Here is a 114263-nt window from a genome sequence, read left to right as displayed (position 1 = left end):
GTCGGCGCGCTGCATCGCATCGACGAACTCTCGCGCACCGAAATTCGCGCGCAGTTCGAACGCCGCTTCAGCGCGAAGACGATGGCGCAGAATTATGTCGACACGTACACGGCCATGCTGCAGGCCGCGAAGCGTCCGGTGCTGCGTCAGGTCGCCGTTGGCTGATTGCGCGCAGCTTGCCGCTCTCGAATGCCGCCCTTTGGGCGGCATTTTTTTCGCCTGGCCGCTGACGCGGTCTGCTTCGAACAAGGAGGAATCCGAAGATCTCTGCGTCGAGCGTGAATTGCCCGTGAATCGACCAATTTTGACAGTCCGTAAAAAGAGCCGCCCTTAAACTGCGCTCGGCAAGGGCAATAGGCTTTCTTGCGTCAAATCAAAGGTCTCTCACATTTCACGAAGGCAAGATCATGCATTTGTCGAAGCGTCTCGGCGCTGAAGTTTTCGGTACTTTCTGGCTTGTGCTGGGCGGCTGCGGAAGCGCCGTGTTGGCCGCAGGCTTCCCGCATACGGGCATCGGGTTCGTGGGCGTTTCGCTCGCATTCGGACTGACCGTGCTCACCATGGCCTACGCCATCGGCCACGTGTCCGGTTGCCATCTGAACCCGGCGGTGAGCGTCGGACTGGCCGTCGCGGGACGCTTTCCCGTGCGCGACCTCGGGCCGTACATCGTGGCGCAGGTGGTCGGCGCAACGCTCGGCGCATTGGCGCTCAAGCTGATCGCCACCGGCATGCCCAACTTCGATCTGGTCGGCAGCGGTTTCGCCGCGAACGGCTTCGGCGAGCACTCGCCGGGGCACTACGCCCTGTTCGCGGCGCTCGTCTGCGAATTCCTGATGACGTTCTTCTTCCTGTTCGTGATTCTCGGCGCAACCGACGATCGCGCGCCGAAGGGCTTCGCGCCGATCGCCATCGGCCTGTGCCTGACGCTCATCCATCTGATTTCGATTCCGGTCACGAACACGTCCGTGAACCCGGCGCGTTCCACCGGCCCGGCGTTCTTCGTCGGCGGCTGGGCGCTGGATCAGTTGTGGCTGTTCTGGATCGCGCCTATCGCGGGCGCTATCGTCGCGGGCGTGTTGTATCCGCTGCTGGCTTCGAATTCGGAAGCACGCAAAGTCGGCGCTGTCGCGCAGTAAGTCGCGGGGTCGGTCATGTGAAACGGGCGCTTCGGCGCCCGTTTTGTTTTGCGCTTCGCGCGTGCGGATTAAAACCGCGCGACAGTTGTAATCGCGAATTACGCAGCATGCTTATGATTTTGTCGGCGAGTGTGCGCTTCGAAGCCCAAAGCCCCGCCGGATAAGGCTCGCGCGTATCTCACTGACATGCAAGAGCGCTTACGCCCCGCTTGCACCCGGTAACAAGTCGTCGAAGCGTGTAAGACGGCCGGCGCTTACATTGGACTCATGCGACACACGTCGCCTTCCAGGAGAAACACAATGAAGCGCATCGTCACTCAATTGCTCGTCGCGACCGGCCTTGTCATCGGTGCAGTGGGAGCGGCTCAGGCCCATACCGATCTTCACGTCGGCGTGTCGCTCGGCGCGCCTGCTTATGCCGCTCCGGCGCCCGTGTATGCGAGGCCTGCCGCGCCGCACTATCGCGCGCCGTACTGGCGTCATGACGAACCGCGCTGGCATCGTGACTACGGTCACGACAACGGGCGCTGGAATCGCGCCGGTTGGGACCACGACCGTTCGCACGACTGGGGCCGCCGCGGCTAACCAGAACGCCGGGCGCGTTGGTTAAGCGCGTGAGAGAGTCAGCGCGGCGACGCGATGTCGTCGCGCAGATCGAACAGCTTCCGCAGATGATGCGCGACGCCCGCCTCGAAGTTGTTGCCGATGCGCGGCACATGCGGCAGACGCGTGATCAGGTCCGGATTCGCGTTGTTCACCATGAACGGATGGCCGGCCGTTTCCAGCAAGTCGATGTCGTTCATGTTGTCGCCGAACGCGACGCATTGCGCGGGATCCATATCCAGCCGCTCCAGCACGTAACGCAGCGCGCGGCCCTTCGACACATCGGACGTCATCACTTCCAGGCAGTCCGGCAGCGAATACGTGACATACAAGGCATCGCCGAATTCGCTCTCCAGATTAGCGGCGACGTGCTTCAGGTCCGCCGGCTCGCCGATGTACAGCACCTTCGCGATGTTCTCGCCGTCATGCTCGCGCAAGTCCATGACTTCGTACTTGAAGCCGGAGTCCTGATGAAAGACGAGCAGTTCGGGCGCGTGACGGTCGATGAGCCACGCATCGTCGGCGAACAGGTTGACGATCACGCGGCCATGCGCGCCCGCGACATCCGCCTGCACGAGGCGTCGCACAGCAGCAGGCGCGAGATCCCGCGAGTAGATGCGCTCGTCGCCGGGCGCATGCACGCGCGCGCCGTTGGACGTGATCAGGTACGCGTCGATGCCCAGCAGATCGCGGATGCCGGCCACATCGCGATAATGCCGCCCCGTGGCGATGATGACCGGCACGCCGCGCGATGCCAGCGCGCGCAGCGTCTCTGCGGTGAACGGGTCGAGCTGGTGATCGCTGTTGAGAAGCGTCCCGTCGAGATCAGTTGCGATGACCGAATACATGGCTGCCCTGTTTGAGCGGAAAAACGCCCGCGAAGCTGACTATTCTATCGCGGCTCTTTCCCGGGCCGCCCCGCCGCGCCGCCCGGCGCCACCGCGCGCCGCGCCAGTTCGAGGGCGCCCGCGACCGAATCCGCGCGGGGTCGGCGCAGGCGCTCGCGCAACGATATCGGCACGAAAGGCTCATATGGCGCGGCCAGTCCGCCGCACAGCGCGACAGGCAGTTCGCCATCCCGATCCAGCGCCGCGACGAGCAACTCGATCTCGCGCCCCGCCTGCTCCAGCAACTGCGCCGCCGACGGATGCTCGCGGTATTCGAACACGCTCGGCGCGAGCGTGGCGTACGCGGTCTGGTTCGATGCGCACAGCCACACGACGAGGCTGTCGCGATCCGTCGCGCCAGTGAGCTGCAAGAGCGCGCGGGACCAGTCATCGGCCGGGACTCGCCCGTCCAGCACGCGCTGAAGGTGAACCACCGCGCGCAGGCCGAGCCACGCGCCGCTCGCTTCGTCGCCGCTCGGAAAGCCGTATCCGCCCGCAATGCGGCAGACGCCCTCCTCGTCCAGCGACGCCGCGATGCTGCCCGTGCCGAGCGCCACGATCACGCCCGGTCCGCCGCCGTGCGCGCCGAGGACTGTCGTGTACGCGTCGCTTTCCACGCTCAACGCGAGGACCGGCGGCGCCATGCTCAAAAAAGCCGCGAGCCAGTCCGCGTTGTTGACGCCCGCGAGGCCGCAGCCGAGCGAACAGGCGCGCCAGTCGAAGGCGAGGCCGGCTGCATCGAAAGCACGTTTGCACGCATCGCCGATGGAACGCCACGCCTCTCCGACGCCCAGCGCGAGACCCGAAGGACCGCCGTTCGCGCGCGCGAGTTCGACGCCATGCGCGTTGGCGAGAATCACGCGCGTGCCGCTTCCGCCGCCGTCGATGCCGAGCAGGAAGCCGTTGAATCCGGAATTCGTGGAAGTGTTCATGGCCGCAAGCATAGCGGCGAGAGCGGCGCGCGCCAATTAGCCGAATGGCAGAGTGGCGCGGCAATCGCGTTCGGCTATGCTGGCGCGACCGAAACGAGGATTTGCAATGGCAGCCACCGAACCGACACGCTGCGCCTGGGCCACCACCGACGCCATGGCGCATTACCACGACACCGAATGGGGCGTCCCGTCCCGCGACGACCGTCATCTCTTCGAAATGCTGGTGCTCGAAGGCGCGCAGGCCGGTCTTTCGTGGTCGACGATTCTCAACAAGCGCGAGGGTTATCGCGCGTTGTTCGCGGGGTTCGACATCGATAAGGTCGCGCGCTTCACGGACGCGGACATCGAGCGGATCGTCGGCGATGCGCGCGTGGTTCGCAACCGGGCGAAGATCGCGTCCGCCGTCATCAATGCGCAAGCGGTTCAGCGCATCCAGGCCGAGCATGGCTCCTTCGCGGACTTCGCGTGGTCGTTCGTGAACGGTGCGCCTATCGACACGCCGCGCGACGCGAACAATCCGACGCCCGCCTCGACCGCCGAGTCCGATGCCCTGAGCCGAGCGCTGAAGCAGTACGGCTGCAAGTTCGTCGGCACGACCATCTGCTACGCCTTCATGCAGGCGACGGGCATGGTGAACGATCACGCCGTGGGCTGTATCTCGCGCGTCAAGCCTAAGACAAAGCGCAAATCGCCGGAAAAAACGACACCTTCAGCTTGATCCGATGAAGGCGCTTTTTGCTTTTTGGCAACGTTCTTCCCGCAAAAGAGCGCTCATTAGGGAAAGTCCTCATCGCACGCGTTTTTTTGCGGTGAAGCATGCCGCAAGCCGCGCCGCGACAAGCGCGGGCCATGATTCTGCCGCACTGCACGAACGTCCGTGTCGTGTAAAAATGGCGTTCTCGCGTGCGCTACCGCACCTTTTTACCGAGCCGTGCCGTTATAACTGACGGTGTGCGGATCGTTCACTGAGTGGAGAGATCCGCCGCGAGTACACGGACACGGGAAAACGCGTGTCCCTAGGCCGGGAAAAACAACGTGCTCGAAGCAGTAGCCGGTCGGCGTGCGCGCCGTCCGACGCCGCAGTGCAGGTTGCTCGAAACTCAACGCATGGCCGCTGCGCAGGGGCGCAGGGGAGAAAGATCATGAAAAGCCTGAACTTCCTGACGCATCAGGAGATTTTTGACAACGCGGTGCAGCATCTCTTCTCGCAGGGACAAGCCGCTTTGCTGCCTCATGGGGGCGGCGCTTATCGCGGTTACTGCGGCGGCTGCCCGGTCGGCAGTCTCATCAAGCCGCGCGACTACGTGACGGCAATGGAAGGCGTGCCGATCCGCTATATCGGGAAATCGCCCGAGTCGGTGCCGGCGTACATGGATGTCGGCGTCGCGGCGCTCAAACGCGCTCTGCTGCGCGCGCGCATCAACGTCTTCGATCCGACCACTGTCGAACTGCTCTCTTGCCTGCAGAACGTGCACGACGTGTTCGGCAAATGGGAATGGCGCGAGCGTCTCACGTCGATCGCGCGGCAGTTCGGTCTGTCGGCCGAGCTTCTGAAAACGGCTGCGTAACGGTGCGGGTGCGGTATTGAGCCCTGTCACGATGTTGAGTTCGAACGAGATCTTTCATCGCGTGAGCGCGCATTTGCTGGCGCAGCGCGCCGTCTCGGAAGATGACAACGGGTCGTGCCGCCTGAGAGGCGCGTACGGCCGCAAGTGCGCGATCGGATCGCTGGTGCGTGACGATGTCTACGAAGCGGAGCTCGAAGGCGTCGGTATCTCGTACTACCGGCACGCGCACGACGGCAAGCTGCTGCGCGCGCTGTATGCGTCGAATGTGAATGCCTACGATCCGGTCATCATCGACCTTCTGATCGAACTGGAGCAGATTCACGACGACGCCAGCGTCGACGAGTGGCCGCACTTGCTGGGCGCACTCGCTAAGCGGCACGCGTTCGCCTGAGCAGAAACCGCAAGAAAAATCCGCAATAAAAAACGGCGGTGCGCCCTCACGGGTCGCACCGCCGTTTTGCCTTCGCGGACCGAAAAGAAACCGGCCCGGCGTAAAGACGCTTTAGTGCATCTTCTTCGGCAGCATCTGGCTACGCAGGCGCTTGCGCAGGCGGGCAACGGCCGCGGCCTTCTTGCGCTTGCGCTCGGTGGTCGGCTTTTCGTAGGACTGGCGCTCGCGCAGTTCTGCGATCAGGCCATTCTTTTCGATGGTGCGGCGGAAACGCCGAATCGCGACATCGAACGGCTCGTTTTCTTTGAGGACAATAGTGGTCATGACAATCCTGATTTGCTAAACGTATTTCTAAGTGCGCAACGGAAAAACCCGCCGCGCGCCGGCACTCCGATCGTCCGCCGGGCGTAAGAAGGCGCAAAAAGGCGCAGCGGACACGAGCAAAGCGGCCACGGAGGCCGGAAAAGAGAGAGTTGGGATTCAGCCGCAAAGCGGCATGTGCGCACGAAAGGACCGCCTGAACGCACACTTTCGGCGCCGTTCTCCGCTGGCGATTAACGTTTTGACGTTGTCATTTTCAGCGGAGCGGCGCAAAAATCGGCCGAAAAATCGGGCACATTTCTCGATTCGGGCGCGATGTTACCAGAACACCGCGCCTGTGCCAACTCTTCGAAGCACGGCAACTCGTTGATGCAACAGATTTATTTCTGCCAGGCGCTGGCTTCGTCCAGTTCCGCCACTTCCTCCGGATCGAGCTTGAGGCGCGTGGCCGCCGCGAGGCTCTCCAGTTGCTGCACGGACGTGGCGCTCGCAATCGGCGCGGTCACGCTCGGCCGCGCGATGATCCACGCGAGCGCGATGGTCGCCGGCGTGGTGTCGTGGCGCTTCGCGGCTTCGTCGAGCGCATCGAGAATCCTAAGGCCGCGCTCGTTCAGATACTTCTCGACGCGCGAGCCGCGCGCCTTGCCCTGCATGTCTTCCTTGGAGCGGTACTTGCCGGACAGAAAGCCGCTTGCCAGGCTGAAATACGTGACGACCGCGATCTTGTGCGCCTCGGCGACGGGTTCGAGGTCCGTCTCGTAGCCTTCGCGGTCGTAGAGGTTGTACTCCGGCTGCAGGATTTGATAGGCCGGCAGCGACGACTCCTTCGCCACTTTCAGCGCTTCTTCCAGCCGCGCGCCGGTGTAGTTCGACGCGCCGATCACCCGCACCTTGCCCGCCTGAATGAGCTTCTGATAGGCGCCGAGCGTTTCGTCGAGCGGCGTCTTGTCGTCGTCGAGATGCGAGAAGTAGACGTCGATGTAATCGGTCTTCAGACGCCGCAGCGAATCGTCCACGGCCGCCGCGATGTTCGCCGCCGAAAGCCCGGCGCGCGTGCCGAGCATGCCGACTTTCGTCGCGAGCACGACCTTGTGGCGCTTGCCGCTCTCTTTGAACCACTTGCCGATGATCGTTTCCGATTCGCCGCCGTGGTGTCCTTCGACCCACGCGGAATAGACGTCCGCCGTGTCGATGAAATCGAGGCCGTGATCGACGAACGCGTCGAGGATGGAGAACGACGTGCGTTCGTCCGCCGTCCAGCCGAACACGTTGCCGCCGAAGACGAGCGGCGCGACTTTCAGATCCGATGTGCCGATGCTGCGAGTTTGCATGGGGTACTCCGCGGGAGTAGAGGACGTTCGGCAAGGATACGCAACATTGCGCGACGCTGCCGCGCGCATCGCTCATGCGCCGAAATGGAGCCCAAAGCTGGGCTTGTTCCGCGCTTTCGTTCTGGCGCAAGCATCTAACATCGTCGACACATCACAGAGGCTGATGCCGAGCGGACAGGAACGACCCGCTGCAGACGCCCGACGCACCAAAACCATCAAAGCAGGCCCGCCGTCGCGGGCTGCGGAGTCCATCACATGCAAGCAGACAAGAACGTCCTTCCGGATCAGCTGGCCGAAACGTGGTCGGCGCGCGCGCCGTCGCATACGGTCGCGACCTTCGACTGTTTCGACACGCTCTTCTGGCGCGCCGTACAGGAACCGGTCGACGTTTACTACGCGCTGGCCGAAGACCCGCTCTTCGTCGAACAAGGCGTGAGCGCCCGCGTGCGCACGATGGCCGAATCCGAAGCGCGTAAGAACAACTACTTTGCAACCCGCAAGAGCGAGGCGACGCTCGAACAGATCTATGCCGAAGCCGCGCCTCACGCCGACGAGGCAACCGTGAGTGCGCTCGCCGAGCGCGAGGTCGAGAAAGAGATCGAGATCGGCTTCATCTTCGAGCCGGTGCTCGGGCTCCTGCGGGAGGCGAAAACTCGCGGCCTGCGCACGGCGATCGTCAGCGATACCTATTACTCAGAGGCGCAATTGCGCCGCATTCTCTTTTCAACCGCACCGGAGCTCGAATCGCTCATCGACGTCGTGTTCTGTTCGTCCGAATTCGGTGTCTCGAAATCCACGGGACTCTGGAATGTCGTGACGGAACGGCTGGGCGTCGCGCCGTCGGACATTCTCCATACCGGCGACAACCCGTACGCGGACTGGGCCGTTCCACAGCAGATGGGCATCGGCGTACTGCACTTCCAGCAGCGCGACGATGAGATGCACAAAGCGGACCGACAGCGACTGATGGCAGCGCGGGTGCTGTTTCCGTCGATCCGCGCGACGAAGCCCGCGCCGAGCTTGCATCACGCGCTGCGCTCCCTGCAACAGGGCCGCGACTTGAGCACGAACGAGCGCATCGGCTACTGGTCGGTCGGCCCGATCATGCACGCATTCGCGCGCTTCGTGCTGGACACGCATGAGGATCTGAAAGCGCGTGGCCGACCGCACAAGCTCGCGTTTCTGCTGCGCGACGGGCATCTGATTCATCGGGCATGCGAAGCGCTGCACGGCGGCCCCATCGGCAACGAAGCGTACGTCGGGCGGTTCGTCGCCGCCGGTTCGACCTTCGACAGCCGCGAGGCCATCGAGCGTTATCTGAGCACAGAGGTCATCAACCCGCAGATGATGAAGTTCGGCGCCGACCAACTGCAACTGCCGCCCAAGGAAACCGGCAAACTGCTCGCCGAGGCAAACGCGTCCGCCAATCCGCTGCAGACGTTCCGGCGTCTCGTGCTGGAACCGCGCATGGTGAAGCTCATCATCGAACGCAGCGCGGCGCTTCGTCAGCGGCTCTTTCGCCATCTGCAGCGCACCGTCGGACTGGAGCGCGGCGACACGCTCGTGATCGTGGACCTGGGTTACTACGGTTCCATCCAGCGCTCGCTCGCCAAGCTGTTCAAGAAGTATTACGACGTGGAGATCGTCGGGCGCTATCTCGTTTCTCTGGATACACCCGGCTGGCGTGCGGATCGCGCGGGCGTCGTCGACAGCCGCTGGGCCGATGAAAACGTGATGGAGATGTTGATCGCGCATATTGGCCATTTCGAGCAGATGTGCTCGCTCAAAACCGGCAGCGTGTATGACTTCAAGGACGACGGCACGCCGCTTCTCAACCAATCCGCGAAAAGCGAGAAGCAAATCGCGCAAAGCGGCGAAATCCAGGATGCTTGCGTGCGCTTTGTCCGGGATATGGCCGCGATGCCGGCCACCAGCTTTCCCCGCCTGACGCCTGAACGACTACGCCTCGATGCGGCCATCTGCCTCGCTCGCCTACTGTATCTCCCGGACCGCGACGAAGTGGCCGGCGGCAACGAGACGGTGTTCGAGATCAACGGGGCGTCCATTCACGCATTCAACGTCGCGGATAACGACGCGGGCATCGAAGGGCTTCGTCAGCGCGGACCGTTCTATATGCGCAGCATCGGCAAGGGATTTCGTCCGGGTTATCCGTACGAAATGCGCCACGCAGGCATCGACCAGGCGATTTTTCTAATGGCCGTGCGCCGTCACCGTCTGGACTTCACCGTCGACGATACGACGTACCGCGAGACGCGAATTCCCGCGCTTTTCGTGCGCGGCAACGAAACCGCGACCGAGACGCTGACCGCGCGCGCGACTTACGACGGCTTCTATTCGCTCGTCGTGCCCATTTCCGACTTCGACGTCGCGCTCATGCTGGGCAAGGAGATGAGCTGGATGCAGATCGCGTCGGCGACAACCTTCCCCGCCGATACGCTGGATACGCGTATTGAGTTCGATCGTCAGCGCGCGCTCTCGCCTGGGAGCGAGATCATTTACGACGGCATGACCGAGCGCGAACCCGGCATGTTCGAGATGTCGCCGAACGGACTCATCTATGTGCCTGCAATGGCCGGAAAGACTCGGCAATTGATGCGCCTGACGTTTCGCCCGCTTTCCTGGGTTCAGAAGGCCGAGGTCGCACTGGCTTCATGAAGATGTAGCGGGCCGGCTGCCTGTAAAGGTGTAGCCGGCCCGGCCGTAATTGCTTTTAAGCCCTGCCGGCCAAGGCGCCGGCAGACTCCGTGAAAATTCGAATCGCATTCGATCTTCGGCCTAAAGTTTCTTTCCCGTGGGCCGAAATCCTTAGGTAAGGCAGTCAGCGAAACACATTAAACATCGCGACGCCGCATTCAGACTCAGACTAGTAGCGCCTTTACCAACGAGGTAATTTGAAATGTTGAACATCAACACCAACACCCTGTCGCAAACGACGCAAAAGAACCTGCAAGGTTCGCAAAGCGCGCTGTCGTCGGCTATTAACCGCCTCTCGTCGGGCAAGCGCATCAACAGCGCAGCTGACGATGCAGCTGGTCTCGCGATCTCGACGAACATGACGTCGTATGTCAACGCGCTGAACCAGGGCGTGTCGAACGCGAACAACGCGATCTCGATGATTCAAACGGCGTCGGGCGGCCTCAGCTCCACGACGGACAACCTGCAGCGTATTCGCCAGCTGGCCGTTCAGGCAGCCGACGGTTCGCTCTCCGACACGCAGCGCGGCTACCTCCAGACGGAAGTGACCCAGCGTCTCGGCGAACTGGACCGCGTGTCGAGCCAGACGACGTTCAACGGCCAAGCCATGCTGTCCGGCTCGGTCTCGACGGTGGCCTTCCAGATCGGCGCAGTGGCGAACCAGACGCTGAGCGTCGACTTCGGCAGCACCGCGATGAGCCAGACCGGCCTGTTCGGCTCGGCATCGGTCGACATCTCCACGGCAAGCGGCGCGCAGTCCGTGATCGGCCTGGTCGACACGGCGCTCGACACCGTCAACACGCTGCAATCGACGCTCGGCGCTGAACAGAACCGCTTCACGTCGGCCGTTACCAGCCTGCAATCGCAGTCGACCAACCTGAACGCTGCACAGTCGGCCATCACCGACGCGGACTTCGCGCAAGAAACGGCGAACCTGTCGAAGGCTCAAGTGCTGCAACAAGCGGGTATCTCGGTTCTCGCGCAAGCGAACTCGATGCCGCAGCAAGTGCTGAAGCTCCTCGGCTAAGCGCATGTGACCTACCCCGCCGCAACATGGGCGGGGTTCAGCAGTTCACTGGGAGGCCCGCCTCCCAGCTTTCGTTAGCGCAGCGACAGTCATCACCCGCGCTGTGCTCACGAAAGCTCGCAAACAGAAACGGCAGTCCGTCCGGAGCATCCGATGACCACCACCACCTCGAGTACCGACGTCAGCGCCACACTGGCCGCTGCCGCGCAGTCCATCATCAGCGGCGCGACGAGTTCCACGCTCGATGTTTCCTCGCTGGTCTCCTCGCTCGTCACCGCGAAAACCACCGCTCAGGCCACGCACATCGCCAACAAGACGGCGAGCGACAACACGCTCTTGTCCGCCGTCTCGCAGATCAAGTCCGCGCTGTCGTCGCTGCAAACCTCGCTGAAGAGTCTTTCCGACGGCACCGGACTCGCCGCGTACACGGCGACGGCGAGCGGCAGCGGACTCACGGCGACGGCAGGCACGAGCGCGGTGGCCGGTTCGTATGCGGTGACGGTGAATAACATCGCAAGCGCGCAAAAGATTTCGTCGACTGCGCACGCCGCCACCGACACCTTCGGCACAGGCACGCTGTCGCTCTCGCTCGGATCGAGTTCGATGAACGTGACGCTCGACGGCACCGACACGCTTGCGAGCATCGCCTCGTCGATCAATTCGGCGAGCGACAACCCCGGCATCAGCGCGACCATCGTCACGGGCAACGACGGTCAGCATCTCGTGCTCGCGTCGAAGACGACGGGCGCCGCCAACACCATTTCGGTCACGGCCGGCGCAGGCGTCGACTCGTCGCTTTCGTACAGCGCGGGCAGCAGCAACTACACGCAGACGTCGGCGGCGCAGGACGCGTCGCTCACGGTCGACGGCACGGCCGTCACCAGCTCGACCAACACGCTCACGACCGCGATCGGCGGCGTGACGCTGAATCTGGCATCGGCTGCGGCCGGATCGACGCAGACGTTGACCGTCTCGTCCGACACGACCACGGAAAAGAGCACGATCAAGGCATTCGTCGACGCGTACAACTCGTTCGTGAGCCAGGCTGCGGCGCTGTCGTCGTTCGACTCCACGAAAAAAGCCGGCTCGCAGGGCGGCGCGCTGCTCGGCGACGCCATGCTTCAGAGCATTCAGAGCACGCTGTCCAACATCATCACGAGCGGCGTGAATTCCGGCTCCGGTTCGACGTCGACATCGACGAACCTCGCGTCGATCGGCATCGATCTTCAGGACGACGGCACGCTGTCCATCGACGATTCGACGCTCTCCACGGCGCTCTCGAACAGCGCGACGCGCGTGGGTCAGCTCTTCAACCAGACGAACGGCATCGGCACGCAGCTCAATTCGAAGATCACGTCGTTCCTGCAGTCGGGCGGCATCATCGATACGCGCACGACCGCGATCAATGCGGACCTGAAGAGCCTGACCGATCAGACGGCGAAGCTGCAGACCTACGCGGACAGCCTCACGTCGCAATACAACGCGCAGTTCACGGCGTTGAACACGCTGATGGCGACGATGCAAAGCAACACGACGTACCTGACGCAGCTTTTCGGCGGCACGAACAGCGCCGGCGCGCTCGCGACCAACAAGTAACGCAGGCGTCAGCCGATTCGCACGGAGAAAGATGTGAGCCAACAAGACATGCTGACCAACGCGGTATCGCTCACGCGCGCCATGGCCGCAGCCGCAGCCGCAGGCGACTGGATCGAAGCCGCGCGCCTGTCCGAACTGCGTTCGCCGATCATCATGCGCTTGCAGAACGACCTCGATCCGGCGACGTTGCAGGCGGCGAGCGACATTCAGACGCTCGATGCCGCGCTGATGCAGACGGCGCAAGCCGCGCGCATGTCGCTCGGCAAGAACTTTCGCGAGGCGACCGCGCGCATCGACGCGGCAAGCCGTTATCAACAAACGGCGCGGCTCTAAAGTTTCGCTGTCCCGCGCCGTTATATAGACTAACAACAACAACCAAGCGTCGATGTGATGACGCAGCTTCGCTCTCGATGCCCGCCTCGTGCGGGCATTTTTATTGGCGCGCGACGAGGTATCACCGGCCGAGCGTCAACGTCAGATACGCCGCGTACAGCACGCCGTTGCCGAGCAGCGCCCACAACGCGACGCCCTTCCCTCTTGCATGAAAACGCAGCCACGCCGCCGCCGCGAGCGTGATGAGCACGCCCGTCAGCACTTCGACGCGCGGCTCCCACGGCGTCAGCATGATGCCGATGGACGGCAGCAACGTGCCCTGAAACACCATGGCGCCGGTAATGTTGCCGAACGCGAGCGTGTCCTTGCCGCGCCGCGCCCACAGAATGCTGTTCACCTTCTCGGGCAGTTCGGTCGCAATCGGGATGATGATGAGCGACAGCAGCAGCGCCGAGACGCCGAGCACCTGCGAGACGCCTTCGACGCCGTGAATGAAGCCCTTCGCGCCGCCCACCAGCAACACGATGCCGATCAGGAATTGCAGCATGATCGAGCCGAGGTTCGTCTTCAATCCGACGCGCGAGATGAAGAGCGTTTCGGGCGCTTCGGTGCCGTGTCCGCTTTCGACGAGATTGGCCGATGCCCTGAACGTCGAGATCACATAGATCACGTACAGACCGACGAGCCCCGCCGCGAACAGCGCACGCACTTGCCATGCGTGATGCGGCACGAACATCGCGCCGGCCGCGATCAGGAACGCGATCAGAAAGAAGTTGAGGTCGCGCGTGAAGCCGCTGCGCTCCGGCTCGATCACGCCGCGCAAGCCGCGCGATTTCACGATGGCGAGCGTCATCAGGAACGTCGAAAGCGTCGCGAGCATGAGCGGCGCGCCGAGAATCGCGCCGACGCCGATCTCTTCGTTGACCGCGCGGCTCGCCGTGCCGCCCAAGAGCGCGATGATCGGCACTGTCGTTTCCGGCAACGCCGTGCCGACTGCCGCGAAAAGCGATCCGGTCACGCCTTCCGAAATGCCGAGGCGTTCGCCGAGATGTTCGAGCGCGTTGGTGAAAAGCTCGGAGGCAATCAGAATGATCGCGAGCATCAACGCGAGTTCGAGGAAAAGCATCGTCATGCGGCACCTCGCACGACACGATGCAGCGACAGCGCGCGGACCACGCGAAGGCCCGGGCGCGCGACAAGAAGATGTTGGAGTTGTGGGGACACGATGATTCCACGGTCGGACGTCAGCGAACCATGATGCGCCACGCGACGTCCGACCAAGAACGACGTGGCACATCAGTGGTCTCGCCAAACCGGACCGGTCGAACGCGCCACGGCATTAGAGCCGAGGATGTTGACGCGTTCTCCTTCGCAACGGAAGGAAGGCTACTCCCCAAAGACGGGGGCAGTGTAGCGTGACGCGTCGCGTTCGGCAAGCCGACGCAGACAGCGCCGCATATCGGTATGCGCAACCGATCGTTGTCGCGAGCCCGCGCGTTCGCTAATCTACGCGCGCGGGCGCGGTGCTTGCTCGGCATCGCGCGACCGGATTCATCGAGCAAAAAGAACAAACGCTGTGTGATTCACGCAGCGCGCGAAAGCGCGCTCGCGCCGACCGGAGAACCCATGCGCATCAAACGCTTGCCTGCCCTTCTCGCCGCCCTCGCCGTGACCGCGCCCATGCTCGCGCAGTCCAAGCCGCTTACCGTCTGCACGGAATCGAGCCCGGACGGCTTCGATGTCGTGCAGTTCAATTCGCTGGTGACGACGAACGCATCGGCAGACGTGATCTTCAACACGCTCGTCTCCTACGATGAAGCGGCGAAGAAAGTCGCGCCGTCGCTCGCGGAGAAATGGGACGTATCGAGCGATGGTCTGAGCTACACGTTTCATCTGCGGCCGAACGTGCAGTTCCAGAGCACCGATTACTTCAAGCCGACGCGCCCGCTCAATGCCGACGACGTCGTCTTCACGTTCGACCGCATGCTGTCGGAGAGCAATCCGTGGCACAAGGTGGCGGGCGCGAGCGGCTTTCCGCACGCACAGTCGATGGGCCTCGTCAAGCTCATCAAGAGCGTGAGCAAGGTGGATGACCACACCGTGAAGTTCGACCTCAACGAGCCGAACGCGACCTTCGTGCCGATTCTCACGATGGGCTTCGCATCCATCTATTCGGCGCAATACGCGGACCAGTTGCTCAAGGCGAACAAGCAGGTGGAGTTGAACAGCAAGCCCATCGGCACGGGTCCGTTCGTGCTGAAGAGCTATACCAAGGATGCCGTCATACGCTACGACGTGAACCCGTCGTACTGGGGGCCGAAGCCGAAGATCGACCGCCTCATCTACGCGATCACGCCGGACGCTACCGTGCGCGCGCAGAAGATCAAGGCGGGCGAATGCCAGATCGCGCTTTCGCCTAAGCCGCAGGACGTGCTCGACGCGAAGAAGGACCGCTCGCTCAAGGTCAGCGAAACGCCTGCATTCATGACCGCGTTCGTCGCGCTCAATACGCAGAAGAAGCCGCTCGACAACCCGAAGGTGCGTCAGGCGCTGAACATGGCGTTCGATCGCACGACGTACATGAAGACCGTCTTCGACAACACGGCGACGCCCGCCGTGAATCCGTATCCGCCGAATACCTGGAGCTACGACAAGAACGTGCAGGCGTATCCGTATTCCGCGGATCGCGCGAAGAAGCTCCTGGCCGATGCGGGCTTTCCGAGCGGCTTCGATACGACCATCTGGGTGCGTCCGAACGGCAGCGTGCTGAATCCGAACCCGAAGGCGGGCGCGGAACTGCTGCAAGCCGACCTCGCGAAAATCGGCGTGAAGGCGCAGGTGAAGGTGATCGAATGGGGTGAGCTGATCAAGGAAGCGAAGCAGGGCCAGCACGACATGCTGTTCATGGGCTGGGCCGGCGACAATGGCGATCCGGACAACTATCTGTCGCCGCTATTCAGTTGCAACGCGGTGAAGTCGGGCATCAACTTCGCGCGCTATTGCGACCCGCAACTGGACAAGCTGATCGCGGACGGCAAGGCGACGCCGGATATCGCCAAGCGCACGAAGGCGTATGGCGATGCGCAGAAGATCATCCACGATCAGGCGCTGTGGATTCCGCTCGTGTACCCGACCGCCGCCGCGCTCACGCGCACGAACGTCAGCGGCTATAACGTGAGTCCGTTCGGGCGGCAGAACTTCGGGGCGGTGTCGGTGCAGTAAGGCGTTAAGCGCGAAGGCTCAGGCCGGCGAGAAGCGGATCACCCCGTCATCGCCGGTCCGTCGCGCGAGCGTGCCGTCGAGCCACAGCAAGTTCAGATGCGCGAGCGCCTCGCCGAGCGCGAACGTCATCTGATGGATGTCGAGCGCGCGCTTGAACATGATCGGCACGATGTCGGCGGCGCTGCACGGTTTCGCCGCGCACGCCTCCCGCACTTCCGCAAGCCGCGCCCGATGATGCTCGCGAAGCTGCGCGATGCGCGTCTTCACGCCGCGAAACGGCTTGCCGTGCGAGGGCAAAGCGAGCACATCGGCGGACATCGCTTCATAGCGCGCGAGCGATTCCAGATACAGCGCGAGCGGATTGCCCTCCGGCTCGATGGCGAACACCGACACGTTGGTCGAGATGCGCGGCAGCACCATGTCGCCCGAGATGAGCAGTTCGTCGGCCGCGCAATAAAGCGCAACATGCTCCGGCGAATGACCGTAGCCCGTCACCACCTCCCACTCGCGCGCACCGATTCGCAGCCGGTCGCCGTCGCGAATGCGGCGGAATTCGCGCGGCATCGAAGGCACGAGCGTCGGGTAATAGCTGTCGCGCTTCCTGAGCGCATCGAGCGATGCCGGGTCTGTCAGGCCGTGCGCCGCGAAGTGCTGCGCCGCGCGCTCGCCGCCCGCGTTCGAGCCGTCGCCCGCGGCCATCACGCGCCCCATCGCATATTCGCCGAGCGAGATCCAGAGCCGCACGTTCCAGCGTTTCTTGTCTCCGCCCTGACAGATCCAGTCCGCGAGTCCCAGATGGTCCGGATGGCAATGCGTGACGATCACGCGCAGCACCGGCTGGCCGTCGAGCACGCCATCGAACACGCGTTCCCAGTTCGCGCGAATGCTCTCGTTCGAGATGCCGCAATCGATCACGGTCCAGCCTTTCACGCCGTCTATTTCATCGCGTAACAGCCACAGGTTGATGTGGTCCAGCGCGAACGGCAGCGGCATGCGCAGCCAGTAGACGCCGGGCGCCACTTCTTTCGCGCCGCCGGGCGCGGGCAAGTCGTCGGCAAAGACGTAGTCGAGCTGATGTTCGAGTGCGTTCATCGGTCGGTGCTCTGAGGGTTTGCGCCGCGTTGCAATCCGGCGAAGTTGACGATAACGTAAACGTCATTCTAACGTTGGACGCGCTCCGGCGCGCAGCGGTTTCCGATGACTCAGCCCACGCATTTCTCGATCACCGAACTGGCGCGCGAATTCGACATTACGCCTCGCGCCATACGCTTCTACGAAGATCAGGGTCTGCTCGCCCCGCGCCGCGAAGGCGCGAACGGCCTGCGGCGCGTGTATTCGTCGCGGGATCGCACGCGGTTGAAGCTGACTCTGCGCGGCAAGCGGCTCGGCTTCACGCTGTCGGAGATTCGCACGCTGCTCGACCTTTACGATTCGCCGACCGGCACGACCGCGCAATTGCGCGGCTTCGTGGATACCATCGCGGCGCACCGGCAAGTGCTCGAACGGCAACTGGAGGACATCAACACGACGCTCGCGGAACTCGCCGCGTACGAAAAGGAAGGCCGCGCGTTGCTCGCAGCAGGCATGGACAAGCGCGCCCGCCGAGCGAAAGCCGCATGATGTGAGCTCAACCCGCGACCCACGACCCGCGCATGCCGACATGAATCACTTCCCCAAACTGCTTTCGTCGCAAATCGGCTTCGATGTCGCAGAGACGCTGCTCGAAGGGTTCGATCGCCATTACCGCGTGTTTCGCGATGCCGCCATCGAAGCGAAGGCGCTCTTCGAGCGCGGCGACTGGCATGCGCTGGCGCGGCTGGCTCGCGAGCGCATTGCGTCATATGACGATCGCGTGGCGGAATGCGTGGCGCGTCTCGAAGACGAATACGACGCCGAGCATATCGACGACGACGTCTGGCAGCAGATCAAGCTGCATTACATCGGCCTGTTGACGACGCATCGTCAGCCGGAATGCGCGGAGACGTTCTTCAATTCGGTGTGCTGCAAGATTCTGCATCGCTCGTACTTCAACAACGATTTCATCTTCGTGCGCCCCGCTATGTCGACCGAATACATCGAGAACGACGAGCCCGCTGCGAAGCCGACGTATCGCGCATATTACCCGGACACCGACGGCCTCCCCGCGACCCTCGAACGTATCGTCACGAACTTTCAGCTTGAGCCGCCGTTCGAAGACTTGACGCGCGACGTGCAGTGCGTGATGCATTCCTTGCGCGATGCGTTCGGCGACTTCGCGCCCGCGCCGAACTTCCAGATTCACGTGCTTTCGTCGCTGTTCTTTCGCAACAAGGCCGCGTATATCATCGGGCGCATCATTCATGGCGATTCGCTGCTGCCGTTCGCCATCGCCATTCGCCATACGCAGCGCGGGCTTCTCGCGCTCGATACGGTGCTGACCGAGCGCCAGCAACTGCTCATTATCTTCAGCTTCGCGCACTCGTATTTTCTGGTCGATATGGAAGTGCCGTCCGCGTACGTCCACTTCCTGCGTACCATCATGCCGGCCAAGCCGAACGCGGAAATCTATACGTCGCTGGGCCTGCAAAAGCAGGGCAAGAATCTGTTCTACCGCGACTTGCTGCATCACCTGAAGCATTCGAGCGATCAGTTCATCATCGCGCCCGGCATCAAGGGACTCGTGATGATCGTGTTCACGCTGCCGTCGTTTCCGTATGTGTTCAAGCTCATCAAGGACGCCTTCCCGCCGCCGAAGGAAACCACGCGCGAGAAGATTCAGGACAAGTATCAGCTCGTGAAGCGGCACGACCGGCTGGGACGCATGGCCGATACGCTCGAATATTCGAGCGTCGCGCTGCCGCTCGCGCGCCTCGATCACGCGCTCATCCGCGAACTGGAGAAAGAAGCGCCCTCGATGATCGAATACGAAGGCGACAAGCTGGTGATCCGCCACGTGTATATCGAACGGCGCATGGTGCCGCTGAATCTGTTCCTGAAGAACGGCCACGCCGACGACGTCGACCACGGCATCCGCGAATACGGCGACGCCATCAAACAGTTGATGCAGGCCAACATCTTTCCCGGCGACATGCTGTACAAGAACTTCGGCGTCACGCGGCACGGACGCGTGGTGTTCTACGATTACGACGAGATCGAATATCTGACGGACTGCAACGTGCGCCGCGTGCCGCCGCCGCGCACCGAGGAAGACGAGATGTCCGGCGAGCCGTGGTATGGCATCGGGCCGCACGATATCTTTCCGGAGACGTACGGCACGTTTCTGCTCGGCGATCCGCGCGTGCGCGAAGCGTTCATGCGGCATCACGCGGATCTCCTCGACCCTGCGCTGTGGCAGCGTCACAAGGAGCAACTGCTGCAAGGCGAAATCGCCGATTTCTTTCCCTATGACCCCGCCATCCGGTTTCGCATCCGTTATCCGGAGCGATTCGAGAAGGCAGCGGCGCGCGCCGCGTAATGCGCGCCCTTTAAACACGAAACACGAAACACGAACATGACTGACCGCAACAACGAAGCCACCCATCCCCTCGTTCATCTGTTCGAGAACAATCAGAACTGGGTCACGCGCAAGCTCGCGGAAGACGCCGAGTTCTTCGAACGGCTCGCGCATCAGCAAGCGCCGGAGTATCTGTGGATCGGCTGCTCCGATTCGCGCGTGCCCGCGAACCAGATCATCGGCTTGCCGCCGGGCGAGGTGTTCGTGCATCGGAACATCGCGAACGTGGTCGTGCATTCGGACCTCAACTGTCTCTCGGTGATCCAGTTCGCCGTCGACATGCTGAAGGTCAAGCACATCATGGTCGTCGGTCATTACGGCTGCTCGGGCGTGGGCGCGGCGCTGGTCGGCCGGCGCGTGGGCCTCGCGGACAACTGGCTGCGCCATGTCGAAGACGTGCGCGAGAAACACGCCGCGTTGCTCGACGAATGGCCGATGGGCGAAGCGCGGCATCGCAGGTTCGTCGAGCTGAATACCATCGAGCAGACGCTCAACGTATGCCGCACCACGGTCGTCAACGACGCCTGGTCGCGCGGGCAGCCGCTCACCGTGCATGGCTGGACCTACGGCGTTCACGACGGCCGTCTGCGCAATCTGGGCATGATGATCAGCGCGCAGGAGAAAGTCGATTCGACGTATCAATCGTGCCTCGCCGCGTTGAAGCGCGACGGCGCGCACGCAGCGGAAAACGACGTGATCGCGTCCGACGCGGCGCGTCTCGGCGATGTGCCCTCGGTCATCCAGGCGTCATTCAGGAGCTAAAACATGAGTGAGACACAAGAGAATCCGGTAGTCATCGTTTCGGCCGCGCGCACGCCGATGGCCGCCTTTCAGGGCGACTTCGCCGCGCTGACGGCGCCGCAACTGGGCGCGGCCGCCATTCGTGCGGCAGTGGAACGCGCGGGGCTTAACCCCGAGCAGATCGACGAAGCGATCATGGGCTGCGTGCTGCCTGCGGGACAGGGCCAGGCGCCCGCGCGACAGGCGGCGCTCGGCGCAGGCTTGCCGCTCTCGACCGGTTGCACGACCATCAACAAGATGTGCGGTTCCGGCATGCGCGCCGCCATGTTCGCGCACGACATGCTGCTCGCCGGCTCGGCGGATGTGATGGTCGCGGGCGGCATGGAGAGCATGACGAACGCGCCGTATCTGCTGCCGAAAGCGCGCGGCGGCATGCGCATGGGACACGGCCAAGTGCTCGACCACATGTTCCTCGACGGCCTCGAAGACGCGTACGAAAAAGGCCGTCTGATGGGCACGTTCGCGGAGCAGTGCGCGTCGTCGTATGCGTTCTCGCGCGAATCGCAGGATGCGTTCGCCGTGGAATCGCTGCGCCGCGCGCAACGCGCGAACGAGGACGGTTCGTTCGCGTGGGAGATCGCGCCGGTGACGGTGGCGGGCAGGAAGGGCGATACCGTCATCGAGCGCGACGAGCAGCCGTTCAAGGCGAACATCGAGAAAATTCCGTCGCTGAAACCGGCGTTCGCGAAAGACGGCACGGTGACGGCGGCGAATTCGTCGTCGATATCGGATGGCGCGGCCGCGCTCGTGATGATGCGCGAATCGACCGCGAAGCGCCTCGGCGCAACGCCGATTGCGCGTGTCGTCGGACACAGCACGTTCGCGCAGCAGCCCGCGCTCTTCACGACCGCGCCCGTCGGCGCAATCCGCAAACTCTTCGAGAAGAACGGCTGGCGCGCGAACGATGTCGATCTGTACGAGATCAACGAAGCCTTCGCCGTGGTGACGATGGCCGCAATGCGCGAGCACGATCTGCCGCATGACAAGGTCAACGTGAACGGCGGCGCGTGCGCGCTCGGGCATCCTATCGGCGCGTCGGGTGCGCGTATTCTCGTGACGTTGATCGGCGCATTGCGCGCGCGCGGCGGGAAGCGCGGCGTGGCGACGCTGTGCATCGGCGGCGGCGAAGCGACGGCAATGGGCATCGAACTCGTTTGACGCAGACAACAAAGGACGACTGATGAAAACCGCTCTGATTCTCGGCGCGTCGCGCGGCATCGGCCACGAATTCGTGCGTCAATACGCGCGCGACGGCTGGCGCGTGCTCGCCACCGCCCGCGACAAAGCCGCCCTCTCCGCGCTCGATGCGCTGGGCGCGCAGACCTTCTCGCTCGACGTCACGCAGCCGGAGCAGATCGCCGCGCTCGCGTGGCAGCTCGACGAGGAGCGGCTCGATGCGGCGATCATCGTGTCCGGCGTCTATGGCCCGCGCACTGAAGGCGTCGAGACGATCAGCGCCGAAGACTTCGATCATGTGATGCACACTAACGTGCGCGGCCCGATGCAACTGATGCCCGTGCTGCTGCCGCTCGTCGATGCCGCGCACGGCGTGCTCGCTGTCGTATCGAGCAAGATGGGCAGTATCGGCGAGACGAGCGGCACGACCGGCTGGCTGTATCGCGCGAGCAAGGCGGCGCTCAATTCGGCGCTGAAGGTCGCATCGGTACAGTCGCGGCATTCCGCGTGCCTCGCGCTGCACCCGGGCTGGGTGCGCACGGAGATGGGCGGGCCGTCCGCGGCCATCGACGTGGCGCGCAGCGTTACCGGCATGCGCGCCGTCATCGCGGAAGCTTACGCGCTGCGCGACGACTACAACGGCCGCTTCATTCAGTACGACGGCACGCGGCTCGACTGGTGAGCCGCGCCATGACAAGGAGAATCGGGGAATGACATATCACGTGCACGGCGTTTCAGCGTCCGGCAACTGCTACAAGGTGCGGCTCGCGCTCGAACAACTGAACGTGCCGTATGTCTGGCACGAAGTGGACATGATGCACGGCGCGACGCGCACCGACGCCTTCCGCAAGCTGAACCCGAACGGCAAGGTGCCGGTGCTCGTCATCGACGAAACGACGACGCTCTCCGAATCCGACGCCATTCTCTGCTATCTCGCCGACGGCTCCGCGCTGCTTCCCGACGAGCGCCTCGAACGCGCGCAAGTGCTGCAATGGATGTTCTTCGAGCAGTACAGCCACGAGCCGTATGTCGCGGTGGCGCGCTTCATTCGCGAGTTTCTGAAGCAGCCGGACGATCCGCGTCTGCCGGAGAAAACCGCCGGTTCGTATCGCGCGCTCGACGTGATGGAGCAGCATCTCGCGTCGCGCACGTTCTTCGTCGGCGAGCGCTATACGGTGGCCGACATCGCGCTCTACGCCTACACGCATGTGGCTGACGAAGCGGGTCTCGATCTTTCGCGCTATCCGGCCATTCGCGCGTGGCTGGGCCGCGTGCGCAATCAGCCCGGCCATGTCGAGATGCCGGGAGTCGATGCATGAAGCCCGTGGATTGTCCTTGCGGCGGCGCGTCACCGTCGCAGCGCCCGAACGCGCGCGCGCCGCGCTATGAAGACTGCTGCGGCCGCTTCATCGACGGCGGCGCTTTTCCGGCGAACGCCATGAAACTCATGCGCTCGCGCTACACCGCCTATGTGCTCGGCGACACGGCCTATCTGCGCGCGACATGGGACGCGAAAACCTGTCCGCCCGATCTCGACGCTTCCGGCGACGGCACACGCTGGCTCGGCTTGCAGATCAGACGGCACACGGTCATCGACGGCGACCACGAAGAAGTCGAATTCGTCGCGCGATATAAAGTCGGCGGGCGCGCGCATCGGCTGCACGAAGCGAGCCGTTTCATACGCAATGCCGAGAGCCATTGGATTTATATCGACGGCGACACGATCCAAAAGTAAATCTTCGCTTAAAAAGAAGACGGTACTAATTTCCTGAACTTCTCCTTTCAGATTAAGCCGTTACGGGGTTTCCTTTATTGTGCAGTGCAATTTTGAACGGGTACTCTGTGTTTGCGTCAGGGCGCTGCCATTCTTGCGCCCGGCCACATGCGGCAACCCGTTTTTTCCAGTCTGAAGCCATTTGTCATGCCTTTTCAACGCATGACTCCAACGCCCGGCATTCGATACTGCTCATCATCAGCAGCGCGGCCAGCTTGTGACTTCAACCGGCGATTCGGGTCCGCGTCATATCAACACATTGATTCGAGTGCGGTCGGAGTTCACGGATGGCGATCAGAACCTGGTTGGTCGGATGCAGCATGGCATGCTCGCTCGCGGCGTCGCTCGTCGCGTCCGTCGTCCACGCCGAACCGATCGGCGGCATCCGCCAGTCCGAAGGGCTCACGGCACCCGTCTTCAGCCAGATTCCGGATGCGCTCGACGCGCGGCTGCCGGTCGTCGCGAATGGCCTGAACGAAACGGTCATCGAGGTGCCGGAAGACGACATCGCGCTCGAAACCACCGTCTTCAAACCGGACGGCGCGGGCCCGTTCCCGATGATCGTCTTCAACCACGGCAAGCTCCCTGGCGATTCGCACGCGCAGCCGCGCAACCGGCCGGTCGCGCTCGCGCGCGAGTTCGTGCGTCACGGCTATGTCGTCGTGGTGCCGAACCGCCGCGGCTTCGCGGGCTCCGGCGGCGACTATTCGGGCCACGGCTGCAATGTCGAAGCCAACGGTTTCGCGCAGGCGCGCGATGTCGCCGCGACCGTCGAGTACATGAGCGCGCAGCCCTACGTCGACAAGACGCATATCGTCGTCGCGGGCACGTCGCACGGCGGGCTGACGACCATCGCCTACGGCGCGCGCGATGCGCTGTCCGCGCCGGGCGTGCGCGGTCTCATCAATTTCTCGGGCGGCTTGCGGCAGGACGAATGCGCGGGCTGGCAGAAGAATCTCGTCGATGCCTTCGGCGCGTACGGCGAGAATGTCCGCCTGCCGTCGCTGTGGCTGTACGGCGATAACGATTCGGTCTGGCCGGGCGATCTCGCGTCGCAGATGTACACGGCTTTCGTCTCGCACGGCGCGCGGTCGAACATGATCGACTTCGGCCATTACAAGAACGACGCGCACCGTCTGGTGGGCGATCGCGACGGCGTGCAGGTCTGGTGGCCGCGCGTGAAGGCGTTTCTCGCGCAAATCGGCATGCCGACCACCGTGCAGTATCAGGTCGCGGAGCCGCACGCGCCGAACGCCACGGATTTCGCGAGCCTCGACGCCGTGCAGTCCGTTCCGTTCATCGATGAAAACGGCCGCGCCGGGTATCGCAATTTCCTGAGCCAGTATTCGAGCCGCGCGTTCGCGGTCTCGGACTCGGGCGCGTGGTCGTGGGCGGAAGGCGGCGACGATCCGATGGCCGTGGCCATTGCCGGCTGCCAGAAGCAGAGCAGCGATCCGTGCAGGCTCTACGCGGTCGATAACGCGGTGGTCTGGAAGAACAACAGCGCGGACACGCAGACGGCCTCGCGCTGAACGCGCGGTTCACGCCTCGAACGACGCCGGCCGCTGGGCCGGCGTTTTTGCATCTTGCGGCGGCGATCCTACGATTAGGCGTCGCGTTCAGCGACGTTGCCGGCGAAAGCGCGTTTTCGCATTTCGGATGCGCGCGGCTGCATTGTCCAAAACGTGGGCGAAAAGCGAAGGCCGCGCGCATTTTGGGGATAATTGGAGCGCGCGAAAGTCTCGCGCAGTTTCCTCGAAAAGCGCAGGCCGCCGCGCCTGCCCGATGTACCGGCTCGCGTTCGCGCGGGCCTGGGAGCCGTTTTGAACACAGAAGCCAATCAAGACTGGGTCGCGCGTTCGCTCGCCGCCGTGTGGCACCCGTGTACCCAGATGAAGCATCACGAGCGCATGCCGCTCGTGCCGATCGCACGCGGCAAGGGCGCGTGGCTCTACGATCCGGCGGGCAACCGCTATCTCGACGCCATCAGTTCGTGGTGGGTCAATCTCTTCGGCCACGCGAATCCCGACATCAACCGCGCGCTGAAGGACCAACTCGACACGCTCGAACACGCGATGCTCGCCGGCTGCACGCACGCGAGCGCCGTCGAACTCGCGGAGCGTCTTTCCGCGCTCACGCAGAAGACGCTCGGCCTCGCGTTCTTCGCCTCCGATGGCGCTTCGGCGGTCGAAATCGCGTTGAAGATGAGCTTTCACTTCTGGCGCAATCGCGGCCAGAGCGAGAAGCGCGAATTCGCGTGTCTCGCGAACAGCTATCACGGCGAGACCATCGGCGCGCTCGGCGTGACGGATGTCGCGCTATTCAAAGATGCGTACGATCCGCTGACTCGCCACGCGCATGTGGTCGCATCGCCGGCGTCGGCGGGCGTGGATGCAGCGATCGACGCAATCCGCGCGCTTTTAACCGAACGCGCGGCGCATCTTGCCGCGGTGATCGTCGAGCCGCTCGTGCAGTGCGCGGCCGGCATGGCGATGTACGACGCGTCGTATCTCACGCGCCTGCGCGCGCTCTGCGACGAGTTCGGCGTGCATCTGATCGCCGATGAAATCGCGGTCGGCTGCGGGCGCACCGGCACCTTCTTCGCGTGCGAGCAGGCGGGCGTGTGGCCGGACTTCGTGTGTCTGTCGAAGGGCATCAGCGGCGGCTATCTGCCGCTTTCGCTCGTGCTCACGCGCGATGAAATCTACGCCGCCTTCTACGACGACGACATCACGCGCGGCTTTCTGCATTCCCATTCGTACACGGGCAATCCGCTCGCGTGCCGCGCGGCGCTCGCGACGCTCGACTTGTTCGAAAGCGCGAACGTGCTCGCAGAGAACCGGCGCAAGTCGGCGCTGCTGCGCGAAGCGTTGCAGCCGCTCGCGAAGCACGCGCGCACGCGCAGCTTCCGCGAGCGCGGCACGATCTTCGCGTTCGACGCCGATACCGAAGATGCCGCGTTCTCGCGCCGCTTCTTCGCAAACGCGTTGCAGCGCGAACTGCTGATGCGGCCCATCGGCAAGACGGTGTACATGATGCCGCCGTACATTCTCTCCGACGACGAACTCGCGTTGCTCGCGCAGCGCACGCTCGATACGCTCGACGCCACGCTCGCGGAGTCCGCCGCATGAACGACACCACGCAGGCGCTCTATGAGACGCTGAATGAGGGTCTCGCCGATATCGACGCACGCGGCTTGCGCCGCCGTCGCAGGATCATCGACGGGGCGAATTCCGCGCATATGACCGTCGATGGCCGCGCGATGATCGGCTTCGCGAGCAACGACTATCTCGGCCTCGCCGCGCACGAAGCGATCCGCGCGGCGCTCGCCGAAGGCGCCGCGCTTTACGGCGCGGGCAGCGGCGGTTCGCATCTGCTCGGGGGCCATTCGCGCGCTCATGCTCGACTCGAAGACGATCTGGCCGCGTTCTCGGGCGGCTTCGTCGACGATCCACGCGCGCTCTACTTCAGCACCGGTTACATGGCGAATCTCGCCGTGCTTACGACGCTGGCCGGGCGCGGCACGCTCGTTTTCTCCGACGCGCTGAATCACGCTTCGCTCATCGACGGCGTGCGGCTTTCCCGCGCGCAGACGCAGATCTATCCGCATGCGGACCTTGCCGCGCTCGACGCCATGCTCGATGCCTCACGCGACGAAACCGCGACCAGACTCATCGTCACGGACACGGTCTTCAGCATGGACGGCGACGTTGCGCCGCTCGCGGGTCTCGTCGAACTGGCGGAAAGGTACGGCGCGTGGCTCGTCGTCGACGATGCGCACGGCTTCGGCGTGCTCGGCCCGCAAGGTCGCGGCGCGCTCGCGCACTTCGCGCTGCGCTCGCCGCATCTCGTCTATGTCGGCACGCTCGGCAAGGCGGCGGGCGTCGCGGGCGCGTTCGTCGCGGCGCATGCCACCGTCATCGAATGGCTCGTTCAGCGCGCGCGTCCGTATATCTTCACGACGGCCGCGCCGCCTGCGGTCGCGCATGCCGTGTCGGCGAGCATCGCGCTCATTGCGGGCGATGAAGGCGACGCGCGACGCGCGCATCTCGCTGCGCTCATCGACACCACGCGCGCCATGCTCAAGCGCACGCGCTGGCTTCCGGTGGATTCGCAAACGGCGGTGCAGCCGCTCGTGATCGGCGGCAACGACGAGACGCTCGCCATTGCAGCCGCGCTCGACGCGCATGGCCTTTGGGTGCCCGCCATTCGACCGCCGACGGTTCCGTCCGGCACGTCGCGGCTGCGCATTTCGCTTTCCGCCGCGCACAGCCGCGAAGACCTCGACCGTCTCGACCACGCATTGAATACGCTATGAGCGCTTTATCCCTTTTCGTCGCCGGCACCGATACGGAGATCGGCAAGACCTTCGTCTCCTGCGCGCTGCTTCACGGCTTCGCGCGCACGGGCCTTCGCGCCGCCGCGATGAAGCCGATCGCCTCGGGCGCCGTCATGCGCGACGGCATGCTGCACAACGAAGACGCCGATCAACTGGACGCCGCCGCGACCGTCGCGCTGCCGCCCGACATGCGCACGCCGTTCATGATGCGCGAGCCGATCGCGCCGCATATCGCGGCGGCGCGCGAAGGCATCGCGCTGGATATCGGGCGAATCGTGGATGCGCACCGCGAGGCTTCGACGCTCGCGGATATCGTCGTGGTGGAAGGCGTCGGCGGCTTTCGCGTGCCGCTCGACGAAACGCACGACACCGCCGATCTCGCCGTCGCGCTGAACGTGCCGGTGGTGCTCGTCGTCGGCATGCGGCTCGGCTGCATCAGCCATGCGCTTCTGACCGCCGAAGCGATTGCATCGCGCGGGCTGACGCTCGCGGGCTGGGTGGCCAATCGCGTCGATCCGAATATGCTGTATCCCGACGAAAACATCGCTACGCTCAAGCAACGCATCGCCGCGCCGCTTCTGGGCGTGATTCCGCATCTCACGTCGCGCGATGCCGCGCGCGCCGCCGATCATCTCGACGTGCGCACGCTGCTCGACACGCTTCATCTCAAGGACTGAACTCACATGACGCAGACTCTCACTGCCGGCACCGCTCAACCGGTTCAACTGCACACGCCGACGCAAGCGCCCGCGCGCTGGCGCGTCGCGGATGTCGTCGCGCTGTACGAACTGCCGTTCAACGATTTGCTGTATCGCGCGCAGACGGTGCATCGCGAGCATTTCGATCCGAACGCCGTGCAGCTTTCCACGCTGTTGTCGATCAAGACGGGCGGCTGCGAGGAAGATTGCGCGTACTGCCCGCAGTCCGTGCATCACGACACGGGCGTGAAGGCCGACAAGCTGATGGAAGTGGATGCCGTGCTGAAGGCCGCCGAAGCCGCGAAGGCCAACGGCGCGACGCGCTTTTGCATGGGCGCGGCATGGCGCAATCCGAAGGACCGCCATCTGGAGCCGATCAAGGAAATGATTCGCGGCGTGAAGGCGATGGGCCTCGAAACGTGCGTGACGCTCGGCATGCTGGAGTCGCATCAGGCGCAGGCGCTGCGCGATGCGGGCCTCGACTACTACAACCACAACCTCGACACGTCGCCGGAGTTCTACGGCCAGATCATCTCGACGCGCACGTATCAGGATCGCCTCGATACGCTGGAGCACGTGCGCGATGCGGGCATTAACGTGTGTTGCGGCGGGATCGTGGGCATGGGCGAATCGCGTCGCGAACGTGCGGGGCTGATCTCGCAGCTCGCGAACATGGAGCCGTATCCGGAGTCGGTGCCGATCAACAATCTCGTGCAGGTGGCGGGCACGCCGCTGACCGGCACCGAGGCGCTCGATCCGTTCGAGTTCGTGCGCACGATCGCGGTGGCGCGCATCACGATGCCGAAGGCGATGGTGCGTCTGTCGGCGGGTCGCGAGCAGATGGACGAGGCGTTGCAGGCGCTGTGCTTCGCGGCGGGCGCGAATTCGATCTTCTACGGCGATCAACTGTTGACGACGAGCAATCCGCAGGCGGAAGCGGACCGGAAGCTCATCGAGCGGCTGGGAATGCGGGCGGAAGCGGCGCACGAAACGGCGGCGCGGCACTGCGGGGATTGAGCGTTAAGCGCGGGGCTCGCGTCGGTGGTCGCGAGTCCCGTGAGGGTTTTATTTTTTGTCGGCGACGATTTGATCAAACGTCCCGCCGTCCGCAAAATGCGTCTGCTGCGCCTTCTGCCAGCTCCCGAACACCTGCTCCACCGTAAACGTCTTCAGCGGCTTGAACTCGCTCGCATGCTTCGCGAGCACGTCCGCGTTGCGCGGCCGCAGATGATGCTGCGCGATGATCTCCTGCGCTTGCGGCGTGTACAAGAAGTCTAGGTACGCCTGCGCCTCCTTGCGCGTGCCGCGCTTGTCCACCACCTTATCGACGATCGAAACCGGCGGCTCGGCCAGCAAGCTCGACGACGGATACACCGCGTCGAAGTCCTTCGCGCCCGCACCCGCTTCGATCAGCCCCACTTCGTTCTCGAACGTCACGAGCACATCGCCGATGCCGCGCTGCGTGAACGTCGTCGTCGCGCCGCGGCCGCCCGTGTCGAGCACCGGCACGTTCGCGAAGATCGCCTTCTCGAAGTCCTGCGCCTGCGCGTCGGTCGCGCCCTGCTGCTTCTTGTAGCCCCACGCCGCGAGATACGTGTAGCGTCCGTTGCCCGATGTCTTCGGATTCGCGATGACCGCCTGCACGCCGGGCCGCGCCAGATCGCTCCAGTCCTTGATGTGCTTCGGGTTGCCGTGGCGCACGAGGAAGACCATCGTCGTGGTGTACGGCGCGCTGCCGTTCGGCAGCCGCGTGCGCCAGTTGGCCGGCACGAGTTGCCCGCGCTCGGCGAGCAGGTCGATGTCGTTCGGCTGGTTCATCGTCACCACGTCCGCCTGCAAGCCCTGCATCACCGACAACGCCTGCGCGCTCGACGCCCCATGCGACTGCCTCACCGAAACGGTCTCGCCGGTGCGCTTCTTGTAGTCCGCGACGAAGGCCGCGTCGATGTCCTTGTATAGCTCGCGCGTCACGTCGTAGGAGACGTTGAGCAGCGTGGTGTCCGCGTGCGCGACGCCCGTCGCCATGATCAATGTCGCGAGCGCGACTTGCCTGAATGCCGCCATGAGTTCCCCGTAATCAAAAAAGCGAAAGGCCGCTCGCAGGCGGCCATCTATGTTATCGAATGCGCGAAACAGCATCAGCCATACGCATGTTCACGCTGCAACCGCTCGCGCTCGGCGTTCGCCTCGGGCGGCGCGTAATGCGCGTAGTGCGCGAGCGTATCGACGAGATACTTCGCGTGCGGCCACGGCCCGAAGCCCGCCGCCGTGTTGATGTGCCCGGCATCGCCGAAATTGACGAACGCGCTGCCCAGCTGCTGCGCGAGATCGCGCGCACGGTCGACCGGCATCCACGGGTCCGTCTCGCTGCCGACCACGATCGACGGCACGGCAAGTCGCTCGGGCTCGAACCGGCCCGCGAGCCGGAATTTGTCGGGGCTCGCCGGCGCGACCAGCAACACGCCGGTCACGCGCGCGAGCGCACGGCTGCGCGCACGCCTGAACGCATGCGCGACCGCGAGACAGCCGAAGCTGTGCGCGGCGAGCACGGCGGGCCGCTGCAAGGCGTCGAGCCGCGCTTCGACGGCGCTCGCCCATTCGTCGAGATGCGGCGCGTCCCAGTCGGCCTGCTCGACGCGCGATGCCTCCGCGTACTGCCGCTCCAGCCAGCTCTGCCAGTGCGCGCCTTCGCTGCCGTGCAGTCCGGGCACGGTCACGAGCACCGGCCGCCGGAAAGGTTCGTCGTTCATGTTCATGCATGCCTCGCGCTGCATTCGGTTCAGGCTTCATTCTCGCGTGATGCAGCGCGGGCGCGAACGATTCAATCGTCATTTGGTTATTCGCAGCCGCACGCCGGGCGCTCCGTCACCGTAAAATGTCCCGAATCGCCGCATCGTCGCCACAGGGAGGCCGTATGTCCGATCTACCCGATGAATCCGCCGGCCGCTTCGAGCACGCGGACCATTCGAGGACGCAACGCACGCTGCAGCCGTTCCATCTCGCCTTTCCGGTCACCAGTCTCGAGAACGCCCGCGCGTTCTACGGCGAGTTGCTCGGCTGTCTCGAAGGACGCAGTTCGCCCGAGTGGGTGGATTTCGATTTCTTCGGGCATCAACTGGTCGCGCATCTTTCGCCGGACGAGGCGCGCCCCGCCGCGAAGAACGCCGTCGATGGCGACGCCGTGCCGGTGCGCCACTTCGGCGTCGTGCTCTCGATGAGCGACTGGCATGCGCTCGCCGAGCGTCTGAAGGGCGTGGGGACGCAGTTCATCATCGAGCCGCACATCCGCTTCAAGGGCGAAGTGGGCGAGCAGGCGACGATGTTCTTCCTCGACCCGTGCGGCAACGCGCTTGAATTCAAGGCGTTCAACGACATCGGCCAGTTGTTCGCCAAGTGAGCCGCATGAAAATCATCTTCTACGAGCAACACACCGACACCGACGCGTGGCTGCGCGACTTCGCGCGCGAACTGCCCGAAGCGGACGTGCGCGTCTGGCAACCGGGCGACAATGCGCACGCCGACTATGCGGTCGTGTGGCGCGCGCCGCGCGAGCTGTTCGCCGATCGTCCCGACCTGAAGGCCGTGTTCAATCTCGGCGCGGGCGTCGATGCCATTCTGGATGTCGAGCGCAAGGAGCCGGGCACGCTGCCGCCCAACGCCATGCTCGTGCGTCTGGAAGACACCGGCATGGCGCAGCAGATGGTCGAATACGCGACCTATGCGGTGCTGCGCTTCATGCGCCGCTTCGACGAATACGACGCGCAGCAACGCGAAGGCCGCTGGCAGAAACTTCCGCAGCATGCGCGCGAGGGTTTCACGGTCGGCGTGCTGGGCTTGGGCGTGCTCGGCGCGGAAGTGGCGCGTTCGCTCGTCGCTCTTGGGGTGCCGGTGCGCGGCTTTAGCCGCACGCCGAAAGACATCGCAGGCGTCGAGGTTTTCGCCGGTCCCGCGCAATTCGACGCGTTCCTCGACGGCGCGAAAGTGCTCATCAACCTGCTGCCGCACACGCCGGATACCGAAGGCATCCTGAATGCTCGCGTGTTCGGCAAGCTCGCGCGCGGCGCGTATCTGGTGAACGTGGCGCGCGGCCCGCATGTCGTCGATGCCGACCTGCTCGCCGCGCTCGACAGCGGGCAGTTGTCCCGCGCAATGCTCGACGTGTTCCATGCGGAGCCGCTGCCCGCCGATCATCCGTTCTGGCGGCATCCGCGCGTCAGCGTCACGCCGCACATATCGGCGGAAACGTTGCGCGAGGAAAGCGTCGTGCAGATCGCCGCGAAGATCCGGGCGCTCGCGCGTGGCGAAGCGATCAGCGGCATCGTGGATTTCAAGCGCGGTTACTGAATCGCGTGGTGCTTATAACGGAGACAGCCATGCTTCCCACGAAAGTGAAAATCGTCGAAGTCGGACCGCGCGACGGTCTGCAGAACGAGAAGGAATTCGTCTCGACCGAAACGAAGATCGAGCTCGTGAACCGGCTCGCGCGCGCGGGCGTCGTGAATGTCGAGGCCACGTCGTTCGTATCGGCGAAGTGGGTGCCGCAAATGGCCGACGCCGCCGCCGTCATGGCCCGCATCGAGCGTCGGCCGGGCACGATCTACTCCGTGCTCACGCCGAACATGCGCGGCTTCGAAGGCGCGCTCGAAGCGAAGGCCGACGAGGTCGTGATCTTCGGCGCGGCAAGCGAGGCGTTCTCGCAGAAGAACATCAATTGCAGCATCGCGGAGAGCATCGCGCGTTTCGAGCCGGTCGCGAAAGCCGCGAAGGAAGCCGGCATGCGGCTGCGCGCGAGCATTTCGTGCGCGCTCGGCTGTCCGTATCAGGGCGAAGTGAGCGTGGCGTCGGTCGTGGACGTCGTCGAGCGCATGAAGGCGCTCGGCTGCGACGAGATCGATATCGCCGATACCATCGGCGTCGCCACGCCGAAGCGCACGCGCGAAGTGGTCGCGGCGGCATCGAAGGTGTTTCCTCGCGAGCGTCTGTCCGGCCACTTTCACGATACGTACGGCCAGGCCATCGGCAACATCTATGCGGCGCTGCTCGAAGGCATCGAGATCTTTCATGCGTCGGTCGCGGGACTGGGCGGCTGTCCGTACGCGAAGGGCGCGACGGGCAATGTCGCGACGGAAGACGTCGTGTATCTGATGAACGGGCTCGGCATCGAGACCGGCGTGAATCTCGATGAACTCGTCGAGATCGGCGACTTCATTTCGCGCGCAATCGGCAAGCCGAGCGCCTCGCGCGCCGGCCGCGCGTTGCTCGCGAAGAAAAAGAGCGGCGAAGTCTGCGTCTAAGCGTGCCACGAAGAGAAACTCCATGATCGAACCGACTCCTATCGAAGCCCTGCCCGATTCCGCGCGCCGTGTCGCGTTGCTGTTGCAGGAGCGCGGTCATCCGCATCCGGTCGTGATGCTGCCGGAGACCGGCAAGACATCGGCGGAAGCGGCGGCCGGGCTCGACTGCTCGATCGCGCAGATCGCCAAGTCGATTCTTTTTCGCCGCCGCGAAGACGACGCGCCCGTGCTCGTGATCGCGAGCGGCGCGAATCGCGTGGACGAAGCGAAAGTCGCGGCGCGCGTAGGCGCGCTCGCCCGCGCCGATGCCAAGTTCGTGCGCGAGAAGACCGGCTACGCGATCGGCGGCGTGTGCCCGATCGGGCATGCGGTCGAACCGGTCACGCTGATCGACGAAGACCTGCTCGCGCTCGACAGCCTGTGGGCCGCGGCCGGGCATCCGCATGCGGTCTTCAATCTGTCGCCGCGAGAGTTGATCGATCTGACGGGCGCGCCGGTCGCCGATGTCGCGCTGCGCGAGACGGCGGCCCAATGAACGGCGTGCCGTCGCCGTGCGTCGACGTCTGCCGCATGAACGCGCAAACGGGCTTCTGCGATGGCTGCTTTCGCACGATCGACGAGATCGCCGAATGGAGCGCCTATGAGGACGCTGCGAAACGCAGCGTGCTCGCGCGCATTCCGAGCCGCAGGCAAGGCGCGCGCGTCGTGATGCTCGGCGAATCGTTCGAGGCGACGCTCGCGCTGCCGGCCGATTCCATCCGCGAATTCGCGACGCTCGTCAACGATACGAACCCGCTGCATCACGACGAGATCTACGCGCGCGCAAGCCGCTTCGGCGAGCTGATCGCGTCCGGCACGCAGCCGACCGCGCATCTCATGGCGATGATCGCCGACCACTTCGCGCGATACGCGCAGCCGCTCGGCCTGGAGTTCGGCATCAAACTGACGCGCGCCGTGAAAGCCGGCGACGTGCTCACCATGCGCTGGCAAGTGATCGAAGCGAAGTGGAAAGCGAGCCTCGGCGGCGACCTGACGAAGCTCGAAGGCGGCGCTCAGAATCAACTCGGCGAAAACGTGATGAAGGCGACGGCGACCATCGTCGTCATGCCGAAGGAGACCGCGCCGTGAACACGCTACCCGACTCCATGACCGTGTTCGAGCGCGGCTGGCTCTCGTCGAACAATGTGCTGTTCGTTGGCGACGAAGGCGCGGCGCTCGTCGATACCGGCTACGTTTCGCATGCGCCGCAAACGTTAGCGCTCGTCAGGCAAAAGCTCGGTCCGCGCCGCCAGCTCGATCTCATCGTCAATACGCACCTGCATTCGGACCATTGCGGCGGCAACGCGCTGCTTCAGCAAACATATGCGTGCGACACGCTGATTCCCGCCGGCGAAGCCGACGCCGTGCGCGAATGGGACGAGCACGCGCTCACCTTCAACGCCACCGGCCAGCGATGCGACCGCTTCGGCTTCACGGGCACCATCGCGATGGGCGCGACGCTCACGCTCGGCGGACTCGCATGGTCCGTGCTCGGCGCGCCGGGACACGACCCGCACTCGCTGATGCTCTATTGCGCCGACGCGCGCGTGCTGATCAGCGCGGACGCGCTGTGGGAGAACGGCTTCGGCGTGATCTTTCCTGAGCTCGAAGGCGCAAGCGGTTTCGCCGAAGAACGCGCGGTGCTCGATCTCATCGCGCGGCTCGACGTCGGTCTCGTGATTCCCGGCCACGGCGCGCCCTTCACGGACGTGGCGCGCGCACTCGATGTCGCCTCGTCGCGGCTCGACTACTTGCAGGCCGATCCCGCCCGCAACGCGAAGAACGCGCTGAAGGTGCTGATCGTCTTCAAGCTGATGGAAGTGCGCGCGATGAGCTTCGACGCGCTCTTCGCGACCACCGCAACGGCGCGCGCCATGCGCGCCGCCGCGAATGCGCTTGCCGCGCCGGGCGAGCGCCGCGCGTTGCTGGAGAGAATCGTCGGGGAACTCGCGCAGGCGGGCGCGGTGAAGGTCAACGCGGGCGTGGTGGCCGTCGCGTGAAAATGTGCGGGCAAAAAGAAAGCCGCTTGTCAGCTACGGCAAGCGGCGAACATAGACGTGATCAACGTCGAATTGATCGTAACCCGACGATATACCCCGTGCATCGGTGCTTTCCCTACAGATGCTTGACGCTTCGTCGTCAAGCCGTGGTGTCGAAGAAGGCCAGCATCTCTTCGATCAACGCATCCGGCTGCTCCTCCGGAATGTAATGCCCGCACGGCAGCGCGCGACCGCTGACGTCGCGGGCCACGCGCCGCCATTCGGCGAGCGCGTCGAAGCATCGCTCGATCACGCCCTCCGCTCCCCACAGCACGCGCAACGGACACGCGATCTTGAGCCCGCGCTCGCGATCGGCGCGATCGTGTTCGAGGTCGATGCTCGCGGACGCGCGATAGTCCTCGCACATCGCGTAGACCGCGCCCGGCTGCGCGAGCGCATCGCGGTACGCCTGCAACGCATGCGGCGCAAACGGCGCGAGGCCCGCATGACGATTGCCCATCACGCGGTCGATATACGCGTTCGGATTGCCGCCGATCAGCAGTTCCGGCAGCGGCGACGGCTGAATCAACAGGAACCAGTGGAAATACGCGGTCGCGAACTCGCGGTCGGTCGCTTCGTACATGGCGAGCGTCGGCGCGATGTCGAGCAGCATCAGGCGATCGACGGCATCGGGAAAGTCCATCGCCATGCGATGCGCGACGCGCGCGCCGCGATCGTGCGCGCATACGAGAAAACGCTCGTAGCCGAAGTGCCGCATGACGGCGACCTGATCGGCCGCCATCGCGCGCTTCGAATACGGCGTGTGCTGGTCGTCGCTCTCGGGTTTCGCCGACGCGCCGTAGCCGCGCAGATCCGTCGCGATCACCGTGAAGTGGCGCGCGAGAACGTCGGCGCACTTGTGCCAGATCTCGTGCGTCTGCGGATGGCCGTGCAGGAGCAGAAGCGGCGGACCGTTGCCGCCCTTCACGCCCGCGATTGCGACGCCCGAGGCGTCGACGCTAAACGGCTCGTAAGCTGCGAAAGACATGGTGCGTTCTTGTTGTCGGAGTGCAGGTAATTGTAGGCGTGGCGCCTCGAATGCTCACTCCTGCACCGCCCGAATTGCCTGAAAACCGAGGATTCACTCGGATTTGCCCCGATCCACAGCAAGGTCCCGCTGCCTATAATCGAACGATCGTTCCTAATCATCGCTTCGGGGCATGCTTACGCTAGCGTCGAACGAGATGACACATCAGGAGACTCGTCTCATGGCCCTTCCCGCCGTCCTGCAGAATCTCGCGCTTCCCGTCATCGGCTCGCCGATGTTCATCGTCAGTTACCCCGAGCTCGTGCTCGCGCAATGCAAGGCGGGTATCGTCGGCTCGTTTCCCGCGCTGAACGCGCGGCCGGCCGAATTGCTCGACGAATGGCTCACGCAGATTCAGGCGTCGCTCGCCGAGCATAAGGCGGCGAATCCGGATGCGGTCGTGGGACCGATCGCGGTGAATCAGATCGTGCATCAGTCCAACGCGCGGCTCGAACACGACGTGCGCGTGTGCGTCGAGCACAAGGTGCCGATCTTCATCACGAGCCTGCGCGCGCCGGTCAAGGAGATGATCGACGCCGTGCATTCGTATGGCGGCATCGTGCTGCACGACGTCATCAATCTGCGGCACGCGCAAAAGGCGCTGGAAGCGGGCGTCGACGGGCTGATTCTCGTCGCGGCGGGCGCGGGCGGGCACGCAGGCACCACGTCACCATTCGCGCTCGTCGGCGAAGTGCGGCGCATTTTCGACGGGCCGATCGTGCTGTCGGGATCCATCGCCAACGGCGGCTCGATCCTCGCCGCGCAGGCAATGGGCGCGGACCTCGCGTACATGGGCACGCGCTTCATCGCCACGCGCGAGGCGCATGCGCTCGACAGCTACAAGCAGGCGATCGTCGATTCGTCCGCGGCGGACATCATCTACACGAATCTTTTCACGGGCGTGCACGGCAACTACATTCGCCGGAGCATCGTGAACGCGGGGCTCGATCCGGACGCGCTGCCCGAATCCGACAAGACCGCGATGAATTTCGGCGACGGGTCGAGCAAGGCCAAGGCGTGGAAGGACATCTGGGGCGCGGGTCAGGGCGTCGGCCTGATGCACGACACGCCGAGCGTCGCCGAACTGGTCGCACGGCTGAAAGAAGAGTATGAGGAGGCGAAGAGGCGGCTGGCGATTCGTTGATCCGCCGCGTTTGACTTGGCCTGCAAAAAAACACCGCGCCCTCGGCGCGGTGTTTTCTTTTGCGGCCCTGGCGCTGCGCTTAGAACTTCGCGCGGATGCCGACGCCGAACGTATCGCCCGAGGACATGCCGGTGTACTTGTCGTTCAGGTACGCGGCGTACACGTCGGTGCGCTTCGAGAGCGGATAGTCGTAGCCGACCGCCCAGCTCTTGTGCGTCTGATCGAGACCGCCGTTGCTGCGCGAATACGCGTACGACGCCATCACCGTGCCGGGGCCGACCGGCACCGTCACGCCGCCCTGACCCGTGTTGACGTGGAACGAGGTCGGTTCGATGTCGTTCTTCGTGTACATGTACTGCGCGAAGAACTTAACGTATTTCATGTCGAACGACGCGCCCAGTTGCCCGACGCTCTGGCTCTTGAAGCCGGGGATCGTGAAGGCATTGGACGTCGGCAGATCGCCCGGCGTGTTGTTGAAGTTCACGTACTGATAAACGCCGGTCGCCGCGAACGGGCCGTGGAAGTACAGGAACTGCGCGCTGTACTTCTTCGAGCGGTTGTCGCCGGCGCTGTTGCCGAACGCGTACATCGCGCTGCCCGAGAGCCCGTTGAAGTCAGGCGTCGTGTACTGCACGGCGTTGTTCCAGCCGGAGTCGCCCGTCACGCCCTGATCCGTCGTGTACGTCGGGAACGTGCCCTGACCGAGGAACACGTGAGCGACCATCGGCGAGAACACGTACGAGTCGACGAACGGGTTGAACAGAATCGTCGAGACGAAGAGTTGCGTGGTCAGGCGGCCAGCGGTGAACGTACCGATCGGACCTTGAATGCCGACATACGAGTTGCGGGCGAAGAAGGTGTCGCCGTCGAAGCGGCCGTATCGACCGTTCTGCGCACGGAAGAAGCTCTCGAGCGTGAAGATCGCCTTGTAGCCGTTGCCGAGATCTTCGGCGCCCTTCATGCCCCAGTACGACGTCGACATGCCGCCGCCGCTGACGTTCCACGCGCGCTGGCCGCCGGGAAACTTGGTGGCGCCGACCCATTCGTCGACCTGGCCATACAGCGACACGCTCGATTGCGCGTGAGCGGCGCCGGCGGCGAAAAAGCCGATCATCGCTGCGACTGCGGTGGCCCTGACCGCTGCTTTCAGCGTGTTGCGCGGCGCACGGTTGACGGTTGGCATCTTGAACTCTCCTGTCTTTGTCGAAAATTAAAAGCGTGGCGGGCGAGAAACGTGGCGCTCGCCTCGTCTTGACCGGCTAATGGGCTTCTGACGAGACGCATCGCGTGTGGAGCGGCACCATCTTTACGGACCATTTCTCCGGTCAAAAATCTTTATCGTTATTGCGGGTATAGCGTTTCGAGTACTCCGTCATGCGAGCGTCGATGAGGACGCAACGTTTTGCGCACGCCGCCCGCTTCGCGCAGTGGCGAGCCACGCGATGCGGCCCACCACAAAGCAGGCGCGGCGCGCCTTTCGACGCGATGAAAGGAGTTTCGAAACAAAGGGAAGCGCGCAATGAGCCGAAGGCCGCATTGTCCTTGCGCGGAAAAAAGAGGGGAACGTCTGACAGGAAAAGTGACGCGTTATTGTGGCGAGATTACGTCACCGTGACATGCGGGCTGGACGCGCCAATTGTTTTTCGTTAACTAGGACGAAACAACAGACCGCGCATGCGAGAGAGACGCGCGGTGGCGGACGGGCCGCTTCAGTTGCGGAAGTTCGACGCGGCAGGCGCGCGGCCGTCGTCCGACGGGCGGCCCTGCGGACGGGGCACATTGCGTTCTTCGTTATAGCGCGTGATGTCGGCGCGGATGGAGCCTGTGCCGCGAAACGACGCGGCCTGTTCGCCGCGCGGCGTCGGGCGCATTTCGGCGCTCACGGGGGTCAGCCCTTCCTTGGCGGCGATCGGCGTGGCATGCAGAGACTGGCGGCTCGCAGACGAATCCTCGAATACGGCCGACGACACCCATTCGACGCGCGGCCCCGCGAGCGCGAGCGATCCCGCCGCCGCGACCCCGATCAGCGCGGTGGAAACGAGAAACCGAGTCGTCTTGCGAAAGCCTGTGGGCGCCATGTCAGAACTGCCTGCATTCAGCACGAAATTCATCCGGTCAACCGCAGCCGGAGCCGCGATACGGAGGCGCGAGCCGTCATCGATGCCTGCAAACCGCTATCGACTCGAACGATGAGCGCACCGCCCGACCAGCGCATCCGATAATTTATTAACCTTCGCGCAAGCCGTCGAGCCAAAAAGTGTTAGGCCCGCGCGATGGTTGTAACACCATGTTACGTCAGAGTTTTTTCGCTTCGAGGTCCTTATTTGCAGGCCGATTCATAGGACGATAACCCCGACTTTCACGAGCAAGCGCGGCCTGGAAGTTGCTGCACGTCGCCACGGCTCCGCCCGCTTTCATGCGAAAGCGGAATCAATCGATCTAAGAAATGAATTTGCCAATTTAATCGACCGCAGGCGAAAATCATGGTTTTCCCTGACGCGACGCTATCCGGACCGGACGGCCCGGCGCGCCCGAGTGCGAGACTCCTAGATGGCACGGCCCAAACTCCTTCCTGACAACTTCACGCTTGCGTTGATCGGCACCGTCACCATCGCCAGTTTGCTGCCGTGCCGCGGCAGTGCGGCGGTCGCTTTCAACTGGGTCACCGACATCGCCATCGGGCTGCTGTTCTTCCTGCACGGCGCGAAGCTCTCCCGCGAGGCGATCGTCGCCGGGGCGACGCACTGGCGTCTGCACTTGCTCGTGCTGCTCAGTACCTTCGTGATGTTTCCGCTGCTCGCCGTTGCGCTGAAGCCTCTGCTGAGTCCGCTCGTCACCCCGGCGCTTTACACCGGCATCCTGTTTCTCTGCACGTTGCCGTCCACGGTCCAGTCTTCCATCGCGTTCACGTCCATGGCCAAAGGCAACGTGCCGGCCGCCGTGTGCAGCGCGTCGGCCTCCAGCCTGCTCGGCATTTTCATCACGCCCGCGCTCGTCGGGCTGCTGGTGAGCAATCACGGCGCGACCACCGGCTCGCCCTGGCACACCGTCGGCAATATCGTGCTGCAACTGCTCGTGCCGTTCGTGGCGGGCCAATTGCTGCGTCCGGCTATCGGCAAGTGGGTGGACCGCCACAAGCCGGTGCTGAAGTTCGTCGATCAGGGCTCCATTCTGCTGGTCGTCTACGTGGCTTTCAGCGAAGCGGTGAACGAAGGCATCTGGCATTCGATTCCTGTCTCGGCGCTCGCGGGCCTGCTTGTCGTGAACATTCTTCTGCTGGCGGCTGCTCTCTTCATCACCGCGTTCAGCGCGAAACGGCTGGGCTTCAGCCGCGCGGATCAGATCACGATCATCTTCTGCGGCTCGAAGAAGAGTCTCGCGTCCGGCATTCCGATGGCGAAGGTCATATTCGCCTCGCACGCGGTGGGTGCGGTGGTACTGCCGTTGATGCTCTTCCATCAGATCCAGCTGATGGTCTGCGCCGTACTGGCGCAGCGCTGGGGCTCGCGCAGGACCGCCGCCGAGCCGCCGCGGGAAGGCAAAACCGTAGGGGCACCCGCCCGCCGTTGACCGCTGCATCGTCTTTCTCCGCTTCGCAAACAGGCCGCCTCGTGCGGCCTTTTTGTCATTTGAGCCGAAGCGTCTTTCGACGTCGACTCGGCCAAACGGCATAGGCCAAACAACCTGCTCATCGGCAGCGTCACGCGACAGTCGAATGTCCGAAGTCCGGCGCTCTTGCCTATGCCATTCGGCCGAGTGTCAATCGGGTACATGACTTGCCACACTGCGGTCATAACTCGCATAGGCGAGCACGGGGAAAGCCATGAACAGCACATCACTTATCCAAGAACTTCTGCTGCAAGGAGCCGCGCGTCGCATGCCGCGGCTTCGGTGAAGCTACCCCCGCGATGGACAGGAAGAACATTGCATGGCTACGCTGAAAGCCCGCGTTTCGCCGTCGCAGCAGGAGAAGCCTTCCACCCAAGGCACGCCGGAATCCACATGGCAAAGCTGGGGACGCCTGGACGCATTGCCGGAAGTGCATCCGAGCGATCTCGTTCCGCCCAGCGCACGCGCGGTAGTCGTCGCGCCGCATCCTGACGCGGAAGTCTTGGGCATGGGTGGATTGCTCGCGCAGCTATCGGAGACGAGCAGGCACCTTTTGATCGTCGCGGTCACGGACGGGACGGCAAGCCACCCGAATTCCACCGAATGGACGCCGGAGCGGCTCGCCGCCGTTCGCCCGATGGAAACGCGCGCGGCGTTGCAGCGGCTGCATCTGCGAAACGTTCAGGTAGCGAGGCTCGGCCTGCAAGATGGCAGCGCGCAAGACATGGAGCCCGACTTGTCGGGTTATCTTGCCAGCCACTTGCGCCCGGACGACATCGTCTTTGCGACCTGGCGTCACGACGGCCATCCGGATCACGAGGCCGTGGGGCGCGCCGCGTTCTCGGCCGCCACTGCGCTCGGCTTGCCATTCGTGGAAGTGCCGCTTTGCACCTGGGACTGGGCGTCGCCCGACGATATTCGCGTACCCTGGAGCCGCGCCCGCAAGATCGTGCTCGACGGCAAAGCGCTCGCACGCAAGCTGCGGGCGGTGCAGGCTTTCCGCAGTCAACTGGAACCGGACCCGGCGACAGGACAGGTGGCGGTGCTGCCGGAGCACGTGCTTGCGCGGCTGACGCGGCCTTATGAGGTGGTGCTGATCTGAACGTGCGCGCGAACGCCAGGGGGCAAAGCACGCCCCGATGCTGCGTAGCGGCAGCGAGCGCCAGATTGCGTCTCTTCGCTCTACAAAGGCGTACGGCAGCTTCACGCGCTCGCTCGACTGAGCGCGCTGCCGACCGTGCATGCGGAAAACGGCCAACGCGTGTTCTCGTTCCAGAAGCAGTCGCTCTCCAAGGGCTTATAGGGACCAAAGGCGCATCCGCTGTCGCGTCCGCCTGAACTGGAGGGCGAGGCGGCCGAGCGCGTGCATACCGACCGGACCGGGCAACGAAGCCAACGCACAAAGGCGCAGGTGGCTCACCGACCACGTCCACCCTTTTACTAAACAACGCCCCAAACCTCGAACCCTCCTGCCCGCAAGCCTTAGTGGTTTTCTCTAGGCGCTCCCGCACGCGTCCCGCTGCACTTTTACTATACAATCCGCCCCCAACAGCGCCGGAGTGCCGCGCGCTCTCGCCTCATCCTAGAGAACAACACGATGGCCACTACCATCCGCGATGTCGCACGCGCGGCGAGCGTCTCCATCGGGACGGTTTCGCGTGCGCTCAAGAACCAGCCGGGTCTTTCCGAGGCCACGCGCGTGCGCGTCGTCGAAGTCGCGCAACGCCTCGGCTACGATTCCGCGCAACTGCGCACGCGCATCCGTCGCGTGACCTTTCTGCTGCATCGGCAGCACAACAATTTCGCCGTCAGCCCGTTCTTCTCGCAAGTGCTGCACGGCTTCGAAGAAGCATGCCGCGAGCGTCGTCTCGTGCCGTCCGTGCTCACCGCCGGACCGACGCAGGACCTCGCGCAGCAACTGCGGCTGCACGCGCCGGACGCCATCGCGGTCGCGGGCTTCGTCGAACCGGAACTGCTCGCGCATTTGCAGTCGCTCTCGCGTCCCATCGTGCTCATCGACTTGCGCGCGCCGGGTTTTCGCTCAGTCGACATCGACAACGCAAAGGGCACGGCGCTCGCCATGCAGCATTTGTTCGCGCTCGGACGGCGGCGCGTCGCGTTCATCGGCGGATCGCTCGCGCATCACAGTATCGCGCAGCGGGCGCTCGGTTATCGCAAGGCGTATTTCGACGCGGGCCTGCTCTTCGATCCGACGCTGGAGATCACCGCGCAGGCCGGCGTGCCTGCCGACGTCGCCGCCGCCGACGCGATGGAGCGCCTGATTGCAGAGACGCGCGCACAATCGAGTCCGTTGCCCGACGCGGTTTTCGCCTATAACGATGCAGCGGCCCTCGCGGCCATGCGCGTCTGTCTCGCGCAGGGTTTGCGCGTGCCGGAGGACATCGCGTTTGTCGGCTTCGACGACATTCCCGCCGCCGCTCACAGCGCGCCGCCGCTCTCGACGGTCGCCGTGGACAAGGAAGCACTCGGGCGGCGAGGCGTCGAAATGCTGCTCGACGACCCTTCGACCCCGCCGGATCAGGCCGACTCGCTGATGAGCGTGGAATTCATCGCCCGCGCGAGTTCGGGCGCGAAAGAGGAGATCCGCACGCCATGAACATGACCGCTTCGGCCGCCGTCGCCGCCGTCGTCCCGGGGGAAGCGCCGGAAGGCGGAATCGACTTCCGCAGCCGCGACTTCCTGCTTTCGCACGTCCGCGACACGCTCGCCTTCTACGCGCCGACCGGCCGCGATCCGTCCGGCGGCTTCTTCCACTTCTTCAAGGACGACGGCACCGTCTACGACCGCACGAGGCGCCATCTCGTCAGCAGCACGCGCTTCGTCTTCAACTACGCGATGGCGTATCGGCACTTCGGCGATGCGCAATTCCTCGACGACGCCCGCCACGCGTTCCGTTTCCTGCGCGACGCGCATTGGGACGCCGCACACGAAGGCTACGACTGGGAAATCGAGTGGCGCGACGGCCAGAAACGCACGCTCGACGGCACGCGCCATTGCTACGGCATGGCGTTCGTGCTGCTCGCGTGCGCGCATGCGGCCATGGCGGGCATCGACGAAGCGCGGCCCTTGATCGACGAAACGTTCGCGCTGATGGAACGCCGCTTCTGGGACGCGGAAGCGGGTCTATACGCCGACGAAGCCACGCCCGACTGGCAGCTTTCGGACTACCGCGGGCAGAACGCGAACATGCACGCGACCGAAGCGCTGCTCGCGGCCTACGAGGCGACCGGCCACCTGCTGTACCTCGACCGCGCCGAGAAGATCGCGGGCAACATCACGCTGCGGCAGGCTCGGCTGTCGAACGGCCTCGTGTGGGAGCATTTTCATCGCGACTGGTCGGTGGACTGGCATTACAACGAATCGGACAGCTCCAACATCTTCCGGCCGTGGGGCTTTCAGGCGGGGCATCAGACCGAATGGGCGAAGCTGCTGCTGATTCTGGAACGGCATCGGGCGCTGCCGTGGCTCGCGCCGCGCGCCATCGAACTGTTCGACGCGGGCTTCTCGCGCGCGTGGGACGACCAGCACGGCGGCCTGTACTACGGCTTCGGCCCCGACGACAGCATCTGCGACCACGACAAGTACTTCTGGGTGCAGGCCGAGAGCTTCGCGGCGGCGGCGCTGCTCGGCGCGCGAACCGGCAGCGAACGCTTCTGGGACTGCTATGACGAACTGTGGCGCTATAGCTGGGCGCATTTCGTCGATCACCGCTACGGCGCGTGGTATCGCATACTGACCTGCGACAACCGCAAGTACGGCGACGAAAAGAGTCCCGCCGGCAAGACCGACTACCACACCATGGGCGCGTGCTACGAAGTGCTGAACGCGCTCGCCTCGCCGCACAACTCACGGTAAGCACGATGGCAACCGATCACACCACTTTTCCGCAGTTCGTCTCGGCCGGCGACATTCTCACTGACCTCATCCGCACCGGCGAGTCCAGCTGGCTGTCGCGTCCGGGCGGCGCGGGCTGGAACGTCGCGCGCGCCGTCGCCCGGCTCGGCCTGCCGACCGCGTGCGCCGGCTCGCTCGGCACCGACAATTTCTCCGACGACCTCTGGCAGGCGAGCGTCGCCGCGGGCCTCGACATGCGCTTCATGCAGCGCGTCGAGCGTCCGCCGCTGCTCGCCATCGTCCACAAGACGCAGCCGCCGACGTACTACTTCATGGGCGAAAACGGCGCGGATCTCGCCTTCGATCCCGAGAAGCTGCCGCAAGGCTGGATGGAGCGCGTGAAGTGGGCGCACTTCGGCTGCATCAGCCTCGTGCGCCAGCCGCTCGGCGCGACGCTCGCCGCGCTGGCCGCGAAACTGCGCGAACACGGCGTGAAGATCAGTTTCGATCCGAACTACCGCAACCTGATGGAGCACGGCTACGAGCCGATCCTGCGCAACATGGCGAGCCTCGCCGATCTCATCAAGGTGTCGGACGAAGACCTGCACATGCTGTTTCGCGGCATTCCCGAAGAAGACGCGCTCGCGCAACTGCGCGCGATGAATGCGCAAGCCACCGTGCTCGTCACGCGGGGCTCGTCGGAAGCGACGCTCTATGCCGGCGATGAAGCGTTCAGCGCGCGTCCGCCGGTCATCGAGGTGGCGGATACGGTCGGCGCAGGCGACGCGTCCATCGGCGGGCTGCTCTATAGCCTGATGGCGCGTCACGGCGGCTGGCCGGACCATCTGAAGTTCGCTCTCGCGGCGGGCGCGGCGGCGTGCCGTCATTCGGGCGCGCATTCGCCGTCGCTCGACGAGGTCGAGGAATTGCTCGGCTAGACTCAAGCGCGGATTCGGGCGCGCCGCAGTCACACGCGGCGCATGACCGCGTGCTAGCATGAATTTTCATGCTTGAGTCCTTGGGCCAGAGGCGAATCCATCATGGAAGACACGACCTACACGAAAGGCATCTACACCGCGACGATCGGCGTGCGGGCCATCGACGGCGGCAAGTTCCAGGGGCTCGTCTCGCTCTCGCGCGACGACGGCGAGCAGCCCGACGCGACGCTCTACGAAGTGGAAGCGGCATCGGAGAACGAGCACGAAGCACTCGACGAAGCGCGGGCGCTCGCGCACCGCATCCTCGGGGAAATCGAACTGTAGCTGGGGGAAAGACGGCGCCAGCGCCGTCCACTGCATCGGAGGGCGACATGCCGGACCAGGTCTTCCTATATGGCGTCTATTCCATCCACGTGCGGCCGATCGAGCTTCAGGGCCCGCGCTGGGACGCCGAGTACGAGATTCGCCATCTGGACAAAGCCGTGCAGGACTGGAAGACAGTCGGCGGCGACGACGGGTTGCCGACGTCCCACGAAGCCATTCAGCTCGCGCACCTGCGCGCGGTCGCGGACATCGACGCCGGCGCGGGCATTCCGAAGCCCCGCGCGTTTCCCTGACTCTGCGCTCAATCCACCGGCATTTTCGGGTGCGGCCTGAGTCCGAGGCGCTCCGCCTCGCGATGATCGATCGCGGCCGCGCGCTCGTAGCCTTCGCGCGCTACCGCCCGTTCGACATAATCGAAGAGCACGCCTTGCGGCTCGATCAGCCTCGCGACGAACGCAATCTGCAGCGTGCTCGCGAGCAGGATGTCGGCGGCGGTGAACGGCTCGCCGAGCAGCCACGGCCCTTCTTCGAGCGCGCTTTCGATCGCGTGCTCCACCCGCGCGAGATCGCCCCAGCCGAAGCTGAAGGTGTTGCCCTGCGCGCCGGTCATGCGCTCGGCCATCGCCGGTTCCAGGCATGAGCCGGTGAAGAACATCCATTGCAGGAACCGGCCGCGCGCCGGGTCCGAAAGCGGCGCGCCCAGACGCGCGTCCGGAAAGCGGTCGGCCAGATAGAGCAGCACCGCGCCGGATTCGGCCACGCGCACGCCGCCGTCGTCGAGCGCGGGGAGCTTCGACATCGGGTTCACGCGGCTGAACGCGGCTTCGTTCTGCGCGCCCGCGCGTATGTTCACGAACGCCAGTTCATACGGCTCGCGCAGTTCTTCGAGCATCCACAGCGCGCGAAATGCGCGCGTCTTCGGCCAGTAGAAAAGTTTCATCGGCGTCGGCCTTCTCTCATTTTCGAAAGCGACCAGGTTAGTCCCAATCAGCGCCGCCACGTGAGCGGCACGGCTGCGGGTTTACGCCGACGCGCGCCCAGATCGAGCAGATTTCTCCCGTTTATATCGAAAAAGCCTGCGTCGTTTCTCAACACCTGCCGAATTGAAGCGAGTGCGAAAAAACATTCCGCTTTCGGTGACAAAGAATGATGTATCGCCTCACAGACCCGCCTCACATTCAAAGAACGAGACAACCATGAACGCACGCGTCCCCGCCGATGCCCTGTCGCCTCGCCTCAACGAACCCGCGCTGTCCGACTATCAACTCGCCGACAACCTGAGCGCCACGGGCGGCCGAATCTTTCTGACGGGCACGCAGGCGCTGGTGCGTCTCGTGTTGATGCAGCGCGCGCTCGACCGCGCCGCGCATCTGAACACGGCCGGGTTCATTAGCGGCTATCGCGGCTCGCCGCTCGGCATGGTCGATCAGCAACTGTGGAAGGCGAAAAAGCTGCTCGCGTCGCATGACGTGCGCTTTCTGCCCGCGATCAACGAAGAACTCGGCGGCACCGCCGTGCTCGGCACGCAGCGCGTCGAGAGCGATCCGGAGCGCACCGTCGATGGCGTCTTCGCGATGTGGTACGGCAAGGGTCCGGGCGTGGACCGCGCGGGCGACGCGCTCAAGCACGGCAACGCGTACGGCTCGTCTCCGCACGGCGGCGTGCTCGTCGTGGCGGGCGACGACCACGGCTGCGTCTCGTCGTCGATGCCGCATCAAAGCGATCAGGCGATGATCGCGTGGCACATGCCGGTGGTGAATCCGTCGAACGTGGCGGACATGCTCGAATTCGGGCTGTACGGCTGGGCGCTCTCGCGCTTTTCGGGCGCGTGGGTCGGCTTCAAGGCCATTTCCGAGACGGTCGAATCCGGCTCGACCGTCGATCTCGATGCGCTGAAGACCGACTGGACCGCGCCCGATGGCTTCACGCCGCCGCCGGGCGGCCTGCATAACCGCTGGCCGGATTTGCCGAGCCTCACGATCGAAGCGCGCCTGCACGCGAAGCTCGACGCCGTGCGCCACTTCGCGCGGACCAACAGCATCGACAAGTGGATCGCGCCGAGTCCGCTTGCGAACGTCGGCATCGTGACGTGCGGCAAGGCGCATCTCGATCTGATGGAGGCGCTGCGCCGTCTCGACCTGACCGTGGACGATCTGGACGCCGCCGGCGTGCGCATCTACAAAGTCGGGCTGTCGTTTCCGCTCGAAACCACGCGCCTCGATGCGTTCGTCGAAGGGCTCGCGGAAGTGCTCGTGATCGAGGAGAAGGGGCCGGTCGTCGAGCAGCAGATCAAGGATCATCTGTACAACCGCGCGCAAGGCGCGCGGCCGGTCGTGATCGGCAAGACGACGCAGGACGGCGCGCCGCTGCTCTCCGCGCTCGGCGAATTGCGGCCCTCGCGCGTGCTGCCGGTGTTCGCGCAATGGCTCGCGCGCCACAAGCCGGCGCTCGACCGCCGCGACAAAGTGGTCGATCTCGTCGCGCCGCAGATTCTGTCCAATATCGCCGATGCCGTGAAGCGCACGCCCTACTTCTGCTCGGGCTGCCCGCACAACACGTCGACGAATGTGCCGGAAGGCTCGGTCGCGCAGGCGGGCATCGGCTGTCACTTCATGGCGTCGTGGATGGAGCGCGACACGACCGGCCTCATTCAGATGGGCGGCGAAGGCGTCGACTGGGCTTCGCACGCGATGTTCACAAAGACGCCGCACGTCTTCCAGAATCTCGGCGACGGCACGTACTTTCACTCGGGCATTCTCGCTATCCGTCAGGCCGTGGCCGCGAAAGCCAACATCACGTACAAGATTCTCTATAACGATGCCGTCGCGATGACGGGCGGCCAGCCGGTCGACGGCAGCATTTCCGTGCCGCAGATCGCGCGGCAAGTGGAGGCGGAAGGCATCGCGCTGCTGGTCGTGGTCAGCGACGAGCCCGAGAAGTACGAAGGCCACGAAGACCAGTTCCCGCGCGGCACGACCTTTCATCACCGCAGCGAACTGGATGCCGTGCAGCGCCGCCTGCGCGAAACGCCCGGCGTGACCGTGCTGATCTACGACCAGACGTGCGCCGCCGAAAAGCGCCGCCGCCGCAAGAAGGGCGAGTTCCCCGATCCGGACAAGCGCCTTTTCATCAACGAAGCTGTGTGCGAAGGCTGCGGCGATTGCGGCGTGCAGTCCAATTGTCTTTCCGTCGAGCCGGTCGAAACGGAACTGGGACGCAAGCGCCGCATCGATCAGTCGTCGTGCAACAAGGACTATTCGTGCGTGAACGGCTTCTGCCCGAGCTTCGTCACGCTGGAAGGCGCGAAGCTGAAGAAAGCGGACGGCCACGCGTTCGATCCCGCCGAACTTGCGCGCCGCGTCGATGCGCTGCCGCCGCCGCGCGCGCATCTCGATCACGCGCCGTACGACATGCTGGTGACGGGCGTGGGCGGCACGGGCGTCGTCACGGTCGGCGCGCTCATCAGCATGGCGGCGCATCTGGAGGGCAAGAGCGCGTCGGTGCTCGATTTCATGGGCTTCGCGCAGAAAGGCGGCTCGGTGCTGTCGTTCGTGCGCGTGGCGAGCGAGGACCCGCTGCTTAACCAAGTGCGCATCGACACCCAGCAGGCCGACTTGCTGCTCGCCTGCGATATGGTCGTCGGCGCGAGTCCCGAAGCGTTGCAAACGGTGCGGCATGACCGGACGAAGATCGTCGTCAACACGCACGCCATTCCGAACGCGAGCTTCGTGCAGAACCCGGACGCCAATCTGCACGCCGACGCGCTGCTCGACAAGATGCGCCACGCGGCCGGCGCGGATGCCGCCGATGCCCTGCAAACCTGCGACGCGCAAGCGCTCGCGACGCGCTTTCTCGGCGACACCATCGGCGCGAATATCGTGATGCTCGGCTTCGCGTGGCAACTCGGGCTCGTGCCCGTGTCGCACGGCGCGTTGATGCGCGCGCTCGAACTGAACAACGTGGCGGTCGCCGCGAACAAGCTGGCCTTCGCGATCGGCCGGCTCGCGGCGGCGGATATGAATGCGCTCGATGCGCTCGCGTCCTCAGCGCAGCAGAAGCGCGTCGCGATGGCGGACATGCCGCTTGCGGATCTGATCCGTGACCGCGAGCAACGGCTTCGCGCGTACGGCGGCGCGAAACACGTCGAGCGATATCGTTCGCTGATCGCGCAGGCGTCGGTCAATGAAGACGTGAAGCGCGCCGTGGCGATCACGTTCTACAAGCTGCTCGCGGTGAAGGACGAATACGAAGTCGCGCGCCTGCACGCGGACCCGGCGTTCCGCGCGGCGCTCGCCGCGCAGTTCGAAGGCGCGCCCGGCGACGCCTACACCGTGAAGTTCAACCTCGCGCCGCCCGCGTTGTCGCACGGCGCGCCGAAGAAGAAAACCTTCGGCCAGTGGATGTGGCCGGTGCTCGGCGGCCTGTCGAAGCTGCGCGCGCTGCGCGGCACGGCTCTCGATCCGTTCGGCAGAACGCTCGAACGCCGCATGGAACGCCAACTCGCCAAGGACTACGAAATCACGATGCAGCGCGCGCTCGCCAAACTCGACGCCGCCAACGCCAAGGATGTCGCGGCGCTCGCCGCGCTCTTCGAGCGCGTGCGCGGCTACGGTCACGTGAAGCTCGCGAATCTCGCGATGGTCAAACGCAGCGAGCGCGAACTCGTCGCGCGGCTCGGCATCGAGGCGGCGACGGGCGATGCCGTGCGCGCGTCCATCGAAGCGATGAAAGGCGCGTCGTCGCTGAAGGGCATTCCGGTGGTCGTCGCGAAGTGAGCGAAGTCAGTCGGCGTCGTCGTCCGGCAGCCAGTCGATGTCGCCGCACAGCACGCAGCGCTTGCCGCCGGAGCGCGTCTCGACCGAAAGCGTGACGCACGGCATCGCCTCGTTGATCGAAAGATACGGCTTCGTCACGTGCACGCGCTCGGGGTCGCCGAGCGCCGCGCGAAAGTACGGACGACGCAGCCAGTTCGCGCCCTGCGCATCGACGAGCGGCAGAAAGCGCGCTTCGTGCGCGGCGCGGTCGGCGCGCAACACGACATTGCGGCCCGACTGCCGGCCGTTCTGGTCGAGCAGGAAGCAGCGCGCGGCGTGATCGAGCGCGAGGAAGTTCCAGCACACTTCGTCGAGCGGTTCGCCCGCCGCGAGCCGTTCCGCCGCGCGCTCGAACGCCCGCACGTAGGGCTGAAGCCGCGTCGCGACACGCCGCTCGCGCGCTTCCGTCTGCAAGCGATACCGCTCCGTCAATTCGCCGATGATGTTCTGCGCATGCACGCCGTCCGCGAGTCCCGGATGCGGCCGCGCGAAGAAAAAGCCCTGCACGAAGTCCGCGCCGCTCGCGAGCGCAAGCTGCGCCTCGTGCTCGGTTTCGACGCCCTCGATCAGCACGAGCTTGCCCGCCTCGTGCAGCAGCGAGACGATGCCCGACAGCACCGCTTCCATGTTGCGCCGCTGCTTGCGCGTGCGCTCCGACAGCGGCGCATGCACGTTGTGGCCGGCGTGCGACAGCATCACGCGGTCGAGCTTGACGATATCCGGATCGAGTTGCCAGATCCGTTCGATGTTCGTGTGTCCCGCGCCGAAGTCGTCGAGCGCGATCAAAAAGCCGTGCTCGCGGAACTGCTGCACCGCCTGCGCGAGACGCTCGATGTCCCCGGCGCTCTGCTCCAGCACTTCGAGCACGACGCGGCGCGGCTCGATATGCAGCCGCTTCAGATTGGCGAGCAGCGCGGCCGCGTGATACGGCTCGGTCAGCGCGCCGGGATGCACGTTGAGGAACAGCCATTCGTTCTGCGCGCCGAGCATCTTGAAGTTTTCGAGATGCAGCGCCTGCGCGAGGCGGTCGATCTGCAAGGCTTCGCCGACGCGCGACGCCTGCGCGAACACATCGACCGGCGGCACCGGGCGATCGAGCGCGTCGTGCGCGCGCAGCAGTCCTTCGTAGCCGACCGCGCGCATGTGCGAAAGGCTGAACACCGGCTGGAAGACGCTCGAGAGCGTCCACTCGCCATGCTCGACCGAATAGCGGTCCAAACCCGACATCACGCCGAGTTCGAAGCTGCGCGCGGAGAGTGTCGTCTTTTCGGGATTGGCGATCACCATGTGGATGCCCTCGCGCGCGTGCCGCGCGCTTCCTGCTCCGGCCCCGCGCCGGTCCCGCCCGATACCGTTTTCATAAGAACAGCCCTCGATGATCTCGTCGGGAGTCTCGCGTCCCGTGGCAGTCGATAAAGCAAGGTCCATGCGCGGGAAGCCGCCGTGTTTGTCGGGCGTTCGCAGGCTTCGTGCACCGCGAGCGGGCGGCGAACGCATGCACGCGCACCGCGCAAGTGCGTCGCGCAAAACATGCCGTGGACCAAGCGTCGGGCTACACTCTCGCGTCGTCTCGAAAATGAACGGACGCCCGCGCGTCCGCATCCGGCATGGAAATCGTCTTCACCGTTCTCATCCTGCTGATGATCGTGGCGCTATCCGGCGTCGGTCTCAGCCTGCTGCCGGTCAAGCTGCCGCTGCCGCTCATTCAGATCGCCATCGGCGCGATGCTCGCGTGGCCCGGCTTCCGGCTGCATGTCACGTTCGATCCCGAACTGTTCATGCTGCTGTTCATCCCACCGCTGCTGTTCGCGGACGGCTGGCGCATTCCGAAACGCGAGCTGTATCTCGCGCGCCGCGCCGTTCTCATGCTGGCGCTCGGGCTCGTGTTCATCACCGTGGGCGCGCTCGGCTACTTCCTGCACTGGATGATTCCCGCGATGCCGCTTCCCGTCGCCTTCGCGCTCGCGGCCGTGCTTTCGCCGACCGATGCCGTCGCGCTCACGGGCATCGCCGGGCGCAACCGCATTCCGGCAAACCTCATGCATATTCTGGAAGGCGAAGCGTTGATGAACGACGCCTCGGGCCTCGTCGCGCTGAAGTTCGCCATCGCGGCCGCGCTGACCGGCGTGTTTTCGCTGCACGAGGCGGCCATCAGCTTCGTCGTGATCTCGGTGGGCGGGCTTGCGATCGGCGCGGCGATCAGCTGGATCGTGACCGAGATTCCGGCGCGCGTGCTCAAGTTTTCCGAAGACGACGACCCCGCCGCGGGCGTGATCCTGACCGTGCTGATTCCGTTCGCCGCCTATGTGATCTCGGAGCGCGCGGGCTGCTCGGGCATCCTCGCGGCCGTTTCCGCCGGAATGATGATGAACATCCAGAGCCTGCGCGCGACCATTCCGAGCGCCGTGCGCGTGCGGATGACGAGCACGTGGACGATGATCGAGTTCGTGTTCAACGGCATGGTGTTCATCCTGCTCGGCTTGCAGTTGCCGCACATCATCGGGCGCGCGTTGATCGAGGCGCATCAGGACGGCAACGCGCAAGTCGGTCTTCTGATCGGCTATGTGATCGCGACGGTGCTCGCGCTCTATGCGCTGCGCTTCGCGTGGGTGTATTGCCTGCGCTGGGTCGCGAGCCGCAGCGCGGCGAAGGTCGGCATCGAAAGCGCCGCGCCCGGCTTGCGGACGCTCGCGCTGACGACGATCGGCGGCGTGCGCGGCGCGGTGACGCTCGCGGGCGTGCTCTCGCTGCCAGTCACGCTCGATAACGGCGCGGCGCTCGCGGGGCGCGATCTGGCGATTTTCATCGCGTCGGCGGTGATTCTCGCGTCGCTCTTGATTGCGGTCGTCGGCTTGCCGGTGGTGCTGCGCGGCGCGAAGCGCGAGCGCAATCCGCATGCGGCCGAGGAGCGGCTCGCGCGTCGGCGCGCGGCGCAGGCGGCGATCCGCGCCATCGACGAAACGCACGCGCTGCTCACCGACGACATGGACGAAGCCGCGTCCGCCCGCTGCGCGGATTCGACGGCCCGCGTGATGGACACGTACCGGCTGCGGCTGGAATCGCTCGGCGACGAGGAAGCGCCGCGCGTGGCGGCGAGACGAAGCGAGATCGTGGAAACGCGGCTCAGAATGGCGGCGCTGCGGGCGGAGCGCGCGGAACTGCTACGGCTGAGAACCGATCAGGCGATCAACGATGAGACGCTGAACAAGCTGATGCGGGAGATCGACCTTTCGGAGACGGCGATTGTGAATCGGAAGCGGGGGACGACGGCTTGAAGGGGGCGGCGTGGCGGGGGCACGCCCATCGCATCGCAGAAGGTGATGCCTACTGGCTTCGACGACGCGTCAGACCAGGCGGCAGCACGGAACCGCGCCAAAGTGATTCGTGACTCGGCGCGGGCGGGAAGTGGCGCGTGGACGTTTCTGATCGGCACCAACGACACGTTAATCACGCGCAAGCAGAAGTTGCTGTGATGATCGCGCGTACGGTGTCTCATGCGTCGAGCCACCGTTCGCGCCGCGAGCGCCAACGACGCGTCAGACCTTCGAATTGCGTGAAGAGTGACGCCGCTAGCGTATTGGCGCTTGGGCCTCGGCGCGGGCGCAACGCAGTTCGCAGCCAACGCTTGAGCATGGTCGTCGAGATTAGCGTCGAACGCCATGACACGCGCGAATCAGCGCCTTGAGCGTCGACTTCGCGCCGCACCGGGCGGAAGCCAACCACACATCAAACGACACCCGCCCCGCGCCGCCGCAGGATCGCATAGAAAATGATCGCGCCGAACGTCGCCGTGCCGATGCCGCCGAGCGCGAAACCGCCGAGCTTCAGCGTGAAATCGCCTGCGCCGAGCACGAGCGTCACCGCCGCGACGATCAGATTGCGGTTATCGGAGAAGTCCACCTTGTTGACGACCCAGATGCGCGCGCCCGTCACCGCGATGAGCCCGAACACGACGATCGACACGCCGCCGAGCACCGGGCCAGGAATCGTCTGGATCAGCGCGCCGAACTTCGGCGAGAAGCCGAGCACGATGGCGAACAGCGCGGCGATCACGAACACGAGCGTCGAGTAGATCTTGGTGACCGCCATGACGCCGATGTTCTCCGCGTAGGTCGTCACGCCCGTGCCGCCTGCAAAGCCCGAGACGATGGTGGCGAGCCCGTCGCCGATGAACGCGCGGCCGATGTACTTGTCGAGGCTGCGTCCCGTCATCGCGCCGACCGCCTTGATGTGGCCGAGATTTTCCGCGACGAGAATGATCGCGATGGGCGCGAGCAGCGTCATCGCCTGAGGCTGGAAGACCGGCGCGGTGAAGTGCGGCAGGCCGAACCACGCGGCGTTCGAGACGATGCCGAAGTCGATCGGCTTGCCCATGCCCATGCCGTTGGTCAGCACCGCGTAGATGATGTACGCAATCGCGAGGCCGATCAGAATCAACAGGCGCTGCGCCATGCCGCGCGCGAACACCGCGACGCCGCCGACGCACAGCACGGTGACGAGCGCCATCCACGAATCGAAGTTGCTGCCGCTCACGCCTTTCACGGCGATAGGCGCGAGGTTCAGCCCGATCACGCAGACGATCGAGCCGGTGACGACGGGCGGCATCAGCGCTTCGATCCAGCGCGTGCCGACTGCCGCGACGATCGCGCCGATGACCGCATACGCCACGCCGCACGCGATGATGCCGCCGAGCGCGACCGGAATGTTGGGGTTCGCGCCGTGTCCGGAGTAGCCCGTGACCGCGATCACGAGCCCGATGAACGCGAAGCTGGAGCCGAGATAGCTCGGCACGCGTCCGCCCACGAGCACGAAGAACAGCAGCGTGCCGATGCCCGACATGAAGATGCAGAGATTCGGATCGAAGCCCATGAGGAGCGGCGCGAGCACGGTGGAGCCGAACATCGCGACGACGTGCTGGACGCCCATCGCGATCATTTGCGGCCAGGGCAGGCGCTCGTCAGGCCCGACGACGCGCCCGCCTTCGGCATTCGGCTGCTCGGGCCAGCGCGGGAAATAGGAATCGGACATGGGCAGCTCTCCTTCTCGGCGATGATGCGCCGGCCACGCGGCGCGCTTGATTCTTCGGACAGGCGCGAGTGTACGGAGTGGGCTGGACCGAGGCAAGCGAGCCGAAAATCGGTGTTGCTTATGCGATGTTGGGCGCGGTTTCGCGGAGGTTGGGCTTGCGTGGCGTTGTCGCGTGGTGTTGCGGGCGTGGTCGCCGGATGTGATTCCGACCGGGATTTGCGCGAACCGGCAGCGGCCTGCGAACGCCGTTTCAAGCGGCGTTCGCTCAATGCGACGACGCGCGCACCGGCATCAGCCTGTGGGCGAATGCGGATCTTTCCGCGCGCCTACAGGCGACGTTGCGTGCGTGATCTGCGAACGCTGTTTCAAGCGGCGTTCCCGTGATGCGACGACGCGCGAACCAGGACCGGCCCGCGGGCCGTCAGTGCGCCCGCCGCCGTCCGCTTACGCGCGCCCTTCCAGCTCGAACACCGCCACCGCGCCCTTCAAATGCTCGGCCTGATCCGCCATCGCCCCAGCCGCCGCCGCGGCCTGCTCGACGAGCGCCGCGTTCTGCTGCGTCACCTGATCCATCTGCGCGACCGCGCGATTCACCTGCTCGATGCCCGCGCTCTGCTCGTGCGACGCCGCCGAAATCTGCGCCATGATGCCCGTCACGCGCTGCACCGCTTCCGTGACTTCCGCCATGGTCGCGCCGGCGCGCTCGGCGATCGCCGCGCCGCTGCCCACGCGCGCCGTGGAGGCTTCGATTAGTTCCTTGATCTCCTTCGCCGACATCGCGCTGCGCTGCGCGAGCGAGCGCACTTCGCCCGCCACGACCGCGAAACCGCGCCCTTCCTCGCCCGCCCGCGCCGCTTCGACGGCTGCGTTCAACGCGAGAATGTTCGTCTGGAAAGCGATGCCTTCGATCACCGCGATGATGTCCGTCATGCGCTTGCTGCCTGCCGCCAGTTCGCGCATGTTGTCGACCACTTCGCCGACCAGTTCGCTGCCGCGCGCCGACACGTCCGACGCGCCGCGCGCGAGCGTGGTGGCTTCGTCGGCATTGCCCGCGTTCTGGCGCACGGTGGCGGTGAGCTGCTCCATGCTCGACGCGGTTTCTTCCAGCGACGCCGCCTGTTCCTCGGTGCGCTGCGAGAGGTCGGTGTTGCCCTGCGCGATCTCGCGCGATGCGAACAGAATCGACTCGCTCGCGTGGCGAATGCCGCCGACGATTTCCGCGAGCTTGCTGCTCATGTTGCCGAGGCTGTGCAGCATGCTGCTTTCGTCGCCGGGACGCGTCTCGACGCGCGCGGTCAGGTCGCCCTGCGCGATGCGATTGGCGATCTGCGCCGCATACGCCGGCTCGCCGCCGAGCTGCGCGGCAAGACGCCGGCCGATGACCACCGCGAGCACCGCGCCCGCCGCCATCGCGCCCAGAACGAGCGCGAGCAACACGACGCGCATGGTTTCGTACTCCGCGGCCGCGCTCGCGCGCGCCGCCGTCGCACGCGCACGCTTGTACTCGACGAGCCGCTCCAGCACGTCGCGCGCCTTTTCGCTCGCCGCAATCGCGCGTGCGATCAGCCCCATCTGATCGACGTCGATGGGCATGGGCTTCACGCCCATCTGCATCTGCACGATCTCTTCCCACGCGGCGACCGACTGGCTCGCGGCGTCGTAGAGCGCCGAGCCTTGCGGCGTGGAGAGCGTCGGGCGCATGCGCTCGAACGCGCGATGCATCGCGGCGAGCGATTCGCCCATATCGTGTTTGAGCTTCTGCTTGCCGGCGTCGTCGGCGAAGGTGAGGTTGGCGGCGTCGAGGTCCGTGTTGACCTTGTGCTTGTTGATTTCCTCGGCCCGGTAGAGGCCGTCCATGTGACGGTCGCCGATTTCCTCGACCAGGCTATGCATCTTGGCAAGCGACACCACGCCGGTTCCGCCCACGCACGCCGTGAACAGAATCACGACCGCGAACGACAACAACAGCTTGCTCAAGACCGACAGGCGGTCAAACCCTTTCATCGATGTCTCCGTATGTCGCGAGCGGACACGTCGAACGCAGCGGACGCGCTCGCATTCGGTGGCCGGCTCCCTTCCGCGCCCCGCAGACGACGCCCGCGGACAACGCTTCTCGCCGCTGCAATGCCGGCGTTGCGCGATACATGTCACGCACAAGCAGGCTTTACGGCGTTCGCGACGCGTTCTTGAGTGCGGGATACCGGCTATATGACGGAAACGTCGCCGCGCATGCCGGCATGGAAGACGCCTTTCTTGTTGCTAACAAGCAGGCGATTAGGAGACTTCCTACTTTTCGGATTTATCGTATATAAGGGCGCGATGCCGCCACGTATGCTGCGTTCGTGCATATCCCCATGTATATGCACGAAGTCGTTGCAACTCTCCGATTACCGCCCTCGTTCCCCGGCTTGGGCGGTTCTTTTTTGGTTCGCCGTTTTCTTGCATGGCAGCGGCCGCTTACTGGCGCACCGGCTTCTTCGCCAGCTTGCGCTGCAACGTGCGCCGGTGCATGTTGAGCGCGCGCGCCGTCGCCGAGATATTGCCGTTGTTCTCCGCGAGCGCCCGCTGGATATGCTCCCACTCCAGCCGCGCCACCGAAAGCAGCGTCGGGTGCTCGATCGCTTCCTCGGCCGTCTGCTCGCTCGCCTCTTCCTGAAGCGCCAGCAGAATCGATTCGACGTTCGCGGGCTTCGCCAGATAGTTGTCCGCGCCGTCTTTCACCGCTTGCACGGCCGTCGCGATGCTCGCGTAGCCGGTCAGCACGAGAATGCGCGCATCCGGTTGCAGGTCGCGCAACGGGGCGACGAGGCGCAGCCCGGAATCGTTGCCGAGATGCAAGTCCACTGTGATCTGACCGAACTTGTGCTGATTGGCGAGCTTCACGGCTTCTTCCGCGTTGTGCGCCTGATGCGCCGTGTAGCCGCGACGCGCCAGCCCGCGCGCCAGAATGCCCGAGAAGACTTCGTCGTCGTCGATGATCAGGAAGTTGTTATCGCTCATGGTTCATTTCTCCTTGTATCTCTTTGCCGAGCGCGTTCACGCCGCGCCGCTCGATTCCGTTCGCGCCGCCGCGACCGGCGCCGCCGCCGCGCCCCGGTTCGGCACCCTGAGCACGGCACGCGTGCCGTGCGGCTCGGCCTCCAACAGTTCGATGGAGCCGTTGAGCCGCGCCGCCGCCGCGAACGCCAGATAGAGCCCGACGCCGTGGCCGCCCTGCGTGCTGTCGACAGGACCCGCGCCGAGCGACGCGCGCAGCGCGGGCGGAATGCCCGGGCCGCGATCGCACACTTCGAAGCGCACGTACCGCGCACTCTCTTCCGTTTCCGCCACGGCTTGCAGCGTCACGAACTCGCTGCTCGCGCGCGCGGCGTTGTCGAGCAGGATCGTGAGAATCTGGCCGACGGCCACCGCGTCGTCGATGGACGCGGTCGCCGGCGCTTCGCCGACTTGCTCGAACTTCACCTGCGGATGCCGCAGCCGCCATTGCTCGATGAAACTCGCGAGCCATTCGTCGAGCGGCTGCCGGTTGGACGGCCCGCTCGCCCGGCTGCGCAGCCGCGCGAGCGCCGACGTGCAGAGCGCCATCTGCTGCTCGAGCAGTTCGAAGTCGTCCGCGTACGGCGCGAGGTTGCGGTCGTGCGCGGCGGCATCGCGCAATTCTTCGGAGAGCATCGCAATGGTGGACAGCGGCGTGCCCATTTCGTGCGCGACGGTCGCCGCCTGCACGCCGAGCGCGACGGCGCGTTCATCGCGCAGATGACGCTGCTGGGCGTCGGCGAGCGCGGCGTCGCGCAGGCGCAGCGCCCGCGACATGCGCGCGACGAACCAGCCGATCAAGCCCACGCTCACCATGAAGTTGACCCACAGGCCGAGGCGGAAATAGTCGAAGAGATTCGCCGGATTCTCGATATTGAGCGGCACGTAGTTGTAGCTGAGAAGCGCGTAACACGCGACGGCGAAGAGCGCGAGGCACGCCATCATGTGCCACGGGAGAATGGCGGCGGCAATGGCAAGCGACGGCAGATACAGCGTGACGAACGGATTGGTCGCGCCGCCCGACAAGAAGAGCAGGGCCGACAGCGCGCCGAGATCGACGCACATCTGCCCGAAGAGTTCGAGATTCGTCTCGGGCCGCGCCCGCGCGACGCGCAGCCACGTCAGCCCGTTGAAGACCATCTCCAGCGCGATCACGAGCAGCATGGCCGGCAGCGGCAGATTCGCGCCGAGCCAAATCTGCACGACGGCGATGGTCGTCAACTGGCCGATGATCGCGAGCGAACGAAGCCAGAACAGATGGCCGAGGTTGACGCGACCGGTATTCGTTATGCGATGCATGTGCCTTCGAGTGCGCGCCGGCAGCGAAAGTGCGCGCCGGCAAGTCGTGGTTCATGCGGCATTATCCCGCTTGCGCGCGCCGCCGAACCGCCGATGGCGCGATTTGTCGCACCCCGCGCGGCATGTGCTCTGCTAACCCGAAATGCCGGCCTTTTTCATTTCCGCCAGCAGGCACGCCCGGCACAGACACGCTTCGCCCGCGCGCAGGCGCTCGGCCGGCAACGCGGGCAGCGACGCGCACCAGCAGGCGGCATCGCCCGAAAGCGAGCCGCATCGGAACGTCGCGCCGCAGCGGGTGCAGACGGCGCCCGGCGCGGGCGGTGCAAGCGGTGGCTTCGTCATGGTGACGCATTCGTGACATCGAGCGATGAACGATGATCGCACGTTGCCGGCGGCGCCGGAAAACGCGGGCGGCGTCGCGGCAAAACGTCATATCGCCTCGCATCGGTCCTGTACAATTCCGCCTGTTTAACGCTCTTCGCCTCGACTGCCGCCATGTCCGACCTTCCCGACCTCACGCAGATCGCGCCTACCCTGAAAGCTGAAATCCTGGCCGAGGCGCTGCCCTATATCCGTCAATATCACGGCAAGACGGTCGTGATCAAATACGGCGGCAATGCCATGACCGAAGAGCGCCTGAAGCAAGGCTTCGCGCGCGACGTCATTCTGCTGAAGCTCGTCGGCATCAACCCGGTGATCGTCCACGGCGGCGGCCCGCAGATCGACCAGGCGCTGAAGAAAATTGGCAAGCAGGGCACGTTCATCCAAGGCATGCGCGTCACCGACGAAGAGACGATGGAAGTCGTCGAATGGGTGCTCGGCGGCGAAGTGCAGCAGGACATCGTCACGCTCATCAATCACTTCGGCGGCCACGCGGTCGGTCTCACCGGCAAGGACGGCGGCCTCATCCACGCGCGCAAGCTGATGATGCCGGACCGCGACAATCCCGGGCAGTTCATCGACATCGGTCAAGTGGGCGAAGTCGAAGCCATCAACCCGGCTGTCGTGAAGGCGCTGCAGGACGACGCATTCATTCCCGTCATTTCGCCCATCGGCTTCGGCGAGGACGGCCTCTCGTACAACATCAACGCGGATCTGGTCGCGGGCAAGCTGGCGGTCGTGCTGAACGCCGAAAAGCTCGTCATGATGACCAACATTCCCGGCGTGATGGACAAGGAAGGCAATCTGCTCACGGACCTTTCGGCGCGCGAGATCGACGCCCTGTTCGCCGACGGGACCATCTCGGGCGGCATGCTGCCGAAAATCTCGTCGGCGCTGGATGCCGCGAAGAGCGGCGTGCGCTCGGTGCATATCATCGACGGGCGCATCGAGCATTCGGTGCTGCTCGAAATTCTGACCGAACAGCCGTTCGGCACGATGATCCGCTCGCATTGAGCTTTGATTGAGCCCCGCTCATTTCATGACGACGCCCGCCTCCGCGCGGGCGTTTCTTTTCGCGCAATGAATTCGCATCCCACTTCCCGCCGCCGCCGCGTCGAGCCGCGCGTCCCGGTCTGGCTCTTCGATCTCGACAACACGCTGCATCACGCGTCGCATCAGATTTTCCCGGCCATCAATCGCGCGATGACGCAGTACATCATGGACCGGCTCGGCGTCGATGTGGACGAGGCGAACCGGCTGCGCGTCGGCTATACGGTGCGATACGGCGCGACGCTCGTCGGGCTCGTGAAGCATCACGGCGTCGATCCGGCCGACTTTCTGCACGTCGTCCACACGTTCGCCGATCTTCCGTCGATGCTGCGCGCCGAGCGCGGCATCGGCCGCATGCTGCGTGCGCTGCCGGGCCGCAAGATCGTGCTGACCAACGCGCCGTCCGTCTATGCGCGGGCCGTGCTCGCGGAACTCGGCATCGAGCGGCTATTCGAGCGCGTGATCGCCATCGAGGACATGCGCGAAGGCGATCGCTGGCGCTCGAAGCCCGATGCGCCGATGCTTCGCCGTGCGATGCGGCGCGCGCGCGTGCGTCTCGCCGATGCGATTCTCGTCGAAGACACGCGCGGGCATCTGAAAAGCTATCGGCGGCTGGGCATTCGGACCGTGTGGATAGTCGGGCATCTGCCGGCCGCGCGCACGTCGGCGGGCGCGGTGTCTGTGCGCTTGCCGGGCGCGGGCAGGCCGCATTATGTGGATCGCACCGTGCAGTCGTTGCGCGCGCTGACGCTCGGCCTGCGCGGCGGCGCGCTCGGGCGGCCACCGGCTAGATCCTGAACAGACGCCGCGCGAGAATATCTTCGAGGTCCGAACGCATATCGACGACGAGATGCACGTAGATCGTGTCGTCGTCGACCTTGTAGATGATTCGGTTCGTCCCGCTAACGACTTCGTAATACCCCGTCATGCGAAAGTCGACGAGTTCCGGCGGCGTCGCGCCCTTGCGCGGCGAAGCCTCGATGTCCGCGACGGCATCCGCTATTTTGTCGCGCGTCGCTTTCCATGCGGTGCCGCCGAACTTGTTGATCACGTAACGCCGGAAGTCCTGCAGGTCTTGTCGAACGGGATCGAGAAAGACGGTCTTCATTTGAGGCCCTCTTCCTTGTCGAGCCGCTCGATCTCGGCGAAAAAATCGCCCGCGCTGATGCAATGTCCCGCCTCGATATACTTCTGCCCCATCGCCAGAATCTTGAGCAGCGCGACGGTCTGATGCAGGTCCTCGTAGGACTGAACGTCCTGCACGACAACCTTCGCTTCGCCGTTCTGCGTAATCAGCATCGGCTCGCGGCTCTCCACGACGTTGCGGATCATCTCGGCTGCGCGGCTCTTCAAATGACTCAGCGGTCTGACGCGACTCGGTTTCATGTCGATTCCCGGCAAGGCGCGATGCCTAGACAATATAGACAGAAAACGACGCGCCACCCAAGCCGGCGACCGCCGTCACGATTAGCGGCTTTATTACGTTTTCCGCTATACTTCACCGCTTGACAGAATTGAACACGCGCCGATTTGCTGACTCGATTGCGGGCGCGCGAACCAGGGCATCGGCATTGCTCCGGTTCACTATAAATGCGGCTAAAGAGGTCGTCAGCCGCGCCTATCTTCCGCTTCTTCGCGCCCAGCCGACACCGTTTAGCCGCCCAGTAAAGGCGGAATGAATGGAATCCATCGGCATCGTCACTCCCCAAACTCTGCGTTTTTCCGAGCCGCTCGTGCTTCAGAGCGGCAGCTCGCTCGGCGACTACGAACTCGTCGTCGAAACGTACGGTGAACTCAACGCCGCGCGCTCGAATGCGGTGCTCGTCTGCCATGCGCTCAACGCGTCGCATCACGTCGCGGGCGTGTACGCCGACAATCCGAAGGACGTCGGCTGGTGGGACAACATGGTCGGACCGGGCAAGCCGCTCGATACCAATCGCTTCTTCGTGATCGGCGTGAACAATTTCGGCTCGTGCTTCGGCTCGACGGGGCCGATGAGCATCGACCGCGCGACCGGCAAGCCGTACGGCGCGCGCTTTCCCGTCGTCACGGTGGAAGACTGGGTGCATGCGCAGGCGCGCGTGGCGGACCGCTTCGGCATCGAGCGATTCGCGGCCGTGATGGGCGGCAGTCTCGGCGGCATGCAGGCGCTCGCGTGGAGCCTCATGTACCCGGAGCGGCTCGGGCATTGCATCGTGATCGCGTCGACGCCGAAGCTCTCGGCGCAGAACATCGCGTTCAACGAAACCGCGCGCTCCGCGATTCTCTCCGATCCCGACTTCCACGGCGGCGACTACTACGCGCACGGCGTGAAGCCGCGCCGGGGCCTGCGCGTCGCGCGCATGATCGGCCATATCACGTATCTTTCGGACGACGACATGGCCGTGAAATTCGGCCGCGCGCTGCGCCGGGCCGAAGGCGCGCTCGACGCGTACAACTTCAACTTCGACGTGGAGTTCGAGGTGGAGTCGTATCTGCGCTATCAGGCGGACAAGTTCGCCGAATACTTCGACGCCAACACGTACCTGCTCATCACGCGCGCGCTCGATTATTTCGATCCCGCCAAGACCTACGACGGCGACCTCACGCAGGCGCTCGCCCGCACGAAGGCGAAGTATCTGATCGCGAGCTTCACGACGGACTGGCGTTTTGCGCCGGTGCGTTCCCGCGAGATCGTGAAGGCGCTGCTCGACAACAAGCGCACGGTGAGCTACGCCGAAATCGACGCCCCGCACGGCCACGACGCCTTCCTGCTCGACGACGCGCGCTATCACAACCTGATGCGCGCCTACTACGAACGCATTGCCACGGAGATCGGCGCATGAACCAGAACACGCTTGATTCGCTCGCGCTGCGCTCGGACTTCCGGGCGATCGCTCGCTGGGTGGAACCGCGCTCGACCGTGCTCGATCTCGGCTGCGGCGACGGGTCGCTGCTCTCGCTGCTCGCGGAAGAGCTGGAAGTGAACGGCTACGGCATCGAGATCAACGACGCCGGCGTGCTCGCCTGCGCGCAGAAGGGCGTGAACGTGATCCAGCAGAATCTCGAAGACGGCCTGCGCCTCTTCGAAGACGACAGCTTCGACTTCGCGATCCTCTCGCAGACGCTGCAGACCATTCATCAGACCGCCGCGATCCTGCGCGAGACAGTGCGCGTGGGGCGCGAATGCATCGTGTCGTTTCCGAACTTCGGCTATTGGCCGCACCGGCTTTCGGTCATTCAAGGGCGCATGCCGGTGTCTAAGTCGCTGCCGTATCAATGGCATAACACGCCGAACGTGCGCGTGCTGACCATCAAGGACTTCGAGGCGCTCGCGCCGGAAGTGGGGATCGAGATTCTGGACCGCGTGGTGCTTCACGGCGGGCAGTCCATCCGTTGGGGCGCGAACTGGCGTGGTAGTCTTGCGGTCTATCGCGTGAAGCGCCGGTGATGCGACCCGGCGCATCAAGCATCGACAACGCTTTTCCAACATCGACATGCCCGACACGCCACACGAGGCGCCCGCTCTAACTGCTCACGAAGAACATCCCCGCTGGCACGCGTTTCTCAACGCGCGCATTCTGATTTGCGTGTTTCTCGGCTTCACGTCGGGATTGCCGCTTTTCACGCTGCTGAGTCTGTTGCAGGCGTGGCTCACGAAAGAGCACATCGACGTCAAGCAAATCGGTCTGTTCGCGTTGCTCGGGCTGCCTTATACGTGGAAATTCGTCTGGGCGCCGCTGATGGACCGCTACGTGCCGCGCCTGCCGTTCTGGCGGCCGGGGCGGCGGCGCGGCTGGATGCTGGTCACGCAAGTGCTCGTGACGCTGGCCATCGGCGCATTCGGCTTCGTTTCGCCGCGTGAGGACATCTGGACGGTGGCCGCCATCGCCGGTCTGCTCGCGTTGTTCAGCGCGAGCCAGGATATCGCCATCGACGCTTACCGGCGCGAACTGCTCGCGGACACCGAACAGGGGCTCGGCAACGCGGTCCACGTCAATGCATACAAAGTGGCGGGGCTCGTGCCGGGATCGCTCGCGCTGATTCTTGCCGGCTTCCTGCCGTGGAAGACGGTCTTCATCGTGACGGCCTTGTTCATGCTGCCGGGCATCGTCACCACGTTCGTCGTGAAGGAACCGGCCGTTCACGGCACGCCGCCGAAAAGTCTGCGCGATGCGGTCATCGAGCCGTTCCACGAATTCGTCACACGCGACGGCTGGCGCTCCGCGCTTCTCGTGCTCGGCTTCATCTTTCTCTACAAGCTCGGCGACACCATGGCGACCGCGCTCGCCACCAAGTTCTTCCTCGACCTCGGCTTCACCACAATGCAGCTCGGCGTGATCGCGAAGACGGTCGCGTTCTGGACGAGCCTCGCGGGCGGCATCATCGGCGGCGTGTTTCTGGTGAAGATCGGCATTGCGCGCGGGCTGTGGATTTTCGGCGTGTTGCAGATCGTCGCGACATTCGGCTTCGCGTGGCTCGCGAAGATCGGGCCGTCGCCGGTCGCGCTCGCGGTGCTGTACGGCTTCGAGACGTTCGCCACAGGGCTCACGCTCGCCACGTTCACCGCGTACATCGCGAGCACCACTGACCCGCGCTATACCGCGACGCAATTCGCGCTTTTCACGAGCCTGGCGGCGGTGCCGCGCACGGTCGTGTCCGCGCTGAGCGGCTTTATCGTCGCGCGGACGGGCTGGTTCGAATACTTCCTCGTCTGCATCGCGCTCTCGATTCCGGGCATGTTACTGTTGCCGATCATCGCGCCCTGGAGACCAAAACGATGACGGTGCGCATATCGACTCACCGTGCGGGCCGCGTGCTCGCGCGGACGCTTGTCTGCGCGCTCGCTTGCGCCTCGCTCGCATCGACGTGCGCCCATGCGCAGGACGAAGAGCGCGTTCCCCCGCCTTATACCGCGCCGGACAACCAGATCCGCTTCGGCAACACCGCGCTTTTTCGCAATCTCATTCCGCCCGCGGCGCTGGAGCAGCAATCCGCCGACGCGTACGCCGCCATCATCCACGAGGCGGAGCGCAACAAGCGGCTGCTGCCGAACGACAACGCGCTGGTGAAACGCGTGCGCGATATCGCGAATCACGAGATTCCGTTCGCGCTCAAGTGGAACGACCGCTCGAAGAACTGGAAGTGGGAAATCAACGTCGTGCGGTCGAACGAGGTCCGCATGTACTGTCTGCCGGGTGGGAAGATCGTCGTGTATAGCGGCTTGATCGAGAAGCTGCACCTGAACGACAACGAGATCGGCATGATGATGGGCCACGAGATCGCGCACGCGCTGCGCGAACACGCCCGCGAGCGGCTCGGCCGGCAGCAGGCCGAGCAACTGACCGCCGGAACGATGCCGCAGCTCTTCGGCTTCGCGGATGTCGGCTCGACGCCGCTCGGCATCGGCGATCAACTGCTCGCCATGCGCTATTCGCCCGCCGACGAGACCGAAGCCGACGTGATCGGCAGCGAGATCGCCTCTCGCGCGGGCTACGATCCGCGCGCCGCCGTCACGCTGTGGAACAAGATCGATACCGCCACGCGCCGCGAGGACAATGGTTTCGTCTGGATGCATCCGTACGGGCCGGACCGCAAGCAGGACCTGGAGAAACGCATGCCCGACATGATGCCGCTTTATGCGAAAGCCATCGGCAAGAGTATCGATGCGTTGCCGAACTACGCGGGCATGGGGCGGTTCAAGAAGAGCGGGCGGTGATCACTTCCGGCCGACCTTCCAGTCGTAGTCGATCGTCAGCGGCGCGTGATCGCTGAACTTGATGTCGCGGAAAATCGACGTACTTTTCGCGGTCGCGGCGACCTCTTTGGTCGCGATATGATAGTCGATGCGCCACCCGACGTTCTTCGCGTACGCCTGACCGCGATTACTCCACCACGTGTACTGCTCGGGCCGCTGGTCGAGCGTGCGGAACACGTCCACATAGCCGACTTCATCGAACAGCTTCGTGAGCCACGCGCGTTCCTCCGGCAGGCAGCCGGAATTCTTCTGATTGCTCTTCCAGTTCTTGATGTCGATCTCTTTGTGCACGATGTTCACGTCGCCGCAGAGAATGACTTCGCGCTTTTTCGAAAGCTCGGCGAGATGCGGCATGAATTCGTCCATGAAGCGGTACTTCGCCTGCTGACGCTCATCGCCGCTCGATCCCGACGGCACATACACCGACACCACCGAAAGCCTGCCGAAGCGCGCTTCCACGTAGCGCCCTTCGGCGTCGAACTCCTCGCTGCCGAAACCGATGATCACGTCGTCCGGTTCGTGGCGCGCATAGACGCCCGCGCCGCTGTAGCCCTTCTTGACCGCGTGCTGAAAGTATCCCTGAAAGCCGTGCGGCGCGAGGAACTCGGGCGTCAGGTCGTCCTGCGAGCACTTGATTTCCTGCACGCAGACCACGTCGGCTGCCTGCTCGCCGAACCAGTCGAAAAAGCCTTTCTTGGCAGCCGAACGAATGCCGTTCAGATTGGCGGTGATCACGCGAAACATACGCTTCCTTTCTTCTTGATTTGAGTTACTCGACCTTCACGCCCGTAAGCGATTCCTTCGCCGGCGGGAATTCGAGCTTCATGCCCTGCAACGTGCGCAAGACGAGCTCGGCGACCATCACGTTCCGATGCGTCTTCGAATCGCCCGGAATGATGTACCACGGCGCGTAGTCCGTCGAGGTCGCGCCGAGCGCCACCGAATACGCCTGCTGATAGTCGTCCCACAGCTTGCGGGCCTCGAGGTCCGAGACGTCGAACTTCCAGTGCTTCGTCGGATCATCGATACGCGCCTGCAGCCGCTTGCGTTGCTCGTCCTTCGAGATATGCAGGAAGCATTTGACGATGGTCGTGCCCGCATCCGCGAGCAGCGCCTCGAACTCGCGGATATGGCGATAGCGGCGCTCGCATTCGTCGTCGTCGATTTGCTTCAGCACGCGCGGCACGAGCACGTCTTCGTAGTGGCTGCGGTTGAAGATCGCGAGTTCGCCCGCCATCGGCGCTTGCGCGTGAACGCGCCACAGGAAGTCGTGCGCCAGCTCGCGCTCGGTCGGCGCGCGAAACGGCACGATGCGCAGGCCGAGCGGATCGACGTCCTGAAACACGCCGCGCACCGTGCCGTCCTTGCCGCTCGTGTCCATGCCTTGCAGCACGAGCAGCACGCGCTCGCGGCGCTGGGCGTGCAGCTTCTCCTGCAACTCGTTCAGCTGCGCGCCGATTTCAGCGAGGCGCGCGCGGTCGTCGTCTTTCGCGCCTGTCGAGAACGGCTTCTGAGACGGATCGACTGAACCGATGTCGAACGCCTTGAGCTTTTTTCCGCCGTCGAAGAACGGAACGCGATAGTCGTCCAGGTCGGATTTCTTGGCCATGTTTTTTCCGCGTCAGCAATGAAAAACGGGCCGCTGCACAGATCAACCGGCAACAGCCCGTGAGTCTTACGCTCCTGAATCAGCAGACCATGCGCGACATGCGCCGCCGACTCAGCCCAGCTTTTTCTTCAGCAATTCATTGACCTGCTGCGGATTGGCCTTGCCCTTCGTCGCCTTCATGGCCTGGCCGATCAGCGCGTTGAACGCCTTCTCCTTGCCCGCGCGGAATTCGTCGACGGACTTCTGATTCGCGGCGAGCACTTCGTCGATGATCGCTTCCAGCGCGCCGGTGTCCGAAATCTGCTTCAGCCCTTTCGCCTCGATGATGCGGTCGGCCGCGGCTTCATCGGTGGCCTTCTCTTCCCAGATCGACTGGAAGATGTCCTTCGCGATCTTGTTCGAGATGGTGCCGTCCGCGATGCGTTGCAGCACCAGCGCAAGCTGCGCCGCCGACACCGGCGACTGAGCGATGTCCAGCGATTCGCGATTGAGCTGCGCGGAGACGTCGCCCATGAGCCAGTTCGCGGCGATCTTCGCCTGCGCCGCGCCCGCCTTCTCGACGACCGCTTCGAAGTACGCGGCCATCGCCTTCGACGACGTGAGCACGCCGGCGTCATAGGACGTCAGGCCGTACGTATCGACGAAGCGCTTCTGCATGTCCGCCGGCAGCTCCGGCATCTCGTCACGCACGCGCGCCACCCAGCTTTCCTCGATCACGAGGGGCATCAGATCGGGATCGGGGAAATAGCGGTAGTCGTGCGCGTCTTCCTTGCTGCGCATGGAGCGCGTTTCGCGCTTGTCCGGATCGTACAGACGCGTTTCCTGCACGACGGTGCCGCCATCTTCGATCAGTTCGATCTGACGGCGCACTTCGTACTGAATGGCTTCTTCGAGGAAGCGGAACGAGTTCAGGTTCTTGATCTCGGCGCGCGTGCCGAATTCCTTCTGGCCGACCGGACGCACGGACACATTCGCATCGCAGCGGAACGAGCCTTCCTGCATGTTGCCGTCGCAGATGCCGAGCCACACGACGAGACCGTGCAGCGCCTTCGCATACGCGACCGCTTCGGCGGCGCTGCGCATTTCCGGCTCCGTGACGATTTCGAGCAGCGGCGTGCCCGCACGGTTCAGGTCGATGCCGGTCATGCCCGCGAAGTCTTCGTGCAGCGACTTGCCGGCGTCTTCTTCCAGATGCGCGCGCGTCAGGTTGACGGTCTTTTCGTAGGCTTCCTTGCCGGCCTTTTCATTGGCCGGCACGTGGATGGTGATCTGTCCGCCCTGCACGACCGGAATCTCGTACTGGCTGATCTGATAGCCCTTCGGCAGATCCGGGTAGAAGTAGTTCTTGCGCGCGAAGATGCTGCGCGGCGCAATGTGCGCGCCGATGGCGAGCCCGAAGCGGATCGCGCGCTCGACTGCGCCGCGGTTCATGACCGGCAGCACGCCCGGCAACGCGAGATCCACGGGACTTGCCTGCGTGTTCGGCGCGGCGCCGAACTGCGTGGGCGCGCCCGAGAAAATCTTGGAGACGGTGGAAAGCTGCGCGTGCGTTTCCAGACCGATGACGACTTCCCACTGCATGTTCACACTCCCGATGCCGATGGTGCCTTGCGGTGCCAGTCGGTCGCGCGCTGAAACGCGTCGGCGACCTGGAGCATCCGGGCTTCGTTGAAATAGTTGCCGACGATCTGCAGACCGACCGGCCGATTCGCATTCGCGCCCGCGCCGAAGCCGCACGGCACGCTCATGCCCGGCAGGCCCGCGAGGCTCACGGAGAGCGTGTAGATGTCGGCGAGGTACATCTGCACGGGATCGTCGGTCTTCTCGCCGAGATTCCAAGCCACCGACGGCGCGACCGGTCCCATGATGACGTCGCACTGCTTGAACGCTTCCTGGAAATCCCGCGCGATGATGCGGCGAATCTTCTGCGCCTGCAGGTAGTACGCGTCGTAATAGCCGTGCGACAACACGTACGTGCCGACCAGAATCCGGCGCTTCACTTCCGGCCCGAAGCCTTCGGCGCGCGACTTCTTGTACATGTCGAGCAGGTCGCGGTATTCGGCCGCGCGATGCCCGTAGCGCACGCCGTCGAAGCGCGACAGGTTGGACGACGCTTCCGCCGGCGCGATGATGTAGTACACGGGAATCGAAAGCTCGGTCTTCGGCAGCGAGACTTCGACGAGCGTCGCGCCAAGGGCTTCGTACTGCTTGAGCGCAGCGTCGATGGCGGCGCGCACGTCGTCGGCGAGTCCCGCGCCGAAGTACTCCTTCGGCATGCCGATGCGCAAGCCTTTCAAAGGCTTGTCGGCGTCCTCGCTCCAGTTCTTGCCGAGATAGCGCGTGTAATCCTCGTTCTCGCGTTGCAGGCTCGTGGAGTCGCGCTCGTCGAAGCCGCCCATCGCGTTCAGAAGCAGCGCGCAGTCGGCGGCGGTCTGCGCCATCGGTCCGCCCTGATCGAGCGACGACGCGAACGCGATCATCCCGTAGCGCGACACGCGGCCGTACGTCGGCTTGATGCCGGTGATGCCGGTAAACGACGCGGGCTGGCGGATGGACCCGCCCGTGTCGGTGCCGGTCGCGGCGGGCGCGAGGCGCGCGGCGACGGCCGCTGCCGACCCGCCCGACGATCCGCCCGGCACGGCCTTCAGGTCCCACGGGTTCTTCACCGCGCCGAAGTACGAGTTCTCGTTGGACGAGCCCATGGCGAACTCGTCCATGTTCGTCTTGCCGAGACACACCATGCCGGCGCGGTTCAGGCGCTCGACAACGGTGGCATCGAACGGGCTCGCGTAGTTCTCCAGCATGTGGGAACCCGCCGTCGAGCCCCAGCCGCGCGTGACGAACACGTCCTTATGCGCGACGGGCAGGCCGGCGAGCGCACCGGCATTGCCCTGCGCGATGAGCGCGTCGGCGGCTTTCGCCTGTTCCAGCGTGAGCTCCGGATTCACGCCGATGAACGCGTTCAGCTCCTTCGCGGCTTCGATGCGTTGCAGGTACGACTGCGCCAGCTCGACGGCGGAGATCGCCTTCGAGTCGAGCGCGGCGCGCAGTTCGGTCAAGCTTTTCTGATGCATTGCAGTTCCCTGATGAGCGCGGCGCGTCACGCCGCGCGCGAGATCGTTGTTCCGATAAGTCGATGCGCCACGCTCACTCGATCACCTTCGGCACGAGATAAAGCCCGTCCTGCACGGCCGGCGCGCAACGCTGGAACTCTTGGCGCTCGATCCGCTCTGAGACTGCGTCGTCGCGCAGTCGCAGGGCGACTTCCTCGATGGCGTCGATAGGATGCGCGAGCGGCTCGATGCCTGCGGTATCGACCGCCTGCATCTGCTCGACGAGACCGAAGAAGTCGTTGAGCCGCGCAAGCGTCGGTTCGGCCTCGTGGTCGGGCAGTTCCAGCCGCGCGAGATGCGCGATGCGTTTAACGTCGGTCAGGGTCAATGACATGGGATCACCGGAGAAAAACATGAACAACTCCCGCACCAGAAACGTTCGCTGCAACAGTCAGTTACGAACCTGGCGGAAAGCCGTCGAAGCGGGGCCGAGGATGGCAAAAAGTGCCGTCCTTTTCCTATAGAAACCCCCAAATTATAAGGTATCATTACACGTTCGACCCACATCCGGATCGACCTGTCAGCGGCTTTCTCCCTGGATCATCCCTCGTCGAGAAACGTTTGCGTGGCATGTTCAATTCCGCGGTAGATTTCTGCTCGGATTTGCATTCACGGCGGCTCGTTTCGCCGTCCCGGCAAACCGTTATTTTTTCCGCTGCCGTCCCCGGCGCTCTTAGCGAGGCACGGCTACCAGCGAGACAGGATTTTTGAATGTTCGGCTTTTTGCGCAGCTATTTTTCCAACGACCTGGCGATTGATCTCGGCACCGCCAACACGCTGATCTACATGCGCGGCAAGGGCATCGTCCTAGACGAGCCGTCAGTCGTCTCCATCCGTCAAGAAGGCGGCCCGAACGGCAAGAAGACCATTCAGGCTGTCGGCAAGGAAGCGAAGCAAATGCTCGGCAAAGTGCCGGGCAACATCGAAGCCATTCGTCCGATGAAAGACGGCGTGATCGCCGACTTCACCGTCACCGAGCAGATGATCAAGCAGTTCATCAAGACTGCACACGAATCCCGCATGTTCTCGCCGTCGCCGCGCATCATCATTTGCGTGCCGTGCGGCTCCACGCAAGTCGAGCGCCGCGCCATTAAGGAAGCGGCTCACGGCGCGGGCGCATCGCAGGTGTATCTCATCGAGGAACCGATGGCCGCGGCAATCGGCGCGGGCCTGCCGGTCTCGGAAGCCACGGGCTCCATGGTCGTGGACATCGGCGGCGGCACGACGGAAGTCGGCGTCATCTCGCTCGGCGGCATCGTGTACAAAGGCTCGGTGCGCGTGGGCGGCGACAAGTTCGACGAAGCCATCGTCAATTACATCCGTCGCAACTACGGCATGCTGATCGGCGAGCAAACCGCTGAAGCCATCAAGAAGGAAATCGGCTCGGCGTTCCCCGGCTCGGAAGTGAAGGAAATGGAAGTCAAGGGCCGCAACCTGTCCGAAGGCATTCCGCGCAGCTTCACCATTTCGAGCAACGAAATCCTCGAAGCCCTCACCGATCCGCTGAACCAGATCGTCTCGTCGGTGAAGATCGCGCTGGAACAGACGCCGCCGGAACTCGGCGCGGACATCGCCGAGCGCGGCATGATGCTGACGGGCGGCGGCGCGCTCCTGCGCGACCTCGACCGCCTGCTCGCGGAAGAAACCGGCTTGCCGGTGCTCGTCGCCGAAGATCCGCTGACCTGCGTGGTGCGCGGTTCGGGCATGGCGCTCGAACGCATGGACAAGCTCGGCAGCATCTTCTCTTACGAGTGATCGCCGGCTTCGGCGTGCGCGCGGTTCGTATCGAACGCATTGTCGAAGCAGACACTCGAGCATCCCGCGTAACGCGACGCGCGCACGGCCCGGCATCAGTCCGGGCTTTTGTCGAAACAGCGTAGGGCAGGTCCCGCCACAAGCGAAACAGCCTGCCGCATCATCCACCCGCTCACGCCCTCGGCGCTGACCATGGAATACAGTCCGCCGCCACTTTTCAAGCAAGGCCCTTCGGCGCTCGCGCGCCTCATTTTCTTCGTGGTGCTAGCCATCGCGCTGCTGGTGTCGGACGTCCGCTTCAACACACTCGAAATCGTGCGCGGCATTCTCGGCGCCGGGCTCTATCCGTTGCAGCGCGCGGCGCTGGTTCCGCGCGACATCTTCATGGGCGCAGCCGATCTCGCCGTGACGAGCGCCACGCTACGCAGCGAAAACCGCAAGCTCGCCGACAAGAATCTCGAACTGTCCATCAAGGCCGGCGATGCCGCGCAGCTGAACATCGAGAACGCGCATCTGCGGGCGCTCTTGAACCTCCAGTCGCGCGCGACCACGCAAACCACGCCCGCCGAAATCCAGTACGACACGCGCGATCCATTCACGCAGAAGGTCGTGATCGGCAAAGGTTCGCAGCAAGGCATTCAGGACGGCGCGCCTGTCGTGGACGAAGAAGGCGTGATCGGGCAAGTGACGCGCGTTTTTCCGATGCAGTCGGAAGTCACGCTGCTCACCGACAAGGACCAGGCGGTGCCGGTGCAGATCGCGCGCACGGGGCTGCGCAGCGTCATCTACGGCACGCCGAAGGGCGACACGCTCGACTTGCGCTTCGTGCCGATCAGCGCGGACGTGCAAGTCGGCGACCAGCTCGTGACGAGCGGTCTCGACGGCGTGTATCCGCCGGGGCTCGCGGTCGCCAAGGTGCTGCGCGTCGACAAGCAGGCGGATACGGCATTCGCCCGCGTCGTCTGCGTGCCGGTCGCGGCGGTGCGCGGCGCGCGCCAGCTGCTCGTGCTGCATTACAACGTCAATGTGCCGCCCAATCCGGTCGAAGTGGAAGCCGCCGCAGCCGCGAAGGAAGCGAAGGAAAACAAGGGCAAGAAGAAGCCCGCAGCCAAAGCAGCGGCGGGCGCGAGCGCTCCGGCTGCCGCGTCGGCGCCGGCGAGCGCGTCGGCGGCGGCTGCGTCGGCGCCTGCCGCGAATTCCGCAGCGAAGGCGACCGCGCCGAAAGCGGCGTCGAGCGCAGCGGCCAAATCAGGCAAGAAGGCGCACGCGCCAAAACCCGCATCGTCGGGAGCCGCGCGATGAACCGTCCGCAATACATTCTCCAGCCGGTCAACCCGTACTTCATCACGTTCAGCCTGGCCGCCGCGTTTCTGCTGAATCTCGTGCCCTGGGGCCGGCTCGTCGGCGTGCCGGATTTCGTCGCGCTCGTGCTGCTCTTCTGGAACGTGCAGCAGCCGCGCAAGGTGGGCATGGGCATCGCGTTCCTGCTCGGGCTGTTGATGGACGTCCATAGCGCGAACCTGCTCGGCGAGCACGCGCTGGCGTACACGCTGTTGTCCTACGGCGCGATCACCATTCACCGGCGCGTGCTGTGGATGTCGCTGCCGGTGCAGACGTTCGTCGTCGCTCCGCTGCTTGTGGGCGCGCATCTCGTGCCGTTCATCATCCGTCTGATGACGGGCGCCGCGTTTCCCGGCTGGAGCTATCTCGTCAACGGATTCGTCGAGGCGCTGCTTTGGCCGATCGCGAGCTTCCTGCTCCTGATGCCGCAACGGCGCGCAGCCGATCCCGACGACACGCGCCCGATCTGAGCGCCGCGCGCGACACGGCGCCGATAAACGCCCGCGCGCCGACTACACTTGAATCGCGAAAGACTCGCGAACCACTCGCGAAACCCGCATGACCGAAATCAAGAACACCGAGCAACAGTTGTCGAAGTTCCGCCTGCGCGTCGCGGCGGCGGGACTGTTCGTGTTCGTCTGCTTCGGGTTGATCGGCCTGCGCTTTCTGTATCTGCAGGTGTGGCACTTCAGCAAATACTCATTGCAGGCCAACGAGAACCGCATCTCGGTCGCGCCGATCGTGCCGAACCGCGGCATCATCACGGACCGCAACGGCATCGTGCTGGCGAAGAACTACTCCGCCTACACGCTGGAAATCACGCCGTCGAAGATCAACGGCACGCTCGACGAAGTCATCGACGCGCTTTCGCAAGTCATCCCGATCGATTCGCGCGACCGTCGGCGTTTCAAGAAGCTGCTGGAGGACTCGAAGAATTTCGAAAGCCTTCCCATCCGCACGCGCCTCACCGACGAGGAAGTCGCCAAGTTCACCGCGCAACGCTTCCGCTTTCCCGGCGTGGAAGTGCGCGCGCGGCTGTTCCGGCAATACCCGCTCGGTACGACGGCGGCGCATGTGATCGGCTATATCGGCCGCATTTCGCAGCGCGATCAGGAACGCATCGACGATGCAAGCGACGCGAACGACGCGAACTCGGATCACTACGATCCGCGTCTCGACGCGAATAACTACAAGGGCACGGATTACGTCGGCAAGATCGGCGTCGAGCAGAGTTACGAAACCGAGCTGCACGGCCTGACCGGTTTCGAAGAAGTGGAAGTCACGGCGGGCGGCCGCCCGGTCCGCACCATGTCGCGCACGCAGGCGACGCCGGGCAACAACCTCGTGCTGTCGCTGGATATCGGCTTGCAGCAGGTCGCCGAGCAGGCGTTCGCGGGCAAGCGCGGCGCGCTGGTCGCCATCGAGCCATCCACGGGCGACGTGCTCGCGTTCGTCTCCGCGCCGAGCTTCGATCCGAATTCCTTCGTCGATGGCATCGACCAGCAGACGTGGGACGCGCTCAACAATTCGCCGGACCATCCGCTCCTGAACCGTCCGCTGCACGGCACGTATCCGCCGGGATCGACGTACAAGCCGTTCATGGCGCTCGCCGCGCTCACGCTGCACAAGCGCACGCCCGGCTGGGGCTTCCAGGACCCCGGCTACTTCACGTTCGGCGGCCACACGTTCCGCAACGACGTGCGTTCGGGTCAGGGCTGGGTGGACATGAATCGCGCGATCGTCGTGTCCAACGACACGTATTTCTACATGCTGGCGCGCGACCTCGGCGTGAACGCGATGGCCGGCTTCATGAAACCCTGGGGCTTCGGGCAGATTACGGGCATCGATATCGCGGGCGAGGCGCGCGGCATTCTTCCGTCGACGGAGTGGAAGCGCAAGGCGTATCGCAAGCCGGAGCAGCAGCGCTGGTACGAAGGCGAGACCATCAGTCTCGGCATCGGTCAGGGCTACAACTCGTTCACCATCCTGCAACTCGCGCACGCGACGGCGACGCTCGCGAACAACGGCGTCGTGATGAAGCCGCACCTCGTGCGCGATGTCGAGAACCCGATCAGCAAGGCGATACGCCCGGTCGTGCGCGACCCGAGCGACAAGATCGCCGTGCGTCAGCAAGACATCGACGTGATCAAGCGCGCGATGGAAGGCGTGGTGACAAACGGCACGGCGGCGAAGGTGTTCGCGGGCGCGTCGTATCTCGCGGCCGGCAAGACGGGCACGGCGCAGGTCTATTCGCTGCAAGGCGCGAACTATCATGGTCACGCGACAGCCGAGCATCTGCGCGACCACGCGCTCTTCATCGCGTTTGCGCCGGCTGAGAATCCGAAGATCGCGCTGGCGCTGATCGTCGAAAACGGCGGCTGGGGCGCGGAAGCGGCCGGCCCGATCGCGCGGAAGGTGCTCGACTATTACCTGGTGGATCGAATGAAGCCGGGCGCCGAAGCGGCTGCCGTGGCCGCCGCGGCTTCCGCGACGGAAGATGCCGGCCTGCCCGTGATCGGCGGGACGCAACCGCCGGCGGCGGCGGCGCTTCCTGCATCGGTGGCGAATCAGTCGCCGGCGTTCTCGCCGTCGGCTGCGTCTAATCCCGATGTGGCGAAGGCGGCTTCCGCGCCCGCTCTGCCGGCTGGCCGCCCCGCGTCCGCGCCCGCAGCCGCGCTGCCCGCGCTGCCCGCGTCGGCCGCGTCGGCCGCGCCGGGCCGCAAGCGCGGCAAGAAGAGCGCGCCGCCCGAGCCGACGCCCACGATGGTGCGCGGCAACGCCGAGAACGGCGTGCGCACGTTCGCGCCGACCGGCGGCATCGACGAATAAGGAAATCGGCATGCAAGTGCATCTGCAATTCGACAAGCACGTGTGGATCGAGCGCGCGAAGCGCATGTTCGCGGGCTTCGACCGGCCGCTCGCGCTGATCGTGTTTCTGCTGCTGTGCGTCGGGATCGTGACGCTCTACAGCGCCAGTCTGGACGTGCCGGGCCGCGTGGAGGACCAGCTGCGCAACATCATGCTGACGTTCGGCCTGATGTGGGTTCTCGCGAACATTCCGCCACAGACGCTCATGCGCTTCGCCGTGCCGCTTTATACGGTGGGCGTGGCGCTGCTCGTCGCCGTGGCCGCGTTCGGGCTCACGCGCAAGGGCGCGAAACGCTGGCTGAACGTCGGCGTCGTCATTCAGCCGTCCGAGATCATGAAGATCGCGATGCCGCTGATGCTCGCGTGGTACTACCAGCGCCGCGAGAGCAATATTCGCTGGTGGGATTACATCGTCGGCTTTCTGATTCTGATGCTGCCGGTCGGCCTGATCGCGAAGCCGCCGGACCTCGGCACGGCGGTGCTCGTGTTCGCGGCGGGCGTGTTCGTCATCTATTTCGCCGGGCTCAGTTTCAAGCTGATCGTGCCGGTGCTCGCGGCGGCGGTGATCGTGGTGGCGAGTGTCGCGGTGTTTCAGGACCGCATCTGCCAGCCGGAAGTCAACTGGCCGCTGATGCACGACTATCAAAAGCACCGCATCTGCACGCTGCTCGATCCGACATCCGATCCGCTCGGCAAGGGCTTTCACACCATCCAGGCGGTGATTGCAATCGGCTCGGGCGGCACGCTCGGCAAGGGATGGCTCAAGGGCACGCAGGCGCACCTCGAGTTTATTCCTGAGAAGCACACGGACTTCATCTTCGCGGTGTTCTCGGAAGAATTCGGGCTGGCGGGCGGGCTCGTGCTGCTCTTCCTCTACATGGCGCTGATCGCGCGCGGGCTGTACATCGCGGCGAACGGCGCGACCTTCTTCGGGCGATTATTGGCCGGATCGCTCACGCTCGCGTTCTTCACTTACGCGTTCGTCAATATCGGCATGGTGAGCGGGATTCTGCCGGTCGTGGGCGTGCCGTTGCCGTTCATGAGCTACGGCGGCACGGCGTTGACGACGCTGGGCGTCGCGGTCGGGCTCATCATGAGCGTCGCGCGACAGAAACGGCTGATGCAAAGCTAACGCCGCGAGCGATTACTGCGGCTGCGCCTGCGGCGGCGGCTTTTGGTGCTCCAATTCGGCGCTCAACTGCAGGTATTTGAGCTTGGCTGCCGGGTCACCCTGCGCCGCAGCCGCCGCGTAATACGCGCGCGCGACGTTGAGATTGCGCTCGACGCCATCGCCGCCGCGCTCGTAGAACGATCCCGCGACATACTGCGCCGTCATGTCGCCGCCTTGCGCGGCCTTCTTGTACCAGGTGAACGCCTGCGTGTTGTCGCGAGCGGTGCCGCGGCCGTCCAGAAACTGATTCGCGAGCGCCAGTTCCGCCTGCACGTGCCCCTGATTCGCGGCGCGCAGGAACCATCGGTGCGCTTCCGCCGGGTCTTTCTCTACGAACTCGCCGTCGTCGTACATCTTGCCGTAGACGTACTGCGCGTGCGTCATGTTCGCGTCGGCGGCGCGGCGCAGCCACTTCTTGCCCTCGGGAACATTGGCGGCGCCGCCTTCGCCGTTGAGCAGCATCATCGCGTAATTGAACTGCGCGAGACGGCTGCCCTTCTCCGCCGCGCGACGAAACTCCGAGCGCGCGGCGACGAGATTGCCCGCGTTGTAATCGGCGACGGCGTTCTGCGTCGCCAGGTCGGTCGGCTTCGGCATCCCTTGCGCGTGCGCGCCGCCCGACGTCATCAAGACGAGCGCAGCCGATGCCGCCGCCACGCCGCCACGCCAAGCGCCCTTCATGCTCTGGCCTCCTGCAACGCCTGCCGCGTCGCCTTCAAGAGCCACATCACGTCGGCGGCAATCGAAATGAGCTTGATGCCCGCTTCCGCGTACTGCCGCGCGCTCGCGACATCGAGCGCGAAAATCCCGCTGCACTTGCCCGCGCGCTTCGCGGCGTCCGCGATTTTCGTGATGGCCGCGTGCACGTCCGGATGCTTGCTATCGCCGAGATGGCCGAGGCTCGCGGCGAGATCCGCCGGGCCGATGAACAGGCAATCGACGCCCGGCGTCGCGGCGATCTCATCGACGGCGGCAAGCGCCGCCACCGATTCGATCTGCACGATCGTCGCGATCTGCTCGTTCGCGCCCGACACGTAGTCGCGCCGCATGCCGTATGCCGCCGCGCGCACCGCGCCCGCGACGCCGCGCAGCCCTTCGAGTTGCGCCTCGGTCGGATAGCGCGTGAGCCGCACGATGCGCGCTGCGTCTTCCGCCGACTGCACGTTGGGGAACATGAGCGTGCGCGCGCCGGCATCGAGCACGCGCTTGACCAGCCAGCCCTCGGCAAACGGCACGCGCACGACCGGCTCGGTCGGCAGGTGCGCGGCGGCGATCGCGCGAAGCTGCTCGACGACATCGCGGCTATCGTTCGGCGAGTGTTCCATGTCGATGCACAGCCAGTCGAAGCCGGCGTGCGCGAGCGCTTCGGCGGCATCGGCGCTGCACAGCGACAGCCACAGGCCGAAGAGCGGACCAGAATCGGCGAGACGTTGCTTGAGGGGATTGGTGAAGGTGCTCATCGCGCGGCTCCGTGGGAGCGCGATTGTCGCGATGCGAGGAATAGGCACGACTCAAAGAGTGACGGCATGTTGCGCTCCGGATGATCGACATGCACTGCGTGGCGTCGGCCAGAGTTGGCCGACTCACCGAGCGATCATACCGTGACAACGGCGCGGGCGTTCGCCGCACCATGAACGCTTATGAGCGCTTACGCGCGCTCCACGTCCGCCCAGCAGTTCGGCGTTTCGTAGAGCCGCACGCGCTTGAGCTTGAGATCGACGCCATAGTGGGCGTCATAGACATCCGCGAGGATGCGGAACGCGACCGCCGCCATGTTCTCGACGGTCGGAATGCGGTCGAACACGACGGTCTTGTGATCCGCCATCGATTGCAGGAATTCGCGCAATTTCACGTCGCCTTCATAGACGATGAACGCGTGATCCCACTTGTTGACGAGATGCTCCATCGCGAGCGACTTCACGTCGGCGAAGTCCATCACCATGCCGCGATCCGGCGCGCCTTCCGTATCGACGAGTTCGCCTTGCAGCGTGATTTCGAGCACGTAGCGATGCCCGTGCAGATTGCGGCACTGGCTGCGGTGATCGGGAATGCGGTGGCCCGCATCGAATTCGAGTTTTCGGGTAATCGTCTGCACGTCGGCTCGATCGTCTTTCAGGGGATGTTCAGATATTTGTGCGTCTGCATCGACAGCCGCCATTTCGGATGCCGCTTGCACCAGTCGATCGCGAGCTTCGTATTGATGTCGCGCGACGGGCCGTCCATCGGCTGCACGAGGAAGTACTCGAAGTCGAGCTTCTCGTACTCCGCGAGCCGTTGATTGTCCTGCGGCATCACGACCTTCAGTTCGTTGCCCTTTGTCACGACGAGCGGCGCGTCGGCTTTCGGGCTCACGCAAATCCAGTCGATGCTGTCGAGCACGGCCATCGAGCCATTCGTTTCGATCGCGATTTCGAAGCCCGCCGCGTGAAGCGCGTCGACGAACGGCTGGTCGATCTGCAACATCGGCTCGCCGCCCGTGCACACGACGAACTTGTGCGCCGCGCCCTCGGGCCAAAGCGACGCGATCATCGCGACCAGTTCCGCCGGCGTCCGGTACTTGCCGCCGTTTTCGCCGTCGGTGCCGACGAAATCCGTGTCGCAGAAGCGGCACACCGCGTCCGCGCGATCTTCCTCGCGGCCCGACCACAGATTGCAGCCGGCGAAGCGGCAGAACACGGCCGGACGCCCGGCGTTCGCGCCCTCGCCCTGCAACGTGTAGAAGATTTCCTTTACCGCGTACGTCATGACTGCTCTGTAGTCCGTGTGATCTGGCTGTGGTCTGGTTTCGAAATCAGACCGGTTCGATGGTGACCTGCTCGCCCGCGCGATATGCCTCGTAGCCGCGCTTGCGCAGCTTGCACGCCGGGCACTGGCCGCAGCCGAAGCCCCATTCGTGCAGTTCGGAACGCTCGCCGACATAACACGTGTGCGTCTCCACGCGAACCAGTTCGACGAGCGCTTCGCCGCCGAGCGTTTCCGCGAGACGCCAGGTGTCGGCCTTGTCGAGCCACATGAGCGGCGTTTCGAGCGCGTAGCGCGTTTCCATCCCGAGATTCAGCGCGACCTGCAACGCCTTCATGGTGTCGTCGCGGCAATCGGGATACCCGGAGAAATCCGTCTCGCACATGCCGCCGACAAGCACCTTCAGCCCGCGCCGATACGCGAGCGCCGCCGCGATGGTCATGAATAGCAAGTTGCGGCCCGGAACGAAGGTATTCGGCAGGCCGTTGGCGGTCGACTGAATCTCGATCTCGCGGGTCATGGCCGTATCGCTGATCGCGCCGAGCACCGACAAGTCGATCATGTGGTCTTCGCCTAGCCGTTCCGCCCAGTGCGGAAACTCACGCGCGACCGCTGCGCGGAACGCGTCGCGGCATTCCAGTTCGACGCGATGCCGCTGGCCATAATCGAAGCCGAGCGTCTCGACGGTCTTATAGCGTTCGAGCGCCCATGCAAGGCACGTGGCCGAGTCCTGCCCGCCGGAAAACAGCACGAGAGCGCTGTCCTTCGCGTCTATCCGAGTCACCGTGAAAACTCCGTGTATGAGATTGGCGTTGTGCGCCGCATGGCCGGTCGCATGGCCGGTCGATTAACCGGCGTCGCGTTGAACACGCGCGCTGCGGCGATCTGCGAATCCAGTATAGGCCGGTGGCGTTTTGGCGGACGCAGGCGGCCTTTATGCCTCCGATAGCAAGCTGCGAGGCCATTCGCCGATGCTTTTCGGGCATCGAAAAGAAAAGGACTTGCGGTCCGAGGACGAGGCAAGTCCTTAATTCGACGCGGATTTTATCACGCTGAACGATTGTTCGCCGGGGCTGCCGTCAGGCGCTTTGGGCGCATGAGCGCACCGCCCGACGCCGCAAACGAAAAAGCCCGAGAGCGAAAACACTCTCGGGCTTCTTGCATTCTGGTGGCCTGGGGCGGAATCGAACCACCGACACGCGGATTTTCAATCCGCTGCTCTACCAACTGAGCTACCGGGCCAACGAAGAAGTGAGACTATATCAGAGGCAGGCACGGTGCTCAAGCCTTTCACCGAATTTTTCACGCTTTCGTCCGGATCGGCTTGGCCCTTGCCGCTCAAACTTCGCTCTTGTTCTTTCCGAGATCGACGCCGAGCTGCTTCAGTTTCCGGTACAGGTGCGTGCGCTCCAGCCCCGTCTTTTCCGCGACGCGCGTCATGCTGCCGTTCTCGCGCGCGAGGTGATATTCGAAGTACGCGCGCTCGAACGCGTCGCGGGCATCGCGCAGAGGAATGTCGAAGGAAATCGACGCCGTCTGCCCCGCCTGACTCTGCCCCGCGCCGCCCGCGCCTGCATCGCCCGTCGATGCGGTCAGCGCCGAAGCCGTCGGCAACGCCGCCGCGATCGGCACGCCCGACGAGCCCGCGTTGAGCGCGGGCTTGGCCGCCGCCACCGCAGCCGGCGCGGCCGTGCCGTGCGCGAGTCCCTGCTCGACCGCCTTCAAGAGCTTCTGCAGGGCGATGGGCTTTTCCAGGAAGTTGAGCGCGCCGATCTTCGTCGCTTCGACCGCCGTGTCGATAGTCGCGTGGCCCGACATCATGATGACCGGCATCGTGAGCTTGCCCTGCGCGGCCCATTCCTTAAGAAGCGTGACGCCATCGGTATCGGGCATCCAGATGTCGAGCAGGACGAGATCGGGTGTCTGCTGCAAGCGGTATTCGCGCGCATGCTGCGCGTTCTCCGCCACGTCCACCACGTGCCCCTCGTCGCTCAGGATCTCGGAGAGCAGTTCCCGGATCCCCATTTCATCGTCTACCACCAGGATGGTTGCCATTTAAGCTGCCCTTGTCTGCACTGTTGCTTTTGTCGTTCCGTGTTTCGCGGCCGCCGGAGTCGAAGGCGCTGCGCCATCGGCGGCGGTCTCGTCCGCGAGTTGAAGAAACAGAATCGAGATTTGCGCGCCTTCCACCACGTCGCCTGTTTTCGACCGATTGCGAATGTCGATGCGCGCGCCATGCTCGTCGACGATCTTCTTCACCGTTGCAAGTCCCAGACCCGTGCCCTTCGCCTTCGTGGTCACGTAAGGCTCGAACGCCCGCGACAGGATGCGCGCGGGAAAGCCCGCGCCGTTATCCGATACGCTCAGACGAACCGCGACGCGCGCATGACCCGAGGCATCGGGCTCGCCATATTCTACTGTCCTCGTTTCGAGCAGCACGCGCGGCTCCGGCACATCGGCGACGGCGTCCTGCGCGTTCTGCAGCAGGTTGTGGATGACCTGGCGGATCTGCGTCGCGTCGCCCCGGATCACGGGCAGCTTCGCGAGGTCCACCTTGATCGGACTCTTGCCTTCTTCGATGCCGTAAAGCGCCAGCACTTCGCCGACGAGATCGTTCAGTTGCAGATTGCCGAGCACCGCGGGCGGCGTGCGCGCGTATTCGCGGAAGTCGTCGACCATGTGCTTCATCGCCTGCACCTGATTCACGATGGTCGTCGATGCGCGCTTGAGCACTTCGGCGTCCTGCGGCGCGAGCTTGTCGGCGAGCTTCATTTGCAGACGCTCGGCCGAAAGCTGAATGGGCGTCAGCGGATTCTTGATCTCATGCGCGAGACGCCGCGCGACTTCGCCCCACGCCACGGAACGCTGCGCGGAAATGACGTCGGAGATGTCGTCGAACACGACGACATAGCCGGTGGTCTCCGCGTCTTCGGTGTCGCTCTCGGTGGCGCTCAGCAATTGCGTGCCGCGCACGAGCAGCGTCAGCGGATCGTTCTCGCCGGGCACGGTCACGGCGACCTGCTGCTGCCAGTGTCCGCGATCCCCCGTCGGATGCCCGCTGCCGACGGCCGCCGCATCGCGCTCGGCGAACGCCTTCTTGACCATTGCGCCGAATTCGGCGAGCACGTCGATCTGATCGAGCGAATGGCCCTGCAACGCGCGAAACGGCTGCCGGAAGATGCGCTCGGCGCCGCGATTCGCGGTGGTGAGCCGGAACTGCCGGTCGAACACGAACACGCCCGCCGTGAGGTTCGCGAGAATGCTCTCGAGATACGCCTTCGAATGTTCGAGCGCGATGCGGTTGTTCTCGACCGCCGCCCGCGCTTCCGAAAGCTGGCGAGTCATCGCATTGAAGGATTGCGTGAGGAAGCCGAGTTCGTCGCGCGAATTGATCTCGCGTTTGGGCGTGTAGTCGCCCTCGGCCACTTCCTTCGTGCCTTGCGCGAGCAGGAAGAGCGGCCGCGCAAGCTGATTGCCGAGCGCGAGCGCGAGCATCATCGCGATGAACGTGGCGAGAAAGAGCGCGAGCGTCAGCGTGCCGATATACATCTTGCGCAAGCCCGTGCGCCCGAGCCGCTTTTCCTGATACTCGCGATACGCGCGCTGCACGGCGTCGGCGTTGCGCGCGAGTTCCTGACTCACCGGCTGCTCGATCTGCAAGAAGCGGTCGACGTGCTGGAATTCGGTGGTCGTCGTCGGGTCCGGAATCTTCGTGATGACGCGCAGCCGCAGCGCGCCCTTCGGCCCGTTCGACTTCGGATCGCCGTCGATTTCGCCTTCTATCGCGCCGAACGGACGATCCTGCGCTTCCTTCAGCATGGCGCTGGTCGGCTCGTTCGTGGGCAAGAGCGAATAGTAATTCCCCGACGCCTGCGCGATGGTCCGCAGGCCCGCCACGCGCTGCAACGGCCCGCCCGCGTTCAGGTCTTCGCGGTTGTACTGATCGCGCGGACGCTCGAACACGACGGCGTCCTGCACACCGAACTGATCGCGCAGACGCAAGAGCGTCAGCGTGAGGCTCGACGGATCGGCGCTCGCGAGTTGATCGCTCATTTGCCGGCTGCGGTTCTTGAAATCCGCGAGCGACGTTTCGAGCATGCCGCGCCCGAGCGTCAAGCCCGAGGTGAGCGCGGTTTCCACGTTCACATCGAACCACGACTCGATGCTTCGGGACACGAACTGATACGACACCACGTAGATGATCGCGCCCGGCAGCACGCCCACGAGCGCGAAGATCAACGCGAGCTTCGCAAGGAGCCGCGTGCCGAAGCGCCCCTGCCGCACGCGCGACACGATAATCAGCGTCAGGCTGATGACGATCAGCATGAAGATGAGCGCCACCGCCACGTTCGCCGCGTAGAGCCAGCCGTAATAGCGGTCGAAGAACTCGGTATTCGCACTCGCGAGCGCGAGCATCACGAGCAGCAGAACCGCCGTGAGCGCGACTGTGGTGACCAGCAACCGAACCACGAAACTTTTCATGTCCGTGCGGCCGCGTCGAAATCTATTTCGCACGTTCCGCCGCCGTAAAAGTGAACCGCTTCCAATCCGAGGACAGGTTCCAGTCGCGGTTGTTGACCGCGTCGATCTGGAACGGCTTGGGCATCAGCGCGATATCCAACTGCATGCGCACCGATGCGGTGTACGTTTCCCCGCCATGCACCTGATTACGGTCGATCACGTGCCACGACGCCACATGCTTGATGACCGCGAGCGCCTCATTGAGCGATGCAAAGCGCAATTGCAAGCCGCCCGTCGAGACGCGGTATTCGTTCGTGAGCGGCTGAAAGGAGAGCCGAATGCTTTGCGATACGGTGACCGGCTCTTCGTCGAACCAGTACCAGCGCGGCCGTGAAAGCGTGAAGTCGATGGTGAAATAGAGCGGCACGCTGCGATTCACGGCTTCTTCGAGACTGCTGTTGAGATCGAAGTCGAAGTGCGCATCGAGGCTCCAGCCGTTGTTGTCCGCCTGCAAGGACGCGCGCTGCACCGAGATGGTCTCGGCGAAGGCGGGCGCGGCCGGCGTGAAACTCAGCCAGAGCGCCAGCGCAGTCCAGATGACGGCCGCGAGCCGAAGCGGAAAAAAGCGTTTGATCGTCACCGTTTCTGAAAGCGCGCGTAGAAGAATCCGTCGTGATCCGCGAAGGTTTCCGCGTTCAAACTCGACGGCGGACCTGCGTTCTCTGCCTCGCCGGAACCGGCGCGTTCGGCATGTGTACCATCCGGTGACGCTTGAACCGCACCCGCGCTTGCGCGCGCCGCTGTCGGCAACAGTTGCCCCGGCGCGTCCAATCGTACCGCATCTTCATGCGACGCTCCAAACCAGCGGGCCTGTTCTTCGCCCTCCTCCGGGAAGATGGAGCACGTCACGTAGAGCAGTTCGCCGCCTTTCGCGACGAGCGGCCAGAGCGCCGCGAGAATGCGCCGTTGTTCAGCGACGAGCGCGGCGATGTCCGATGCCCGCCGCAGCCAGCGAATGTCCGGATGCCGGCGCACGATGCCCGACGCGGAACACGGCACGTCCGCCAGGATGCGATCGAACGGCGCGCCGTCGAACCACTGCGACGGATCGCCTGCATCGCCCACGCGAATGTCCGCGTGCAGCTTCAGGCGCTCCAGATTCTGCGCGATGCGGCCTGCGCGCGCCGCATCGCTTTCCAGCGCGACGAGTTCGACGTTCGCCAGTTCCAGAATGTGGCCGGTCTTGCCGCCGGGCGCGGCGCACGCGTCGAGCACGCGCATGCCGTCGCGAACATCGAGCCATTGCGCGGCGAGCTGCGCGCCCGCGTCCTGCACGGACACGACGCCGTCCGCGAAGCCGGGAATGCGATCGACCGGCATCGGCGTGTTCAGCCGAACCGCGTGTTGGCCCGCTGCGCGCGCTTCGATGCCTTCGGACTTCAGCACGTCCAAATAGGCGCTCACGCTCATGTGCCGCGCATTGACGCGCAACGTGAGCGGCCCCTGCACGTTGCCCGCCGCGAGAATGCGCTCCCATGCGTCGGGCTGGGCGCGCTTCACAGCGTCGATCCACCATTGCGGATAGTTCCAGGGCGCGACCGGGCTTTGCATCGCTTCGGCGATGAGCGCGTCGCGTTCGCGCAGGAAGTTGCGCAGCACCGCGTTCACGAGCCCCTTCGCGAAGGAAAACTCGCGCCGCGCCGCGATGGAACTCACCGCCTGATCGACCACGGTGAACGGCGCATACGCCGCGTGCGCTTCGTCGTCCGCGAGCAAAGCGAATGCGCACGCGAGCACGTTGCTCACGTGCGGCGGCGGCGCCTTGCGCACGAGCTTGTGCAAGAGCGCATCGGCAAGCGCGAGCCTTCGCATCGTGCGATACGCGATGTCCTGAATCGCGCCACGCGCCGCTGCCTGCTTGCCCGACGCCGCGACCGTCTGGATGGCCGCCGGCAATGCCGAACCGGCCCGCACCGCGCCGACGGCTTGCGCCGCGCCGTCGAGCGCGAACGCGAGCGAATCGGGCGCGAGATGCAGCGCGCTCATGCGAGCGTGCGCGTGCGGCGGGTGCGCGGCGGCGGATCGCCGGGGAGGCTTGTCTGTCATGTCGGAATGGAGTCTTGCGGCTGGCGCGCGCATATCAAACGACGATTGTAACGTGCGCCACAAAGGCAACCGATGGGCCGGGAGCAAAGAAAAAGGCCGCCCGGACATGCCGGAGCGGCCCTATTTGCGACTACCGACGCGACGCGCTTACATGCGCCCGGTCCGCGCCATTTCCATGAGACGCGCGACGCGCTCTTCGGTGGCCGGGTGCGTCGAGAACAGATTGGCGATGCTGCCACCCGACAGCGGATTCATGATCATCATCTGCGCGGTGGCAGGGTGCGCTTCCGCCGCCGGGAACGGCACGCCGGACGCGTAGGCGTGAATCTTCTCCAGCGCGCTCGCGAGCGCGTGCGGATCGCCCGAAATCTGCGCGCCGCCGCGGTCCGCCTCGAATTCGCGCGCACGGGAAATCGCCATCTGGATCATCGCGCCCGCGATAGGCGCGAGAATCGCCACGGCAATGCTCGCGATAGGATTGGCCGGACGGCCTTCCTCGTCGCGGCCGCCGAAGAACATCGCGAAGTTCGCGAGCGCGGAAATCGCACCGGCCATCGTCGCCGAGATGGTCGAGATGAGAATGTCGCGATGCTTCACGTGCGCGAGTTCGTGCGCCATCACGCCGCGCATTTCGCGCTCGGACAGCACGCGCAGGATGCCGGTCGTCGCCGCGACCGCCGCGTGCTCCGGATTGCGGCCGGTAGCGAACGCGTTCGGCGCGTCTTCGTTGATGAGATAGACACGCGGCATCGGCAACTGCGCGCGCGTGGCCAGATCGCGCACCATGCGATAGAACTGCGGCGCGGTGGTTTCGTCGACTTCCTGCGCGTTGTACATGCGCAGGACCATCTTGTCCGAGAACCAGTACGAGAAGAAATTCATGCCGAGCGCCACGACGAGCGCGAGCATCATGCCCTTCGACCCGCCGATCATGCCGCCGATCACGACGAAAAGGGCCGTGATCGCTGCCATCAGCATCGCGGTTTTGACCCAGTTGAACATATGCGGAGCTCCTTCTCCCTAAACACGGTGCGCCATTCGCGCGGTGGTCCCGGCCACGCCGGACGGGACGCTCATTGTAAGCAAAACGTTAGATAGGGGCATCCGCAAAAAATTCAACTATCGGTGCGAGGTGGCCAGTTTGATGCCGAGACCGACGAACGCGCCGCCCACGCCGCGATCCAGCCACTTCTTCACGCCCGGCTTGCCGGAGAAGCGTTCGGTGACGCTGCCCGCGATCCACGCGACGAAGCTGTTCCAGACAGTGCTCATCGCGATGAACACAAGGCCGAGCGTGAGAAACGCGAGCGTCTTGTGCTGGCTGTCGGCTGCGACGAACTGCGGGAAAAACGAGACGAAGAAAAGCACGACCTTCGGGTTGAGCACGTTGGTGACAAAGCCCTGCGTGAAAAGCTGACGCAGCGACTTGGGCGCGCTCCTGGCGCTGGCTTTGGCGGATGCCACGTCGCTCGCGGCCTCGTGTTTCGTGAAGATGAGCCGCACGCCGAGGTAGATCAGATAGATCGCGCCCGCGATCTTGACGACGGTGAACGCCGTCGCGGATGCCGCGAGAATCGCCGTCAGGCCGAACGCGCAGGCAAGCGTGTGCACGACGCAGCCGGCCGAAATGCCGAGCGCCGAGACGATGCCGGCCCCGCGTCCCTGCGCGACGCTGCGCCCGACGATGTACGCGGTGTCTGGCCCCGGCGTGACGTTCAGCAGGAACACGGCGACGACAAAGAAGGCGAAACCTGTGATGCCGAGCATGGCGACCCCGAAAAACGTGAGCGACTTTTTATTCTATGCTGCGCGCGTCGTCGTGAACGGCGAAACGTTGTCCCTTCGACAGAGGCGTTCCCGCCAGGAATTCGCGCGCCGCGAGCCGCTTGCCGCCCGGCTTTTGCAGCTGCGTCAGCTTGAGCGCGCCATAGCCGCAAGCCACGACGATTCCTTCCGCAGAGACGTCCAGAATGACGCCCGGCTGCTGCGCGTGGGCATCGTTGAGCGGCTGCGCCGACCAGATCTTGATCGCCGTGTCGTCCAGCGTGCCTACCGCGCCCGGAAACGGATCGAACGCGCGGACCTGTCGCGCGAGTTCGTCCGCCGGGCGACGCCAGTCGAGCGCCGCCTCGTGTTTCGCGATCTTTTCGGCGTAGGTGGTGCCGTCTTCCGGCTGGGGCGTGGCGGCAAGCGTGCCGTCACGTTCGAGGTCGCGCAGGGCCGCGACGATCAGTTCGGCCCCCATCTGCGCGAGCCGGTCGTGCAGCGTGGCCGTGGTGTCGTCCGGAAGGATGGGCGTGCGGATTTCGCGGATCATCGCGCCGGTGTCCAGACCGGCGTCCATCTGCATGAGCGTGATGCCCGTTTGCGCGTCGCCCGCTTCGATCGCGCGATGGATCGGCGCGGCCCCGCGCCAGCGCGGCAGCAGCGACGCGTGGATATTGATCGCGCCGCGCGGCGGAATATCGAGCACTTCCTGCGGCAGGATCAGGCCGTAAGCCGCCACGACCATTACATCGTGCGGCGTGGCGCGCAACAAATCGATGGCTTGCGCCGCCTCCTCGGGATATTTGCCCGCGCGCCTGAGCGAGGTCGGCTGGGCGACCGGCAGACCGTGCTCGACCGCGAAACGCTTGACCGGACCGGCGGTCAGCTTCATGCCGCGGCCGGCAGGACGGTCGGGCTGCGTGAGAACGAGAGGAACGGGAAAGCCTGCCGCGTGAATGGCCGCGAGCGCGGCGGCGGCAAATTCAGGCGTACCGGCGAAAACGACACGCAGCGATTGAGTCATCGGAGAAAGCGCCGTTCGGCGCGCCTGCAAAAACGTGAATCGTACCGCCGGTCACAGCGCCTTTTCGAGCTTTTTCATCTTCCCGCGGATGCGCGTCTGCTTGAGTTGCGACAGATACTCCACGAATACATGCCCGTCCAGGTGATCGATTTCGTGCTGCACGCACACGGCGAGCAGCCCTTCGCAATCGAGCTCGAACGTCTCGCCCTTCTCATTCAACGCCCTCACGCGAACCCGGTCCGGCCGCTCGACGACGTCGTAAATACCCGGCACGGACAGACAGCCTTCTTCCCAGTCCTTCTTGACCTCGCTCGCCCAGACGATTTCCGGATTGATGAAGACCATCAGTTCGTCGTGCGCGTCCGAAACGTCGATGACGATCACGCGCTCGTGCACGTCCACCTGGGTGGCCGCGAGGCCGACGCCGGGCGCGGCGTACATCGTCTCGGCCATGTCGGCGACGAGCTTGCGGATGCGGTCGTCCACCACGGCGACCGGTTTCGCCACCTTGTTCAGCCGCTTGTCCGGGTAGTTGAGTATCTTGAGCAGAGCCATGATTCGGATTATCTACACGCGCCGCGACGCGGTGAAGTCGGCCATTCGGCCAGGTTGCGGGGGCCTTGCGGCTTGCCGAAGATATGCGGGCGAATCCACGGGATTCAACGCCGCCGGCAAGCGGCAGACAGCGTCGCTACGGACCGGCAGCGCGGCCGGGCGACGGTTCATTATTTGTACGGGATCAAAAATCTTAACATGACGACCGACACCCTGCCGACCGACCCGGCGCCCCTTGCTGAAAGCGCCGCGCCGGCCCCCGAATCCGACGAATTTCGCGCCTGGCTGCGGCTCGCGCACGCGAAGGGCTTGCGCCCGCTCGCGCTGCGCACGCTGCTCGGCGCGTTCGGCGGGCCGCTCGAAGTGCTGTCGGAAAGCTTCGCCGCCCTCGCCCGCGCCACCGACGAAAGCGCGGCGAAAGCCGTGACCGCGCCGCCAGCGGACATCGAAGGCGTCCCCTTCGATGACTATATTGAATGCGTGCGCGACTGGGCGTCCGAGCCCGGCAATCATCTGCTCACGTTGGCGGACGCCGACTATCCGCAGGCGCTCTTGACCCTGCCCGACCCGCCGCCCGTGCTCTACTCGAAAGGACGGCTCGACGTGCTGCAGTCGCGGGCGGTGGCGATCGTCGGCAGCCGGAACGCGACGCCGCAAGGCGCGGAAGACGCGCGGCGCTTCGCCCGGGCGCTTTCGGATGCGGGGCTCGCCGTGGTATCGGGCCTCGCGCTCGGCATCGACGCCGCCGCGCATCGCGGCGCGCTCGACGGCCGCGCGGGAACCATCGCCGTCATCGGCACGGGCGCGGATCTCGTGTATCCGGCTCACAACCACACGCTCGCGCACGAAATCGCCGGCGACGGCGCGATTCTGTCGGAGTGGCCGCTCGGCACGCCTGCGCGGTCCGCGAACTTCCCTCAGCGCAACCGGCTAATCGCGGGATTGTCTAGCGGCGTCCTGATCGTCGAAGCCGCGATGCGCTCGGGCTCGCTCATCACCGCGCGCCTGGCCGCCGAGATCGGACGCGACGTTTTCGCGATTCCCGGATCGATTCACGCGCCGCTGTCCCAAGGCTGTCATCGGCTCATCAAACAGGGCGCGAAGCTCGTCGAAACGCCGGAGGACGTGCTCGAAGAGTTCGGCTTCCCGGCCGCCCAAGCGCCCGCATCGGGCCGGCGCGGCAAGCCGCGAGCGCCGAGCGCGTCGTGGGCGTCCGCCCGCCTGCCTGCCGACGCCCCGACGGACGACGCCGAACGCGTGCTCGCCGCACTCGGTCACGCACCGGCGACGCTTGAAATTCTGGCCGAGCGCACCGATCTCGACGGCGCGGCGCTTCAAGGCGCGCTGCTTCAGCTCGAACTCGCCGGGCTGGCGGCGGCGCTGCCGGGCGGCCGGTACGGGGCGCTCGAACGCTCCTGAGCGCGCCTCGTGCTACATTCGCGAGAAATTGCGCCGCACGGCTTCGCCATAAGAAAGGATTGTCTCCACCCCATGTCCGCGTTCAATCTCGATACCGACGCCGAACAAATCGCCGAACGCCTCGCCGTGCCGGGCACGCTGTTCGTCGCCTGCCTGTGCGCGGAGTGGTGCGGAACGTGCCGGGATTATCGCGAGGGCTTCAATAAGCTGGCTGACGCGCATCCGGACATCTGCTTCGCGTGGATCGACATCGAGAATCAGGCGGACCGCTTCGATGACCTGGACGTTGAGAATTTCCCGACCATTCTGATCGAAGACTCCGTCACGACCCGATTTTTCGGCACGGTGCTGCCGCAGGTCTCGATCGTCGAGCGCATGCTCACGGACCTCACCGCCTTGCCCGACATGACCGGCGCGCCCAAGCTGCGCCCGGCGCTTGCTACGGCGTAGACAAAACGAACCGGCGCGGTCCGATTGCGGCTTCCGAAACGCGCTCGGGCGCCGCTTCGCAGGGCGTCGTTATCGAAACCGCGACGCGCACGGCGCAAACCGTGTGCTATAAAGCGGTCGTTAAAGCGGTCCAAACGGGGCCGCTGCCAGTTCCCAACCATATTGAGTCATGTCCAAAGCCCTGATCATCGCTGAGAAGCCCTCCGTCGCGAACGACATCGCGCGGGCGCTGGGCGGCTTCACCAAGCATGACGAGTACTACGAGAGCGACGACTACGTGCTCTCGTCCGCGGTCGGCCACCTGCTGGAAATTGCCGCGCCGGAGGAATACGACGTCAAGCGCGGCAAATGGAGCTTCGCGAACCTGCCGGTGATTCCGCCGCATTTCGATCTGAATCCCATCGCGAAGAGCGAATCGCGGCTGAAGGTCCTGACCAAGCTCTTGAAGCGCAAGGATATCGACCGGCTCATCAACGCATGCGACGCGGGGCGCGAGGGCGAGCTGATTTTCCGCCTCATCGCGCAGCACGCCAAAGCGAAGCAGCCTATCCAGCGCCTCTGGCTTCAGTCGATGACGCCCGCCGCCATCCGCGAAGGCTTCGCGAATCTGCGCAGCGACGCCGACATGCAGCCGCTCGCGGACGCCGCGCGCTGCCGCTCGGAGGCGGACTGGCTCGTCGGCATCAACGGCACGCGGGCGATGACCGCGTTCAACAGCAAGGGCGGCGGTTTCTTTCTGACGACCGTCGGCCGCGTTCAGACGCCAACATTGTCTATCGTCGTCGAACGTGAAGAGAAGATTCGCCGGTTCGTGCCGCGCGACTATTGGGAAGTGCGCGCGGAATTCATCGCGGCGAAGGGTCTTTACGAAGGCCGCTGGTTCGACCCGAAGTTCAAGCGCGTCGAGAACGATCCCGAGCAGCGCGACTCGCGTCTGTGGAGTCTCGCGGCGGCTGAATCGGTCGTCGCGGCGTGCCGCGGCAAGACCGGCACGGTGACGGAAGAATCCAAGCCGTCCACGCAAATGTCGCCGCTCTTGTTCGATCTGACGAGCCTTCAGCGCGAAGCCAACAGCCGCTTCGGCTTCTCGGCGAAGAACACGCTCGGGCTCGCGCAGGCGCTGTATGAAAAGCACAAGGTCCTGACCTATCCGCGTACGGATTCGCGCGCGCTGCCGGAAGACTATCTGGGCACGGTCAAGGAAACGCTGACCATGCTCAAGGAGAGCAACAACTACTTGCCGTTTGCCAAGCAAGTGCTTGACAAGGGCTGGGTGAAGCCGAACAAGCGCATCTTCGACAATTCGAAGATCAGCGACCACTTCGCCATCATTCCGACGCTGCAAGCGCCCAAGGCGCTGTCCGAGCCCGAGCAGAAGCTGTATGACCTCGTCGTGAAGCGGTTCCTGTCCGTGTTCTTCCCGGCGGCGGAGTATCTGGTCACCACGCGCATCACCGAAGTCTCGGGGCATCACTTCAAGACCGAAGGCAAGGTGCTCGTCGAGCCGGGCTGGTTGCAGGTCTACGGCCGCGAAGCCGCGGGCGAGGAAGGCAATCTCGTGCCGGTGCAGAAGGGCGAAACGGTCGATGTCGAAAAGGTCGAGGCGCATGGGCTCGTGACCAAGCCGCCCGCGCGCTACAACGAGGCGTCGCTGTTGTCGGCGATGGAAGGCGCGGGCAAGCTCGTCGAAGACGAAGAATTGCGCGAGGCGATGGCCGCCAAGGGCCTGGGCACGCCGGCCACGCGCGCCGCCATCATCGAAGGACTGCTCGGCGAGAAGTACATGGTGCGCGAGGGCCGCGAGCTGATTCCGACCGCCAAGGCGTTCCAGTTGATGACGCTCTTGCGCGGGCTCGGCGTCGAGGAGCTGACCGCGCCCGAGTTGACCGGCGAATGGGAGCACAAGCTCTCGCAGATGGAGCGCGGCAACCTGCATCGCGATGCGTTCATGCAGGAAATCGCGCGCATGACGCAGACCATCGTGAAGCGCGCGAAGGAGTACGACTCCGACACGATCCCCGGCGATTACGCGACGCTGGAGACGCCGTGCCCCAATTGCGGCGCACAGGTGAAGGAGAACTACCGGCGCTTTGCCTGCACGAAGTGCGAGTTCTCGATTTCGAAAATTCCGGGCGGGCGTCAGTTCGAGATCCCGGAAGTCGAGGAGCTGCTGCGCGAGAAGACCATCGGTCCGCTGTCGGGTTTCCGCAGCAAGATGGGTCGTCCGTTCTCGGCCATCCTCAAGCTCGCGTTCGACGACGAGATCAAGAACTTCAAACTGGAGTTCGATTTCGGCCAGGACACCGGCGGCGAGGACGGCGAACCGCCCGATTTCTCAGAGCAGACGCCGGTCGGCGCGTGTCCGAAGTGCCAGTCGCGCGTGTTCGAGCACGGCATGAGTTTCGTGTGCGAAAACTCGGTCGCGAATCCGAAGACTTGCGATTTCCGCTCGGGCAAAGTGATCCTTCAGCAAGAGATCGCGCGCGAGCAGATGGAAAAGCTGCTGAACGAAGGCCGCACCGATCTGCTGACGAACTTCAAATCGTCGCGGACGGGGCGCAACTTCAAGGCGTATCTCGTCAAGCAACCGGACGGCAAGATCGGCTTCGAGTTCGAGAAGAAAGAGGCGAAGCCGGGCGCGAAGACAGCGGCGGCGAAGCGCGGCACGACCGCCGATGCGCAGACCGACAACGCGGACGAAGGCGATAGCGACGTCGCCGTAGCCGCGAAGACGACGCGGAAAACGGCCACGAAGACGGTCGCGGCCAAGAAAGCCCCGGCAAAGAAAGCGGCAGCGAAAAAGACGGCGGCGCGTAAAGCGAGTTAATCCCCCGCGCCGGCCTAAAAGCAAGAAAGCCCGCGAAGCGATTCGCGGGCTTTTTTTCGTCCGGTGCGCGCTCGAAGGCGCGCAGCGATCAGAACGGCGACGCCGCCGGCACGCGCCCTCGCGTTCGCGAAGGTTTCGCCAGCTTCGGGCCGAGTTCGCCGTCCATCGAGCGGGAACGCGGCGCGGGCGGCGGCGCTTTGGCTTCATCGGCGTGAGCGTAGTGGGCTTCCGCGCTGCTCGCGGCCGCCGGCTTGCCGATGCCATCGCGAATCCACTGCTCGCCGAGCTGATGATTCGGCGTCTGGCTGAAGTGCTCGACGAGATGATCGATGAACGTGCGCACCTTCGCGGGCAAGTGCCGCCGGCTAGGATACGCGACGTTGATTTCCACTTGCGGCAACTGATAGTCGCCGAGCAGGCGCACCAGTTGATTGCGGTTCATGTCGTTGCCGATCAGATAGCTCGGCAAGATCGCGATGCCCATGCCGAGCAACGCGAACTGCCGCAGCATTTCGGTATTGTTCGCGATGATCACGTTTTGCGGGCGCACGCGCACTTCGCCGTCCGGACCCGTGAACACGCGCTCGTCGCCCCAATACTCGGACGGCAGGCTCAGGCACGGATGCTCCAGCAAATGTTCAGGCCGCGTCGGCGTGCCGTGCTTTTCGAGATATTCGGGCGTCGCGCACACCGTCATGCAGCCCGTCGTCAGGCGTCGCGTCACGACGCTCGCGCTCTTGACCTGCCGCGCAATGACGATGCCGACATCGAACCCTTCTTCCACGAGATCGACCTGGCGGTCCACCAGCGTCACGTCGGGCACGACTTTCGGATAGCGCTGCGCGTACGTCTGCAACACGGGCGCGAGATTGTGCAGGCCGAACACGACCGGCGCGACAATGCGCAGCGACCCCAGCGGCTCGTGATTGCGCGCGACCACCATCTGTTCGACATCTTCGAGCTCATCGAGAATCTGGCGCGCCCGCTCCAGATACACCTGACCGGATTCCGTGAGCGAAAGGCTGCGCGTCGTGCGGTTGAGCAGACGCGTGCCGAGACGACTTTCGAGATCGGCGACGTGGCGCGTCGCCACCGCGTTCGAGATGTCCATCGCGCTTGCGGCCCGGGCAAAACTGCCGAGATCGGCCACGCGAACGAACACCTTCATCGACTGCAAATGATCCATGGGACAACTCCTGCCGCCACGCGGCTATAAATCGTGCTGCAAGGCAATTCAGAATTATCCTAGGACTCGAAGATTCGTGCAGAAGTTGCGGACGCGCCGTCGTTTTTGGAAAAAATCTTTGATAAATGCGTGGGACGGAGAAAGATGACCGTTCGGTCATCTTTTCGAAGGAGGAAGGCGCGCCCGGCAGTGTCAGCCACCGGGCGATGCAACGCAGAGAAGATCAGGCAGCAAGACGCTTTTCCATGTCTGCCTTGGCTTCAGGCAGTGCGTCGGGCAGCCCTTGCTGGAGCTTTGCGAATAACTCGTCGTGCAGGGTGAGTTCGTCGCGCCACGCGGCGTCGTTGACCGAGATGACCTGCTGGAACTGCTCGCGCGTGAAATCGAGCGCGCCCCAGTCGATGTCTTCATAGCGCGGCGAGATGCCGAACGCGTGCTCCTCGCCGCTCGCCGTACCCTCGATGCGTCCGACCATCCAGTTCAGCACGCGCATGTTCTCGCCGAAGCCCGGCCACACGAACTTGCCGTCCTCACCCTTGCGGAACCAATTGACGCAGAAGAACTTCGGCGGCTTCGCGTTCTGCGCCTGCAGGCGCCCGCCCATCTTCAGCCAATGGCCGAAGTAGTCGCTCATGTTGTAGCCGCAGAACGGCAGCATCGCGAACGGATCGCGGCGCACGACGCCCTGCTGGCCCGCAGCGGCCGCCGTGGTTTCCGAGCCCATCGTCGCGGCCATGTAGACGCCTTCGTTCCAGTCGCGCGCCTCGGTCACGAGCGGCACCGTGTTCGAGCGTCGTCCGCCGAAGACGAACGCGTCGATCGGCACGCCGGCCGGGTTCTCCCAGTCCGGATCGATCGACGGACACTGCGACGCCGGCGCCGTGAAGCGCGCGTTCGGATGCGCGGCCTTCGCGCCAGTTTCCTTCGCGATCTGCGGCGTCCAGTCGCGGCCTTGCCAGTCGATCAGATGCGCGGGCGGCGTATCCGTCATGCCTTCCCACCAGACGTCGCCGTCGTCGGTCAGCGCGACGTTCGTGAAGATCACGTTCTCCTTGAGCGTTGCCATCGCGTTGAAGTTGGTCTTTTCGCTCGTGCCCGGCGCGACGCCGAAATAGCCCGCTTCGGGGTTGATCGCGTAGAGACGGCCGTCGCGGCCCGGCTTGATCCACGCGATATCGTCGCCGATGGTCGTCACTTTCCAGCCGTTAAGGTCGGAAGGCGGAATCAGCATCGCGAAGTTGGTCTTCCCGCACGCGGACGGGAACGCCGCCGCGACGTGGTACTTGCGCCCTTGCGGCGACGTGACGCCGAGAATCAGCATGTGCTCGGCGAGCCAGCCCTCGTCGCGGCCCATGGTCGATGCAATGCGCAGCGCGAAACACTTCTTGCCGAGCAGCGCGTTGCCGCCGTAGCCGGAGCCGAAGCTCCAGATCTCGCGCGATTCGGGGAAATGCACGATGTACTTCGTGTCGTTGCAGGGCCACGGCACGTCCTTGCGGCCGTCCGCAAGCGGCGCGCCGACCGAGTGAACGCACGGCACGAACTCGCCGTCGGCGCCGAGCACGTCGTACACCCCGCGGCCCATGCGCGTCATGATCCGCATGTTCGTCACGACGTACGGACTATCCGACAGCTCCACGCCGATATGCGCGATAGGCGAGCCGAGCGGGCCCATCGAAAACGGCACGACGTACATCGTGCGGCCGCGCATCGCGCCGTCGAAGAGGCCGTCGAGCGTCGTGCGCATTTCCTGCGGGTCGATCCAGTTGTTCGTCGGGCCGGCGTCTTCGCGACGCTGCGAGCAGATGAACGTGCGATCCTCGACGCGCGCCACGTCCGACGGATCGGAGCACGCGAGATACGAATTCGGGCGTTTCTCGGGATTGAGCTTCTTCATGGTGCCGGCGGCGACCATCTGTGCGCAGAGCCGGTCGTATTCCTCTTGCGAGCCGTCGCACCAGACGATGCGTTCCGGCTTGGTGAGCGCCGCGACGCGTTGAACCCATTCGATCAGTCTTGCGTGCCGGACATAGGCCGGCGCTTCGACGTCGATGGCATTGTTATTGTTTTGTTCGACTACTGCGGGCTGGTTCATCGAGCTGTCTCCGTTCTTCTGCAATGAAAAACCGTGCGCCCGGACGCTGCGTGCGAGAGGCGTTTCGACGGGACCGCAGGCGCTTCACGTGACAGTGCTCACGCGAACGCGGTCGACCGGCCGAGTGCGGCGTCCTCGGGGCGTGACTCTTGCTGACCTCCCGGCGCTTCTTGCAGTGGCTTGCGCCGCGAAGGAACAAACTGTTAAAAAGAGATACTAAGCGGCCTGTCCCCTTGCTGATTACCGTGTTTTCCGCAATGGGTGCCGCGATTTTCGCTTTTCGGCGCGGACCTTTATCCGCCGCCGATTGAGAGGAATCAAGCGGGAATCAAGCATAACACCGCATGGCAGCGAGACATTGACGCTGCGCATAAAGCACAGGTTTCGGCGGAATAGCACGGATTTATCGGTAATTACCCGAAGTTAATCCGCGCTTCTCTCAATCGCCGGTTAGACGACGCAGCAGGTTTAATGCCCAACAATACGCAATCACACTCCATGAAAATCGCCATTCTCGACGACTACCAGGACGCCGTCCGGAAGCTCGAATGCTTCCATCTGCTCGATGACCATGAGGTGAAGGTCTTCAATAACACGGTGCGCGGGCTCGGACAGTTGGCTAGCAGACTGTCGGAGGTGGACGCGCTGGTGCTCATTCGTGAACGCACCCGCATCAGTTCGCAGCTGCTCGATAAGTGCCCGAAATTGCGCATGATCAGCCAGACCGGCCGCGCGGGCGGCGGCCATATCGACATCGACGCGTGTACGGAGCGCGGAATCGCGGTACTGGAAGGAACCGGTTCACCCGTCGCGCCGGCCGAACTGACGTGGGCGCTCATCATGGCGGCGCAGCGGCGCATTCCGCAGTACGTCGCGAACCTCAAGCAGGGCGCGTGGCAGCAGTCGGGATTGAAGACGTCCGCGCTGCCGCCGAATTTCGGGCTCGGGCAAGTGCTGCGCGGCCAGACGCTCGGCATCTGGGGCTACGGAAAGATCGGCAGGCTCGTGGCCGGCTACGGCAAGGCGTTCGGCATGAACGTGCTCGTCTACGGCCGCGAGCACTCGCAGGAGGCGGCGCGCGAAGACGGCGTGGCGATCGCGGAAAGCCGTGAGATGCTGTTCGAGCAGAGCGACGTGCTGACCGTGCATCTGCGTCTGAACGACGAAACGCGCGCCATCGTCAAAACGGACGATCTCATGCGCATGAAACCCACCGCGCTTTTCGTCAACACGAGCCGCGCCGAACTGCTCGAAGAGAACGCGCTCTTGAATTCGCTGCATCACAACCGGCCGGGCATGGTCGCGGTGGACGTCTACGAAAGCGAGCCGATCCTGCAAGGCTACGGCCTCTTGCGCATGGAAAACGTGATCTGCACGCCGCACATCGGCTACGTGGAGCGCGAAAGCTACGAGCTTTATTTCAGCGCGGCGTTCAAGAACATTCTCGCGTTCGATGCCGGCGATATGTCGAGCGTGGCGAATCCGGAGGCGCTTCAGCACGCGCGCCGCCGTTGACGTTCAGAGCGTCGACACGTCGATAGCGGGCTCGCAGCGCACCGGGAAATTGACCGAGTTCGCGATGAAACAGTACCGGTGCGCCTCTTCATGCAGCCGCGCGGCGAGCGCCGCGTCGCCGCCCGCGCCGATGGTCACCTTCGGGCGCAGCAGCACATCGACGAAGCGCCCGCTTCCGCCGCGCTCTTCCTGCATCGTGCCGATGGCTTCATCGACATAGCCCGTGACGACGACCTTGTTCGTCGCGCAAAGGTGCAGATACCAGAGCATGTGGCACGACGAGAGCGACGCCACGAACAACTCCTCCGGATTGTGACGCGCGGCGTCGCCGCGAAACGCCGGATCGCTCGATGCCTCGATCGCGGGCTTCTTGCCGACGCGCACGAGATGATCGCGCGAGTACGCGTCGTAGGCGGACGTGCCGGAGCCTAGATCGCCGGTCCACGCGACGGTCAGTTCATAGCGATGCAGCTTCGACACGGCATGCCTCCAAAGAGACTCAGGCGAGATGCGACGCGGTTTCCAGAAGACGCGGCAGGCGTTCGAGGAAGTCTTCGCCGTCCGCGCGGCCCAGGTCGTAAGCATGCTCCATCTGCGACGGGCTCGTATAGTCCCAGCTCGAAATCGGCACCTTGCGCGACGGCTGCACGTAAAGACGCCGCTGCTCGCCGTACGGCACGACGAACATGCGCTCGCGCGGATACAGCCGCGTGACCATCACGAGCACCATGCCCGGCGACGCGTCGAGCGCGGAAACAGGCACGTTGTCGACCATGCCGCCGTCGAGCACCGGACGCCCGTTGCGTCGCAAAATCGGCGTGAAAGGCGGCGTGCTCGACGATTGCAGAATGAGGTCGGCCAGGTCTTCGATCGTCGCGCATTCCTGCGCCGTCACGAACTCGGGATGGAAGCCGAGCGCCTGACCGAGCGTCGGATGCAGCGTCTTGCGCACGTATTTTTCGATGTTATAGGCGATCAGGCCCGCCGCCACGGCGCTGCGCGCGCCGAGCCAGCGCGGCAGATGCGACACGCCGATGCGAATCTCTGGCGCCGATGCCAGTTCGTCGAAACGATCTGCGAAGATATCGAGCAGCGCCTGGCGGTAGATGCGGTAGTGCGGAAACACGGACTGGCCGCGCAGCAGATTGCCCCAGTAGGCGTTTCGCGTGTTGTCGCGCAAAACGTCCGCGTAATAGTGCATGACCCAGCGCGCATCGTTGGTGTAGAGCATGCAGGCGGTGGCCGCGCCCGCCGAAATGCCCGCGATGATCCGCGGCCGCAGGTCCAGCTCCGGCTGCACGACGTTCCAGAACCCGGCTTGCCACCAGCAGCGGTTGCCCCCGCCGGCGAATACGACTTGATCGAACATTGCTTACTGGTCTTTGTTGATGAGCGCGTAGGTGGTTGTGGCGTGGGCGGCGAGTTCGCCTTTGTCGTCGTGCATGTCGATTTCGCCGAAGACGAGATTGCGTCCACGCCGCATCACGCGGGCCGTGACAAGCACGTCGCCAGACTTCACCGGTCGCATGAACGTGGTGTTGAGCGAGACGGTGGTCATCGGCGAGAAAGCGCCCATGACGTGCGATATGGCGACGACCATCGCGGTATCCGCGGCGGCCATGAACACCTGACCGCAGATGACGCCGCCCGCGTGACGCAGATGATCGGAGTACGGCAGACGCAGCGTGACGGAGTCGGTCCCGATGGCTTCGGGCGCGAGCGACAGTTCGCGGACCCACGGCGCGAGGATGCTGTCCAGCAACGCGCGGATGGCGGCTTCGTCCATGTCTTCCTGTTCCGTGATGAGTTGACGAATCGAACGATGGTTCGGCGATGCAGCATGATAACGGCTGTTGGGTCGCGCGCTGTTCGGCGCGTGGGCCGTTGCGGCGTCGGATTTTCGCGCAGAGGGCTTGCGCTTTTCGAAATATTGCCGCTATAATTTCGCTTCTGTTGGGGCGTTAGCTCAGTTGGTAGAGCAGCGGACTCTTAATCCGTAGGTCGAGTGTTCGAGTCACTCACGCCCCACCAAGGAATTCCGAGGCCCGGTCAGCGAAAGCTGACCGGGCTTTTTGCTTCGTATCAGACCACCTCCGCGCCCCGCTTCACCAAAAGCTCCCGCAGCACCGACCGGTGACACCGCGCCTCATCCTCGCAGTAGCACCCGACCGACAAATTCGTCGTATGCGACAGCGCCGCGAGCAGATCGAGCGACCTGCTCGCCTCCGGCGTCGCCATCTCCGCTTTGTATTTCCGCACGAAGGCGCTCCACTCCTTCTCCGTCTGCGCGCTCAGCGCCTCAGCCACCCGTTCCGCCGATGGCGCCAGATTCGGGTACCACACATCATAGAAATTGCGGCTCGCGAACTCGGCCTTCGGCACGCCGCGCGGCGGCCGGCGAACGGTGCCGATGCGCAAGCCCTCGTTGTCGGCGCGCGGTGAGCCGAGCCGCACGATTCGAATCGCCATACTCCGTCTCCTTGTTGTGGTCGTCACAGCATAATCGCCGCCGACGCGTTCGAGCGCGATCCGCCGCGTTCCCGTATCGTTTCGGATTATTCTTCGTCCGCTTACTTCCGGAACACGACGTGCCCGCCGATCCCGCCCAATCCGCACCCCGCGACCCCGATGCACCGATGACTCCTCGCGAGCGACGCGGCATGGCCGCCATTCTGCTCGCCGTCGCGCTGGCGACACTCGATACCGCCATCGCGAATACCGCGCTGCCCGCGATCGCCGCCGACCTCGGCTCGACGCCCGCGGCCTCCGTGTGGATCATCAACGCGTACCAGCTCGCGATGGTCGCCACGCTGCTGCCGTTCGCGGCGCTTGGGGGCATCGTCGGGCATCGGCGCGTTTATCTGGGCGGCCTCGTCGTGTTCACGATTGCATCCGCGATATGCGCGTTCTCGTGGTCGCTGCCGACGCTCGTCGCCGCGCGCCTGCTGCAAGGGCTCGGCGCGAGCGCCATCATGAGCGTCAATACGGCGCTCATCAGCGCGCTGTTTCCGCTGCACCGGCTCGGGCGCGGCGTCGGACTGAACGCGCTGATCGTCGGCATGTCGTTCGCCATCGGGCCGACAGTCGCGTCCATCGTGCTGTCGCTCGGAACGTGGCCGTGGCTCTTCGCGGTGAATCTGCCGGTCGGCGTGCTCGCGCTTCTCATCGCGTGGCCCGCGCTGCCGCAGACGAAGCGCAGCGCGCACGGCTTCGATCGCGTGGCGGCGGCGCTCAACGTCGTCACGTTCGCGTCGCTCATCTTCGCGCTCGGCGAAGCGGCGCAGCGCGCGCCGTCGCGCACGGTGCTCGCGGCGCTGGCCGTTGCGCTCGTCGCGGGCGCGCTGATGCTTCGGCGTGAGCACGGACATCCCGCGCCGATGCTGCCCGTCGATCTCTTCCGACGCCCGATGTTCGCGCTTTCGACGATGACCGCCGTCTGCTCGTTCGCCGCGCAAGGACTCGCGTTCGTGTCGCTGCCGTTTTACTTCGAGACGGTGCTCGGCCGCACGCAGGTGGAAACCGGCTTTCTGATGACGCCGTGGTCGGTGCTCGTCGCGTTGATGGCGCCCATCGCGGGGCGTTTGTCCGACCGCTATCCGCCGGGTCTGCTCGGCGGCATCGGGCTCGCCATTCTGTGCGCGGGCATGGTGTCGCTCGCAGCGCTGCCCGCCAATCCGCATGCGCTGGATATTTGCATCCGCATGTCGATTTGCGGTGCGGGCTTCGGCTTCTTTCAGTCGCCGAATCTGAAGGCGTTCATGGCCAGCGCGCCGCGCGAGCGAAGCGGCGGCGCGAGCGGCGTCGTGGCAACGGCGCGGCTCGTCGGGCAGGCGACGGGCGCGGCGCTCGTGGCACTGTGCTTCGGCATTGCGGGAAAGCACGGTCCGGCGCTCGCGCTTTCGCTGGGCGCGGGGTTTGCAGGGGCGGCGAGCGTCGCGAGTGGGTTAAGGCTGGTGACGCGTGATGCCGGCTCGGCGGCGGGGATGGCGCGGGAGTGATTCGAAGGCGCTTCGCGACGGGCCATGGCGCGAAAATGAATCGACGACGCTCGCATTCGCCCCTCGCGACGCACAACACCGGGGCGCGAGTCGGCGGGCAGACAGCAGTGAGTCAAACCTCGACGCTCAAATCCGCCGCACCTTCACCTTGCGCCCCTTCAGCTTCCCGGCGCCGAGCCTGCGGATGGCGTCATCGGCGATGCCGCGCTCCACCGCCACGTAAGTCACCATATCCATCACGTTGATCTTGCCGATCTGCGCGCCGTCGAACCCCGCTTCGCCGGTCAGCGCCCCGAGCACGTCGCCCGGGCGGATCTTGTCCTTGCGTCCGCCGAGAATTTGCAACGTGGCCATCGGCGGCTTCAGATGCCCCGGTTCCGCCGACGTCAGTTCCGACAGCGGATGCCACTCCACTTCCGCGCGCTGCGCTTCTTCGATTGCGCCCACGCGCCCCATTTCGTCCATGCTCGCGAGCGACAGCGCCCAGCCCTCCTCGCCCGCGCGCCCCGTGCGGCCGATGCGATGCACATGCACTTCCGGGTCCGGCGTCACGTCGACGTTGATGACCGCTTCCAGTTGTGCGATGTCGAGCCCGCGCGCCGCCACGTCGGTCGCGACGAGCACGGAGCAACTGCGATTGGCGAACTGCACGAGCACCTGATCGCGTTCGCGCTGTTCCAGCTCACCATGCAGCGTGAGCGCCTCGAAGCCTTGCGCGCGCAGCACGTCGAGCAAGTCGCGGCATTGCTGCTTGGTATTGCAGAACGCGAGCGTGCTCACCGGACGATAGTGATCCAGCAACAGCCCGACAGCGTGCAGCCGCTCGTGGTCTTCCACCTGATAGAACCGCTGCTTGATCTTGGCATTGCTGTGCTGCTCGGTGAGCTTGATTTCGCGCGGATTGCGCAGAAACTGCTGGCTCAGTTTTGCGATGCCTTCGGGATACGTCGCGGAAAAGAGCAGCGTCTGCCGGTCCTTCGGGCACTGCCGCGCGACGGACGCGATATCGTCGAAGAAGCCCATGTCGAGCATGCGATCGGCTTCATCGAGAACGAGCGTGTGGACCCCGGCGAGCGAAAGCGTTTCGCGCTGCAGATGATCCATGATGCGCCCCGGCGTTCCCACGACGATATGCGCGCCGTGCTCGAGACTCGCGATCTGCGGACGCATGGGCGTTCCGCCGCACAGCGTCAGCACCTTCACGTTTTCTTCCGCGCGCGCGAGGCGGCGGATTTCCTGCGTGACTTGATCGGCGAGCTCGCGCGTCGGACAGAGCACGAGCGCCTGCACGGCGAACTGCTTCGCGTCGAGCCGCGCGAGCAGCGGCAAAGTGAAGGCGGCGGTCTTGCCGCTGCCGGTTTTTGCCTGCGCGATGAGGTCGTGCCCGGCGAGCGCATGCGGCAGGCTGGCGGCCTGAATCGGCGTCATCGACGTGTAGCCGAGTTGTTGCAGGTTCGCCTGCATCGCCGGGGAAAGCGGCAGGTTGGCGAAGGAGGTGTCGGTAGTCATGGCGTTAATGCGAGCCTCGCGGCGGGATGTCGCTGACTTGTTCGTAGGAGACGGCGCCCTCGGGCGACTCGTGGCGCGTCACGTAGTTGCGCGCGCCGCACATCGGGCAGCGGAACAGCAGACCTTGGCCTTCGTTTTTGATGACGACGTCCGAGGGCTGCCATTCTGCTTGGCAGGACTGGTTTCGGCAGGTGAACATGGGGGAAGTTCTCTTGATTGCGATCCGCGCGGGGTGCGCCCGCGGAAGATGGATTGGCTCGAAGGCGAAGTGTACGCGGGTTGGGGCGGGGCCTTCGGGGATTAGAGGGGGCGCGGTTGTCCGCGGAAGACTTGGGTGCGATGCCAGGCGACGAACTGGCTCGACGGGTGATGTTCCGCTCTGACCGGCGCGTTCAGCCGACTGCCGTGATGCCGCAGCAGCGTGTGTTCGAACTGCTCGGTGCCGTGCGCTTCTTCGGAGACCAGCACGCGCCGTTCATCGCCGAGCGTGAAAGCGCCGATATCGAAGAGCTTGTGATGCAGGCAACACAGCGCGATACCGTTTTCGACCACATCTGGGCCTTCGAACTGAAACCATTTGATGTGCGCGGCTTCGAGGCCGATCGTGCGGTTGCTGATGCGCATGTCGAAGTTGCACAGCGCGCAGCGGTATTGATACGCCCTGAGCACGTCGTCGCGAAAGTCGGGACTGCGACGCGCTTTGGCTGTCAGCGGCGCGTGGAGCGTGAGGCCGACGGCGGCGAGAATGTCGTCGTGCATGCTGTCGGGGAAATGCGCGTCGAGCAATGCACGGGCGACGTCGCTGATTGCTTGCGGATCGCTGTCGAAGGCACGTTGAACGTCATCGGAGAAGCGGCCGGTCGCCTCGATGCTGCGCAGCTGCGTCTTTGTCAATACCGCGTTGGACGCAAGCGCACCCGCCGAGCCGTGCGCGGCGACCCGCCAGACGTCGTCGCTTTGTAGACGAAGAAACGGCATCTCCGGATACAGCGTGCGCCGCCAAGGGCCGAACTCGCGCAACAGTTCGTTCAGCTTGCTTTCGCACTGATTGAATGGCACCTCGCGGACTCCGCGGCTGTACAAGCCGAGCGCAAGCAATGCCAGTAATGGCTTGTGAGGCGCGCGCTCGTCACCGCGTTGCCAGACCTTCAACGCCTCGAAGCGTTGAAGGATGTCGGGCGGGTGACGGCGCTGCATGCTGCTTGATTCAGACGCGGGCGACGGGGCTGGCCCCGCCCCCCTCAAACATCAATATTCCCCGCCCGCAACGCATTGCTCTCGATAAACGCCCGACGCGGCTCCACATCATCGCCCATGAGCGTCGTAAAGATGCCATCCGCCGCGATCGCGTCTTCGATCTGCACGCGCAGCAGACGCCGCACGTTCGGATCCATCGTCGTTTCCCAAAGCTGCTCGGGATTCATCTCCCCGAGCCCCTTATAGCGCTGCTTCGACACGTTGCGCTCCGCGTCCGCGATCAGCCACTTCATCGCGCTCTTGAAGTCCGACACGGCCATCGACCGTTCGCCGCGCTTGATCAACGCGCCTTCGCCGATCAAGCCCTTGAACGTATCCGCCGTCGAAACCAGTTGCTTATAGTCAGCGGTCAATTGCAGGTCCTCGTCGAACACCGATACCTTCACGTTGCCGTGATGGCGCCGCTTGATGTGCAGCGAGCGCACTTCGCGCACCTGATCGTAGGCCGTCTCCACCGTCACTTCCGGCTTCAGCGGATCGGCACGCAGCCGCGCCTCAAGCGCCTTCGCCGATGCAGTCGCCGCTTCTTCCGTCGTCAGGTCGATCACGACACCATCCATCACGGCTTCGAGCGCGGCCGCGTCGTAGATGCGGCTGATGCGATCCACCACCGCCTGCGCCAGCAGATACGCACGCGCCAGTTCGCCGAGCGCATCGCCCGAAATCGGGTCCGCGCCTTCGCTCGGAATCAGTTCGGAACCCTGTAGCGCGAGCTTCAGCATGTGCTGGTTAAGCTCGTGCGCGTCCTTCATATACCGTTCGTCCTTGCCCGCCTTGATCTTGTAGAGCGGCGGCTGCGCGATGTAGATATACCCGCGCTCGACGATCTCCGGCATCTGCCGGTAGAAGAACGTCAGCAAGAGCGTGCGGATGTGCGCGCCGTCCACGTCCGCATCGGTCATGATGATGATGCGGTGATAGCGCAGCTTGTCGAGGTTGTAATCGTCCTTGCCGATGCCGCAGCCAAGCGCCGTCACGAGCGTCACGATCTGCTCCGACGAGATCAGCTTGTCGAAGCGCGCCTTCTCCACGTTCAGCACCTTGCCGCGCAGCGGAAGAATTGCCTGGAACTTGCGGTCGCGTCCCTGCTTGGCCGACCCGCCCGCCGAGTCGCCCTCGACGATATAGATCTCCGACTTCGACGGGTCCTTCTCCTGACAGTCTGCGAGCTTGCCCGGCAGGCCGATGCCATCGAGCACGCCCTTGCGCCGCGTCATCTCGCGCGCCTTGCGGGCCGCATCGCGCGCGCGCGCGGCATCGACGATCTTGCTCGTGATGATCTTCGCGTCGTTCGGCGTTTCCTGCAGATAATCTTCCAGCGCCTTCGCGACGATTTCCTCGACCGGCGCGCGCACTTCGGACGACACCAGCTTGTCCTTCGTCTGCGAACTGAACTTCGGCTCCGGCACTTTCACCGACAGCACGCACGACAAGCCTTCGCGCATGTCGTCGCCGGTGGTCTCCACCTTCGCCTTCTTCGCGATGTCGTTGTCCGTAATGTACTTGTTGATGACGCGCGTCATCGCGGCGCGCAGGCCGGTCAGGTGCGTGCCGCCGTCGCGCTGCGGAATGTTGTTCGTGAAGCAGAGCACGCTTTCGTTGAAGCTGTCGTTCCACTGCATGGCCACTTCGACGGTCACGTTCTCGCGCTCGCCGGTCGCGTGAAACACGGTCGGATGCAGCACCTGCTTCTGCTTGTTGATGTATTCGACGAAGCCCTTCACGCCGCCCGCGAACGCGAAGTCGTCTTCCTTGCCGGTGCGCAGGTCCGTCAGGCGGATGCGCACGCCGTTGTTCAGGAAGGACAGCTCGCGCATGCGCTTGGCGAGAATGTCGTAGTGGAATTCGACATTGCCGAAGATCGTCGCATCCGCAAGGAAGTGGACTTCCGTGCCGCGCTTTTCGGTGTCGCCGACCACAGGCATCGGCGAATACTGCACGCCGTCTTCCTCGACGATCTCGCGGTTCTGCACCACGCCGCGCGCGAATTCCATGAAGTGCTTCTTGCCGTCGCGGCGCACCGTGAGGCGCAGCCATTCCGACAGCGCGTTCACGCACGAGACGCCCACGCCGTGCAGGCCGCCCGACACCTTGTAGCTGTTCTGGTCGAACTTGCCGCCCGCGTGCAGTTCCGTCATCACGATCTCCGCGGCGCTGCGCTTCGGGTCGTGCTTGTCGTCGCGCTTCAGGCCCGTGGGCACGCCGCGGCCGTTGTCCGTCACGGAGATGGAGTTGTCCGCGTGAATCGTCACGTGGATGTCGTCGCAGTAGCCGGCCAGCGCCTCGTCGATGGAGTTGTCCAGCACTTCGAACACGAGGTGATGCAGACCGGTGCCATCCGACGTATCGCCGATATACATGCCCGGACGCTTGCGCACCGCCTCCAGCCCTTCGAGGATCTGAATGGAGGATGCGCCGTAGCTGTTGTCGGGTTGCGAATGTGTGTTTTCAGTCATGGATTTCTTCCGGTTCTGCGTCACTGCTTCGACACTACTTCGATAACTGCTCGTAAATGCTCGAACTTTTCAAAACACCTTAAAAACGCCAAAGGGGCGCGCCGCCCCTTGGAGTGTGATCGGTGTCGTACGCGTCAGATGCGCATCGGCATCACCACGTATTTGAATTCCTCGTTCTCCGGAATGGTGATCAGCGCGCTGGAATTCGCGTCGCCGAGCGCCACCTGGAGCGTATCGACCTTCAGATTCGCGAGCACGTCGAGCAGATACGTGACGTTGAATCCGATATCGACGGTATCGCCCTGATACGCGATTTCGAGTTCTTCCTGCGCTTCTTCCTGGTCCGCGTTCGTGGACATGATCTTGAGCTGGCCCGGTTCGACGAGGCAGCGCACGCCCTTGAATTTATCGGACGTGAGAATGGCCGCGCGCTGGAGGGACCGCTGCAATTCTTCGCGGCCGATCTCGAACGTGTTCTTGTGCGACTTCGGAATCACGCGCTGGAAGTCGGGGAACTTGCCTTCGACCAGCTTCGACACCAGTTCCACCTGACCGAACGTGAACTTCACCTGCGTCGCGGCGATGTCGATCTTCAGCGTGTCGTCGATGTCTTCCAGCAGGCGCTGCAATTCGAGAATGGTCTTGCGCGGAATGATGACTTCCTGACGCGGGAACGCGCCTTCGATCTTCATGGACGAGAACGCGAGGCGGTGGCCGTCAGTGGCGACTGCCATCAGCTGATCGCCGTCCACTACCAGCAGCATGCCGTTCAGGTAGTAGCGGATGTCCTGCTGGGCCATCGCGAAATACACCATGCCGAGCAGCTGGCGGAACGTCTTTTGGGGAACCGACAGGCTCGCGCCGAAGTCAGTAGCCTGGTTGACCGTGGGGAACTCGTCCGCGGCGAGCGTCTGCAAGTTGAAGCGGCTCTTGCCCGAGCGCACGGTGAGGCGCTTGTCGGAGAGGTCGAGCGCGACTTCGCCGGCGGGCATGGCGCGCAGGATGTCGAGCAGCTTGCGCGCGGCGACGGTGGTGGCGACCTGATCGCCGCCGACGCCGAAATCGGCGCGGGTGGTGATCTGGAGTTCGAGGTCCGTCGAAAGGAACGACACGTCCGCGCCGTTCTTGGTGATGAGCAGATTGGCGAGGATCGGCAACGTATGGCGGCGTTCTACGATACCGCTCACGGTTTGCAGCGGCCTTAGAAGATTATCTCGTTCGGTCTTGACCAGTTGCATAGAGTTCCTTCATTGATGTGACGGCCTGTCCGGGCGGTTCGCCACCGTAGCGCCACCGTTCGCCCGCCGGACAACCTCGTAACACGCGTTGCCGGCCCCCCGCCGGTCACTCGCGAAAGCTTGCGCTTCAGAACCGTCCAGGCCAGCGGACGGCAAACCTGTATTGTGCCTGAAAACAGCACGGCTCCCTAGAAATTGGGGGCGTTTTCGCCAATAAACAGGCCCGCACGCGCAACAATCGACGCCTGCCGCCGCGCGCCGCCCGGCGGCTCTCGTCAGCCCTTCAGCGTCTGTTCCAGCACGTGCAGTTCGTGGTTCAGCTGCGCGTCGTTGCCGCGCTCGGCGGCAATCTTGCGCACTGCGTGCAGCACGGTCGTGTGGTCGCGGCCGCCGAACAGTTCGCCGATTTCCGGCAGGCTTTTCTGCGTCAGTTCCTTCGCCAGATACATGGCGATCTGACGCGGGCGCGCGATATTGGCCGGCCGCTTTTTCGAATACATGTCGGCGACCTTGATGTTGTAGAAATCCGCGACCGTCTTCTGGATGTTCTCGACCGAGATTTGCCGGTTCTGCACCGTCAACAGGTCTTTGAGCGCCTCTTTGGTCAGCTCGATGGTGATGTCGCGGCCATGGAATTTCGAGTACGCCAGAATCTTGCGCAGCGCGCCTTCGAGTTCGCGCACGTTCGAGCGCAAATGCTTCGCGACGAAGAACGCCACGTCTTCCGACAGGCTCACGCCTTCGGAAATCGCCTTGCGCATCAGAATGGCGACGCGCATCTCCAGTTCCGGCGGCTCGATGGCGACCGTCAAACCGGAGTCGAAGCGCGAGATCAGGCGATCGTCGATGCCGGAGATTTCCTTCGGATACGTGTCGCTCGTGATGATGACCTGTGCCTTGTTGGCGACGAGCGCCTCGAACGCATAGAAGAATTCTTCCTGCGTGCGCGACTTGCCGGAGAAGAACTGAATATCGTCGATCAGCAGCAGGTCGAGCGAGTGGTAATAACGCTTGAAGTCGTCGAACGCCTTGCGCTGGTAGGCCTTCACCACGTCGGACACGTACTGTTCCGCATGAATGTAGCGGATGCGCGCGCCGGCCTTGTCCATCAGCAGTTGATTGCCGATGGCGTGAATCAGGTGCGTCTTGCCGAGGCCCACGCCGCCATACAGAAAGAGCGGGTTGTACGAGATGCCCGGATTGTCCGCGACCTGAATGGCCGCCGCGCGGGCAAGCTGATTCGCCTTACCGGTCACGAAGTTGTCGAACGTGAGCACCGGATTCAGCTTCGAACGTTCGTAGGCGGAATCGGTTTCACCGCCCGCCGAGGGCGGGCCGCCCGGCCGCCACGTGCGCCGCCCAGCGGCGGCTTCGTTGGCGTCGAGGCTCGGAAGGTCGAGGTCGACCTGTTCTTCCTGCGTGGCCTGCGCCTGCTGCGCGGCTTCGGCCGCGAGCGCGTTGACGTGCGCCGTCGCGTTCGCGTGCGCCACCACCGAAGGCGCGGCGGGCGCGGCGGCCGGCGCGGGCGGACGCGGCGGCGTCACGCTCACGCGCGGCGCGGCGTTCGGCGCGCCGCCGACAGCGCTGCGGGCGGTCGCTTTCGGATCGAGAACGAATTGCACGTCGATGGGCGCGCTGAAAAACTCGCGCGCCACGTCGGCGATGCGTCCGGAAAACTGGCTCTTCACCCAGTCGAGCTTGAAGCGGTTCGGCGCGGCGATGCGCAGCGTGCTCGCGTCGGCATCGAAGTCGACCGGGGTCAGCGGCTTGATCCACGTGACGTACTGCTGAGGCGTGAGCTCGCGCTCCAGCAGTGCGGAACAGTGTTCCCAGAAATCGTTCAT

106 protein-coding genes, 2 tRNA genes, 1 pseudogene and 1 riboswitch (1 of these 110 running past the window's edge) are annotated in these 114263 nt (G+C 64.5%); of the genes and pseudogenes, 58 read left to right on the top strand and 51 right to left on the bottom strand.

All coding sequences use genetic code 11. The features are described 5' to 3' along the window. From LDZ26_RS00545 to LDZ26_RS00535, 3 genes are all read left to right on the top strand, one after another. Nucleotides 1-165: the end of a glycosyltransferase family 4 protein gene (locus LDZ26_RS00545; protein ID WP_244847700.1), read on the top strand. 900 nt of this gene lie to the left of the window's left edge; the window shows 165 of its 1065 coding nt (coding positions 901-1065); its start codon lies off the left edge, out of view; its stop codon occupies nt 163-165. Nucleotides 166-407: 242 nt separating this feature from the next. Beyond that, entirely contained in the window at nt 408-1136 is a 729-nt protein-coding gene (gene aqpZ / locus LDZ26_RS00540; protein WP_244847699.1) for an aquaporin Z, read from the top strand. A gap of 300 nt (nt 1137-1436) precedes the next feature. Then, on the top strand, nt 1437-1721 hold the full coding sequence (locus tag LDZ26_RS00535; protein ID WP_244847698.1) for a hypothetical protein: 285 nt from the start codon (nt 1437-1439) through the stop codon (nt 1719-1721). A 38-nt stretch (nt 1722-1759) separates the two neighbouring features. Here LDZ26_RS00535 and LDZ26_RS00530 read toward each other — a convergent pair whose 3' ends face one another. Both LDZ26_RS00530 and LDZ26_RS00525 read right to left on the bottom strand, forming a co-directional pair. Beyond that, nucleotides 1760-2587, bottom strand: coding sequence for a Cof-type HAD-IIB family hydrolase (locus LDZ26_RS00530; protein WP_244847697.1), 828 nt, complete (start codon nt 2585-2587; stop codon nt 1760-1762). A gap of 44 nt (nt 2588-2631) precedes the next feature. Then, entirely contained in the window at nt 2632-3558 is a 927-nt protein-coding gene (locus LDZ26_RS00525) for a BadF/BadG/BcrA/BcrD ATPase family protein (protein WP_244847696.1), read from the bottom strand. Nucleotides 3559-3664: 106 nt separating this feature from the next. On the opposite strand from LDZ26_RS00525, the gene LDZ26_RS00520 reads away from it, so the two are divergent. The 3 genes from LDZ26_RS00520 (at nt 3665) to LDZ26_RS00510 (ending at nt 5517) form a co-directional block, all read left to right on the top strand. Beyond that, nucleotides 3665-4276, top strand: a complete 612-nt coding sequence (locus tag LDZ26_RS00520; protein WP_244847695.1) for a DNA-3-methyladenine glycosylase I — start codon at nt 3665-3667, stop codon at nt 4274-4276. Between the two features lie 424 nt (nt 4277-4700). Beyond that, nucleotides 4701-5126 carry a hypothetical protein gene (locus tag LDZ26_RS00515; protein WP_244847694.1) on the top strand — a complete coding sequence of 142 codons (426 nt, stop codon included), beginning with the start codon at nt 4701-4703 and terminating at the stop codon, nt 5124-5126. Between the two features lie 31 nt (nt 5127-5157). Next, complete coding sequence (locus tag LDZ26_RS00510; protein WP_244847693.1) at nt 5158-5517, top strand: hypothetical protein; 360 nt, start codon at nt 5158-5160, stop codon at nt 5515-5517. A 111-nt stretch (nt 5518-5628) separates the two neighbouring features. Here LDZ26_RS00510 and rpsU read toward each other — a convergent pair whose 3' ends face one another. Then, nucleotides 5629-5841 carry a 30S ribosomal protein S21 gene (rpsU, locus tag LDZ26_RS00505; RefSeq protein WP_159837708.1) on the bottom strand — a complete coding sequence of 71 codons (213 nt, stop codon included), beginning with the start codon at nt 5839-5841 and terminating at the stop codon, nt 5629-5631. A gap of 377 nt (nt 5842-6218) precedes the next feature. Further along, nucleotides 6219-7169: an aldo/keto reductase gene (locus tag LDZ26_RS00500; protein WP_244847692.1), complete on the bottom strand. Its 951-nt coding sequence runs from the start codon at nt 7167-7169 to the stop codon at nt 6219-6221. 255 nt (nt 7170-7424) lie between these two features. On the opposite strand from LDZ26_RS00500, the gene LDZ26_RS00495 reads away from it, so the two are divergent. From LDZ26_RS00495 to LDZ26_RS00480, 4 genes are all read left to right on the top strand, one after another. Continuing rightward, nucleotides 7425-9845 carry an HAD family hydrolase gene (locus LDZ26_RS00495; RefSeq protein ID WP_244847691.1) on the top strand — a complete coding sequence of 807 codons (2421 nt, stop codon included), beginning with the start codon at nt 7425-7427 and terminating at the stop codon, nt 9843-9845. 241 nt (nt 9846-10086) lie between these two features. Continuing rightward, nucleotides 10087-10911 carry a flagellin domain-containing protein gene (locus tag LDZ26_RS00490; protein WP_244847690.1) on the top strand — a complete coding sequence of 275 codons (825 nt, stop codon included), beginning with the start codon at nt 10087-10089 and terminating at the stop codon, nt 10909-10911. Nucleotides 10912-11064: 153 nt separating this feature from the next. Further along, nucleotides 11065-12507, top strand: a complete 1443-nt coding sequence (fliD, locus tag LDZ26_RS00485) for a flagellar filament capping protein FliD (protein ID WP_244847689.1) — start codon at nt 11065-11067, stop codon at nt 12505-12507. Between the two features lie 33 nt (nt 12508-12540). Further along, the gene (locus LDZ26_RS00480) at nt 12541-12840 is read left to right on the top strand and encodes a flagellar protein FliT (RefSeq protein ID WP_244847688.1); all 300 of its coding nucleotides are present in this window, start codon (nt 12541-12543) and stop codon (nt 12838-12840) included. A gap of 121 nt (nt 12841-12961) precedes the next feature. Here LDZ26_RS00480 and LDZ26_RS00475 read toward each other — a convergent pair whose 3' ends face one another. Further along, nucleotides 12962-13972: a sodium:calcium antiporter gene (locus tag LDZ26_RS00475; RefSeq protein ID WP_244847687.1), complete on the bottom strand. Its 1011-nt coding sequence runs from the start codon at nt 13970-13972 to the stop codon at nt 12962-12964. Between the two features lie 107 nt (nt 13973-14079). Further along, a riboswitch (yybP-ykoY riboswitch) is annotated at nt 14080-14247 on the bottom strand. Nucleotides 14248-14466: 219 nt separating this feature from the next. On the opposite strand from LDZ26_RS00475, the gene LDZ26_RS00470 reads away from it, so the two are divergent. Then, nucleotides 14467-16062 (top strand): ABC transporter substrate-binding protein, encoded by a 1596-nt coding sequence (locus LDZ26_RS00470; protein ID WP_370650621.1) that lies wholly within the window; start codon nt 14467-14469, stop codon nt 16060-16062. 18 nt (nt 16063-16080) lie between these two features. Here LDZ26_RS00470 and LDZ26_RS00465 read toward each other — a convergent pair whose 3' ends face one another. Then, nucleotides 16081-17154 carry an MBL fold metallo-hydrolase gene (locus LDZ26_RS00465; protein WP_244847686.1) on the bottom strand — a complete coding sequence of 358 codons (1074 nt, stop codon included), beginning with the start codon at nt 17152-17154 and terminating at the stop codon, nt 16081-16083. A gap of 105 nt (nt 17155-17259) precedes the next feature. On the opposite strand from LDZ26_RS00465, the gene LDZ26_RS00460 reads away from it, so the two are divergent. From LDZ26_RS00460 to bioB, 12 genes are all read left to right on the top strand, one after another. Then, nucleotides 17260-17682 carry a MerR family DNA-binding transcriptional regulator gene (locus tag LDZ26_RS00460; protein WP_206467363.1) on the top strand — a complete coding sequence of 141 codons (423 nt, stop codon included), beginning with the start codon at nt 17260-17262 and terminating at the stop codon, nt 17680-17682. Nucleotides 17683-17722: 40 nt separating this feature from the next. Next, nucleotides 17723-19516, top strand: a complete 1794-nt coding sequence (gene aceK, locus LDZ26_RS00455; protein ID WP_244847685.1) for a bifunctional isocitrate dehydrogenase kinase/phosphatase — start codon at nt 17723-17725, stop codon at nt 19514-19516. 36 nt (nt 19517-19552) lie between these two features. Further along, complete coding sequence (can, locus tag LDZ26_RS00450; protein WP_244847684.1) at nt 19553-20317, top strand: carbonate dehydratase; 765 nt, start codon at nt 19553-19555, stop codon at nt 20315-20317. 3 nt (nt 20318-20320) lie between these two features. Continuing rightward, the gene (locus tag LDZ26_RS00445) at nt 20321-21514 is read left to right on the top strand and encodes an acetyl-CoA C-acetyltransferase (RefSeq protein WP_244847683.1); all 1194 of its coding nucleotides are present in this window, start codon (nt 20321-20323) and stop codon (nt 21512-21514) included. Nucleotides 21515-21536: 22 nt separating this feature from the next. Further along, on the top strand, nt 21537-22214 hold the full coding sequence (locus tag LDZ26_RS00440) for an SDR family oxidoreductase (protein WP_244847682.1): 678 nt from the start codon (nt 21537-21539) through the stop codon (nt 22212-22214). A 28-nt stretch (nt 22215-22242) separates the two neighbouring features. Then, nucleotides 22243-22851, top strand: coding sequence for a glutathione S-transferase family protein (locus tag LDZ26_RS00435; RefSeq protein WP_244847681.1), 609 nt, complete (start codon nt 22243-22245; stop codon nt 22849-22851). Next, nucleotides 22848-23267 (top strand): YchJ family protein, encoded by a 420-nt coding sequence (locus LDZ26_RS00430; protein ID WP_244847680.1) that lies wholly within the window; start codon nt 22848-22850, stop codon nt 23265-23267. Before LDZ26_RS00435 ends, LDZ26_RS00430 begins: the two co-directional genes overlap by 4 nt. A 326-nt stretch (nt 23268-23593) precedes the next feature. Continuing rightward, entirely contained in the window at nt 23594-24838 is a 1245-nt protein-coding gene (locus LDZ26_RS00425) for a dienelactone hydrolase family protein (RefSeq protein WP_244847679.1), read from the top strand. Nucleotides 24839-25129: 291 nt separating this feature from the next. Beyond that, nucleotides 25130-26437 (top strand): adenosylmethionine--8-amino-7-oxononanoate transaminase, encoded by a 1308-nt coding sequence (locus LDZ26_RS00420; protein WP_244847678.1) that lies wholly within the window; start codon nt 25130-25132, stop codon nt 26435-26437. Then, the gene (gene bioF / locus LDZ26_RS00415) at nt 26434-27624 is read left to right on the top strand and encodes an 8-amino-7-oxononanoate synthase (RefSeq protein WP_244847677.1); all 1191 of its coding nucleotides are present in this window, start codon (nt 26434-26436) and stop codon (nt 27622-27624) included. Before LDZ26_RS00420 ends, bioF begins: the two co-directional genes overlap by 4 nt. After that, nucleotides 27621-28322 carry a dethiobiotin synthase gene (gene bioD / locus LDZ26_RS00410; protein WP_244847676.1) on the top strand — a complete coding sequence of 234 codons (702 nt, stop codon included), beginning with the start codon at nt 27621-27623 and terminating at the stop codon, nt 28320-28322. Before bioF ends, bioD begins: the two co-directional genes overlap by 4 nt. Before the next feature lie 6 nt (nt 28323-28328). Further along, entirely contained in the window at nt 28329-29360 is a 1032-nt protein-coding gene (gene bioB, locus LDZ26_RS00405) for a biotin synthase BioB (protein WP_244847675.1), read from the top strand. A gap of 48 nt (nt 29361-29408) precedes the next feature. Here the strand turns inward: bioB and LDZ26_RS00400 are convergent, their stop codons facing one another. Both LDZ26_RS00400 and LDZ26_RS00395 read right to left on the bottom strand, forming a co-directional pair. After that, entirely contained in the window at nt 29409-30407 is a 999-nt protein-coding gene (locus LDZ26_RS00400) for a sulfate ABC transporter substrate-binding protein (protein ID WP_244847674.1), read from the bottom strand. Between the two features lie 74 nt (nt 30408-30481). After that, nucleotides 30482-31093 carry an alpha/beta hydrolase gene (locus LDZ26_RS00395; RefSeq protein WP_244847673.1) on the bottom strand — a complete coding sequence of 204 codons (612 nt, stop codon included), beginning with the start codon at nt 31091-31093 and terminating at the stop codon, nt 30482-30484. 164 nt (nt 31094-31257) lie between these two features. On the opposite strand from LDZ26_RS00395, the gene LDZ26_RS00390 reads away from it, so the two are divergent. From LDZ26_RS00390 to LDZ26_RS00365, 6 genes are read left to right on the top strand one after another with little or no spacing between them, the layout of a single operon-like run. Beyond that, nucleotides 31258-31740: a VOC family protein gene (locus LDZ26_RS00390; protein WP_244847672.1), complete on the top strand. Its 483-nt coding sequence runs from the start codon at nt 31258-31260 to the stop codon at nt 31738-31740. Nucleotides 31741-31745: 5 nt separating this feature from the next. After that, on the top strand, nt 31746-32687 hold the full coding sequence (locus LDZ26_RS00385; RefSeq protein ID WP_244847671.1) for a glyoxylate/hydroxypyruvate reductase A: 942 nt from the start codon (nt 31746-31748) through the stop codon (nt 32685-32687). 29 nt (nt 32688-32716) lie between these two features. Continuing rightward, a complete protein-coding gene (locus tag LDZ26_RS00380; RefSeq protein ID WP_244847670.1) occupies nt 32717-33637 on the top strand; it encodes a hydroxymethylglutaryl-CoA lyase in 921 nt (306 codons plus the stop codon). Between the two features lie 22 nt (nt 33638-33659). Continuing rightward, nucleotides 33660-34172, top strand: coding sequence for a YbaK/EbsC family protein (locus LDZ26_RS00375; RefSeq protein WP_206467347.1), 513 nt, complete (start codon nt 33660-33662; stop codon nt 34170-34172). 35 nt (nt 34173-34207) lie between these two features. Continuing rightward, nucleotides 34208-34765, top strand: coding sequence for a DUF1289 domain-containing protein (locus tag LDZ26_RS00370; protein ID WP_244849181.1), 558 nt, complete (start codon nt 34208-34210; stop codon nt 34763-34765). Continuing rightward, the gene (locus LDZ26_RS00365; RefSeq protein WP_244847669.1) at nt 34762-35676 is read left to right on the top strand and encodes an MBL fold metallo-hydrolase; all 915 of its coding nucleotides are present in this window, start codon (nt 34762-34764) and stop codon (nt 35674-35676) included. The genes LDZ26_RS00370 and LDZ26_RS00365 overlap by 4 nt, the downstream gene beginning before the upstream one ends. 139 nt (nt 35677-35815) lie before the next feature. On the opposite strand, the gene LDZ26_RS00360 is transcribed toward LDZ26_RS00365, so the two are convergent. Beyond that, nucleotides 35816-36703, bottom strand: coding sequence for an alpha/beta fold hydrolase (locus tag LDZ26_RS00360; protein WP_244847668.1), 888 nt, complete (start codon nt 36701-36703; stop codon nt 35816-35818). A gap of 220 nt (nt 36704-36923) precedes the next feature. Here LDZ26_RS00360 and LDZ26_RS00355 point away from each other — a divergent pair, with 220 nt between their 5' ends. Then, nucleotides 36924-37886: a nitronate monooxygenase family protein gene (locus LDZ26_RS00355; protein WP_244847667.1), complete on the top strand. Its 963-nt coding sequence runs from the start codon at nt 36924-36926 to the stop codon at nt 37884-37886. 79 nt (nt 37887-37965) lie between these two features. Here LDZ26_RS00355 and LDZ26_RS00350 read toward each other — a convergent pair whose 3' ends face one another. Then, a complete protein-coding gene (locus LDZ26_RS00350; protein WP_206467342.1) occupies nt 37966-39069 on the bottom strand; it encodes a porin in 1104 nt (367 codons plus the stop codon). A 526-nt stretch (nt 39070-39595) separates the two neighbouring features. Then, the gene (locus tag LDZ26_RS00345) at nt 39596-39964 is read right to left on the bottom strand and encodes a hypothetical protein (protein ID WP_244847666.1); all 369 of its coding nucleotides are present in this window, start codon (nt 39962-39964) and stop codon (nt 39596-39598) included. A 472-nt stretch (nt 39965-40436) separates the two neighbouring features. Between LDZ26_RS00345 and LDZ26_RS00340 the strand changes: the two genes are divergently transcribed. From LDZ26_RS00340 to LDZ26_RS00305, 8 genes and pseudogenes are all read left to right on the top strand, one after another. Continuing rightward, nucleotides 40437-41456, top strand: a complete 1020-nt coding sequence (locus LDZ26_RS00340; protein ID WP_244847665.1) for a bile acid:sodium symporter family protein — start codon at nt 40437-40439, stop codon at nt 41454-41456. Between the two features lie 358 nt (nt 41457-41814). Further along, nucleotides 41815-42597 (top strand): PIG-L deacetylase family protein, encoded by a 783-nt coding sequence (locus LDZ26_RS00335; RefSeq protein WP_244847664.1) that lies wholly within the window; start codon nt 41815-41817, stop codon nt 42595-42597. A 97-nt stretch (nt 42598-42694) separates the two neighbouring features. After that, nucleotides 42695-42858 (top strand): annotated as a pseudogene (locus LDZ26_RS00330) (dihydropyrimidinase); the annotation flags it as partial. A 234-nt stretch (nt 42859-43092) separates the two neighbouring features. Next, nucleotides 43093-44112, top strand: a complete 1020-nt coding sequence (locus LDZ26_RS00325; RefSeq protein WP_244847663.1) for a LacI family DNA-binding transcriptional regulator — start codon at nt 43093-43095, stop codon at nt 44110-44112. Between the two features lie 2 nt (nt 44113-44114). After that, entirely contained in the window at nt 44115-45371 is a 1257-nt protein-coding gene (locus LDZ26_RS00320) for an AGE family epimerase/isomerase (RefSeq protein ID WP_370650679.1), read from the top strand. A gap of 5 nt (nt 45372-45376) precedes the next feature. Next, entirely contained in the window at nt 45377-46288 is a 912-nt protein-coding gene (locus tag LDZ26_RS00315) for a carbohydrate kinase (protein WP_244847661.1), read from the top strand. Nucleotides 46289-46390: 102 nt separating this feature from the next. Further along, nucleotides 46391-46612 (top strand): hypothetical protein, encoded by a 222-nt coding sequence (locus LDZ26_RS00310; RefSeq protein ID WP_159837620.1) that lies wholly within the window; start codon nt 46391-46393, stop codon nt 46610-46612. 47 nt (nt 46613-46659) lie between these two features. Further along, nucleotides 46660-46905, top strand: coding sequence for a hypothetical protein (locus LDZ26_RS00305; RefSeq protein ID WP_175938958.1), 246 nt, complete (start codon nt 46660-46662; stop codon nt 46903-46905). 8 nt (nt 46906-46913) lie between these two features. Here the strand turns inward: LDZ26_RS00305 and LDZ26_RS00300 are convergent, their stop codons facing one another. Beyond that, the gene (locus tag LDZ26_RS00300) at nt 46914-47552 is read right to left on the bottom strand and encodes a glutathione S-transferase family protein (RefSeq protein ID WP_175938956.1); all 639 of its coding nucleotides are present in this window, start codon (nt 47550-47552) and stop codon (nt 46914-46916) included. 256 nt (nt 47553-47808) lie between these two features. On the opposite strand from LDZ26_RS00300, the gene LDZ26_RS00295 reads away from it, so the two are divergent. After that, on the top strand, nt 47809-51387 hold the full coding sequence (locus LDZ26_RS00295) for an indolepyruvate ferredoxin oxidoreductase family protein (protein WP_244847660.1): 3579 nt from the start codon (nt 47809-47811) through the stop codon (nt 51385-51387). 6 nt (nt 51388-51393) lie between these two features. Here LDZ26_RS00295 and LDZ26_RS00290 read toward each other — a convergent pair whose 3' ends face one another. After that, nucleotides 51394-52713, bottom strand: a complete 1320-nt coding sequence (locus LDZ26_RS00290; RefSeq protein WP_244849180.1) for an EAL domain-containing protein — start codon at nt 52711-52713, stop codon at nt 51394-51396. A 320-nt stretch (nt 52714-53033) separates the two neighbouring features. Here LDZ26_RS00290 and LDZ26_RS00285 point away from each other — a divergent pair, with 320 nt between their 5' ends. Both LDZ26_RS00285 and LDZ26_RS00280 read left to right on the top strand, forming a co-directional pair. Beyond that, nucleotides 53034-54701 carry a Na+/H+ antiporter gene (locus tag LDZ26_RS00285; RefSeq protein WP_244847659.1) on the top strand — a complete coding sequence of 556 codons (1668 nt, stop codon included), beginning with the start codon at nt 53034-53036 and terminating at the stop codon, nt 54699-54701. A gap of 45 nt (nt 54702-54746) precedes the next feature. Continuing rightward, nucleotides 54747-54899: a hypothetical protein gene (locus LDZ26_RS00280; RefSeq protein ID WP_244847658.1), complete on the top strand. Its 153-nt coding sequence runs from the start codon at nt 54747-54749 to the stop codon at nt 54897-54899. Between the two features lie 253 nt (nt 54900-55152). Here the strand turns inward: LDZ26_RS00280 and LDZ26_RS00275 are convergent, their stop codons facing one another. The 5 genes from LDZ26_RS00275 to LDZ26_RS00255 all read right to left on the bottom strand — a co-directional run bounded on the left by LDZ26_RS00275 (nt 55153) and on the right by LDZ26_RS00255 (nt 61131). Further along, nucleotides 55153-56454, bottom strand: coding sequence for a solute carrier family 23 protein (locus LDZ26_RS00275; protein ID WP_244847657.1), 1302 nt, complete (start codon nt 56452-56454; stop codon nt 55153-55155). A gap of 444 nt (nt 56455-56898) precedes the next feature. Further along, nucleotides 56899-58458 (bottom strand): methyl-accepting chemotaxis protein, encoded by a 1560-nt coding sequence (locus LDZ26_RS00270; protein ID WP_244847656.1) that lies wholly within the window; start codon nt 58456-58458, stop codon nt 56899-56901. 453 nt (nt 58459-58911) lie between these two features. Continuing rightward, nucleotides 58912-59454, bottom strand: a complete 543-nt coding sequence (locus LDZ26_RS00265) for a response regulator transcription factor (RefSeq protein WP_244847655.1) — start codon at nt 59452-59454, stop codon at nt 58912-58914. 36 nt (nt 59455-59490) lie between these two features. Beyond that, the gene (locus LDZ26_RS00260) at nt 59491-60789 is read right to left on the bottom strand and encodes an ATP-binding protein (RefSeq protein WP_244847654.1); all 1299 of its coding nucleotides are present in this window, start codon (nt 60787-60789) and stop codon (nt 59491-59493) included. 132 nt (nt 60790-60921) lie between these two features. Then, nucleotides 60922-61131, bottom strand: a complete 210-nt coding sequence (locus LDZ26_RS00255) for a cysteine-rich CWC family protein (protein ID WP_244847653.1) — start codon at nt 61129-61131, stop codon at nt 60922-60924. Between the two features lie 153 nt (nt 61132-61284). Here LDZ26_RS00255 and argB point away from each other — a divergent pair, with 153 nt between their 5' ends. After that, nucleotides 61285-62184, top strand: a complete 900-nt coding sequence (gene argB, locus LDZ26_RS00250) for an acetylglutamate kinase (RefSeq protein WP_159837600.1) — start codon at nt 61285-61287, stop codon at nt 62182-62184. Between the two features lie 66 nt (nt 62185-62250). Continuing rightward, nucleotides 62251-63018, top strand: coding sequence for a pyrimidine 5'-nucleotidase (locus LDZ26_RS00245; protein ID WP_244847652.1), 768 nt, complete (start codon nt 62251-62253; stop codon nt 63016-63018). Here LDZ26_RS00245 and LDZ26_RS00240 read toward each other — a convergent pair. Continuing rightward, nucleotides 63008-63328 carry a type II toxin-antitoxin system RelE/ParE family toxin gene (locus LDZ26_RS00240; protein WP_175938941.1) on the bottom strand — a complete coding sequence of 107 codons (321 nt, stop codon included), beginning with the start codon at nt 63326-63328 and terminating at the stop codon, nt 63008-63010. The two genes, LDZ26_RS00245 and LDZ26_RS00240, sit on opposite strands and share 11 nt — an antisense overlap. After that, complete coding sequence (locus LDZ26_RS00235; RefSeq protein WP_175938940.1) at nt 63325-63606, bottom strand: type II toxin-antitoxin system Phd/YefM family antitoxin; 282 nt, start codon at nt 63604-63606, stop codon at nt 63325-63327. The genes LDZ26_RS00240 and LDZ26_RS00235 overlap by 4 nt, the downstream gene beginning before the upstream one ends. Nucleotides 63607-63899: 293 nt before the next feature. On the opposite strand from LDZ26_RS00235, the gene LDZ26_RS00230 reads away from it, so the two are divergent. Genes LDZ26_RS00230 through LDZ26_RS00215 form a run of 4 tightly spaced genes read left to right on the top strand, consistent with a single transcriptional unit; the run spans nt 63900 to nt 67918 of the window. Then, on the top strand, nt 63900-65045 hold the full coding sequence (locus LDZ26_RS00230) for a homoserine O-acetyltransferase (protein WP_244847651.1): 1146 nt from the start codon (nt 63900-63902) through the stop codon (nt 65043-65045). Next, the gene (metW, locus tag LDZ26_RS00225; protein WP_244847650.1) at nt 65042-65650 is read left to right on the top strand and encodes a methionine biosynthesis protein MetW; all 609 of its coding nucleotides are present in this window, start codon (nt 65042-65044) and stop codon (nt 65648-65650) included. Before LDZ26_RS00230 ends, metW begins: the two co-directional genes overlap by 4 nt. 46 nt (nt 65651-65696) lie before the next feature. Continuing rightward, nucleotides 65697-66983 carry an AmpG family muropeptide MFS transporter gene (locus LDZ26_RS00220; protein WP_244847649.1) on the top strand — a complete coding sequence of 429 codons (1287 nt, stop codon included), beginning with the start codon at nt 65697-65699 and terminating at the stop codon, nt 66981-66983. Beyond that, nucleotides 66980-67918: a M48 family metallopeptidase gene (locus tag LDZ26_RS00215; RefSeq protein WP_244847648.1), complete on the top strand. Its 939-nt coding sequence runs from the start codon at nt 66980-66982 to the stop codon at nt 67916-67918. Before LDZ26_RS00220 ends, LDZ26_RS00215 begins: the two co-directional genes overlap by 4 nt. On the opposite strand, the gene LDZ26_RS00210 is transcribed toward LDZ26_RS00215, so the two are convergent. The 5 genes from LDZ26_RS00210 to gatC all read right to left on the bottom strand — a co-directional run bounded on the left by LDZ26_RS00210 (nt 67919) and on the right by gatC (nt 73013). Further along, nucleotides 67919-68701: an exodeoxyribonuclease III gene (locus tag LDZ26_RS00210; RefSeq protein WP_244847647.1), complete on the bottom strand. Its 783-nt coding sequence runs from the start codon at nt 68699-68701 to the stop codon at nt 67919-67921. 25 nt (nt 68702-68726) lie between these two features. Next, entirely contained in the window at nt 68727-69566 is an 840-nt protein-coding gene (locus LDZ26_RS00205) for a PPK2 family polyphosphate kinase (RefSeq protein WP_244847646.1), read from the bottom strand. Nucleotides 69567-69677: 111 nt separating this feature from the next. Further along, entirely contained in the window at nt 69678-71147 is a 1470-nt protein-coding gene (gatB, locus tag LDZ26_RS00200; RefSeq protein ID WP_175938928.1) for an Asp-tRNA(Asn)/Glu-tRNA(Gln) amidotransferase subunit GatB, read from the bottom strand. Between the two features lie 2 nt (nt 71148-71149). Next, nucleotides 71150-72640 (bottom strand): Asp-tRNA(Asn)/Glu-tRNA(Gln) amidotransferase subunit GatA, encoded by a 1491-nt coding sequence (gatA, locus tag LDZ26_RS00195; protein ID WP_244847645.1) that lies wholly within the window; start codon nt 72638-72640, stop codon nt 71150-71152. 73 nt (nt 72641-72713) lie between these two features. After that, nucleotides 72714-73013 (bottom strand): Asp-tRNA(Asn)/Glu-tRNA(Gln) amidotransferase subunit GatC, encoded by a 300-nt coding sequence (gene gatC / locus LDZ26_RS00190; protein ID WP_244847644.1) that lies wholly within the window; start codon nt 73011-73013, stop codon nt 72714-72716. 377 nt (nt 73014-73390) lie between these two features. Between gatC and LDZ26_RS00185 the strand changes: the two genes are divergently transcribed. The 5 genes from LDZ26_RS00185 to rodA all read left to right on the top strand — a co-directional run bounded on the left by LDZ26_RS00185 (nt 73391) and on the right by rodA (nt 79775). Next, a complete protein-coding gene (locus LDZ26_RS00185; RefSeq protein ID WP_004189550.1) occupies nt 73391-74434 on the top strand; it encodes a rod shape-determining protein in 1044 nt (347 codons plus the stop codon). A gap of 192 nt (nt 74435-74626) precedes the next feature. Beyond that, on the top strand, nt 74627-75736 hold the full coding sequence (mreC, locus tag LDZ26_RS00180; RefSeq protein WP_244847643.1) for a rod shape-determining protein MreC: 1110 nt from the start codon (nt 74627-74629) through the stop codon (nt 75734-75736). Then, the gene (gene mreD / locus LDZ26_RS00175; protein WP_175938922.1) at nt 75733-76245 is read left to right on the top strand and encodes a rod shape-determining protein MreD; all 513 of its coding nucleotides are present in this window, start codon (nt 75733-75735) and stop codon (nt 76243-76245) included. Before mreC ends, mreD begins: the two co-directional genes overlap by 4 nt. A gap of 88 nt (nt 76246-76333) precedes the next feature. Further along, complete coding sequence (mrdA, locus tag LDZ26_RS00170; protein ID WP_244847642.1) at nt 76334-78604, top strand: penicillin-binding protein 2; 2271 nt, start codon at nt 76334-76336, stop codon at nt 78602-78604. 22 nt (nt 78605-78626) lie between these two features. Next, on the top strand, nt 78627-79775 hold the full coding sequence (gene rodA / locus LDZ26_RS00165; protein WP_244849179.1) for a rod shape-determining protein RodA: 1149 nt from the start codon (nt 78627-78629) through the stop codon (nt 79773-79775). 12 nt (nt 79776-79787) lie between these two features. Here the strand turns inward: rodA and LDZ26_RS00160 are convergent, their stop codons facing one another. The 14 genes from LDZ26_RS00160 to def all read right to left on the bottom strand — a co-directional run bounded on the left by LDZ26_RS00160 (nt 79788) and on the right by def (nt 92469). Beyond that, a complete protein-coding gene (locus LDZ26_RS00160; protein WP_370650620.1) occupies nt 79788-80495 on the bottom strand; it encodes a tetratricopeptide repeat protein in 708 nt (235 codons plus the stop codon). Continuing rightward, the gene (locus LDZ26_RS00155) at nt 80492-81274 is read right to left on the bottom strand and encodes an HpcH/HpaI aldolase/citrate lyase family protein (protein WP_244847641.1); all 783 of its coding nucleotides are present in this window, start codon (nt 81272-81274) and stop codon (nt 80492-80494) included. Before LDZ26_RS00155 ends, LDZ26_RS00160 begins: the two co-directional genes overlap by 4 nt. A 188-nt stretch (nt 81275-81462) precedes the next feature. Further along, complete coding sequence (queD, locus tag LDZ26_RS00150; RefSeq protein ID WP_244847640.1) at nt 81463-81909, bottom strand: 6-carboxytetrahydropterin synthase QueD; 447 nt, start codon at nt 81907-81909, stop codon at nt 81463-81465. Between the two features lie 17 nt (nt 81910-81926). Continuing rightward, nucleotides 81927-82559 (bottom strand): 7-carboxy-7-deazaguanine synthase, encoded by a 633-nt coding sequence (gene queE / locus LDZ26_RS00145; protein WP_244847639.1) that lies wholly within the window; start codon nt 82557-82559, stop codon nt 81927-81929. 46 nt (nt 82560-82605) lie between these two features. Continuing rightward, on the bottom strand, nt 82606-83340 hold the full coding sequence (gene queC / locus LDZ26_RS00140; RefSeq protein WP_244847638.1) for a 7-cyano-7-deazaguanine synthase QueC: 735 nt from the start codon (nt 83338-83340) through the stop codon (nt 82606-82608). 382 nt (nt 83341-83722) lie between these two features. Continuing rightward, a tRNA-Phe gene (locus LDZ26_RS00135) sits at nt 83723-83798 on the bottom strand. Nucleotides 83799-83894: 96 nt separating this feature from the next. Continuing rightward, entirely contained in the window at nt 83895-84611 is a 717-nt protein-coding gene (esaR, locus tag LDZ26_RS00130) for a response regulator transcription factor EsaR (protein WP_244847637.1), read from the bottom strand. Beyond that, nucleotides 84612-87038, bottom strand: coding sequence for a PAS domain-containing sensor histidine kinase (locus tag LDZ26_RS00125; RefSeq protein ID WP_305038308.1), 2427 nt, complete (start codon nt 87036-87038; stop codon nt 84612-84614). A 22-nt stretch (nt 87039-87060) separates the two neighbouring features. Continuing rightward, nucleotides 87061-87657, bottom strand: coding sequence for a DUF4390 domain-containing protein (locus tag LDZ26_RS00120; RefSeq protein WP_244847635.1), 597 nt, complete (start codon nt 87655-87657; stop codon nt 87061-87063). Next, nucleotides 87654-89123 carry a 16S rRNA (cytosine(967)-C(5))-methyltransferase RsmB gene (gene rsmB, locus LDZ26_RS00115; protein ID WP_244847634.1) on the bottom strand — a complete coding sequence of 490 codons (1470 nt, stop codon included), beginning with the start codon at nt 89121-89123 and terminating at the stop codon, nt 87654-87656. Before rsmB ends, LDZ26_RS00120 begins: the two co-directional genes overlap by 4 nt. Before the next feature lie 147 nt (nt 89124-89270). Continuing rightward, nucleotides 89271-90125, bottom strand: coding sequence for a zinc metalloprotease HtpX (gene htpX / locus LDZ26_RS00110; protein ID WP_244847633.1), 855 nt, complete (start codon nt 90123-90125; stop codon nt 89271-89273). Nucleotides 90126-90242: 117 nt separating this feature from the next. Then, a complete protein-coding gene (locus LDZ26_RS00105) occupies nt 90243-90890 on the bottom strand; it encodes a LysE family translocator (RefSeq protein WP_244847632.1) in 648 nt (215 codons plus the stop codon). Between the two features lie 28 nt (nt 90891-90918). Beyond that, nucleotides 90919-91914: a methionyl-tRNA formyltransferase gene (gene fmt, locus LDZ26_RS00100; protein ID WP_244847631.1), complete on the bottom strand. Its 996-nt coding sequence runs from the start codon at nt 91912-91914 to the stop codon at nt 90919-90921. Nucleotides 91915-91965: 51 nt separating this feature from the next. Continuing rightward, nucleotides 91966-92469, bottom strand: coding sequence for a peptide deformylase (gene def / locus LDZ26_RS00095; protein ID WP_206467317.1), 504 nt, complete (start codon nt 92467-92469; stop codon nt 91966-91968). A gap of 198 nt (nt 92470-92667) precedes the next feature. Between def and dprA the strand changes: the two genes are divergently transcribed. The 3 genes from dprA (at nt 92668) to LDZ26_RS00080 (ending at nt 97165) form a co-directional block, all read left to right on the top strand. Further along, the gene (gene dprA / locus LDZ26_RS00090; protein ID WP_244847630.1) at nt 92668-93888 is read left to right on the top strand and encodes a DNA-processing protein DprA; all 1221 of its coding nucleotides are present in this window, start codon (nt 92668-92670) and stop codon (nt 93886-93888) included. A gap of 72 nt (nt 93889-93960) precedes the next feature. Next, nucleotides 93961-94338: a thioredoxin family protein gene (locus LDZ26_RS00085; RefSeq protein WP_244847629.1), complete on the top strand. Its 378-nt coding sequence runs from the start codon at nt 93961-93963 to the stop codon at nt 94336-94338. Nucleotides 94339-94507: 169 nt separating this feature from the next. Then, the gene (locus LDZ26_RS00080; RefSeq protein WP_244847628.1) at nt 94508-97165 is read left to right on the top strand and encodes a DNA topoisomerase III; all 2658 of its coding nucleotides are present in this window, start codon (nt 94508-94510) and stop codon (nt 97163-97165) included. A gap of 88 nt (nt 97166-97253) precedes the next feature. On the opposite strand, the gene LDZ26_RS00075 is transcribed toward LDZ26_RS00080, so the two are convergent. After that, nucleotides 97254-98351, bottom strand: coding sequence for a LysR family transcriptional regulator (locus LDZ26_RS00075; protein ID WP_175938889.1), 1098 nt, complete (start codon nt 98349-98351; stop codon nt 97254-97256). A 223-nt stretch (nt 98352-98574) separates the two neighbouring features. Continuing rightward, nucleotides 98575-100446 (bottom strand): phosphoenolpyruvate carboxykinase (GTP), encoded by a 1872-nt coding sequence (locus LDZ26_RS00070; RefSeq protein WP_244847627.1) that lies wholly within the window; start codon nt 100444-100446, stop codon nt 98575-98577. A gap of 498 nt (nt 100447-100944) precedes the next feature. Here LDZ26_RS00070 and LDZ26_RS00065 point away from each other — a divergent pair, with 498 nt between their 5' ends. Beyond that, on the top strand, nt 100945-101961 hold the full coding sequence (locus tag LDZ26_RS00065) for a D-2-hydroxyacid dehydrogenase family protein (protein ID WP_244847626.1): 1017 nt from the start codon (nt 100945-100947) through the stop codon (nt 101959-101961). Nucleotides 101962-101964: 3 nt separating this feature from the next. On the opposite strand, the gene LDZ26_RS00060 is transcribed toward LDZ26_RS00065, so the two are convergent. Genes LDZ26_RS00060 through LDZ26_RS00050 form a run of 3 tightly spaced genes read right to left on the bottom strand, consistent with a single transcriptional unit; the run spans nt 101965 to nt 103747 of the window. Beyond that, nucleotides 101965-102441 (bottom strand): OsmC family protein, encoded by a 477-nt coding sequence (locus LDZ26_RS00060; RefSeq protein WP_244847625.1) that lies wholly within the window; start codon nt 102439-102441, stop codon nt 101965-101967. A 19-nt stretch (nt 102442-102460) separates the two neighbouring features. Beyond that, nucleotides 102461-103330: a patatin-like phospholipase family protein gene (locus LDZ26_RS00055; protein WP_244847624.1), complete on the bottom strand. Its 870-nt coding sequence runs from the start codon at nt 103328-103330 to the stop codon at nt 102461-102463. Between the two features lie 3 nt (nt 103331-103333). Next, nucleotides 103334-103747: a PaaI family thioesterase gene (locus LDZ26_RS00050; protein ID WP_244847623.1), complete on the bottom strand. Its 414-nt coding sequence runs from the start codon at nt 103745-103747 to the stop codon at nt 103334-103336. Between the two features lie 169 nt (nt 103748-103916). Between LDZ26_RS00050 and LDZ26_RS00045 the strand changes: the two genes are divergently transcribed. Next, nucleotides 103917-103992, top strand: a tRNA-Lys gene (locus LDZ26_RS00045). A 51-nt stretch (nt 103993-104043) separates the two neighbouring features. Here LDZ26_RS00045 and LDZ26_RS00040 read toward each other — a convergent pair. Further along, entirely contained in the window at nt 104044-104430 is a 387-nt protein-coding gene (locus tag LDZ26_RS00040; RefSeq protein ID WP_244847622.1) for a DUF488 domain-containing protein, read from the bottom strand. Between the two features lie 167 nt (nt 104431-104597). Here LDZ26_RS00040 and LDZ26_RS00035 point away from each other — a divergent pair, with 167 nt between their 5' ends. Continuing rightward, on the top strand, nt 104598-105959 hold the full coding sequence (locus LDZ26_RS00035; protein WP_244847621.1) for an MFS transporter: 1362 nt from the start codon (nt 104598-104600) through the stop codon (nt 105957-105959). A gap of 126 nt (nt 105960-106085) precedes the next feature. On the opposite strand, the gene dbpA is transcribed toward LDZ26_RS00035, so the two are convergent. The 6 genes from dbpA to dnaA form a co-directional block, all read right to left on the bottom strand. Next, a complete protein-coding gene (gene dbpA / locus LDZ26_RS00030) occupies nt 106086-107468 on the bottom strand; it encodes an ATP-dependent RNA helicase DbpA (RefSeq protein ID WP_244847620.1) in 1383 nt (460 codons plus the stop codon). Between the two features lie 4 nt (nt 107469-107472). Then, on the bottom strand, nt 107473-107667 hold the full coding sequence (locus tag LDZ26_RS00025; RefSeq protein ID WP_244847619.1) for a hypothetical protein: 195 nt from the start codon (nt 107665-107667) through the stop codon (nt 107473-107475). A 101-nt stretch (nt 107668-107768) separates the two neighbouring features. Beyond that, the gene (locus LDZ26_RS00020) at nt 107769-108665 is read right to left on the bottom strand and encodes a phosphorothioated DNA-binding restriction endonuclease (RefSeq protein WP_244847618.1); all 897 of its coding nucleotides are present in this window, start codon (nt 108663-108665) and stop codon (nt 107769-107771) included. 44 nt (nt 108666-108709) lie between these two features. Next, a complete protein-coding gene (gyrB, locus tag LDZ26_RS00015) occupies nt 108710-111181 on the bottom strand; it encodes a DNA topoisomerase (ATP-hydrolyzing) subunit B (protein WP_244847617.1) in 2472 nt (823 codons plus the stop codon). A gap of 134 nt (nt 111182-111315) precedes the next feature. Further along, a complete protein-coding gene (gene dnaN / locus LDZ26_RS00010; RefSeq protein ID WP_244847616.1) occupies nt 111316-112419 on the bottom strand; it encodes a DNA polymerase III subunit beta in 1104 nt (367 codons plus the stop codon). 275 nt (nt 112420-112694) lie between these two features. Beyond that, on the bottom strand, nt 112695-114263 hold the full coding sequence (dnaA, locus tag LDZ26_RS00005) for a chromosomal replication initiator protein DnaA (RefSeq protein ID WP_244847615.1): 1569 nt from the start codon (nt 114261-114263) through the stop codon (nt 112695-112697).

This window comes from Caballeronia sp. SL2Y3 (assembly GCF_022879575.1).
GTDB lineage: Bacteria > Pseudomonadota > Gammaproteobacteria > Burkholderiales > Burkholderiaceae > Caballeronia.
This window is presented reverse-complemented; position numbering and strand designations above follow the sequence as displayed.

Coding starts and splice junctions, on each gene's coding strand:
- LDZ26_RS00025 (WP_244847619.1), bottom strand. CDS start 107,667: ATGTTCACCTGCCGAAACCAGTCCTGCCAAGCAGAATGGCAGCCCTCG.
- LDZ26_RS00300 (WP_175938956.1), bottom strand. CDS start 47,552: ATGAAACTTTTCTACTGGCCGAAGACGCGCGCATTTCGCGCGCTGTGG.
- LDZ26_RS00310 (WP_159837620.1), top strand. CDS start 46,391: ATGGAAGACACGACCTACACGAAAGGCATCTACACCGCGACGATCGGC.
- LDZ26_RS00270 (WP_244847656.1), bottom strand. CDS start 58,458: ATGAAAGGGTTTGACCGCCTGTCGGTCTTGAGCAAGCTGTTGTTGTCG.
- LDZ26_RS00335 (WP_244847664.1), top strand. CDS start 41,815: ATGGCTACGCTGAAAGCCCGCGTTTCGCCGTCGCAGCAGGAGAAGCCT.
- fmt (WP_244847631.1), bottom strand. CDS start 91,914: ATGACTCAATCGCTGCGTGTCGTTTTCGCCGGTACGCCTGAATTTGCC.
- LDZ26_RS00435 (WP_244847681.1), top strand. CDS start 22,243: ATGACATATCACGTGCACGGCGTTTCAGCGTCCGGCAACTGCTACAAG.
- dnaN (WP_244847616.1), bottom strand. CDS start 112,419: ATGCAACTGGTCAAGACCGAACGAGATAATCTTCTAAGGCCGCTGCAA.
- gyrB (WP_244847617.1), bottom strand. CDS start 111,181: ATGACTGAAAACACACATTCGCAACCCGACAACAGCTACGGCGCATCC.
- LDZ26_RS00500 (WP_244847692.1), bottom strand. CDS start 7,169: ATGCAAACTCGCAGCATCGGCACATCGGATCTGAAAGTCGCGCCGCTC.
- LDZ26_RS00355 (WP_244847667.1), top strand. CDS start 36,924: ATGGCCCTTCCCGCCGTCCTGCAGAATCTCGCGCTTCCCGTCATCGGC.
- LDZ26_RS00285 (WP_244847659.1), top strand. CDS start 53,034: ATGGAAATCGTCTTCACCGTTCTCATCCTGCTGATGATCGTGGCGCTA.
- LDZ26_RS00360 (WP_244847668.1), bottom strand. CDS start 36,703: ATGTCTTTCGCAGCTTACGAGCCGTTTAGCGTCGACGCCTCGGGCGTC.
- fliD (WP_244847689.1), top strand. CDS start 11,065: ATGACCACCACCACCTCGAGTACCGACGTCAGCGCCACACTGGCCGCT.
- LDZ26_RS00525 (WP_244847696.1), bottom strand. CDS start 3,558: ATGAACACTTCCACGAATTCCGGATTCAACGGCTTCCTGCTCGGCATC.
- LDZ26_RS00185 (WP_004189550.1), top strand. CDS start 73,391: ATGTTCGGCTTTTTGCGCAGCTATTTTTCCAACGACCTGGCGATTGAT.
- LDZ26_RS00230 (WP_244847651.1), top strand. CDS start 63,900: ATGGAATCCATCGGCATCGTCACTCCCCAAACTCTGCGTTTTTCCGAG.
- LDZ26_RS00280 (WP_244847658.1), top strand. CDS start 54,747: ATGCCTACTGGCTTCGACGACGCGTCAGACCAGGCGGCAGCACGGAAC.
- LDZ26_RS00085 (WP_244847629.1), top strand. CDS start 93,961: ATGTCCGCGTTCAATCTCGATACCGACGCCGAACAAATCGCCGAACGC.
- aceK (WP_244847685.1), top strand. CDS start 17,723: ATGAATCACTTCCCCAAACTGCTTTCGTCGCAAATCGGCTTCGATGTC.
- argB (WP_159837600.1), top strand. CDS start 61,285: ATGTCCGACCTTCCCGACCTCACGCAGATCGCGCCTACCCTGAAAGCT.
- LDZ26_RS00320 (WP_370650679.1), top strand. CDS start 44,115: ATGACCGCTTCGGCCGCCGTCGCCGCCGTCGTCCCGGGGGAAGCGCCG.
- LDZ26_RS00020 (WP_244847618.1), bottom strand. CDS start 108,665: ATGCAGCGCCGTCACCCGCCCGACATCCTTCAACGCTTCGAGGCGTTG.
- LDZ26_RS00515 (WP_244847694.1), top strand. CDS start 4,701: ATGAAAAGCCTGAACTTCCTGACGCATCAGGAGATTTTTGACAACGCG.
- LDZ26_RS00215 (WP_244847648.1), top strand. CDS start 66,980: ATGACGGTGCGCATATCGACTCACCGTGCGGGCCGCGTGCTCGCGCGG.
- LDZ26_RS00400 (WP_244847674.1), bottom strand. CDS start 30,407: ATGGCGGCATTCAGGCAAGTCGCGCTCGCGACATTGATCATGGCGACG.
- LDZ26_RS00070 (WP_244847627.1), bottom strand. CDS start 100,446: ATGAACCAGCCCGCAGTAGTCGAACAAAACAATAACAATGCCATCGAC.
- mreC (WP_244847643.1), top strand. CDS start 74,627: ATGGAATACAGTCCGCCGCCACTTTTCAAGCAAGGCCCTTCGGCGCTC.
- LDZ26_RS00290 (WP_244849180.1), bottom strand. CDS start 52,713: ATGGTGATCGCCAATCCCGAAAAGACGACACTCTCCGCGCGCAGCTTC.
- LDZ26_RS00520 (WP_244847695.1), top strand. CDS start 3,665: ATGGCAGCCACCGAACCGACACGCTGCGCCTGGGCCACCACCGACGCC.
- LDZ26_RS00315 (WP_244847661.1), top strand. CDS start 45,377: ATGGCAACCGATCACACCACTTTTCCGCAGTTCGTCTCGGCCGGCGAC.
- gatC (WP_244847644.1), bottom strand. CDS start 73,013: ATGTCATTGACCCTGACCGACGTTAAACGCATCGCGCATCTCGCGCGG.
- aqpZ (WP_244847699.1), top strand. CDS start 408: ATGCATTTGTCGAAGCGTCTCGGCGCTGAAGTTTTCGGTACTTTCTGG.
- dbpA (WP_244847620.1), bottom strand. CDS start 107,468: ATGACTACCGACACCTCCTTCGCCAACCTGCCGCTTTCCCCGGCGATG.
- metW (WP_244847650.1), top strand. CDS start 65,042: ATGAACCAGAACACGCTTGATTCGCTCGCGCTGCGCTCGGACTTCCGG.
- LDZ26_RS00235 (WP_175938940.1), bottom strand. CDS start 63,606: ATGAAACCGAGTCGCGTCAGACCGCTGAGTCATTTGAAGAGCCGCGCA.
- LDZ26_RS00535 (WP_244847698.1), top strand. CDS start 1,437: ATGAAGCGCATCGTCACTCAATTGCTCGTCGCGACCGGCCTTGTCATC.
- def (WP_206467317.1), bottom strand. CDS start 92,469: ATGGCTCTGCTCAAGATACTCAACTACCCGGACAAGCGGCTGAACAAG.
- LDZ26_RS00245 (WP_244847652.1), top strand. CDS start 62,251: ATGAATTCGCATCCCACTTCCCGCCGCCGCCGCGTCGAGCCGCGCGTC.
- LDZ26_RS00265 (WP_244847655.1), bottom strand. CDS start 59,454: ATGAGCGATAACAACTTCCTGATCATCGACGACGACGAAGTCTTCTCG.
- htpX (WP_244847633.1), bottom strand. CDS start 90,125: ATGTTCAACTGGGTCAAAACCGCGATGCTGATGGCAGCGATCACGGCC.
- bioB (WP_244847675.1), top strand. CDS start 28,329: ATGACGCAGACTCTCACTGCCGGCACCGCTCAACCGGTTCAACTGCAC.
- dnaA (WP_244847615.1), bottom strand. CDS start 114,263: ATGAACGATTTCTGGGAACACTGTTCCGCACTGCTGGAGCGCGAGCTC.
- LDZ26_RS00050 (WP_244847623.1), bottom strand. CDS start 103,747: ATGGACGAAGCCGCCATCCGCGCGTTGCTGGACAGCATCCTCGCGCCG.
- LDZ26_RS00065 (WP_244847626.1), top strand. CDS start 100,945: ATGAAAATCGCCATTCTCGACGACTACCAGGACGCCGTCCGGAAGCTC.
- LDZ26_RS00160 (WP_370650620.1), bottom strand. CDS start 80,495: ATGAAGGGCGCTTGGCGTGGCGGCGTGGCGGCGGCATCGGCTGCGCTC.
- LDZ26_RS00530 (WP_244847697.1), bottom strand. CDS start 2,587: ATGTATTCGGTCATCGCAACTGATCTCGACGGGACGCTTCTCAACAGC.
- LDZ26_RS00220 (WP_244847649.1), top strand. CDS start 65,697: ATGCCCGACACGCCACACGAGGCGCCCGCTCTAACTGCTCACGAAGAA.
- LDZ26_RS00445 (WP_244847683.1), top strand. CDS start 20,321: ATGAGTGAGACACAAGAGAATCCGGTAGTCATCGTTTCGGCCGCGCGC.
- LDZ26_RS00035 (WP_244847621.1), top strand. CDS start 104,598: ATGACTCCTCGCGAGCGACGCGGCATGGCCGCCATTCTGCTCGCCGTC.
- LDZ26_RS00240 (WP_175938941.1), bottom strand. CDS start 63,328: ATGAAGACCGTCTTTCTCGATCCCGTTCGACAAGACCTGCAGGACTTC.
- LDZ26_RS00395 (WP_244847673.1), bottom strand. CDS start 31,093: ATGAACGACGAACCTTTCCGGCGGCCGGTGCTCGTGACCGTGCCCGGA.
- LDZ26_RS00380 (WP_244847670.1), top strand. CDS start 32,717: ATGCTTCCCACGAAAGTGAAAATCGTCGAAGTCGGACCGCGCGACGGT.
- LDZ26_RS00105 (WP_244847632.1), bottom strand. CDS start 90,890: ATGCTCGGCATCACAGGTTTCGCCTTCTTTGTCGTCGCCGTGTTCCTG.
- esaR (WP_244847637.1), bottom strand. CDS start 84,611: ATGGCAACCATCCTGGTGGTAGACGATGAAATGGGGATCCGGGAACTG.
- LDZ26_RS00345 (WP_244847666.1), bottom strand. CDS start 39,964: ATGGCGCCCACAGGCTTTCGCAAGACGACTCGGTTTCTCGTTTCCACC.
- bioF (WP_244847677.1), top strand. CDS start 26,434: ATGAACGACACCACGCAGGCGCTCTATGAGACGCTGAATGAGGGTCTC.
- LDZ26_RS00260 (WP_244847654.1), bottom strand. CDS start 60,789: ATGCATCGCATAACGAATACCGGTCGCGTCAACCTCGGCCATCTGTTC.
- mreD (WP_175938922.1), top strand. CDS start 75,733: ATGAACCGTCCGCAATACATTCTCCAGCCGGTCAACCCGTACTTCATC.
- LDZ26_RS00470 (WP_370650621.1), top strand. CDS start 14,467: ATGCGCATCAAACGCTTGCCTGCCCTTCTCGCCGCCCTCGCCGTGACC.
- LDZ26_RS00375 (WP_206467347.1), top strand. CDS start 33,660: ATGATCGAACCGACTCCTATCGAAGCCCTGCCCGATTCCGCGCGCCGT.
- LDZ26_RS00340 (WP_244847665.1), top strand. CDS start 40,437: ATGGCACGGCCCAAACTCCTTCCTGACAACTTCACGCTTGCGTTGATC.
- LDZ26_RS00075 (WP_175938889.1), bottom strand. CDS start 98,351: ATGGATCATTTGCAGTCGATGAAGGTGTTCGTTCGCGTGGCCGATCTC.
- LDZ26_RS00255 (WP_244847653.1), bottom strand. CDS start 61,131: ATGACGAAGCCACCGCTTGCACCGCCCGCGCCGGGCGCCGTCTGCACC.
- mrdA (WP_244847642.1), top strand. CDS start 76,334: ATGACCGAAATCAAGAACACCGAGCAACAGTTGTCGAAGTTCCGCCTG.
- LDZ26_RS00205 (WP_244847646.1), bottom strand. CDS start 69,566: ATGGCCAAGAAATCCGACCTGGACGACTATCGCGTTCCGTTCTTCGAC.
- bioD (WP_244847676.1), top strand. CDS start 27,621: ATGAGCGCTTTATCCCTTTTCGTCGCCGGCACCGATACGGAGATCGGC.
- LDZ26_RS00325 (WP_244847663.1), top strand. CDS start 43,093: ATGGCCACTACCATCCGCGATGTCGCACGCGCGGCGAGCGTCTCCATC.
- LDZ26_RS00440 (WP_244847682.1), top strand. CDS start 21,537: ATGAAAACCGCTCTGATTCTCGGCGCGTCGCGCGGCATCGGCCACGAA.
- LDZ26_RS00475 (WP_244847687.1), bottom strand. CDS start 13,972: ATGACGATGCTTTTCCTCGAACTCGCGTTGATGCTCGCGATCATTCTG.
- LDZ26_RS00465 (WP_244847686.1), bottom strand. CDS start 17,154: ATGAACGCACTCGAACATCAGCTCGACTACGTCTTTGCCGACGACTTG.
- queE (WP_244847639.1), bottom strand. CDS start 82,559: ATGACGTACGCGGTAAAGGAAATCTTCTACACGTTGCAGGGCGAGGGC.
- LDZ26_RS00155 (WP_244847641.1), bottom strand. CDS start 81,274: ATGAGCACCTTCACCAATCCCCTCAAGCAACGTCTCGCCGATTCTGGT.
- LDZ26_RS00390 (WP_244847672.1), top strand. CDS start 31,258: ATGTCCGATCTACCCGATGAATCCGCCGGCCGCTTCGAGCACGCGGAC.
- LDZ26_RS00425 (WP_244847679.1), top strand. CDS start 23,594: ATGGCGATCAGAACCTGGTTGGTCGGATGCAGCATGGCATGCTCGCTC.
- LDZ26_RS00490 (WP_244847690.1), top strand. CDS start 10,087: ATGTTGAACATCAACACCAACACCCTGTCGCAAACGACGCAAAAGAAC.
- rsmB (WP_244847634.1), bottom strand. CDS start 89,123: ATGACAGACAAGCCTCCCCGGCGATCCGCCGCCGCGCACCCGCCGCAC.
- gatB (WP_175938928.1), bottom strand. CDS start 71,147: ATGCAGTGGGAAGTCGTCATCGGTCTGGAAACGCACGCGCAGCTTTCC.
- LDZ26_RS00370 (WP_244849181.1), top strand. CDS start 34,208: ATGAACGCGCAAACGGGCTTCTGCGATGGCTGCTTTCGCACGATCGAC.
- gatA (WP_244847645.1), bottom strand. CDS start 72,640: ATGCATCAGAAAAGCTTGACCGAACTGCGCGCCGCGCTCGACTCGAAG.
- LDZ26_RS00495 (WP_244847691.1), top strand. CDS start 7,425: ATGCAAGCAGACAAGAACGTCCTTCCGGATCAGCTGGCCGAAACGTGG.
- LDZ26_RS00350 (WP_206467342.1), bottom strand. CDS start 39,069: ATGCCAACCGTCAACCGTGCGCCGCGCAACACGCTGAAAGCAGCGGTC.
- dprA (WP_244847630.1), top strand. CDS start 92,668: ATGACGACCGACACCCTGCCGACCGACCCGGCGCCCCTTGCTGAAAGC.
- LDZ26_RS00430 (WP_244847680.1), top strand. CDS start 22,848: ATGAAGCCCGTGGATTGTCCTTGCGGCGGCGCGTCACCGTCGCAGCGC.
- rpsU (WP_159837708.1), bottom strand. CDS start 5,841: ATGACCACTATTGTCCTCAAAGAAAACGAGCCGTTCGATGTCGCGATT.
- LDZ26_RS00460 (WP_206467363.1), top strand. CDS start 17,260: ATGACTCAGCCCACGCATTTCTCGATCACCGAACTGGCGCGCGAATTC.
- LDZ26_RS00510 (WP_244847693.1), top strand. CDS start 5,158: ATGTTGAGTTCGAACGAGATCTTTCATCGCGTGAGCGCGCATTTGCTG.
- can (WP_244847684.1), top strand. CDS start 19,553: ATGACTGACCGCAACAACGAAGCCACCCATCCCCTCGTTCATCTGTTC.
- LDZ26_RS00055 (WP_244847624.1), bottom strand. CDS start 103,330: ATGTTCGATCAAGTCGTATTCGCCGGCGGGGGCAACCGCTGCTGGTGG.
- LDZ26_RS00040 (WP_244847622.1), bottom strand. CDS start 104,430: ATGGCGATTCGAATCGTGCGGCTCGGCTCACCGCGCGCCGACAACGAG.
- LDZ26_RS00275 (WP_244847657.1), bottom strand. CDS start 56,454: ATGTCCGATTCCTATTTCCCGCGCTGGCCCGAGCAGCCGAATGCCGAA.
- LDZ26_RS00080 (WP_244847628.1), top strand. CDS start 94,508: ATGTCCAAAGCCCTGATCATCGCTGAGAAGCCCTCCGTCGCGAACGAC.
- LDZ26_RS00385 (WP_244847671.1), top strand. CDS start 31,746: ATGAAAATCATCTTCTACGAGCAACACACCGACACCGACGCGTGGCTG.
- LDZ26_RS00210 (WP_244847647.1), bottom strand. CDS start 68,701: ATGTTTCGCGTGATCACCGCCAATCTGAACGGCATTCGTTCGGCTGCC.
- LDZ26_RS00295 (WP_244847660.1), top strand. CDS start 47,809: ATGAACGCACGCGTCCCCGCCGATGCCCTGTCGCCTCGCCTCAACGAA.
- LDZ26_RS00305 (WP_175938958.1), top strand. CDS start 46,660: ATGCCGGACCAGGTCTTCCTATATGGCGTCTATTCCATCCACGTGCGG.
- LDZ26_RS00125 (WP_305038308.1), bottom strand. CDS start 87,038: ATGAAAAGTTTCGTGGTTCGGTTGCTGGTCACCACAGTCGCGCTCACG.